General features: G+C 70.2%; 87 protein-coding genes and 4 pseudogenes (1 of these 91 running past the window's edge). 45 read left to right on the forward strand and 46 right to left on the reverse strand.

Going from position 1 to position 87,473, the window contains the following annotated elements; all coding sequences use genetic code 11:
* On the forward strand, nucleotides 1-429 hold the 3' portion of the coding sequence (locus tag ACIPN7_RS23055; RefSeq protein ID WP_400547813.1) for a TetR/AcrR family transcriptional regulator. 294 nt of this gene lie to the left of the window's left edge; the window shows 429 of its 723 coding nt (coding positions 295-723); its start codon lies beyond the left edge, outside the window; it ends in the stop codon at nucleotides 427-429.
* On the opposite strand, the gene ACIPN7_RS23060 is transcribed toward ACIPN7_RS23055, so the two are convergent.
* From ACIPN7_RS23060 to ACIPN7_RS23090, 7 genes are all read right to left on the reverse strand, one after another.
* Nucleotides 373-909: a thioesterase family protein gene (locus ACIPN7_RS23060; protein ID WP_400547816.1), complete on the reverse strand. Its 537-nt coding sequence runs from the start codon at nucleotides 907-909 to the stop codon at nucleotides 373-375. The two genes, ACIPN7_RS23055 and ACIPN7_RS23060, sit on opposite strands and share 57 nt — an antisense overlap.
* A gap of 55 nt (nucleotides 910-964) precedes the next feature.
* Nucleotides 965-1,663 (reverse strand): SRPBCC family protein, encoded by a 699-nt coding sequence (locus tag ACIPN7_RS23065; RefSeq protein WP_400547819.1) that lies wholly within the window; start codon nucleotides 1,661-1,663, stop codon nucleotides 965-967.
* 88 nt (nucleotides 1,664-1,751) lie between these two features.
* Entirely contained in the window at nucleotides 1,752-3,257 is a 1,506-nt protein-coding gene (locus tag ACIPN7_RS23070; protein ID WP_400547822.1) for a multicopper oxidase family protein, read from the reverse strand.
* A gap of 45 nt (nucleotides 3,258-3,302) precedes the next feature.
* Nucleotides 3,303-6,026, reverse strand: coding sequence for an AAA family ATPase (locus tag ACIPN7_RS23075; protein WP_400547825.1), 2,724 nt, complete (start codon nucleotides 6,024-6,026; stop codon nucleotides 3,303-3,305).
* Between the two features lie 220 nt (nucleotides 6,027-6,246).
* On the reverse strand, nucleotides 6,247-6,786 hold the full coding sequence (locus ACIPN7_RS23080) for a small multidrug efflux protein (RefSeq protein WP_400547828.1): 540 nt from the start codon (nucleotides 6,784-6,786) through the stop codon (nucleotides 6,247-6,249).
* A gap of 174 nt (nucleotides 6,787-6,960) precedes the next feature.
* Nucleotides 6,961-7,623: a hydrolase gene (locus ACIPN7_RS23085; RefSeq protein ID WP_400547831.1), complete on the reverse strand. Its 663-nt coding sequence runs from the start codon at nucleotides 7,621-7,623 to the stop codon at nucleotides 6,961-6,963.
* Nucleotides 7,624-7,666: 43 nt separating this feature from the next.
* The gene (locus ACIPN7_RS23090; protein WP_400547834.1) at nucleotides 7,667-8,221 is read right to left on the reverse strand and encodes a hypothetical protein; all 555 of its coding nucleotides are present in this window, start codon (nucleotides 8,219-8,221) and stop codon (nucleotides 7,667-7,669) included.
* Between the two features lie 202 nt (nucleotides 8,222-8,423).
* Here ACIPN7_RS23090 and ACIPN7_RS23095 point away from each other — a divergent pair, with 202 nt between their 5' ends.
* The 4 genes from ACIPN7_RS23095 (at nucleotide 8,424) to ACIPN7_RS23110 (ending at nucleotide 11,224) form a co-directional block, all read left to right on the forward strand.
* Entirely contained in the window at nucleotides 8,424-9,332 is a 909-nt protein-coding gene (locus ACIPN7_RS23095; protein ID WP_400548089.1) for a LysR substrate-binding domain-containing protein, read from the forward strand.
* A 241-nt stretch (nucleotides 9,333-9,573) separates the two neighbouring features.
* Nucleotides 9,574-9,972, forward strand: coding sequence for an ester cyclase (locus ACIPN7_RS23100; protein ID WP_400547836.1), 399 nt, complete (start codon nucleotides 9,574-9,576; stop codon nucleotides 9,970-9,972).
* A 341-nt stretch (nucleotides 9,973-10,313) separates the two neighbouring features.
* A complete protein-coding gene (locus tag ACIPN7_RS23105) occupies nucleotides 10,314-10,502 on the forward strand; it encodes a hypothetical protein (RefSeq protein ID WP_400547838.1) in 189 nt (62 codons plus the stop codon).
* A gap of 71 nt (nucleotides 10,503-10,573) precedes the next feature.
* The gene (locus tag ACIPN7_RS23110; RefSeq protein ID WP_400547841.1) at nucleotides 10,574-11,224 is read left to right on the forward strand and encodes an NAD(P)H-binding protein; all 651 of its coding nucleotides are present in this window, start codon (nucleotides 10,574-10,576) and stop codon (nucleotides 11,222-11,224) included.
* A 71-nt stretch (nucleotides 11,225-11,295) separates the two neighbouring features.
* Here the strand turns inward: ACIPN7_RS23110 and ACIPN7_RS23115 are convergent, their stop codons facing one another.
* The 3 genes from ACIPN7_RS23115 to ACIPN7_RS23125 all read right to left on the reverse strand — a co-directional run bounded on the left by ACIPN7_RS23115 (nucleotide 11,296) and on the right by ACIPN7_RS23125 (nucleotide 14,905).
* On the reverse strand, nucleotides 11,296-13,164 hold the full coding sequence (locus tag ACIPN7_RS23115) for a carboxylesterase/lipase family protein (RefSeq protein WP_400547844.1): 1,869 nt from the start codon (nucleotides 13,162-13,164) through the stop codon (nucleotides 11,296-11,298).
* A 100-nt stretch (nucleotides 13,165-13,264) separates the two neighbouring features.
* Nucleotides 13,265-13,885, reverse strand: a complete 621-nt coding sequence (locus tag ACIPN7_RS23120; RefSeq protein ID WP_400547847.1) for a TetR/AcrR family transcriptional regulator — start codon at nucleotides 13,883-13,885, stop codon at nucleotides 13,265-13,267.
* 84 nt (nucleotides 13,886-13,969) lie between these two features.
* Nucleotides 13,970-14,905: an enoyl-CoA hydratase/isomerase family protein gene (locus tag ACIPN7_RS23125; protein ID WP_400547850.1), complete on the reverse strand. Its 936-nt coding sequence runs from the start codon at nucleotides 14,903-14,905 to the stop codon at nucleotides 13,970-13,972.
* 40 nt (nucleotides 14,906-14,945) lie between these two features.
* On the opposite strand from ACIPN7_RS23125, the gene ACIPN7_RS23130 reads away from it, so the two are divergent.
* Nucleotides 14,946-15,335 carry a winged helix-turn-helix transcriptional regulator gene (locus ACIPN7_RS23130; protein WP_400547853.1) on the forward strand — a complete coding sequence of 130 codons (390 nt, stop codon included), beginning with the start codon at nucleotides 14,946-14,948 and terminating at the stop codon, nucleotides 15,333-15,335.
* 141 nt (nucleotides 15,336-15,476) lie between these two features.
* Here the strand turns inward: ACIPN7_RS23130 and ACIPN7_RS23135 are convergent, their stop codons facing one another.
* Nucleotides 15,477-16,319, reverse strand: a complete 843-nt coding sequence (locus ACIPN7_RS23135) for a Rid family hydrolase (RefSeq protein ID WP_400547856.1) — start codon at nucleotides 16,317-16,319, stop codon at nucleotides 15,477-15,479.
* A 139-nt stretch (nucleotides 16,320-16,458) separates the two neighbouring features.
* On the opposite strand from ACIPN7_RS23135, the gene ACIPN7_RS23140 reads away from it, so the two are divergent.
* Nucleotides 16,459-16,857 (forward strand): winged helix-turn-helix transcriptional regulator, encoded by a 399-nt coding sequence (locus ACIPN7_RS23140; RefSeq protein WP_400547859.1) that lies wholly within the window; start codon nucleotides 16,459-16,461, stop codon nucleotides 16,855-16,857.
* Nucleotides 16,858-16,881: 24 nt separating this feature from the next.
* Nucleotides 16,882-17,052: pseudogene (locus ACIPN7_RS23145) on the forward strand (DUF2252 domain-containing protein); the annotation flags it as partial.
* Here ACIPN7_RS23145 and ACIPN7_RS23150 read toward each other — a convergent pair.
* Nucleotides 17,049-17,465: a DUF952 domain-containing protein gene (locus tag ACIPN7_RS23150; protein ID WP_400547862.1), complete on the reverse strand. Its 417-nt coding sequence runs from the start codon at nucleotides 17,463-17,465 to the stop codon at nucleotides 17,049-17,051. The pseudogene ACIPN7_RS23145 and the gene ACIPN7_RS23150 overlap by 4 nt on opposite strands.
* Before the next feature lie 60 nt (nucleotides 17,466-17,525).
* On the opposite strand from ACIPN7_RS23150, the gene ACIPN7_RS23155 reads away from it, so the two are divergent.
* Nucleotides 17,526-18,221, forward strand: coding sequence for a TetR/AcrR family transcriptional regulator (locus ACIPN7_RS23155; RefSeq protein WP_400547865.1), 696 nt, complete (start codon nucleotides 17,526-17,528; stop codon nucleotides 18,219-18,221).
* Nucleotides 18,222-18,311: 90 nt separating this feature from the next.
* Here ACIPN7_RS23155 and ACIPN7_RS23160 read toward each other — a convergent pair whose 3' ends face one another.
* Both ACIPN7_RS23160 and ACIPN7_RS23165 read right to left on the reverse strand, forming a co-directional pair.
* Nucleotides 18,312-18,851, reverse strand: coding sequence for a lysostaphin resistance A-like protein (locus tag ACIPN7_RS23160; protein ID WP_400547868.1), 540 nt, complete (start codon nucleotides 18,849-18,851; stop codon nucleotides 18,312-18,314).
* Nucleotides 18,852-18,986: 135 nt separating this feature from the next.
* Nucleotides 18,987-19,940 (reverse strand): pirin family protein, encoded by a 954-nt coding sequence (locus tag ACIPN7_RS23165; RefSeq protein WP_400547870.1) that lies wholly within the window; start codon nucleotides 19,938-19,940, stop codon nucleotides 18,987-18,989.
* A 225-nt stretch (nucleotides 19,941-20,165) separates the two neighbouring features.
* Here ACIPN7_RS23165 and ACIPN7_RS23170 point away from each other — a divergent pair, with 225 nt between their 5' ends.
* From ACIPN7_RS23170 to ACIPN7_RS23220, 11 genes and pseudogenes are all read left to right on the forward strand, one after another.
* Nucleotides 20,166-20,675, forward strand: coding sequence for a MarR family winged helix-turn-helix transcriptional regulator (locus tag ACIPN7_RS23170; protein WP_400547873.1), 510 nt, complete (start codon nucleotides 20,166-20,168; stop codon nucleotides 20,673-20,675).
* Nucleotides 20,676-20,700: 25 nt separating this feature from the next.
* Nucleotides 20,701-21,603, forward strand: coding sequence for a VOC family protein (locus ACIPN7_RS23175; RefSeq protein ID WP_400547876.1), 903 nt, complete (start codon nucleotides 20,701-20,703; stop codon nucleotides 21,601-21,603).
* Nucleotides 21,604-21,652: 49 nt separating this feature from the next.
* Nucleotides 21,653-22,366, forward strand: coding sequence for a MoaF-related domain-containing protein (locus ACIPN7_RS23180; RefSeq protein ID WP_400547879.1), 714 nt, complete (start codon nucleotides 21,653-21,655; stop codon nucleotides 22,364-22,366).
* Between the two features lie 67 nt (nucleotides 22,367-22,433).
* Nucleotides 22,434-22,580: a hypothetical protein gene (locus ACIPN7_RS23185; protein ID WP_400547882.1), complete on the forward strand. Its 147-nt coding sequence runs from the start codon at nucleotides 22,434-22,436 to the stop codon at nucleotides 22,578-22,580.
* 41 nt (nucleotides 22,581-22,621) lie between these two features.
* Nucleotides 22,622-23,764: a low temperature requirement protein A gene (locus ACIPN7_RS23190; RefSeq protein ID WP_400548092.1), complete on the forward strand. Its 1,143-nt coding sequence runs from the start codon at nucleotides 22,622-22,624 to the stop codon at nucleotides 23,762-23,764.
* Nucleotides 23,765-23,860: 96 nt separating this feature from the next.
* A pseudogene (locus tag ACIPN7_RS23195) lies at nucleotides 23,861-24,107 on the forward strand (IS21 family transposase); the annotation flags it as partial.
* Between the two features lie 769 nt (nucleotides 24,108-24,876).
* Complete coding sequence (locus ACIPN7_RS23200; RefSeq protein WP_400547885.1) at nucleotides 24,877-25,728, forward strand: alpha/beta hydrolase; 852 nt, start codon at nucleotides 24,877-24,879, stop codon at nucleotides 25,726-25,728.
* 9 nt (nucleotides 25,729-25,737) lie between these two features.
* Nucleotides 25,738-27,105 carry an ABC transporter substrate-binding protein gene (locus ACIPN7_RS23205; RefSeq protein ID WP_400547888.1) on the forward strand — a complete coding sequence of 456 codons (1,368 nt, stop codon included), beginning with the start codon at nucleotides 25,738-25,740 and terminating at the stop codon, nucleotides 27,103-27,105.
* Nucleotides 27,106-27,107: 2 nt separating this feature from the next.
* Nucleotides 27,108-28,088 carry a carbohydrate ABC transporter permease gene (locus tag ACIPN7_RS23210; protein WP_400547891.1) on the forward strand — a complete coding sequence of 327 codons (981 nt, stop codon included), beginning with the start codon at nucleotides 27,108-27,110 and terminating at the stop codon, nucleotides 28,086-28,088.
* Entirely contained in the window at nucleotides 28,085-28,915 is an 831-nt protein-coding gene (locus ACIPN7_RS23215; RefSeq protein WP_400547894.1) for a carbohydrate ABC transporter permease, read from the forward strand. The genes ACIPN7_RS23210 and ACIPN7_RS23215 overlap by 4 nt, the downstream gene beginning before the upstream one ends.
* A gap of 58 nt (nucleotides 28,916-28,973) precedes the next feature.
* Nucleotides 28,974-29,609, forward strand: a complete 636-nt coding sequence (locus tag ACIPN7_RS23220; RefSeq protein WP_400547898.1) for a TetR/AcrR family transcriptional regulator — start codon at nucleotides 28,974-28,976, stop codon at nucleotides 29,607-29,609.
* Between the two features lie 12 nt (nucleotides 29,610-29,621).
* On the opposite strand, the gene ACIPN7_RS23225 is transcribed toward ACIPN7_RS23220, so the two are convergent.
* The 8 genes and pseudogenes from ACIPN7_RS23225 to ACIPN7_RS23260 form a co-directional block, all read right to left on the reverse strand.
* A complete protein-coding gene (locus tag ACIPN7_RS23225) occupies nucleotides 29,622-31,004 on the reverse strand; it encodes a condensation domain-containing protein (protein WP_400547901.1) in 1,383 nt (460 codons plus the stop codon).
* Nucleotides 31,001-32,344, reverse strand: coding sequence for a condensation domain-containing protein (locus ACIPN7_RS23230; protein ID WP_400547904.1), 1,344 nt, complete (start codon nucleotides 32,342-32,344; stop codon nucleotides 31,001-31,003). The genes ACIPN7_RS23225 and ACIPN7_RS23230 overlap by 4 nt, the downstream gene beginning before the upstream one ends.
* Nucleotides 32,341-34,101 (reverse strand): AMP-binding protein, encoded by a 1,761-nt coding sequence (locus ACIPN7_RS23235; protein WP_400547907.1) that lies wholly within the window; start codon nucleotides 34,099-34,101, stop codon nucleotides 32,341-32,343. The genes ACIPN7_RS23230 and ACIPN7_RS23235 overlap by 4 nt, the downstream gene beginning before the upstream one ends.
* 244 nt (nucleotides 34,102-34,345) lie before the next feature.
* Nucleotides 34,346-34,507, reverse strand: a pseudogene (locus tag ACIPN7_RS23240) (SDR family oxidoreductase); the annotation flags it as partial.
* Between the two features lie 52 nt (nucleotides 34,508-34,559).
* Nucleotides 34,560-35,510 (reverse strand): alpha/beta hydrolase, encoded by a 951-nt coding sequence (locus ACIPN7_RS23245; protein ID WP_400547910.1) that lies wholly within the window; start codon nucleotides 35,508-35,510, stop codon nucleotides 34,560-34,562.
* Between the two features lie 19 nt (nucleotides 35,511-35,529).
* Nucleotides 35,530-36,372 (reverse strand): LLM class flavin-dependent oxidoreductase, encoded by an 843-nt coding sequence (locus tag ACIPN7_RS23250; protein ID WP_400547913.1) that lies wholly within the window; start codon nucleotides 36,370-36,372, stop codon nucleotides 35,530-35,532.
* Nucleotides 36,373-36,408: 36 nt separating this feature from the next.
* Complete coding sequence (locus ACIPN7_RS23255) at nucleotides 36,409-37,473, reverse strand: alkene reductase (RefSeq protein WP_400547916.1); 1,065 nt, start codon at nucleotides 37,471-37,473, stop codon at nucleotides 36,409-36,411.
* Between the two features lie 26 nt (nucleotides 37,474-37,499).
* A complete protein-coding gene (locus ACIPN7_RS23260; protein ID WP_400547919.1) occupies nucleotides 37,500-38,435 on the reverse strand; it encodes an NADP-dependent oxidoreductase in 936 nt (311 codons plus the stop codon).
* Nucleotides 38,436-38,524: 89 nt separating this feature from the next.
* On the opposite strand from ACIPN7_RS23260, the gene ACIPN7_RS23265 reads away from it, so the two are divergent.
* Nucleotides 38,525-38,995 (forward strand): MarR family winged helix-turn-helix transcriptional regulator, encoded by a 471-nt coding sequence (locus ACIPN7_RS23265; RefSeq protein ID WP_400547922.1) that lies wholly within the window; start codon nucleotides 38,525-38,527, stop codon nucleotides 38,993-38,995.
* Between the two features lie 105 nt (nucleotides 38,996-39,100).
* Nucleotides 39,101-39,475: a hypothetical protein gene (locus ACIPN7_RS23270; RefSeq protein ID WP_400547925.1), complete on the forward strand. Its 375-nt coding sequence runs from the start codon at nucleotides 39,101-39,103 to the stop codon at nucleotides 39,473-39,475.
* A gap of 779 nt (nucleotides 39,476-40,254) precedes the next feature.
* Here ACIPN7_RS23270 and ACIPN7_RS23275 read toward each other — a convergent pair.
* The 5 genes from ACIPN7_RS23275 to ACIPN7_RS23295 all read right to left on the reverse strand — a co-directional run bounded on the left by ACIPN7_RS23275 (nucleotide 40,255) and on the right by ACIPN7_RS23295 (nucleotide 44,157).
* Nucleotides 40,255-40,956, reverse strand: coding sequence for a hypothetical protein (locus tag ACIPN7_RS23275; protein ID WP_400547927.1), 702 nt, complete (start codon nucleotides 40,954-40,956; stop codon nucleotides 40,255-40,257).
* Nucleotides 40,953-41,564 carry an RNA polymerase sigma factor gene (locus tag ACIPN7_RS23280; protein WP_400547930.1) on the reverse strand — a complete coding sequence of 204 codons (612 nt, stop codon included), beginning with the start codon at nucleotides 41,562-41,564 and terminating at the stop codon, nucleotides 40,953-40,955. The genes ACIPN7_RS23275 and ACIPN7_RS23280 overlap by 4 nt, the downstream gene beginning before the upstream one ends.
* Nucleotides 41,561-42,664 carry an amidoligase family protein gene (locus ACIPN7_RS23285; protein ID WP_400548095.1) on the reverse strand — a complete coding sequence of 368 codons (1,104 nt, stop codon included), beginning with the start codon at nucleotides 42,662-42,664 and terminating at the stop codon, nucleotides 41,561-41,563. The genes ACIPN7_RS23280 and ACIPN7_RS23285 overlap by 4 nt, the downstream gene beginning before the upstream one ends.
* Nucleotides 42,661-43,206 carry a hypothetical protein gene (locus ACIPN7_RS23290; RefSeq protein ID WP_400547933.1) on the reverse strand — a complete coding sequence of 182 codons (546 nt, stop codon included), beginning with the start codon at nucleotides 43,204-43,206 and terminating at the stop codon, nucleotides 42,661-42,663. The genes ACIPN7_RS23285 and ACIPN7_RS23290 overlap by 4 nt, the downstream gene beginning before the upstream one ends.
* A 306-nt stretch (nucleotides 43,207-43,512) precedes the next feature.
* Nucleotides 43,513-44,157: a TetR/AcrR family transcriptional regulator gene (locus ACIPN7_RS23295; RefSeq protein WP_400547936.1), complete on the reverse strand. Its 645-nt coding sequence runs from the start codon at nucleotides 44,155-44,157 to the stop codon at nucleotides 43,513-43,515.
* A gap of 114 nt (nucleotides 44,158-44,271) precedes the next feature.
* Between ACIPN7_RS23295 and ACIPN7_RS23300 the strand changes: the two genes are divergently transcribed.
* Nucleotides 44,272-45,237, forward strand: coding sequence for an alpha/beta hydrolase family protein (locus ACIPN7_RS23300; RefSeq protein WP_400547939.1), 966 nt, complete (start codon nucleotides 44,272-44,274; stop codon nucleotides 45,235-45,237).
* Nucleotides 45,238-45,385: 148 nt separating this feature from the next.
* Nucleotides 45,386-46,333 (forward strand): GlxA family transcriptional regulator, encoded by a 948-nt coding sequence (locus ACIPN7_RS23305; RefSeq protein WP_400547942.1) that lies wholly within the window; start codon nucleotides 45,386-45,388, stop codon nucleotides 46,331-46,333.
* A 33-nt stretch (nucleotides 46,334-46,366) separates the two neighbouring features.
* Here the strand turns inward: ACIPN7_RS23305 and ACIPN7_RS23310 are convergent, their stop codons facing one another.
* Together ACIPN7_RS23310 and ACIPN7_RS23315 are read right to left on the reverse strand one after the other, a co-directional pair.
* Nucleotides 46,367-47,122 carry a zinc-binding dehydrogenase gene (locus ACIPN7_RS23310; protein ID WP_400547945.1) on the reverse strand — a complete coding sequence of 252 codons (756 nt, stop codon included), beginning with the start codon at nucleotides 47,120-47,122 and terminating at the stop codon, nucleotides 46,367-46,369.
* A 46-nt stretch (nucleotides 47,123-47,168) separates the two neighbouring features.
* Nucleotides 47,169-47,387, reverse strand: a pseudogene (locus ACIPN7_RS23315) (alcohol dehydrogenase catalytic domain-containing protein); the annotation flags it as partial.
* A gap of 104 nt (nucleotides 47,388-47,491) precedes the next feature.
* Between ACIPN7_RS23315 and ACIPN7_RS23320 the strand changes: the two are divergent.
* The 9 genes from ACIPN7_RS23320 (at nucleotide 47,492) to ACIPN7_RS23360 (ending at nucleotide 54,167) form a co-directional block, all read left to right on the forward strand.
* Nucleotides 47,492-47,926, forward strand: coding sequence for a hypothetical protein (locus ACIPN7_RS23320; RefSeq protein ID WP_400547948.1), 435 nt, complete (start codon nucleotides 47,492-47,494; stop codon nucleotides 47,924-47,926).
* Nucleotides 47,923-48,087 carry a hypothetical protein gene (locus ACIPN7_RS23325; protein ID WP_400547951.1) on the forward strand — a complete coding sequence of 55 codons (165 nt, stop codon included), beginning with the start codon at nucleotides 47,923-47,925 and terminating at the stop codon, nucleotides 48,085-48,087. Before ACIPN7_RS23320 ends, ACIPN7_RS23325 begins: the two co-directional genes overlap by 4 nt.
* On the forward strand, nucleotides 48,032-49,054 hold the full coding sequence (locus ACIPN7_RS23330) for a lysostaphin resistance A-like protein (protein ID WP_400547953.1): 1,023 nt from the start codon (nucleotides 48,032-48,034) through the stop codon (nucleotides 49,052-49,054). The genes ACIPN7_RS23325 and ACIPN7_RS23330 overlap by 56 nt, the downstream gene beginning before the upstream one ends.
* Before the next feature lie 293 nt (nucleotides 49,055-49,347).
* Nucleotides 49,348-50,277 (forward strand): lysostaphin resistance A-like protein, encoded by a 930-nt coding sequence (locus ACIPN7_RS23335; protein WP_400547956.1) that lies wholly within the window; start codon nucleotides 49,348-49,350, stop codon nucleotides 50,275-50,277.
* Nucleotides 50,278-50,547: 270 nt separating this feature from the next.
* A complete protein-coding gene (locus ACIPN7_RS23340; protein ID WP_400547959.1) occupies nucleotides 50,548-51,090 on the forward strand; it encodes a MoaF-related domain-containing protein in 543 nt (180 codons plus the stop codon).
* A gap of 212 nt (nucleotides 51,091-51,302) precedes the next feature.
* Nucleotides 51,303-51,635, forward strand: coding sequence for a GNAT family N-acetyltransferase (locus tag ACIPN7_RS23345; protein ID WP_400547961.1), 333 nt, complete (start codon nucleotides 51,303-51,305; stop codon nucleotides 51,633-51,635).
* Between the two features lie 87 nt (nucleotides 51,636-51,722).
* The gene (locus tag ACIPN7_RS23350; RefSeq protein ID WP_400547964.1) at nucleotides 51,723-52,946 is read left to right on the forward strand and encodes a low temperature requirement protein A; all 1,224 of its coding nucleotides are present in this window, start codon (nucleotides 51,723-51,725) and stop codon (nucleotides 52,944-52,946) included.
* The gene (locus ACIPN7_RS23355; RefSeq protein WP_400547967.1) at nucleotides 52,943-53,626 is read left to right on the forward strand and encodes a hypothetical protein; all 684 of its coding nucleotides are present in this window, start codon (nucleotides 52,943-52,945) and stop codon (nucleotides 53,624-53,626) included. Before ACIPN7_RS23350 ends, ACIPN7_RS23355 begins: the two co-directional genes overlap by 4 nt.
* Nucleotides 53,627-53,654: 28 nt before the next feature.
* On the forward strand, nucleotides 53,655-54,167 hold the full coding sequence (locus ACIPN7_RS23360; RefSeq protein ID WP_400547970.1) for a hypothetical protein: 513 nt from the start codon (nucleotides 53,655-53,657) through the stop codon (nucleotides 54,165-54,167).
* Between the two features lie 377 nt (nucleotides 54,168-54,544).
* Here ACIPN7_RS23360 and ACIPN7_RS23365 read toward each other — a convergent pair whose 3' ends face one another.
* A complete protein-coding gene (locus ACIPN7_RS23365) occupies nucleotides 54,545-55,525 on the reverse strand; it encodes an aldo/keto reductase (protein WP_400547972.1) in 981 nt (326 codons plus the stop codon).
* A 327-nt stretch (nucleotides 55,526-55,852) separates the two neighbouring features.
* Between ACIPN7_RS23365 and ACIPN7_RS23370 the strand changes: the two genes are divergently transcribed.
* Nucleotides 55,853-56,158, forward strand: a complete 306-nt coding sequence (locus ACIPN7_RS23370) for a zinc-binding dehydrogenase (RefSeq protein ID WP_400547975.1) — start codon at nucleotides 55,853-55,855, stop codon at nucleotides 56,156-56,158.
* A 1,044-nt stretch (nucleotides 56,159-57,202) separates the two neighbouring features.
* Here ACIPN7_RS23370 and ACIPN7_RS23375 read toward each other — a convergent pair.
* Entirely contained in the window at nucleotides 57,203-57,751 is a 549-nt protein-coding gene (locus ACIPN7_RS23375; protein WP_400547978.1) for a phosphatase PAP2 family protein, read from the reverse strand.
* Between the two features lie 455 nt (nucleotides 57,752-58,206).
* On the opposite strand from ACIPN7_RS23375, the gene ACIPN7_RS23380 reads away from it, so the two are divergent.
* From ACIPN7_RS23380 to ACIPN7_RS23390, 3 genes are all read left to right on the forward strand, one after another.
* Nucleotides 58,207-59,175 carry a magnesium and cobalt transport protein CorA gene (locus ACIPN7_RS23380; RefSeq protein WP_400547981.1) on the forward strand — a complete coding sequence of 323 codons (969 nt, stop codon included), beginning with the start codon at nucleotides 58,207-58,209 and terminating at the stop codon, nucleotides 59,173-59,175.
* An 85-nt stretch (nucleotides 59,176-59,260) separates the two neighbouring features.
* Nucleotides 59,261-60,112, forward strand: a complete 852-nt coding sequence (locus ACIPN7_RS23385) for a diacylglycerol/lipid kinase family protein (protein ID WP_400547984.1) — start codon at nucleotides 59,261-59,263, stop codon at nucleotides 60,110-60,112.
* Nucleotides 60,113-60,131: 19 nt separating this feature from the next.
* A complete protein-coding gene (locus ACIPN7_RS23390; RefSeq protein ID WP_400548098.1) occupies nucleotides 60,132-60,422 on the forward strand; it encodes an LLM class flavin-dependent oxidoreductase in 291 nt (96 codons plus the stop codon).
* 31 nt (nucleotides 60,423-60,453) lie between these two features.
* Here the strand turns inward: ACIPN7_RS23390 and ACIPN7_RS23395 are convergent, their stop codons facing one another.
* From ACIPN7_RS23395 to pstC, 12 genes are all read right to left on the reverse strand, one after another.
* The gene (locus tag ACIPN7_RS23395) at nucleotides 60,454-62,502 is read right to left on the reverse strand and encodes a protein kinase (protein WP_400547986.1); all 2,049 of its coding nucleotides are present in this window, start codon (nucleotides 62,500-62,502) and stop codon (nucleotides 60,454-60,456) included.
* A complete protein-coding gene (gene pstB, locus ACIPN7_RS23400) occupies nucleotides 62,499-63,470 on the reverse strand; it encodes a phosphate ABC transporter ATP-binding protein PstB (protein WP_400547989.1) in 972 nt (323 codons plus the stop codon). The genes ACIPN7_RS23395 and pstB overlap by 4 nt, the downstream gene beginning before the upstream one ends.
* A gap of 13 nt (nucleotides 63,471-63,483) precedes the next feature.
* Nucleotides 63,484-64,509 carry a sortase gene (locus ACIPN7_RS23405; protein ID WP_400547992.1) on the reverse strand — a complete coding sequence of 342 codons (1,026 nt, stop codon included), beginning with the start codon at nucleotides 64,507-64,509 and terminating at the stop codon, nucleotides 63,484-63,486.
* Nucleotides 64,506-65,336, reverse strand: a complete 831-nt coding sequence (locus ACIPN7_RS23410) for a hypothetical protein (RefSeq protein ID WP_400547995.1) — start codon at nucleotides 65,334-65,336, stop codon at nucleotides 64,506-64,508. The genes ACIPN7_RS23405 and ACIPN7_RS23410 overlap by 4 nt, the downstream gene beginning before the upstream one ends.
* Nucleotides 65,333-66,583, reverse strand: a complete 1,251-nt coding sequence (locus tag ACIPN7_RS23415) for a hypothetical protein (RefSeq protein WP_400547998.1) — start codon at nucleotides 66,581-66,583, stop codon at nucleotides 65,333-65,335. The genes ACIPN7_RS23410 and ACIPN7_RS23415 overlap by 4 nt, the downstream gene beginning before the upstream one ends.
* A 412-nt stretch (nucleotides 66,584-66,995) precedes the next feature.
* Nucleotides 66,996-67,859: an Ig-like domain-containing protein gene (locus tag ACIPN7_RS23420; RefSeq protein WP_400548001.1), complete on the reverse strand. Its 864-nt coding sequence runs from the start codon at nucleotides 67,857-67,859 to the stop codon at nucleotides 66,996-66,998.
* 163 nt (nucleotides 67,860-68,022) lie between these two features.
* Complete coding sequence (locus ACIPN7_RS23425) at nucleotides 68,023-69,414, reverse strand: Ig-like domain-containing protein (RefSeq protein ID WP_400548004.1); 1,392 nt, start codon at nucleotides 69,412-69,414, stop codon at nucleotides 68,023-68,025.
* A gap of 155 nt (nucleotides 69,415-69,569) precedes the next feature.
* The gene (locus tag ACIPN7_RS23430; protein WP_400548007.1) at nucleotides 69,570-70,757 is read right to left on the reverse strand and encodes a substrate-binding domain-containing protein; all 1,188 of its coding nucleotides are present in this window, start codon (nucleotides 70,755-70,757) and stop codon (nucleotides 69,570-69,572) included.
* Nucleotides 70,758-70,959: 202 nt separating this feature from the next.
* Nucleotides 70,960-73,653: a hypothetical protein gene (locus ACIPN7_RS23435; protein ID WP_400548010.1), complete on the reverse strand. Its 2,694-nt coding sequence runs from the start codon at nucleotides 73,651-73,653 to the stop codon at nucleotides 70,960-70,962.
* A gap of 439 nt (nucleotides 73,654-74,092) precedes the next feature.
* A complete protein-coding gene (locus tag ACIPN7_RS23440; protein ID WP_400548013.1) occupies nucleotides 74,093-75,886 on the reverse strand; it encodes a phosphate ABC transporter substrate-binding protein PstS in 1,794 nt (597 codons plus the stop codon).
* Entirely contained in the window at nucleotides 75,883-77,226 is a 1,344-nt protein-coding gene (gene pstA, locus ACIPN7_RS23445; RefSeq protein ID WP_400548016.1) for a phosphate ABC transporter permease PstA, read from the reverse strand. The genes ACIPN7_RS23440 and pstA overlap by 4 nt, the downstream gene beginning before the upstream one ends.
* Nucleotides 77,227-77,233: 7 nt before the next feature.
* Complete coding sequence (gene pstC / locus ACIPN7_RS23450) at nucleotides 77,234-78,370, reverse strand: phosphate ABC transporter permease subunit PstC (RefSeq protein ID WP_400548019.1); 1,137 nt, start codon at nucleotides 78,368-78,370, stop codon at nucleotides 77,234-77,236.
* 204 nt (nucleotides 78,371-78,574) lie between these two features.
* On the opposite strand from pstC, the gene ACIPN7_RS23455 reads away from it, so the two are divergent.
* Both ACIPN7_RS23455 and ACIPN7_RS23460 read left to right on the forward strand, forming a co-directional pair.
* Nucleotides 78,575-80,065 (forward strand): sensor histidine kinase, encoded by a 1,491-nt coding sequence (locus tag ACIPN7_RS23455; protein ID WP_400548022.1) that lies wholly within the window; start codon nucleotides 78,575-78,577, stop codon nucleotides 80,063-80,065.
* A gap of 26 nt (nucleotides 80,066-80,091) precedes the next feature.
* Nucleotides 80,092-80,748: a response regulator gene (locus tag ACIPN7_RS23460; protein WP_400548025.1), complete on the forward strand. Its 657-nt coding sequence runs from the start codon at nucleotides 80,092-80,094 to the stop codon at nucleotides 80,746-80,748.
* Between the two features lie 45 nt (nucleotides 80,749-80,793).
* On the opposite strand, the gene ACIPN7_RS23465 is transcribed toward ACIPN7_RS23460, so the two are convergent.
* The gene (locus ACIPN7_RS23465) at nucleotides 80,794-81,180 is read right to left on the reverse strand and encodes a VOC family protein (RefSeq protein WP_400548028.1); all 387 of its coding nucleotides are present in this window, start codon (nucleotides 81,178-81,180) and stop codon (nucleotides 80,794-80,796) included.
* Between the two features lie 299 nt (nucleotides 81,181-81,479).
* Between ACIPN7_RS23465 and ACIPN7_RS23470 the strand changes: the two genes are divergently transcribed.
* Nucleotides 81,480-82,121 carry a hypothetical protein gene (locus ACIPN7_RS23470; RefSeq protein ID WP_400548031.1) on the forward strand — a complete coding sequence of 214 codons (642 nt, stop codon included), beginning with the start codon at nucleotides 81,480-81,482 and terminating at the stop codon, nucleotides 82,119-82,121.
* A gap of 168 nt (nucleotides 82,122-82,289) precedes the next feature.
* Here the strand turns inward: ACIPN7_RS23470 and ACIPN7_RS23475 are convergent, their stop codons facing one another.
* Entirely contained in the window at nucleotides 82,290-83,705 is a 1,416-nt protein-coding gene (locus ACIPN7_RS23475; RefSeq protein WP_400548034.1) for an ATP-binding protein, read from the reverse strand.
* Entirely contained in the window at nucleotides 83,698-84,429 is a 732-nt protein-coding gene (locus ACIPN7_RS23480) for a response regulator transcription factor (RefSeq protein WP_400548037.1), read from the reverse strand. The genes ACIPN7_RS23475 and ACIPN7_RS23480 overlap by 8 nt, the downstream gene beginning before the upstream one ends.
* 71 nt (nucleotides 84,430-84,500) lie before the next feature.
* Here ACIPN7_RS23480 and ACIPN7_RS23485 point away from each other — a divergent pair, with 71 nt between their 5' ends.
* The 5 genes from ACIPN7_RS23485 to ACIPN7_RS23505 all read left to right on the forward strand — a co-directional run.
* Nucleotides 84,501-84,851 (forward strand): PepSY domain-containing protein, encoded by a 351-nt coding sequence (locus ACIPN7_RS23485; RefSeq protein WP_400548040.1) that lies wholly within the window; start codon nucleotides 84,501-84,503, stop codon nucleotides 84,849-84,851.
* A 78-nt stretch (nucleotides 84,852-84,929) separates the two neighbouring features.
* Nucleotides 84,930-85,730: a hypothetical protein gene (locus tag ACIPN7_RS23490; RefSeq protein ID WP_400548043.1), complete on the forward strand. Its 801-nt coding sequence runs from the start codon at nucleotides 84,930-84,932 to the stop codon at nucleotides 85,728-85,730.
* A gap of 344 nt (nucleotides 85,731-86,074) precedes the next feature.
* Nucleotides 86,075-86,584: a Chromate resistance protein ChrB gene (locus tag ACIPN7_RS23495; RefSeq protein WP_400548046.1), complete on the forward strand. Its 510-nt coding sequence runs from the start codon at nucleotides 86,075-86,077 to the stop codon at nucleotides 86,582-86,584.
* A complete protein-coding gene (locus ACIPN7_RS23500) occupies nucleotides 86,581-87,012 on the forward strand; it encodes a chromate resistance protein ChrB domain-containing protein (protein WP_400548049.1) in 432 nt (143 codons plus the stop codon). The genes ACIPN7_RS23495 and ACIPN7_RS23500 overlap by 4 nt, the downstream gene beginning before the upstream one ends.
* Before the next feature lie 96 nt (nucleotides 87,013-87,108).
* Nucleotides 87,109-87,473 (forward strand): chromate transporter (locus tag ACIPN7_RS23505; protein ID WP_400548052.1); only part of this gene is annotated, 365 nt, incomplete at its 3' end.

The raw sequence follows: 87,473 nt of genomic DNA on the forward strand, positions 1-87,473 counted from the left end.
GACGGTGCCGAGCTGGTGTCGAGCTCGCTGGCGCTCGGGCTCGTCGACTCCCCCGTCAAGCCGCAGCTGATGAAGGCCACGCGGCGCGACGGTGTACCTGACCCGCTGTCCCGGGTCGCCGCGGAGGCCGTCATGCACTTCGTCGTCGGGTTCACCTTCCACGAGCAGCAGCGCCTGAGCGCCGGTGCCCTCGGGCTGCTGGACACGGAGACATCATTGAGCCAGGGAGCCATGAGCTCACCGCGGGAGGCGGGCGCCGACTTCGAGGATGCCCTGACGATGATCGCCGACGGCCTCAGGACGGCGGTGCGTCGGCGCGCCCGGGCGGGAACGATCCGCCCGGGCGACCCCGTCGAGCCCGCGCCGGTGGCGCTAGCGGGTGGTCTGGCCGGCCCACGACCGCGCCCAGTCGGCGACGTCGTCGGGTAGCTCGGGGCTCTCCGGCACGGGATGTCCCTGCTCCTGAGCGAGCAGCCGCACGACCTCGTGCGGGCTGACGCGGTCCCGGCTGCGCACGTGGAAGAAACGCATCGCCACGACGCCGCGGGCGCACAGCTTCCCGTCCCGTGTCAGCACGTGCTCGATGTAGAACACGCGCTCGTCCCACCCCAGCACCCGTGAGGTGTCCTCGAACCGGTCCCACAGTCGCAGCGACCGCTGGTACCGCAGGGTGGATGCGGCCACCACGCCGAGCCAGGACTGCCGCGCCGCCAGGCGCAGCCCTCCCGCCCGGCCCATGTGGCGGTAGCCGGCGACGTTCATGATCTGCAGGTAGGAGCCGCTGTTGACCACCCGCATGAAGTCCAGGTCCTGCGGCAGCACGCGCATCCGTGTCACCGCCGGGTCAAGGATGGACCGGCCCGGTTCCGGCTTCGCCGGGACCAGGGCCGACCATGCGAACTGAAGCATCCGACTCATCCGAGTACTCCCCTCGTAGTGCTGGCACGCGGAGACAGGCCAGTTCTCACGCCTGCTTCTCGGCCTCGTTCTTGAGCGCCTGCAGCCAGATGTCCAGACCGCCCCCGAGCATTCCCGCGACGGTCTCGTGGTCCGGGCCCTCCAGCGCATCCAGGATCTCGGCGTCCCAGGACTCCTCGGTGTGCACGAGCGTGCCCTCATCCGTCTCGGTGAACGTCCACAGGTGGACGCCCCGGTCGATCGTGATCGACTCCCCGACGGCCGGCCCCTCCCAGAGGACGCACACACCGGGTTCCAGCTCCTGCACGCTGGACGTGATCGACAGCGTGTCCGCAGGGGCGAAGTCCGACTCGGGAACCGGTGTGGTCCATCGGAACCGCGAGTCGGACGCGAGGTCGCCCGAGTCGAGACGCTCGACCGTCAGGACCGCGTCCTGCCACTCGTCCCAGGACTCGACGTCGGTCTGCACGTCCCAGACGTGGTCGAGCGGGGCGTCGATCAGGATGTCGGTCGAGCGGGTGATCGCGGCCGAGTCGTCGATGCCCTGCCCGGCGCACTGCTGGCCGGCGGCCGGCGTCTCGGCGCCCGACGCCGGCGCGGTGGCCGACGCGTTCGCGGTGGCGGCGGCCTCGGTGTCGTGATCCTGCGCGCCGGAGCACCCGGCGGCGACGAGGACCGTCCCGAGCGCGACGGTGAGTGCGACGGCGGCGCGCGAGGTGTGGCGGGGCAGTCTGGAGATGGTCATGTCAGTCCTCGGTACGGGTACGGCGGATCGCAGCGGAGGCGGTCCGGTGGCAGGGCTTCGAGCGGTTCGGATCCGGGCAGCGGGTGCGTCAGGCGTGGTCGTGCCGCGTGGGAACGACACCGACGTCCTGGCCCTGGTCGAGGACGACGAACTGGCCCATCATTCCGTCGTCCTCGTGCTGCAGCAGGTGGCAGTGGTACATGTAGGGCACGTTCGGGTCGGTGTGGTCGCTGAACCGCATCGCCAGGCGGTACCGGCTCCCCTGGACCAGCAGCACGGTGTCCTTCCACCCGCGCAGGTGGGGCGGCGGCGCAGCGCCGTCGACGGTGAGCACCTGGAACTGGACGTCGTGGACGTGGAAGTTGTGGATGTAACCGTTGTCGTTGGTCACCTCCCACACCTCGACGGTGCCCTCCTGGACGCCGAAGTCGATGCGGTCCATCGCCATGGACCGGCCGTTGATCTGGTCCGACGCGAGCACGAAGGAACGCTCGGTCGCCACGGCGGCGTCGGCCAGGTCCGGTGCCGCGCCCAGCGCCGCGGGCAGCGTGGTCTCGTCGGCGAGGGTGTCCGCGGCGCGGAACCGGCAGATGTCCAGCCGGTCGGCGAAACCGTCGAGCCGGCCCGACGCGCCGCCGTAGTCCGGCGACGGGTAGGACCGCAGGTCGACGGTCTCGCCGGGCTCGAAGGCCACGACGATCTCCGCGCGCTCGCCGGGCGAGAGGTGCAGCCGGTCCGTCTCCCACGGCTCGGCCAGCAGCCCGCCGTCGGTGCCGATCAGCGCGAACCGGCGGCCGTCGGAGAACCCGAAGTTGTACAGCCGCGCGTTGGAGCCGTTGAGCAGCCGCAGCCGCACGAGCCGGGTCGTGACGTCGAAGTACGGTCCGATGGTGCCGTTGACGAGGATCTCGTCGCCGATCACGCCGAGCGAACCCGCCAGCGGGAGCCGTTCGACGAACTGGTTGTCGCCGTCGAACGCCCGGTCCTGCACGATCATCGGCACGTCGTCGACGCCGTACGTGGACGGCAGGCCCAGGGCGTCGGCGTCCTCGTCGTCGACGATGAACAGGCCGGTCAGGCCGCGGTAGGTGTGGTCGGCCGTCGCACCGTGCACGTGCGGGTGGTACCAGAGCGTGGCCGCCCGCTGGTCGACGGTCCACCGCGGTGTCCACGTCCCGCCGGCCGCCACCGGCTGGTGCGGGCCGCCGTCCATGGCCGCGGGCAGGTGCATGCCGTGCCAGTGCAGCGAGGTCTCCTGGTCCAGGCCGTTGTGCACGGCGAGCTCCACGCTCTCACCCCGGCGGGCGCGGATCGTCGGGGCGAGGTAGGTGCCGTTGACACCCCAGGTGCGGGTGGGCGCCCCGTCCTTGAGCTGTGTGTCGCCGGCCTGGACGCCGAGCGAGAAGGCCAGCGCCCCCGAGGCTCCGGCCGTGGCCTCGGCCAGGGGCGGGATCTGCAGCGGGCTGTCGAGATCGATCTTCCCCACGGTGTCCCGCCGGGCGGCCGCGTAGTAGATCCCCAGACCGCCTCCGCCGAGGGCGAGCGCCCCGCCGAGGCCGACTCCGAGGATCTTGAGGACGGTACGTCGTTCCATGAGAGGAACTTCTCGTATCGCCCCAGGTCATCGCGTCGGTAAGAACTACGTAGGTACCGGTCGCCCTGAGTCGGACGCCGCGCCGCCAGCCAGGTCGGCGCGGTCCCTCAGCTGCCTGCGCGAGCTGATCCCGAGCTTGCGGAAGATGTTGCGCAGGTGTGCCTCGACGGTGCGGGGGCTGATGTACAGCCGGGCGGCCACCTCGTTCGACGTCGCACCGGCCGCGACCAGCCGCGCGATGTGCAGCTCCTGCGCCGTGAGCTCGTCCCGGCTGTGGCCCGACCGGCTGCGCGCCGTCTCGCCGGTGGCCCTCAGCTCGTCGGCCGCACGCCGGGCGAACGCCTCGATCCCCGCACCGGCGAACAGCTCGTGCGCGGTACGCAGGTGCGGACGGCAGTCACGCCTGCGGCCCTCACGCCGCAGCCACTCGCCGTAGAGCAGGTGAGCCCGCCCCCGGTACGGCAGCAGCGGGCTGTCCGCGAGGAGGTCGACGGCCTCGCGGTAGTGCTCCTCCATCCCGGTGACCAGGCCCCTGGCGTACGCGGCGACGCCCAGCCCCGTGGCCGTCCCGCTCGCCTCGGTCCGCTCGGTCAGGGACTCGAGCGCGTCGACGGCGACGGCCTGCTCGCCGCACCGGACGGCGGCCTCGACCAACTCGGGCAGGGAGAACCCGGCGATGAAGAGGTCGTCCAGGTCGACGGCGCGGCGCGCCTCGGCCAGTGCCGACCGGTAGTCGGCCAGACCGTTGTGCAGCACCGCGCTCGCCCAGTGCACGTTGGCGACGAGCTGGCCACCGCTGCCCGCCGTCGCGCTCACCGCCTCGAACAGCGCCAGTGCCTCCTCGCGCCGGCCGCGCATCGCGGCGAGCTGCACCCGGTGGTAGATGATCGGGGGCCCGCCGGTCGCGTCCGCGATCGCCTCCTCCTCGGCGGCGGCCGACGTCGCCCGGTCCAGGTCCCCTGCGAGGGCGGCCGCGGAGGTGACCTGGGCGAGGCCCAGCCGCAGGACGAGCGGCGACCCCGACGCACGACCGTCCTTCAGCAGCCACTCGACGATCGTCGCGTGCAGCCCGGGGTCCCACAGCTCGGACGCGAGGACGACCGCGAGCGCGGGGTGCCGGGTCCACATCGCTCCGTCGGCGCCGTCGAGCGCCTCGCGCAGCAGTGGCACGCCGGCGCGGTGGCCCTCGGTGGCCAGCACGGTCAGGGCGTCCAGCACGTCGGTTCGGCGGGATGACGTCGACGCTGCCTGCGCCTCGCCGAGGACGCGGTCCATCATGCCGGTGGCACGGCCGACCAGGAGGCTCATCTCCAGGGCGTCGAGATAGCTCGCGCGCGATCTCTCGGGGTCGATGGTGGCGAGACGTGCGGCGGCGCGCAGCATGTGGGCCGGACCGTCGCTGTCGCTCGTGCGGACGAATGCGATGCGCCCACGCAGCAGGTCGGCCTCGGCCCGCTGGAGCTCGTCGAGGTTTGTGCCGTCGGCGGCGCTGAGCAGGGCGGCGGCACGGTCGGCTGCGCCTGCGTCCAGCTGGGCACGTACCGCTGCCAGTGTTCGTGCGGTGCGTCGGCCCGGGTCCGGCGTCAGCTCCGCTGCTCGTTCGAGGAACGCCGCGGCCGCGGCGGCGCCACCGCGGGCCTGGGCCCGCTCGGCGGAGTCCTCCAGGGCGGTGGCGAGGTCGTCGTCGGGCGCCGCCGCGGCCTGGGCGCCGTGCCATGCGTGCCGGTCCGGGTCGGTGACGGGGTCCGTGACGTCGGCGAGCAGGCCGTGTGCGAGACGTCGCTCGGTCAGCCCTGCGGTCTGGTAGGCGACGGCGCGCGCCAGGGGGTGGTAGAAGCGGATGCGGGTGCCGAACTGGATCAGGCCGGTGGCGGTGGCGGCTGCTCCGGCGGCCTCCAGATCGAGGCCGAGGTGCTGGGCGGCGGGCCACAGCAGCGTGGGATCACCGGTCGGGTCGGCCGCGGCGATCGTGAGCAGCATGCGGGCGTCGTCCGCCAGGTCGGCCAGGGCCGCGGCGAAGCCACGCTCGACGCGGTTCGGAGCCGAGGCGGCGTCGGGCGGCGCGAACCCACCCGCGCGCGGCAGCGAGAGCAGGGCGAGCGGGTTCCCACGGGCCTCCAGCACGAGCCGGTCACGGACCTGCTCGTCGAGCACCTCGTGCGTCTGAGCCGCAAGCAGCGCCCTCGCGTCGTTGTCGGCGAGCGGACCGACGACGAGGCCGGGCAGCGCGTCCAGCTCGGTCGCCTCGTCGGGCAGGCGGACACCGAGGACGACAGCGACCGGCTCGGCGGAGACCCGCCGGGCGAGGAAGGCGATCGCACCGGCGGAGTCGGCGTCCAGCCACTGGGCGTCGTCGACCAGGCAGAGCAAGGGGCGCTCCCTGGCGGCCGCCGCCACCAGCCCCAGCGCGGCCAGCCCGACGTGGAGGACGCCTGGCGCCGCGTCGGTGAGGCCGAACGCTCCCGAGAGCGCCTCGCGATGCGTGGCGGGGAGGTCGGCGAGATGACCCAGCAGGGGAAGACAGAGCTGGTGCAGGGCCGCGAACGGGAGGTCGGCCTCGAGCTGCGCCCCGGAGGCGCGAACCACGCGGTACCCGGCGGTCGCTCCCTCGACGTGATCGAGCAGCGTGCTCTTGCCGATCCCCGCTTCGCCCCGCAGCACGAGAGCCCCGCCTCGGCCGTTCCGTGCGGAGGCGGTCAGCTCGTCCAGACGTCGCTGCTCCTGCTCCCGGCCGAACAGCTGACGCGCAGGTGCCGCAGACGTTCGCATGGGGCGTAGGTTAGCGAGTGCCACCCAGGCGGTTGCCACGACCGGTCACTGTGATCACCGGTTGGCGAGTCACGGTGTGGCCTGCACGCCCGTAGGTGATGTGGCGGCTTCGTGCCCGTGCTGGCCGGTGGCTGCGTCGCGGCGTTCGATCTCGTATCCGCCGATCCCTTCAACGGTGCTGGACGATTCTCGCTGGGCGGAAGGTGGTTGACCGGGCGGTTCAGGTCGGGACGACGAGGTGGAGCGCGAGCCACGCCGAGACGGTCGCAACGGTTGTCCAGAGGACGATGGCTACTGCCTGCCAGAGCAACACCCACGCTCGCGGGGTCCCGCCGGCGACGAGCATCGCGGAGGTGAACTGGGTCGGGACGGCCAGAGGGCCAAGGATGCTCGCGCCGGGAACCCCGAATCGGACGAGCCACTTCTTGAAGCGCTGACGGCCCATGGACTCCGGCTTCGTGGGCGCGCCCTCGTGGGTTCCCGCGTCCGCCGCAGCACGGTTCGTGCGGCGGTTGGCGACGGCGGCGCGCGCCCTCGAGGTGAGGAGCACCACCAGGAATACGCAGAGGAAGTTTCCCGCTGCTGCGGCGATGCCCGCCACGACGGGGTTGAGACCCCCGACGACGCCGATCATGGAGGCAACCTCGCCCTCGATGAACGGGATCGCGCCGGCGAGCATCACGATGACCGGTCGGATGATCTCGGGGACCTGGCCCACTAGTTCTTGGAAGCTGGTCACGAGCTGCTCAACGGGAGTCATGGTGAAGTTCCTTGTGATTGCTAGCTGTAATGCCGAGACGTCTCGGCTCTCTCCCAGTTGAGACTGTGTCCTTGGGACAGAGTCAATTTCTGGGGTACGCGAGCGACGCAAGGGAGCCGGGCCTGGCGCACACCCCAGGCGCCAGACCCGACTCCGGTTCAGGGGCGGGTCGTGCTACGCGTCGGACGCATCGGTAGTAGGTGTGGCCAGCAGCTGCAGCTCCCAGGCGAGCGCGACGCCGGTGGCGCCGCCGTGCTCGAAGAGGATCGGCCCGAGCTGGCCGGCCGTCTCCTCGCGCGCCCAGTCCCGCTGCCACTCGCTGGACACGACCAGCCAGGTGACCGGGACGACGCCCGCGCGCTCCATCCGGCGCACCGCCATGTCGTGCGCCTCGGCGCTGACCCCACCGCTGGCGTCCGTGACGACGAAGACGTCATACCCGTCGGCCAGCGCGTGGATGGCGGGCATGGCGACGCAGATCTCCGTCCACAGCCCCGCGATGATCAGCTTCTTGCGCCCGGTCCTCTCCACGGCGTCGACGACACGGCGGTCCTCCCAGGTGTTGATGGAGGTGCGGTTGATCGGCTTCTGGTCGGGGAAGACGTCCTGGATCGCCTGGATCAGGTGCCCGCCCCTCTCCTCGATGACGGTCGTCAGGATCGTCGGCACGTCGAACACCTTGGCGAACTTGGCCAGGCCGACGGTGTTGTTGATGACGAGCGTCGGTTCGTGGCTGTGGAGGTTGGCGACCTGGAAGGGCTGGTGGTCGATGAGCACCAGGACGCTCTCCTCGGGGGTGAGCAGTGCGTCGAGTCCTACCTTTGCGGTACGCGTCACGTGGCTTCCTTCTGGGAATGGGTTGAATCTCGGATGGTGAGGCTCAGAGCTGTTCCGGCGCGGCCATGCGATAGACGAACTGGCCGAGCCCGGACTGCGCGACGGAGAAGAGCACACCGGCCAGGCCCTCTTGGGTGGCTGCCATGCCCAGGTCGCCCAGGCGGACCGCTTCATAGCCCGCGTCGAGACTGAGCTGCGTGACGAGGCCTTCGACCTGGTCGTCACCCGCCCACAGGTTGCTCGGCCGCACCCGGGCAGCGGCGACCTGCCCGAAGAGGGCGGCGAAGTTGGTGCTGAACGCCTTCGCCGTCGGGCCGCCCGTCACCGCCTTGACGTACTCGGCGTTCGAGGCGAACCCGGCAGGCGGGCGAGCGTCGCCGTAGAGGTTCGTGGCGTCGAGCACCGCCTTGCCCTCCAGCCCCTTGACGGAGGACAGAGCCGCCTCCACGGCGGTCCCGGGGACGGCGAGCAGCACCGCTTCCGCGGCACCGGCCTCCCCGCCGTCGTGCCCCAGCCGCGTCACCCGGTGTCCGGCACGCTCCCACAGGTCGGCCAGACCGCCGCCGATATTGCCTCGTCCGATCACGGTGATGTTCATGGTTCTCCTTGCCAGGCGTTGTGGGACGCCGGCCGGGCAGGCCGACCGAGACCGGTTCCGGGCATGGCCGGCCGGCGTCAACGGGCGGGCCGGAGCTCGTCCCGTGGCGTGACACGACGCTATGGCGGCCCTCCGGGGGGCGTCCAAGACTTGTCCTGACGCCGGACGATAGGATCTGTCTATCGATATCAACCCCCGCCTGCTGCGCTACTTCCTGGCCGTGGCCGAGGAGCTCCACTTCGGCCACGCAGCCATGCGCCTCTACATCTCCCAGCCGTCCCTGAGTCACCAGATCCGCAAGCTCGAGGAGACCCTCGGCACGCCCTTGTTCGTGCGCTCCAGTCGGCGGGTGCAGCTCACCGCCGCGGGGCGGACGCTGCTGGCGGAGGCGCCGACAGCGCTGGCCGCCCTGGAACAAGCCGTGGAGCGCACTCGGTCAGCCGGGTCGGGGGCCGCGACCACGATCCGGTTGGGCTATACCCCGGTCGCGAACTTCGGCACCCTCACGACGCTCCTGGACGCGCTCCAGGACGCCCACCCCGACTTCACGATCGACGCACGCGAGATCTTCAGCGCCGAGATCCCCGAACGGATCTGCGCCGGCGACCTGGACATCGGGCTCGCCCTCTCCCCGCAGCCCTTCGACGGGGTGAGCGGCGAGATCCTCCGCAAGGAGTCAGTCTCCGCACTCCTCAGTACCCGCCATCCCCTCTGCGCCGAACCGACCGTCCCGGTGAAGGCCCTGCGCGACGAGACGCTGCTGCTGTTTCCCCGGCGCCTCGCACCGGCGTACTACGACGGCATCGTCGCCGCGTGCCAGGAAGCGGGCTTCTCACCCGACATCTGCGCATTCGAGGACCCACCGGTCAACGCCATGCTCGCCCGGCTCTCCGGCGGGCGCGAGATCGGCCTGGCACCCGCGTCGTTCGCCGAGCACGCAGCGAATCTCGGTACCACCCTCACCGTTCGCGACGTCGTCGACCCACCGATCGCAGCAGACCTCTCGGTGCTGTGGCCGACGAACGAACCCTCACCCGCCATCGCGAACGTCCTGGCCACCGCGCGACACTGCGCCGACCGGCACGGATGGCTACGCAGCCCGGTTGCCTAGCAGGCACCGAAGCTCACCCGTCGGTTCTCAGCGGGACCATCCGGAGTGTTGCGTCGCGCGCCGGGGCGCGCTCGCGGTCGCCCCAGAGGCGCTGGAGATCAGACTTCACTGACCGACCGCCTGGATGATGCGTAAAGAAACCTGGACTCTGTGTCATGGATCTTACGGCGGCGCGTCGGCAGTATCGGGGTGCAGGTGAAACATGAGCACAGGGCCCGGACACCGGGCAGGAAAGGCAGTCATGTCCGACTTCAACATTCGTGAGTTCTACGACCGCTACACCGAGGCGCTGAACGCGCACGAGTTCGACCGCATGGATGAGTTCGTCGCCGAGTCGATCGTCTCGCACGGTCAGCCGGCTACTCGGGCAGACGTGATCGCGGCGCTCAAGGGTATTGCCGACGCGGTTCCCGACATCCGCTGGGAGATCAAGGAGGTCGTGATCGACGCGGAAGGTGGGACTCTGTCCTGCCACTCCGTCAACCACGGCACGCCCACCAAGGAGTGGCTCGGTGTGGCTCCCACGGGTGCTCGGATCGAGATCGACGAGATCGCCATGTACAAGGTTCGCGACGGGAAGTTCGTGCAGATGTCCAACGTCCACGACGTCGAGGCCCTGAAGAAGCAGCTCGCCGGCTGACCCGGCCGGGCTCACGAGCCCGCCGCGTGGCGTCCCGCCCAAACCGGGCGGGACGCCACCTGCTCCGATCAGTCGCACGGCCGATGCGTCGTGGGCTCCGGCTTGGGCCGGCGGCAACCGGACCGCCGGGGGCAACGGCGCGGCGACCGGGCCGGCCTGGAACGACTGCAGCATCAGTGCCGCGAACCGGCGTGACGCGGCCAGTCGCATCTCGGGGGTGTCCGCGCGGATCCCCTCGTGGGCCAGCAGGGTGAGGTTGATGTTTCCAGCACGAAGTCCTCACGCAGCGAACCAGCCGCCTGCGCCCGCTGTACCAGCTTGCGCAGCGACGTGAGCGTGCGATGCAGTTGATCGCCGTGCGCGACATCGGCCGCGTCGTCGCGGCGATCTTTGACGCGCCGGGACGGTTCGCCGACAGCACCGTCGAGATCGCCGGTGGCCGGCGATACCTGACCTGGTCCCGGCCACACGGGATTGACTCGACAGGGTGCCACGTTGCCTTGCATGAGCCGCAGCCAGGCAAGAACTGACGTCTCCCGGCCGCCCGGGGGGCCGACGAGAAGGAATTCACATGGCACTCAGCAGGCGAAAGGAGTCGGCAGTGAATGTGTTCGTCATCGGGGTAGCGGGCAGGACAGGGACGTTGCTAGCACGAGCACTGCAGCGCCGGGGCGATCAGGTACGCGGCCTCGTGCGCCGGGATGAGCAGCGAGAGGCCTTCGCCGCCAAGGGCGTCGACGCGGTCGTCGGTGACATCGCACGGATGAGCTCGTCGGAACTCGCGTCCGCGCTGGCTGGCGCCGAGGCCGTCGTCTTCGCAGCGGGATCCAACGGGGGTGCCGCCGAGCTGACCCGGGCTGTCGACGGCAACGGGGTCGACAAGACGATCAAAGCCATGCGCCACGCCGGGCTACGGCGCCTTGCGCTGGTGTCGGTGCTCCCTGAGTCGTGGCGCGAGCGGAACCTCAGCGCCGAGGAGGAGTACTACTTCGCGGTGAAGAAGCAGGCGGACGTCGCGGTGGCCCGCAGCGACCTGGACTGGCTGATCCTGCGCCCGTCCCTGCTCACCGACGAGCCCGGAGCGGGCAGGGTGTCACTTGGCCCGGCGGAGCTGCACGGCCAGATCCCCCGGGCGGACGTCGCGGAGACATTGGCCGCGCTGGTGCACGAACCGCGGATCGAACGGCAGATCCTCGAGCTCAACGTCGGAGACACCCCGATCCCCGAGGCAGTGCGTCGAAGCATCCGCTGACAGGGCGTGACCGGCCCAGGAACGCGAGCACCGCAGCCGGTCCGGTCAGGACGGGAGACACGCCCTGATGCTCACGCGATCGGGCCCTCGTAGCTCATCCAGTAGTCGATCGCCTCGGGGCGTGGACGGGCCGTCATGCCACTGGGGACGCCGACCTCCATGACCTGCTCCGGTGCTCGCGCGAACGTGGACCACTCGGGCAGGTCTGGCCCGTTGGGGTTCCCGGTCCGGACGAAGTTCAACCAGTACCCGCTGAGCTGGTCACGCAGCACGTGGTCGGCCTCGTCGTAGTCGGCGTCGCCGTCCGCGCCCAGATTGTCGAAGGCGTACATCACCTCCGCGCCGTGGTACGCCCCGTACCGCTCCAGACCCTGATCCGGCGGGGTATGCGTGAAGAAGTACAGGTAGGCGGGCGCTTGCCCGGAGTGCGTCTGCAGGTGGGCCCACCGGTACACAGCGCGGGTGAAGACCCGGTCGGTCTGTGCCTGCAGGAGCGAGTCGAGCACCTGTTCCTCGGTCTCGCCGGGGTACAGGTCGAGGAACGTCTCGGCGTCCTGACCGTGGTCCTGCTGTGCTGTGGCGCGATACTCCTCGGGGGTCATCGGTTCCGGGGGAAATGCCCGGATCAGGGAGTCCTCGTCCGCGTTGCTGCCCACCATCGTCGGAACGTCGAGCTGGTCCCCCGCGGCGTAGATCTCGGCCGGGCTGCGGTCGAGGACATGCCCGTCGACGGAGGGCCGCCAGTGCGGGCCGACGGCGGCGGCCGCTGCGGTGATCCGGTCGACGGGCAGCTCCCGCATCTGGGCGACCGTGTCCACGCCCAGCTCCCGCGCCAGCCGCTCGCCGGCTTCCTCTGCGACCGCCCGCGAGTCGCTCTGGTCGCCGCCCTCGGTGTCTCCCTCGGTGCCCATGCAGGCGCCGCTGCTGCCGATGATGCCATCGACCAAGCCTTCGGCCAGGGGCGTCGCCCCCAGGATGCAGACACTCTCGCCGCCCGCGGACTCGCCCGCGATCGTCACCCGGTCGGGGTCGCCGCCGAACGCGGCGATGTTGTGCCGCACCCAGTCCAGTGCGGCGATCTGGTCCAGGATTCCGTAGTTGCCCGACGCTCCGGAGGACGCCTCGGCGGCCAGGTCAGGGTGGGAGAGGAAGCCCATGACTCCCAGCCGGTAGTTGATCGTGATCACGATCGCCTCACCGGTGGACGCCAGTGCCTCGCCGTCGTACAGGGGAAGGGCGCCCGACCCGGTGGCGAAGCCTCCGCCCGGGATGTAGACCAGCACGGGCAGCTCGGACGTCGCCGGGCGCGTGGCACGCCAGATGTTGAGGTAGAGGCTGTCCTCGCTGACCGGGTACGGATTGAGGAACGTGTTCTCCAGGGGGATGTCGAGGGTCTGGGACAGGGCCCGGGTGGCGAACGTCGTGGTGGCCTGGATCGGTGCGGCCGAGAAACGGTCGGCGACCAGCACCTCGGACCGCGGCTCGGCAGGTTGCGGGGCCTGCCAGCGCAGCTCGTCGACCGGCGGCTGGGCATAGGGCACGCCCGCGAAGATCTCGACCGTGCCGGCGTCGTTGCGTACGCCTGTCACCGGGCCTTCGGCGGTCTCCACCGGCTGTGTGGCGTCCCGATGCGTACCCCCGGCAACCCGGAGCTGCGGCCCCGGATGAGCGAGCACGGCGGTGCCGGACACGAGAGCGGTAGCCACCACCCACGCCCCCACCCGCAGCAGGACGCCGCGCCGCGACCACCACGGAGCGGTCAGCACCAGGACCACCAGGAGCGCAGCGACCAGGGCCCAGCCCCACCACGGGGTCCCGTTGAGCCAGCCCAGCGCCAGCGCCGCCACGACCAGGAGCCCGAACGGCACCCAGAACCAGGCCGAGCGCCGCGAGGCACCGGATCGGGAGATGCGAGAGGTCGCCTGCTTGGTGTTCGGCACGTCGTTTCCCTTGTCGTCCTTCTCTTCCGGCCCGCCTCGTGAGCGTGGCCGGGATCAGGGTAGCTCAAAATATCCGTATGGATATTTTTATGTCGACGACTTACCCAGGCATCTGCGCGGGCGGTTCAAGGAGGCGATCCAGGACCAGGAGCGAAGCCTCCATGTCGACCTCGCGGTCGAGCAGCCACTGCGTCGACAGCCCGTCCGCCGCGGCGACCAGGAGGGCGGCCGTGGCGTCGACCGGGATGTCCGCTCGCACGGTGCCGGCCGCCCGCGCGCTCTCCAGGACCGCCCCCACTTGCCGGCGCAGGCGCGCGTAGCGCTCCACGAAGTAGGCGTGACTGCGCTCGTTCCCGGACTCGAGCGCCCGGGCGATCATGTTCCCCAGCAGCGCCGTCAGGCCCGGGACGCGCGCGCTGTACCGGGCCGATCGGCGCAGGAGGTCAGCCAGGGCCTCGTCCTGCACCTGGGCGCCGAAGCGCAGGTCGTGCTCGCGCAGCACCTCCAGGAACAGCTGCTCCCGGGTCCCGAAGTGGTGGACCAGCACAGGGTGGGTGACACCGATGGACTCGGCGATCGCGCGCAGCGACGTACCTTCCAAGCCGAGCTCGTCGTACACCGACAGCACCTGGTCGACGATCTGCCGACGCCGCTCGACGCTCTTCGCATAGGGCCCGCGTCGTGTCCCCCGCCGTGCCGGCCCGGCTCCAGGCCCTGCCACCTCGCCCACTGTCGCTGCCCTTCCCGTGGTCAGTTCGCTCTCCGTCCGCACATGGTAGGTAGGGTCGGCGCGCCGGAACGGGACTCAGCTGTGCCGTGCCGCCCAGCCGGCACCCTCGGATCGCAGAAGGCCTTCCAGGTCGCGTTCACCGTCGCGGGTCTGGGCACCGGCGGACAGCCCGCCGCGGATCAGCTTCTCGGCGGCCGGCCGGGCGATCTGTCGGGCCCAGGCTTCGTGCTCGCGCAGGTAGCCGCCGGCCAGGTCCTGCGGCGGGATGGCACGCTTGGTCGCCGCGATGACGCCGTCCGGGAGGTCCGCGACATGACGAGCGAGCCGGTCGACGAACGCGTCCAGCTCGGCGAGGGGCAGGGCACGGTTGACCCAGCCGTAGCGCTCGGCGGTCTCGGCATCAAGAAGGTCGGCGCCGAGAACGATCTCCAGGGCGCGGTGGCGCCCGACCCGACCGGTCACGTACTGCGTGCCTCCTCCTCCGGGGATGATTCCCATGAGCGCCTCGACCTGACCGAGAGCCGCGCTCTCCGTGGCAGCGAACGCCATGTCGGCTGCGGCCACGAACTCCGCTCCCCCACCGCGCGCGATCCCGGTCAGCTTGACGATGGTCACCTGGGGTTGAGACCGGAGCAGTTCACCCAGGCCCTGGAAGACGTTGACGCCGTGCGGCAGATCGGCCGCGAACCGGTCGAACGCGTCCGGTACGTCGATCAGCGACATGTCGACGTGCGCGACGAAGAACTCGGGGTTCGCACTGTCGAACACGATCACCCGCACCGACTCGTCGTCCCGCAGCTCTGCCAGCAGGTGGCGCAGGTCGGCCATCAAGACCACATCGAGCACGTTGACGGGTGGGTTGTCGACGGTGACGCGAGCGATGCCGGCCTCGTGGGATACGCGCAGCGTCGTGTAGGTGGCGTCGTGCATGGAAGTGCTCCGTTCGGTATGCGGTAGGCATCTAGGTTCCCGATGCATACTTACCGTGCGGGCACGAGCAACCGTCGTCAATAACGCACTTCGACCATCGTAAGGATCACGGAGAATACCTATGGCATTGCCGCAGTCCCTCCCGGCGGGCGATCAGAAGGTCGTTCTGCGCTCCGACTGTCCGAGCCGGCCGATCCTCGACCAGATCGCCGACAAGTGGTCGATGATGGTGATGACGGTGCTCGAGGAGCCCACCCGGTTCAACGAGATCAAGCGCCGCCTTGAGGGCGTGACGCAGCGGGTCCTGACCCAGACGCTGCGCCGCCTGGAGCGCAACGGCATGATCGTGCGCACGGTCCTGCCCACGGCGCCGGTCGGTGTCGAGTACTCCCTCACGCCACTCGGTGAGTCACTACGGGAGCCGTTCGGGCACCTGTACGACTGGACGATCGACAACGCCGACGAGATCCTGGCACGCCAGGCCGACTACGACACCCGGGCCGACCGCTGAACCGTCGCGGCGTGCGCGGCCAGGGCGCCTGGCCCCGCGGGCATCAGGAGGTCGCCGCCCGCCAGGGCGGCACTTGACCCTGTTCGGGAGACGACACTCCGGCTCGGGAACGCGGCACGAGACGCACGATGACCCCGCCGGTCAGGACCCGATGACCGCGGTGACCCGGATCTCCACCCGCATCCCCGGAGCCCCGAGAGCCGGCACACCGGTCTCGGTCCAGATCGGCGCACGGCCACCCGTGCGCGCCCGGAGCTGATCGACCATGACCCGGTTATGGGTCTCGCCGATGAAGCCAGGCGTCTCGGGCACGTGGTAGGAGTTGACGTGCACGACGTCGCGCCAGGTGGCACCTGCGGTCCGGAGGGTCCGTTCGACGTTATCGAACGCCTGGACGATCTCGTCCTCCAGGTCGGCCGGGAAGTCGAAGTCGTCGTTCCATCCGCCCTGGCCGGAGGTCTCGACGCGGCCCCCGATGCGAACGGCCTGGCTGTAGCCCATCCGCTCCAGCTGCCGGTCACCGTATCCCGGCGTCGCGAAGAACTGCGGGCCAGAGGCAGCCGGCTCGGCAGGCCGGGCACCGACGACGGCAGTCGCCTCGATCTCGACCAGGTGCTCGGGGACGTCCAGGGCCGCGACCCCGATCAGCGTGGCGGGCGGGGTGGCGGTGGAGCCGAGCCGGTTTGCGGCGCGGGTCAGACCGTCCTGGAGTGCGGGCATCTTGTCCGGGGTCCAGTCCACGACGTAGACGGTCAGACGGACGATGTCGTCAACGCCCGCTCCGGCGTGCCGGAGCGCGGTGACGACGTTGGCGTAGCTCTGCTCGACCTGGGCCGCCAGGTCGCCGACGCCGACGGTGACACCGGCTGCGTCCCAGGAGACCTGGCCGGCGACGAAGACCTGTCGGGTACCGGTGGCGACAGCGACCTGGTGGTAGACGTCGACCTGGGGCAGGTCCTGCGGGTTGGAGAACGTGACGGTCATGGTGCGCGGCTCCCTCGTGCCTGGTGGTGAATCCAGGTCGACCGAGCCGGGCGACCTGAGTCACTTCTAGTGACTCAGGCACCATAAGAGAGTTAACCTCCAGGCGGAAGAACGCACTTCTTCGTAACGGAGGCACCAGATGGTGACCACGCAGGCCAGCAGTCCGGCCGCCAAGGACGACATCATGCGGGCCGGCACCCTGGCGCGGGAGATCTTCTCCGACGTCGCCAACAAGTGGGCGCTGCTGATCATCGAGACCCTCGGGGACGAGACCCGCCGGTTCAGCGAGCTGCGCGACGCACTCGAGGGAATCAGCCACAAGATGCTGACGCAGAACCTGCGCATGATGGAGCGCAACGGCCTCGTCGAGCGCACGGTGCATCCCGTGGTCCCGCCCCGGGTCGAGTACCGGCTCACCGGCCCCGGCCGCGGACTGCGGGCGACGGTGGACCTGATGTGCGAGTGGACGCGACAGAACATGGACCACATAGAGACCGCGCGCGACGAGTTCGACGGCGTGGCTGCGCGTCTGCGCTGACCACCTCGACCCGCGCACGGCCAGTCACCGAACGCCGACGCGATCGCCGCCTACCTCGGGCCCGGCGACAATGCCGTGGACGCGTTGGCCGACTGGGCCGCCGCCTACGCCGACCTGGCCGAGAGCGACTTCGCCGTGCTGCAGGATGCGGTGCGTACGGGGCGGGTCCCCGCCCATCGCGAGGCGTCCACCTAGGCGACGCCGGGCGGCGGCGTCTGGCGCACGTTCCACCCGTCGAGGTGCGGAGCGACCCACCCGTCGGCGTCCCGCCGCACGGGCAGCACCACGGGAACGGTGACGCGGTCCATCTGCAGCGTGCCCTCGACGCGCGGCGCCGCCGTACCGTCCGGTCCGGCGCCGGCCTCCCAGCGCACCGTGATGCCCTGGGCGGTGAGAGCGGCCTCGTCGATCACGGCGAGCACGAGGGGTTCGGACGCGTCGCCGTAGACGTCGCGCAGCACCGCCGGCAGGCCCTCCGCGGTGGTGGCGTGGAGGTATCCGGTGTCGTCGAACAGCGTGCTGCGCGTCGCGACGTCGTACTCCCCGAATCGCTCGCACGCCTCCCAGTCGTCGCTGAAGGCCACGTGCAGCAGTCGTTCCTCGGCCATCGGTCGTCCTCCCCATCCACGAGACCGCGATGAATGAAACGGCAACGTATCATTATCCGCGTGAGGATCGACGACAAGGAGACCGACGCCACAGGACCTGGCGCGGCGCGCCCAGCCGACGGAGAACCGCGGCGCGGCCCGGGCCGCCCGCGCCGCGAGGACGTCGACGCCCGGCGGGCGGAGATCCTGGAGGCCGCCGTGGCCCTGTTCGCCGAGCGCGGGTTCGCGGGCACGACGATCGAGGCGGTGGCACTCGCGGTGGGCGCGACCAAGCGAACCGTCTACCGGCACTTCACGGACAAGACGGGACTGTTCTTCGCCGCGGTGGAGCGGTTGCACGTCCACGAGCGACCGGCGGTCCACGACGGCGCGGACCTGGAGGAGCTCGCCACCCGGATGGTGCACATCCTGCACGGGGACGACGCCGTGACGCTCCACCGTCTGGTCATCGCCGAGTCGCGTCAGCTTCCGCAGCTCGCGGCCACGTTCTACGAGAGAGGCCCGGCCCGGTCGATCGACGTGCTCACCGCGAGCCTCGGCCCCGAGCACACGGTCCGCACCACACCGGGCGCCACCCGACAAGCCGACACTGCCTTGCCCGGCGCCGCACGCGAGCTGGCCGAGGCGCTCTACGCGCTCCTGCTCGGCGAGCCGCACCGGCGGCGCCTGCTCGGGCTCACGCCCGCGCCGTCGCGCGAGCAGGCTCGCGCCCACGCTCGTCGCGCCATCAGCACTGTGCTGCGCCCGGGGACGTGAGCCACCCGCGAACGTGGCTGCATCCAAGCAGCTTCCTCGGTTCTGTCGCGTGCAGACGAAGTGGTTCTGCCCGTGCCGTTCAGGTCTTCGTCAGACGCGTTCGACCGTACGACGTGCCCGCTCACGGAACCACACCATGGCGAGGGCGGCCAGGCTCGCGGCGGCGGGCACCAGCAGCGTGAGCCCGCCGGCGGAACCTTCGGACCGCTCGACGGCGACCGCTCCGCCGCCGGCGAACAGCGCATTGATCGTCGTCGTGACAAGGTTGTTCGCCGTGTGGAAGGCGATGGCAGCCTCCAGGCCACGCGTGATCAGTCCCATCACAGCCGTGCACACCGAGAAGACGATGTAGTAGGCGAACAGGATGGGATCCGACGAACCGTGCAGGAACGCGAACATCAGGCTCGAGACGACGAGGCCGGTGATGAACGCCGGCTTCACTGATCGGAACCAGGACCCGGCGGCGGGCAGGACGGCTCCGCGGAACATGATCTCCTCACCCGTTGTCTGGATGGGCGTCGAGGGCACGATGACGACGAGGATGCCGACCGTGGTACCCGTCAGACCGAAGCCCGTCCACCCGACGGCTTCGGACGCGGTGAGCCCGACGACGGCCATCGCGAGCCCCACGATCGCGAGCGACCTCGGCGAGTCCTGCGCAGCCTGCCCTACCGCCCTCTGCGCCAGAACCGCCCCTGTGCGTCGCGTTCGGATCGCCACAACCATGACGACGCCAAACGGTCACGAGTCGTGATGCGGCGTTCCTCATGTCCTGTCGGTTCGGCTCGGTGGGTTGCGCCGGGGCGTGATGATCACGTCCGGCACCGGCGGCGCGGGGAGGCGGCGACCGTGGTATCCCTCGACGCTTCCGAAGCGGTCCGAGGCGGCCTCCCAGTCCTGGCGGGCGCGCAGGATCTCCTCGTGGTCGCGGACGACGAAGTTCCACCACATGACGATCTCCTCCTCGAACGGCGGGCCGCCGAGCAGGATGGTGCGCGCCGGGCTGTCCGAGCGGTTCGACACCGTCAAGGTGTCGACGCCCGGCGCCACGTAGCCCAGCTCCCCCGGGGGGACCGCGGTACCGTCCAGGTCTACGTCACCGGCATCGACGAGCAGGCCGTGCTCGAATCCAGGGTCGACGGACAGCGTGACCGTGGCGCGCGGCTCAAGGTCGAGCTGCGCACCCAGCAGGGGCGTGAACGTCCGCACCGGAGAGGTCTCGCCTTCCACCGAGCCGAGGAAGACCCGGAGCTCGGCCCCGTCGATCCGCACGGGCTCCGGCACGTGGTGCTGGAAGTCGCGCCCGGCCCTCCGGTGCGCGTCGGGCAGGGCCACCCACAGCTGGACGCCGTGGAGAACCGCGGTGTCCGCCGTGGAGACCTCCGAGTGGGCGATGCCGTGGCCGCCGGTCATGAGGTTGAGCTCTCCGGGGCGGATGAGCGAGTGCGTGCCGAGGCTGTCGCGGTGCTCGATGGTGCCGCTGAAGAGCCAGCTCACGGTCTGCAGGCCGGTATGCGGATGCGGTGGCATGTCCATGCCGCCCGCCGAGACCTCCACCGGCCCGTAGTGGTCGGAGAAGCACCAGGCTCCGATCAGTGTGCGGGCCCGCTGCGGGATCGTGCGCCGCACCTGCAAGGCGCGCGGTCCGCCCAGCGGCACGTCGCGCGCCGAGAGCACCTCGACACCGGTGGCGCTCTCGACCGGCGCTCCGGATCGCATCGCCTCTGAGACAGTCTCTGGATTGCTCACCTGGACCACTCCCCCATCGTGTTGACGTCTTCGGGCGCCGTCATCGGGCGACCTCGAGCGGGCTGGGCTTCGAACTGGATGGCGGTGCTGTCGGTCATGGGTTCGCTCCTTGTGGGATCCGGGTCGCACCGTCATCGGGATTGACGTGTCAATCCTGTAGCGTGCAGAGTTGACGTGTCAATCCCAGGAGGTGCCATGACTCAGGGCAAGCGCCGCACGATGCCCACGCGCGAGGAACTTCGCATCTGGCGCAACTACATCGAGACCACCGAGACACTGCGCACCCGCCTGGAGGGACGCCTGCAGAGCGAGTCGTCCTTGTCCTCCGCCGACTACCGGGTGCTGCTCGCCCTGAGCGAGGCGGACGACAGGACATTGCGCTCCTCCGAGCTGGCCGAGCGAATCGGCTGGCAGCGCAGCCGCCTGTCACACCACCTGGCGCGGATGGAGAAGCGTGGGCTCGTGCGCCGAGCACCGTGCCCCGACGACGTCCACGGCATCGACGTGCACCTGACCGACCTCGGTGCGGAATCGTTCCGGCACGGCTCGGTGCCGCACCTGCGTGATGTGTACGAGCTCTTCGTCGACGCGCTCACCCCCGAACAGCTCGCCGGCCTCGACGAGGCCACCACGGCGCTGCGCCGGCACCTCGACCCGGACGACACCGGCCTGGCACGACGACGCGAGACCGGACGGAATAGTTGATGTTTCAATCTAGTTGGCGGTGGCCATGAGCACCGACGCACGCCTCGCAGCCGACACCTCGATGGGTGCGGTCACCCTCAACGTCGCAGATCTGGACGGTATGACGTCCTACTACCGCGACGGGGTCGGCCTGACCGTGCTCGAGCAGACAGGTCCTCGTGTGGTCCTCGGGCGGCCAGGCCGGGCCGCCGTCGTCCTGGTGCACACTCCGGCCCTGCGGCACGCCTCTCCCCGCGACGCGGGGCTGTTCCACACCGCGATCCTCTTCGACACGGAAGCCGCCCTGGCCGCGGCGGTCTACTCCGTCGCGCGCCTGCGTCCGGGGTCGTTCACCGGCTCCAGCGATCACCTCGTCAGCAAGGCGTTCTACTTCGACGACCCCGAGGGCAACGGCGTCGAGCTCTACTGGGACCGCGACCGCACGCAGTGGAGCTGGACCCACGGGCAGGTCGAGATGGGCACGATCTTCCTCGACCCGAACGCCTACCTGCGCGAACATCTCGACGAGCGCGGGCTGGCCGGGGAGCCGGTCGGGGACGCGCGCGTGGGCCACGTCCACCTGTCCGTCGGGGATGTCGCGTCGGCGCGCGACTTCTACGCCACCAGGCTGGGCTTCGACGTGACCATGACCCTGGGCGACCAGGCACTGTTCGTCAGCGCCGGCGGCTACCACCACCACATGGCGATGAACGTGTGGCGCAGCCGCGGCGCCGGACGCCGCCAGCAGACCCTCGGTCTGGGTCGCGTGGACATCGAGGTGCCGTCCGCCGACGACGTCGGCGAGCTGACCGAGCGCCTGCGCCACCACCACGTCGCCGTCCGGGACGACGGCCGGACCGTCAGCTTCGAGGATCCCTGGGCCAATGCCGTCCGCCTCAGCGCGGAGCCGACCCCTGGCCAGGCCGCGGAAACGTCCGCGCTGACTTGAGCAGTCACCTCAGGAGCCGGGTCTGCCGGCATCGACAGGAAGGATCGACATGACCGTGCCGATGGTCGGCAAGACCTACCGGTTCGACATGGGATGGCTGAAGGTGAGGTTCACCTTCGTCTCGCCCTCGCAGGGCAGGTTCGTCGTGGAGGAAGGCGGTGGGCTGACGCCGAACGGCCACACGGAGACCGTCGCGCTCGATCTGAAGGAGATCCGCGACGGCGTCTACCTGAACTCGTGGACCGAGGCCAGCGGTGCCACCGTCACGCACGTGGAGGACTTCGCGAACGCGACGCTGTACTCCAACGTGACCGTCGACAACACCCTGTACAACTTCGTCGGAAGCATCACGGAGACGAACGACGTCACCGTCGCGGACGACGCCTCCACACGCGACGAGTCAGAGCGCAACACCGAGATCGTGCTCACCGCCATGCGCGAGCTCTTTCACGCGAAGGACCTCACCGCGCTGGACCGCTACTGGGCCGAACCGTACGTGCAGCACAGCCCGCAGCTGCCCGACGGCCTCGACACGCTGCGCGCCGCCGTGCCCGGTCTGCAGGAGTTCTCCTGGGAGCCGCAGCGCATCGCGGCCCAGGGCGACCTCGTGTTCACCCACAGCATCGTCCACGGCTGGGCGCCCGGCCCCGTGGTGATCGTCGACATCTACCGCCTGGAGCACGGTCGCATCGTCGAGCACTGGGACGTCGTCCAGGACCTCACACCTGCCGAGTCCACCGCAAGCGGTCACCCGATGGTCTGATCCCACCCGCAGAGACGACCAGCCGGCACGATCCGATGCCGCCCCATAGACCGAAAGGACCACCACGATGAGCGACGAGAGCCAGCACGAGGTCACCGTCCGCGACAACCCCGACAAGAGCCGCTTCGACGTCTTTGTCGCAGACACCCACGCCGGGAACATCTGCGGGCCTTGCGCTGAGCTCGTCCCACATCGAAGGAGCCCGCAACGTTGAGCACTTCCCCGCCGTCGGCGAGCAGGTTCCGCCTCGTCCCGATGGCGCCGCGTGACCCGCGCGAGCAGGGCCGGTCAGCCAGCACGCTTGAGCTGTTCTTCGACCTCGTGTTCGTCGTCGCGGTCAGCATCGCCTCGGTCCAGCTCCACCACGCTCTGACCGAGGGGCACGTGCTGGACGGCCTGGCTACCTACGGGCTGGTCTTCTTCGGGATCTGGTGGGCCTGGATGAACTTCACCTGGTTCGCCACCTCGTTCGACACCGACGACTGGCTCTACCGCATACTGACCATCGTCCAGATGGCCGGCGTGCTCGTACTCGCCACCGGGATCGAGCCCGCCTTCACCTACGCGGACTACACCCTGCCCGTCCTCGGCTACGTGGTCATGCGCTTGGCGATGGTCGCCCAGTGGCTGCGCGCCGCACGCTCCGACGCGTCCCCTCGCCGCACCGCTCGGGCCTACGCCGGGGGCATCGCGTCGGTACAGGTCCTCTGGCTGGTCCAGCTCGTGCTTCCCGAGGTACCGGGCATGGTCATGCTGGTGCTGCTGATCGGCGCAGAGGTCGCGATCCCGGTCGTCGCCCAGAGGCGCGGCAGTACCCCGTGGCACCCGCGCCACATTACCGAGCGCTACGGCCTGTTCACGCTCATCCTGCTCGGCGAGAGCCTGCTCGCCTCAGCCAACGCGATCATCGAGGCCGTCCATGACGCCGATTCCCTCGGACCGCTGATCTCGATCGCCGCTCTGACGTTCGTCGCGACCGGTGCCCTGTGGTGGGTCTACTTCTGGCCGCCGCACCACCGGTCCATCACGGGTGTCGGCGGGTCGCTGCGCTACAGCTACGTCCACTACTTCGTCTTTGCCGCCGCTGGTGCGTTCTCCGCGGGCATCGAGGTAGAGATCGACGTCCTGACCGGGCACAGCTTGCTCAGCGACCTCGCCGCGTCCTTCACCGTCACTGTTCCCATCGCAGTCTTCCTGGCGGGTGTCTGGTGGATCGCGATCCGTGACCACGCGGACCGCCTCGTCAACACCGTCGTCCCGCTGGCCGCGGTCCTGGTCCTGTGCGACCCGGTGATCCCCGTCCCTGTCAGCCTGACCGCCGCGATCCTCGTAGCCGTGGTCGTCGTCCTGGTCCGGCACCCACCGATGAGCACGCAGACCCGGTCGTCATCACGCTGAGGCTTGCGCGAGCCCGCACGGAGGTCCCCCGGTGGTCACCACCCCAGTCGGCGGGGGACGTTGAGCGGCCCAGCTACTGCTCGGAGTGTGATCAGCATGGAGGACTGGGCCGAGATCCGTCGGCCGTATCGGTCAGAAGGTATGTCGAAGGCGTCGATCGCCAGGCGGTTGGGGATCGCGCAGTACACGGTGGCGCGGGCGCTGGCCTCGGATCGTCCGCCGAAGTACGAACGTGAGGCGGTGGGTCGGCGGTCGACGCGTTCGAGCCGCAGACTCGGGCGTTGCTGGCCGAGTTCCCACGATGCCGGCGACAGTGATCGCCAAGCGGGTCGAGTGGACCCGGTCGACTGACAACGAACCCGTGCTCCATGCCAACTGGTGTTACCGGATCGCGCGCTGCACCAGAAGCTTGTACGCGTCAGCAGCGGTCCCGTGGCCCCCAGAGGTGCGAATGCGATTTCTCGTGCCTCAGCACCCGATGGAAAGCACCCCAGGTGACCCGGCGGCCGAGCGACCCGAGGGATCACGAAACGGTTACACCACCTCCGGTGGCTTGGACACGCGGCGAACGGCGAGCTAGATTCAAAAGCACAGACTGACTGCTCAGTCGGTTTTGCGGCAGAACTGCAACCCACCACGAGGGAGTGGTCACGCTTACCCTGCCCAGCTCAAGGAGGAGCTCAATGACGACATCGACCAGCCCCGCGCCCAGCGCCGAAACGCAAAGGTAGCTCGAGCCCCTCGCGCCCCGGCCGAACCGGCCGGACGCGAGCGCCGGCAGTCCGCTCACCCGGCGGCAGGGGTGCCGCACACATCGACCGCAAGCCGACACGTTCCCCACCACCGGTGAACGACCGAAGGCTTCGACCGAGACCCAGAGCCCACGAAGGAGTGGTCGCTCTTGCCTGCCTGCTGACACCGCAGGCCGACCCAGCTCAAGGAGGAGCTCGATGGCGACACCGATCAGCCCCGCGCCGAACGCGCAGGTGCGGAGGTACCTCAGGTCCCTCGCACCCCAGGTGAACTACTGGGGTCGCGACGTCTCCGCACTGCGACAGCAAGCTCGCGATCACGTACTGGCAGTCCGCGGTCCGCTGGAACACGTGGTCTCCGTGGAGACCGTCGATGCCGGCGGGGTTCCCTCAAGGCTCTACCGACCGCGGGACGACGAAGAAGACGTCCTGGTCTGGATCCACGGTGGCGGTTGGATGCTCGGCGACCTGGACTGTTGCGAAGGCGTCGCACGAGCTCTCGCGAACCGCGCCGGATGCGCCGTCCTCGCGATCGACTACCGGCTCGCTCCCGAGCACCCGTTCCCGGCCGCGCTCGACGACTCATGGGCCGCCGTCGGCTGGGCCCGGCGTCACTTCTCCAAGGTTGCGGTCGGGGGCGACAGCGCCGGCGGCAACCTCGCGGCGGCGGCCGCGCTCCGAGCAAGGGACTCCCGGGTCGACCTGGCGCTGCAGCTGCTGGTCTACCCCGTTCTGGACAGCACCATGGACACCACGACCAAACGTCGCTTCGTGGAGTCGTACTCGAACTTCGCGGGGACTGCCGGCTACGGCAGAACCGCGTTCGAGCGAATCGGATACCTGTGGGACGCCTACGTCCCCGACCAGCTGATGCGGCGATCTCCGGTGGTCTCGCCGCTGCATGCCGAGACGCTGTGCGGCGTCTCTCCAGCCGTCATCATCACCGCCGAGCACGACATCCTTCGTGGAGAGGCCGTCGAGTACGCCAGACGGTTGCGAAGGGACCAGGTTCCGGTCGAGATCCACGACTACGAGGGCCAGATCCACGGGTTCATCGAGAGCCTCGGCGTCATGACAGACGCGAAGGACGCCGTGGAGAAGGCCGGCTCGGCTCTACGGCGAGCGTTCGGCCACCAAGTACCAGACCGTGCGGGTCTCGCGGTCAGCACGCAGACGGCCGGCGCGCGCCGGCCGCCCGAAACCCACTCGTGAGGAGTTGCCATGCGCACCAACGACACCCTGTCTCGGCGAGGTAGGCGACCGTACTTTCGGATCGCGCTGCCGGTCGTCCTTGCCATCCTCATGGCCTCGTGCGGCGCCCCGGGCGCGCAGAGCCCTCTCTCCGACACGCCGACGAGCGTCAGCACGAGCATCGGCGATGCTCCAGTCACTCTCGACGTGCTCGTCTCCACGCCTGACGTGGCGCTCTACGAGGAGCTCGGCGACGCCTTCAACAGCAAGCATCCCCAGGTCACCGTGAAGGTGACAGGCGAGGACTTCAACAGCCTGACGACGAACGTCCCTCGCCTGATCTCGGGCACGGAGGTGCCCGACCTGGTCCGGATCGCATCCTTCGGCAACCTGGTCAAGGACAAGCTCCTGACCAATCTGGACCCGTACGCCGAGGCGTACGGGTGGACCGAGTGGCCGCAGTCGCAGTTCGCCTCCACCCGCGTCGACGACGACGGGCGGCAGCGCGGCACCGGGCACCTGTACGGCGCCGGGCCAGGGTTCGGGCTGACCGGCATGTACTACAACAAGTCGCTTGCGGCCCAGATCGGCATGACCGAGCCGCCCGCCACGCTCGACGCCTTCGAGGAGAACCTGGCGAAGGCGAAGGCCGCCGGCCTCCTGCCGATCATGGTCAACGGCAAGGACGGAGGGCTGGCGTATCCGCTGCAGAACCTCCAGATGAACTATGCGGGCAGCACCCAGGTGGTCCAGGACTGGAACTACAACCAGCCGGACGCGAACATCGACACACCCGCCCTGGTGGACGCCGCCGCGACGCTCCAGCGCTGGGGTGAGAAGGGATATCTGTCGGCGGACGTGAACAGCATCGATCAGACCCAGGCTCCCGCCAGGTTCGCGGAAGGTGAGGGCGTCTTCTTTCCGAGCGGGAACTGGCAGGCACCGACGCTCCAGGAAGCAGGCCGCGGCGAGATCGGGTTCTTCCTGTTCCCGCCCGAGGAGGTCGGTGACCCCTTTACCGCGATGACCGCCGCCGGCGTGCTGGCGATTCCCACCATGTCCTCCGAGCGCGATGTGGCGGCCGCATTCCTGAACTTCATCCAGACGGATGACGGCGCCCGCCAGAGCACGCTCGACCTTCTCGGCCTGCCACCCGCCGGGCCGGCGGACGCGCCTCTGCCCGCTTCCGAGCCCGGCTCCCTCGTCTCCGGCACCGTCGAGTCGTTCCAGATGCTGCTGGAGAGCGACGGTCTCGTCGACTTCATGTCGAACTCGACCGCGTCGATGCATGCGAACACCCTGATCCCGCAGACTCAGCTTCTCGTGGCCGGGAAGACGTCGCCGTCCGAGTTCTCCAGGGCGATCCAGGAGGACTACGAGAGTGAAGCGGAGAAGTGACCATGGCACTGAACGCAGGTACTGAACCGCGGAGCCACCTGGTGAAGAACTCGACCGCGGTGAAGCCGGGCCTCGATTCGGACGAGTCGGCCCCGCCTCCACGTCCCGCCCGGCGACGGCGCCTGGCACAGCGGTGGGGCGCCTTGGTCTGGGTAGCGCCCGCGCTGGTCATGTACGGCGTGTTCGTGCTGTACCCACTGGGCCAGTCCGTACAGTTCTCGTTCTACGAGTGGGACGGCATCGGGCCGGCGACGCCTGCGGGCCTGAACAACTGGAGAGCGATCTTCACCGAACCCGAGCTGCTCGGGTCGGTCGTCCACGCGTTCGTCCTCATCTTCTTCTACACCGTCCTTCCGGTCGGCCTGGGGCTCGTCGCGGCCAGCCTCATCCGAGAGCTCCGGGTCGGGACGTTCAACACCACGGCACGGGTCGTGCTGTTCATCCCGCAAGTGCTGCCGCCGGTGGCGGCCGGCATCGCGTGGACGTGGATGTTCTCCACCGACGGGCTCGTCAACCAGTCGCTCAGGGCGGTCGGCCTGGATTCCGCGACGCGCGCGTGGCTCGGAGACTTCACCTTCGCGCTGCCGGCCGTCGGCATCATCGGCTTCTGGCTGTCGTTCGGCTTCTGCACGGTCCTGCTGCTGTCCGGCATCGGCAAGATCGACCCGTCGCTCTACGAGGCCGCCCGCCTGGACGGGGCGGGCCGTGTCGCCGAGTTCTTCGCGGTGACGCTTCCCGGGCTCCGTGGGGAGATCGCGGTCTGCGCGACCATCGGCACTATCGCCGCCCTGGCCAGCTTCGACGTCGTCCAGATCGCGACCCAGGGCGGCCCGGGGTACCAGACGATGGTGCCCGGCGTGGAGATCTACCGGCTCACCTTCCTGGAGCAGCAGGTCGGCCAGGCCTCGGCCCTGGCCGTATTCCTCGCGGCCCTGGTCCTGCTCGTCATCTGGCCCATCCAGCGACTCGGGAGGCACGAGTGAACACCGCTTCGTCGACCCGCCACGGCCTCGTCTCGCGTGTCGTCATCCTGCTGGCGCTCATGGCGTTCGCGATCCTGCCCCTGGTCAGCATGCTCACGGCCGCGCTCGCGCCACAGAACAGCACGCCGCCAGGGCTCGCCTGGCCCGAGGACCCGCAGTGGAGCAATTTCGCCGACGCCTGGACCGCGGCGAACTTTCTCGCGCTCTTCGAGTCGAGCGTCCTGATCGTGCTCGGCGTCGTCCCGGCGGCCGTCGCCATGGCCACGGCGGCCGGTTACGGGCTCGCGCAGCTCGACGTGCCCGGCGGCAGACTCTTCAACGCCCTCCTGCTCGTCGGGCTGACCCTGCCGTTCGAGGCGCTCATCACGCCGCTCTACTACAACCTTCGCGACATGGGGCTGCTCGGGTCCCGGTGGGCCGTCATCCTGCCTCTCATCGGACTGCTCATGCCATTCGGGGTGTTCTGGATGCGAGCGAGCTTCCTCAAGGTGGAGACAGCCCTCACCGAGGCTGCCAAGCTCGACGGCGCCACCACCTGGCAGATCTTCCGCCAGGTCCAGCTGCCGCTCGCGGTGCCCGCCCTGTCGGCACTCACGATCTTGTTCTTTCTGGCGACCTGGAACCAGTACCTGCTGCCGCTCGTGCTCATCGATGATCCGACCATGCGTACCGTTGCCGGCGGCCTGGGCGCCTTCCAGGGTGAGCACGGTACGAACATCGCGCTGTTGTGCGCCGGATCGTTGCTGATCATTGCCCCCTCCCTGCTTGTATTCCTCTTCTTCCAGCGCCACTTTGTGAAAGCTCTTCTTCAGGGCGGTGTCAAATGAGGTATCTCGCGCACGGGCGGGCCATCGCACCGCACGACGTGGACGATAGGATATGGATATGACACGGCAGTACCACCTTGCGGCGGCACAAGAAACCGGGGGCTTCAAGAAAACTGTTTCAGCGAAGGGCAAGGCCCGAAAAGAGCTGATCGTCGATGCCGCCACTCGGCTCGTGGCGCACAACGGATCCCGTGGCACCAACCTTGCCGAGATCGCCGCCGAGGCCGGGGTCTCACAGAGCGGCCTCCTCTATCACTACTCGAGCAAGGAGGCACTGCTCAACGCGGTGCTGGATCGGCGCGACGAGGCCGAGGACGAGGTTCTGTGGCACGACACCGACGCAGGCCTCGGCATCCTCGACGTCATCGCCAACAACGTCACCCGCTGGGCCAGCCACTCCCACGCGGTGGGCATGCACACCGTGCTGGTCGTCGAGAACCTTGGCGACGACGGAGCTCTCCACCCTCGGCTTGCCGGCCGGTACCACGTGACCGTCGACCGGGTCGGCTCGGTCCTGGCGGCGGCCCAGGATCGCGGCGAGATTCGTGCGGACGTCGACACCCGCCTCAAGGCCATCGAGATCATTGCCTTCATCAACGGCCTGGAGACCGCCTGGTTGCTCGACCCCGAGATCCCTGTGGCCATGACCGCGAAGGCGTGGGCGGCCCAGCAGCGGCTGGCGATGGCGGCGTAGTCGTGGCCGCGGCTAGTTGTACTGGCCCCTCCCCCGGGCGGCAAGGTCCCGGATCCCCCGCCCAGGGGAGGCGAGCACCTCGCGCGCCGTACGGCCGAGATTCCCTGCCAGCTCGTCGAGCGTCCGCGTGCTGAACGCAGGGCGGTGCGCCCACAGGTCGCCGGAGATATGACCCTCGTGCGAATGACGGAGCTGAAAGCCGAGAGGCACGGCCCCGCTGAATGCCGACGCCATCCTCGGCCGGAGCGCATCGGTCGGTAGCGGCTGGGACAGCATCCTGATCTTGCCGCCGTCGGGTGCCGTGATCGTGAGGGCCCTGCCCGGGGCGTGCGGCATGTAGTTGATCGAGATGTCGAACAACGAGCCGTCCCTCTGCGCCGCCTTGGGCAGCTCCTGACGAAGCACCCCGACCGGGACACGGTGCACGTGCGCCTGCCTGGTCGCCTCGTGGACGCGGCCGGCAAGCTGCCCGAACGACGGGTTGTCCCGCAGATCGACCCGGACGGGCACGTGGTCGCTCACGAGACCGACGGTCTGGGTCAGCCCGGGGGCGTCCCGGTTCGCCGTGACGCAGCCGATCATCACGTCGTCGCCGAGGTAGGGCGTGAGCGACGCCAGGACCAGAGCACGCACGGTGCTGCCGGGCTTGGCGCCGTGCTCCGCGCCGAGCCGGAGGAGCGAGCCGGCCGCTTCCCCTTCCACGAGCGGAAGAGGATGCGCCTGCAGCCACAGCGGGTCGTCCTGTCCTGCGCGTTCCAGGGGTAGGCGTGGCGGATCAGCCGGGAACTGCCTGCCCCAGAACCCGGCGTTCTTCCCGAGCCCGATGGTGCGCTCGTAGGCGGCGTAGTCGCCGGCCTGGACCTTCGGCGCGGGCGGGGGCGGGTACCCGGGGTCGAGCCGGGCACGATAGTGCTGGTGGAAGTCGCGGAAGAGTACCGCGTTGGACCAGCCGTCGAAGACGGCATGGTGCCAGACGGTCAGCAGGACGTGGCGCTCAGGGGCCATCCGGACCACGACCGCCGACCAGAGCGGCGGGGTGAACAGGTCGATCACCTGCTCGCAGCAACGGACCGCGAGCTGTTCGAGCGCGGCGCGCTGCGCCGGTCGCGGCAGTCGCGAGAGGTCCTCGAACCCCCACTCGGGGCGAAACGGCGGGACGACTCGCTGGGCGATCCCGGTCTCGGTGTGCGTGAATGCCGCGCGCATGGTCTCGTGCCGTTCCACCAGCGCCGCCAGCACGGCGGACAGGTCGTCGAGGTCCATGGGTCCCGTGATCTCGATCGCGTGCGGGATGTTGTGGTTCGACTCGCGTCCGCCGACTGCCGCGACCCACTCCTGCTGGAGATAGGTAGCTGGAAGCACTCCGGTCTCGGCGCCGGCGGGGGTCGCGCTCACCGGGCCGACTCCTCCGCCGTGCGGAGGTCGCTGAGGCGATCCCCGGGGCGATCGGCGAACCTGCGCAGCGCTGCGGTGAAGCGGTCGGCGAACCCGGCCGCCTCCGAGTCGCCCAGCATGTTGGCATCCGCCACGAGCACACCTGAGAGCCGTCCGGCCGGATCAGAGCTGACCTGGAAGTCCAGCAGCGAGGCCCCGTCCCACCAGGGGTGGTCGGTGGGCTCCTCATGAGCGAGGTCGAACGGTGAGAACGCGATGCCCGCGCCCGTGACGACCGCGTCCGCCTGGTGCTGTCCGCGGCTGTAGTTCAAGGAGACGTCGAACAAGGGCCCACGGCCGGTGTCGGGCAAGGACGCGCGGAGCACGCCGACCGGCGCCGGGCGCGAGATCGCACGGTCATAGGCGTCGGCCGTGCGGCCGAGAAGTGTCGCGCACGACGGGTCACCGGACAGGTCCACCGTGACCGGCACGTGACCGGCGAGGAACCCGACCGTGGCACGGATGTCTCGCTGCTGGCGGTTCGACCGCATCACGCCGAACGTGATCCGCTCGTTCGTCGCGTGATCGCTCAGGGACGCCGCGAGGGCGGCCAGCAGGACGGCGGTCGTGCTCGCCCGTTCCTCGACCATGAGCGGGTGCAGCGCGCCGAGCGTCGGGCCGCGGTCGAGCGGGAGCGGGTGCGGCGTGGTGCGAGCGAGAGCCCCGACTGCCGACACGTCCTGCGGGAAGGAGAGTCGGGGACGGGCGTCGGCGAGGGCAGCACGCCAGTGCTGTCGTGTCGCGGGGTCGTCGGACAGCTCGGTCTCCCACGCGGCGTAGTCGGCGAGATGGAGCACGGGCGGTGGAAGCGTGGCGCTCGTCCCGTGCTCGTACAGGTGCCGGAACTCGTCGCGGATCACGCCGGCGGACCAGCCGTCCATGATCGCGTGGTGCGCGACCATGACGAACACCCGGTCGTCGTCAGCGAGCGTCACCAGCAGCGCCCGGGCAAGAGGGCTGTCCTCCAGCACGAACGGCCGACGCAGCTCCGCCTGCAGGAGCGCGGCACAGGCCGTCTCCCGCTGGTCCTCGTCGACCTCGGCGACGCTGACCTCGCGCAGGTCCGACGGAGAGTGGTCGCCGACCACCTGATGTGCGGTGCCGCCGGTGTCCTGACGCGTCAGTGTCGTACGCAAGGCCTCGTGCCGGGCGGTCAGCGCGTCCAGCGCAGCGCAGATGCGGTCGGGATCGGTCTGGCCGCGCATCCGGACGGCCGCGCCGATATTGACGCCGGAGGCCCGCCCGCCGGTCGCCTCGTAGAGGGAACGCTGATAGTGCGTCGCAGCGTGCAGTGTGCTCATCCGGTCACCCCGCGGGCAGCGCGTCCGACGGGTCGCAGCCGACTCGTGTCGGTCCGCGGCGCCTCGTCCACCGCGACGGCGTAGGCGCGCAGGGTCGGGTTCGTGTGCAGCACCCGCTCGGGCACGTCACGCCCGAGCTCGTCACCGACGAGCAACGCGACCTCGGCCGCCTCGAGCGACGATCCGCCGAGCGACAGCCACTCGGCGTCCGGGCCGATCGTGGCGGGAGCCACATCGAGGGCCCGCCCCCAGATGGCCGCCACCGCGCGTTCCGTGTCGCTCGCCGGCCCGCCGTGCCCAGCCTCTCGCGCGAGCAGAGCGGAGACGGTCTCGATCAGCTCACGCTTGGCGACCTTGCCCAGCGCGTTCCGGGGAAGCTGCTCGACCCGGACGACCCGCTTGGGCGCGTCGGTCTCCCCCAGTCGCGCAGCGGCGAAGGAGCGAACCTGGTCGGGATCGAGCCCGGCGGAGCCGATGACCGTGGCGACGAGGTACTGCCCGAGCGTCGGGTGCGGCATACCGAACGCTGCCGCCTCTTCCACGTCGGGATGTTCCTCGAGGACGCCCTCCGCGGCGAGGGTGGACACGTTCCGCCCGCCGACGTTCACCGTGTCGGCGCTGCGGTCCTCGAGGTAGAAGTACCCAGCATCGTCCAGACGGCCGACGTCGCCGGTACTCACCCACAGGTCCGACCGGAAGACGCTCGCGCTGGCATCCGGGTCGTTCCAGTAGCGGCGTGGTCGCACGCCGTCGATCCGGAGCTGCACCGATCCCGACGCGCCCGTGGCTACCGGCTCACCGGACTCGTCGACGATGCGTACCTCGCTGCTGCCGTGCGCCCGGCCGAGCGAGAACGGTCGACCCGGGTCGAAGCGCATCCGCAGGCGAGCGGGCCAGCTCTCGGTCGAGGTGTACATGTTGACGATGCTCGCGTTCGGGAAGAGCTCGGCGACCCTGGCCAGCGTCGCGGCCGAGATCGGCGCGCTAGTGGTACGTACCTGCCGCACAGCGCTCAGGTCGAACCGCGCCTCGACCCGCAGGAGCGCGAGCGCGTAGGCGGGGACCAGCACCACGTCGTCCGGCCTGAACTTCTGCACGGCACCCAGCACACGGTCGGCGTCGAACTTCTCGAGCACGATCATGGTGTGCGGCGCCGCGCTCAGCGTCTGCAGCATGAGGCTCTGCCCCGCGTTCGTCGCGGGCGGCAGCGCATGCAGGACGGTACGCACCGGCACCTCCCGCGCGGGCACGTCTGCACCTCGCTGCCGGATCGCGTACGTGAGGTTGTCGTGCGTGGACACGACGCCCTTCGGCCGTCCCGTCGTTCCAGAGGTGAAGAGGATCTCGGCGTCGTCCGCCCCGCTCACCGCCACCCCGGTCGGACCGGACGGCTGGGCGACCTCGATCTGGTCAGTCGTCCGGGACCAGCCCGGGCACAGCCCCACGGGAACGTCGCCGATGACTCCGACCGCCCCGGCCTCCGCGTGGACGCGAGCGATGTGCTCATCGCTGCTGGACGCCAGTACCGGCACGGCGATCGCTCCGGCGGCCTGCACACCGACGTATCCGACGGCGAAGGCGATCCAGTCACCGGAAGCGCGGACGACTACCCGGTCACCGGGCCGCACGCCCCTGCGGATGAGGCCGCGGGCGACCGCCCGCGAGCGCTGGTTCCAAGCCGCAAAGCTGAGCCGGCCCGCACCGACAAGCTCTATCGCGGTCGCGTCGGGCCTCTCCTCCGCCCTGGCCGCGAGCATGCCAATCACAGTGACAATGGGCTGATGATTCACGAGGACCCCTCATTTTTGTCTCGGTGAATGACTTTCATCATGCCTAGAAAAAATGGGGAGGTTCAAGCGCATCGACCATTGTTCACAGACCGGTCACGCGGAGGAAACGGATTCAATCCGTCCACATCCAGATTCAATCCCTCCGCATTGGAATATAACCCCGACCGGGTCACGTTTCACCCATTCACGCGCATTTTCGATCCTTTCACATTCAAGCCACTCGTCCGAATGTGGGCCGTGCGAGGGGTCCCCGGCCCGTCGCCCAGACCTGATCGGTGCCGCCGTCGACGTAGAGGTTGCTGCCAACGACACAGCTGCTCTGTTCCGAGGCGAGGAACGCCACGACCGCGGCGGCCTCCTCGGGCTGCCCGGGCGCGCCCGCCCGGCATGCCTGCCGGGCGGGCGCGCCTTGCCGTACAACCTCTCTATCGGCTCAGGATGCGACGCAACCAGGTGTGGCGTGCCTTGACGGTTGCCCGGGAGATCTGCGCGTCCGGCGCGATGCCGTCGAAGATGTGGAAGCCGCCCGCCCAGACGTGGAGCTCGGTGTCGATGCCGGCCTCCCAGAGGCTGTTGGCGTAGGCGGTGTCCTCGTCGCGGAAGACTTCGGCGGAACCGACATCGATGAAGGTGCTCGGCAGCCCGGTCAGGTCCGTCGCGCGCGCGGCCGCGTCGTCGCTGGTGACCTGCGGGCCGCCGCGGCGGTCACCGAGCAGCGCCGACCAGCCGGTCGTGTTGCTGACGCGGGTCCACGAGCCGGTGTCGGCGTACTGCAGGGTCGACAGGGTTTCGTCGCGGTCGTCGAGCATCGGGCTCATCAGGAGCTGTCCGTGGACGGCGGGGCCGCCTGCGTCCCGGGCGCGAAGTACGGTGCTGGCGGCGATGCCGCCGCCAGCGGACGTGCCGGCCACGATCACGCGGCGGGCATCGATTCCGAGCTCGCTCGCCTGATCCGCGATCCACTGCAGAGCCGCGTACGCATCCTCGACGCCTGCGGGTGCCGGGTGTTCCGGCGCGAGCCGGTACTCGACCGAGACTGCGACGACGCCGTGGGTCTCGACCCAGTCGAGGACCGGTGCGATGCCGGTGAAGCGGTCACCGATGATCATGCCGCCGCCGTGCAGGTAGAGGATGACCGGCGCATCGGGGGTGCGCTCGGTGGGACGGATGACAGCGAGGGTGATTCGTCCGCCGCCTGGTCCCTCAATCTCGATGTCGCGGTGTTCGATGGGCCGGCCGGCGACGAGGTCGGCGATCGGCGGGGTGAACGGCACGGATCGCAGCACGGGGATCATGTCGGCGGTGATGGTCGAGGGGATCGGGCTGGCAGCGAGGATCGGAGCGAGCTCGGGGTCGAACGGCGGGATGGTGGTCATGACGGTCTCCTTGTGAATGTCAGGCGTTGGTGAGGTGCTCGCGGACCGCAGGGGCGGTCTCTTCGCCGAACCTCTTGATCTGGAACGGGTCGTCGCTCATCAGCACGAAGGTGTCGATGCCGTGCTCGATCGCGAGGGCGGTCAGTTGCCGTTCCTCGGCGAGGTCCGCGCCGATGTTGAGCATGCGACGGATCGCACTCGGCTCTCGGCCCGCCTCGGTGGCTGCGTTGTCGATGCGGCGCTGTGCCGCGTCGAGCGCGTCGATGCCGCCGAGGTAGCCGACACTGGGCAGCCATCCGTCGGCCCGGGTCCCCACGAGTCGGAGCGTGCGGGGCCCGTAGGCGCCGAGCCAGAGGGGCACCGGGTGGGCGGGTCGTGGTCCGCGCTTGGCGCCGTCGAGAAGGTAGTGGTCGCCGTGGAAGCGGGCGCCGTCCGGTCGGGTCGTGTCCCACAGCTCGCGGATGACCGTGATGGCCTCGTCGAGCGCGGTCACGGCTTCGCCGTTGGTGCGGCGTGGTCCGCCCATCGCTGCGATGGCGTCCCAGAACGCCCCAGATCCGAGTGCCAGAGCGATACGGCCCTCGGTCAGCAGGTCGAGGGACGCAGTCGCTCGGGCGATCATCGCCGGTGGTCGCAGCGGGAGGTTGGTGACGTTCGCGGACAGCTCGACCGTGCTCGTGCGCGCGGCTACGAAGCTGAGCAGCGTCCACGAGTCCAGGAAGGCGGGTTGGTAGGGGTGGTCCTGGAAGGTCACCAGGTCGAGTCCGACGTCCTCGGCGAGGACTGCGAGGTCTACGACCCGGCGAGGATCGCTGGCGGCCGGGGTGATGAACGATCCGAAGGTGACGGGTCGGTGCAGCATGTGTTGCCTCCTTTCAGTACTCGCGCGGCTTCCCGGTCAGACGGCCAGTGCGGGGTAGTCGGTGTAGCCGCGGTGGTCTCCGCCGTAGAAGGTCGCCGGGTCGGGCGAGTTCAGCGGCGCGGAGGCCTGGATGCGTGCCGGGAGGTCCGGATTCGCGAGTGCGAGCGCTCCGACCGCGACGACGTCGGCCAGCCCGTTGTCGAGGTCGGCGATCCTGGCGTCAAGATCCGCGCCGGCCCGGTTCACGACGAGGCGGTCAGGCCAGATGGCGCGGAGTCGGCGCAGCAGGGGCTCGTCCCCGATGTGGACCAGGTGTAGGTATGCGAGGTCGATCTCGGCGAGGCCGCGAGCCAGATGGTCGTACAAGGCGTGGGTATCGACCTCCTTGATGTCGTTGAGCCGGTTGGCGGGCGAGATGCGGAAGCCGGTGCGGTCGGCGCCGATCTCGTCGGCGACCGCTGCCGCGACCTCAAGGGGGAAGCGCGCCCGGCCGACGATCGAGCCGCCGTAGCGGTCGTCGCGCAGGTTGGCGTTGGCACTGAGGAACTGGTGCAGCAGGTAGCCGTTCGCGCCGTGGATCTCGACGCCGTCGGCGCCCGCTTCGATGGCGAGCGCCGCTGCCCGCCGGAAGTCCTCGAGGGTCTGTTCGAGCCCGGCGTCGTCGAGAGGAACTGGATCGGCCATCGGCTGAGGCCCGTCGGCGGTGAACATCATCGCGTCGGCCGCGACGGTCGACGGCGCGACCGGGCGCCGACCGTGAGGGGTGTTCGACGGGTGCGCGACGCGACCGACGTGCATCAGCTGGATGACGAACGCTGCTCCGCCGGCATGAGCGGCGTCGGCTGCGGAACGCCAGGCTTCTACGTGTGCGGACTCGTAGATGCCCGGGGTGGCAAGGTAGCCCTGGCCGTCGCCCGACGGCTGGGTGCCCTCGGTGATCAGCAGTGAGAAGGTGGAGCGCTGGCCGTAGTACTGCGCCGTGAGGTCGGTGATGGTGCCGTCGCCGGCCGCCCTGCTCCGCGTCATCGGCGCCATGGCGAGTCGGTGGGGGAGGTGGATGCTGCCGAGCTTGGTCGGCGTCCACAGGGCCTGGTCAGTCATGATGTTCCTCGTTGTCCTGGTGATGGTCAGTTCGCGATCCGGATGACGGCCCGGCCGCGCAGCCGGCCCTGCTCGCCGGCCGCGTGGACCTTCTGCAGGTCCGCGAGGTCGTGGCGCTCGCTCACATCGAGGTGCAGCACGCCTTCCTCCAGGAGAGACACCAGGTCCTCGAGCTGATCGGAGTCGCTGCGCACGAACACGTTGCCGGCGCGCACGCCGCGGGCGGTGTCGGGCTCGGCCGGTGACGTCGTGGAGACGAGCACACCGCCGTCGTGGATCCGGTCGCGGAGCGCCGCAAGGTCCGCGGGAGAGTTGCGGACGAGATTGATCACGACGGCGACCCTGTCAGCGAGGGAATCGATGACCGGCGTCCGGGTGTAGTCGACGATCTCGTCGGCGCCGGCTGCGCGGACCGCGTCCAGGCTGCGCGGGCTAGCGGTCGCGATGACATGCGCGCCCAGGTGCTTCGCGAGTGCGATCGCGATGCCACCGACTCCGCCACCGCCGCCGTTGACCAGCACCCGCTGCCCGGGCTGGACCGCGGCGTGCTCCACGATCGCCTGCCACGCGGTGAGCCCGGCGGTGGGCAGAGCTGCCGCGTCGGCCAGGTCGACCGTCTGGGGAGCAGCGGCCAGCAGGGCGGCCGGTGCCACGACGTACTCCGCCGATGCGCCGTCGGCGTTCATCGGCAGGAAGGCGAGAACACGCTGGCCGAGCAGTTCTGACTCGACGCCGTCGCCCACCGCAGTCACGGTGCCGCTGAGGTCGATTCCCGGGATGTGTGGGAGTACGAGCGGGAACTGGTCACGCAGGAAGCCGGACCGGATGGTCGCGTCGACCTGGTTGAACGAGGTGCCTGCGACGCGGACGAGAGCTTCGCCGGGGGCCGGCACCGGGACCGGCACCTCGGTGAGCTCAAGGACGCTCGGGGCGCCGTACTGGGTGAATCGGACTGCCTTCATGGTTCCTCCTCGGTTGGTGTTTCGAATTCGTAACACTGACCAACGAGGAATCTATTCCGAACTCGAAGGACCGCGTCTACGATGGGGCCATGCCGTCACCCGACCTGGCCGAGTTCGGTGCCTACTTCGCCCTGATGGAGGTCGGATCGCTCGTCCAACACGGCGTCGAGTTGCAGTTGCGCGAAGAGGCAGGACTGAGTTTCGTCCAGTTCCAGATCCTCGCGATCCTGGGAGAGTCCGGCGACGGGACGCAGACGATGACGACGCTGGCCGATCGGCTCGTGCACAGCCGCAGCGGCCTCACCTATCAGGCGCAGCAACTGGAGAAGGCAGGTCTGCTCACCCGGGCACCCGCGCCCGAGGACGAGCGGAGCACAGTCCTTGCCCTCAGCGACGCAGGGCGTGAAGTCCTGGCTCGTGTGCTTCCTGGGCATATGGCCGTCGTCCATGACGTCCTCCTTGACCCACTGACGGCTGAGGACCGTGCCGAGCTCACACGGCTCCTGGACCAGGTCCGTCACCACATGCGGGCCCGCCCACCCCGGTCCGCACGCCGCTGATCCGGCTGACTCGTCAGCACGGATCAGCGGCGTGTCGGACCGTCGAGCGAGCTGCGCACTCTGCAGGAGAAGCTCCGGCGCACTCAGGTCGAGATCGGCAATCTCGTGAGCTTCATCGTCAAGGGCATGGCCTCTGATGCGATCGCCACCGCGCTGGCCGCCAAGGAGACCGAGCTCGCACAGATCAAGATGCGCCTCGCAACGATCGTCGCGCCCAGACCCAAGGTCGACGTCGCCGGCATCATCGCCGCGCTCAACGTGATCGGCGGAGCAGTCCAGGCGCTCGCCCACACCACCGACGAGGAGCGGCGCGACCTCTACAACGCCCTTGACCTGCGCATTCATTACAACGCAACAGAAAAGCGGGCCCACTACACAGTGAGCCCGCTCCTATCCACGGCGAGCCGTTCGGATAGTCGTGTCCGGAGGGGGACTTGGCAGGTATCGTCACGCCCATTCATGCTCGGAAGAGTTGCGTGACCTGCAGAGACGCTGTCGCCTCCTGAGCGCCTTCCCTCTCATCGTGACCGCCTCTGACCGATCGAGTAGAGGCCACCGGGGCTCAAGTCCGCGACGCCGCCAACGAACTTGTAGCCCAGGGCTGGCCGAAGGACGTCGTTGCCCGGCTCTAGCCCATTGTTTCCCGTTCCTGACCTGCTGGCCTGGGTACTCGGACTCCGAGCACACCCCAGTCCGGCTGGGTCCCCGGTGTCGCCGGCTCCGTGGACCGCGCCGGTGCGGACGCGCCCCGGCACTGGCCAGGATCACCGGGACGTCGGTCCAGTGCGCGTCGTCGTCCTGGATGTCGGCCAGCTTCACGACATCGAACAGGTCGCGATCCAGCACGTCCGGCACGAGTGGCGCGACGTCGGCCGGTATGACGTAGAGGGCGTCATCAACCGCGTGCTGCCGGACGACCATGTGCTCGCGGCCCGGTCCGTGCTGGACCGTCGCCGTACGACGCCCGTCCGAGGACGTGGACACGACCCACCCGGTCGCCGGTAAGGAGGGTGACGGTCCGGGCCGGTGAGGCGGTCTCGCGGCCCCGGGCGCCGTGGGCCGACGTCGGGTCATCCGCCGACCCATCCCCCGGGCGAGATGCCGCGCTCGCCGCGACGTAACCCTCCCAGGGCAATGGTCGCGCTCAGCACCACGGCGCCCGCCACGGATGCTCTTTACCTGCTGTGCAGGTCTCGTTCCTTGTCTCACTGGGACGTTGCAGGGCTGTGCTGGGATTGAAGTGCGGGTGGGGCGCGAGGTCAGGGCAGCGGGAGACGCTTGCCGAGGAGCAAGATCTCCCCGGCACGTACCTTGGCCTCCGTCTCGTCGACGTTCCACAGGGCGCGCAACGCAGCGAGGTCCTCGGACGTGTGGCCGGAGTCGATGAAGGCCTGGCTCGCCGCGATCTCCTCCGCCGACGGCTGCGGCGTGGTGTGCGTACCCGGCTTGAACGGGAGCCGTTCGCCGTCCAGGACCATCTGGCCGGCGCGGGCCTTCACCTCGATGGTGTCGACTGACCAGAGCTCCGCCAGCTCCATCTGGTCCTCCGCACTGAACCCGGCGCCCCAGAACGCGTCGTGCTGCTCGCGTGTGAAGCCGTCGGGCATCGAGGACCAGTCGACGCCGACCGCGTGCGCGACGCCGTCGACTGCGGCGGCGAAGTCCGTGTACGGGTTGGCCGCGGCAGCGGCGCCCGCACCGACCATGCCCAGGGCCGACGCGACCACGCCGGTGACGGCCATGGTGCCGGCGCGCCGGGCGAACGGGGTGACGACGCCGCTCCGGGCGTCGGCCGCCACGATCCGCTCGGCGATCCGCAGCGCGACGGCCGCGGTGTCGGCGTCGTCGGGCTCGCGGGAACGCAGGGCGGCCGCGACGCGCTCGGTGAGGTCGTCGTGCCAGTCGTCGCCCCCCGGCCGGGGTCCGGGCACCGGCGTACCGGCGGGACGGTCCTGGGTCATCGCGTCTCCATGAAGGTCGGGTCAGTGTGCCGCAGCGTGGCCAGAGCGCGTGCGGCGTGGGAGCGGACGGTGGCCGGCGAGGTGCCGATCACCGTCGCGATCTCGGCGTCGGCCAGGCCCTCGTAGTACCGCAGCACGAGCACGGTGCGCTGCCGTGGGGGCAGCTGCTCGAGGCGACGCCACATGGCGTCCTCCTCCGCGTGGTTCTGCGCGTGGTCGCCCACGGTGCCGGCGTGGTCGACCAGTGCGTCGTCGGCGGTGGGCCGGATCGTGCGCACGTGCCAGCGCCGGCGCCACGACAGGTGCTCGTTGGTGACCATGCGCCGCAGGTACAGGTCGGGCCGCTCGGTCAGGGTGATCCGGTGCCACCGCTGGTGGGCCCGCAGCAGCACCTCCTGGACCAGGTCCGCGGCGGTGTGCTGGTCCCCGACGAGCACCGTCGCGTAGCGGATCAGGCCGGGAAGGTGCGTGCGGACCAGCTCGTCGAGCGTCCCCACCCTGCCCGGGCGCTCGGTCTCCAGTGCGGACGGCGGCGTCTCCGGCGCGGGCGGCACGGCCTCCGCCGCTCGTGTGCCCTCCGGGCCGGTCGCCGACAACCGGACGCTCATCGGCCGATCGCCAGCTCGAGCAGGGCGGCCGCCGGATCGAGGGCCGCCGCTCCGCCGGGCCGGCGGACCGGCGCGTCGTCGAGGCATCTGCGCACCAGGTGCTCCACGAGCGCGGCCCGTTCCACGACGTCGGAGGCCTCCAGCGCCCCGGGCAGGATCCGGACCTCGACCGTGTCCCGGACCGGGTGCGGGGCGACGAGCTGGGTCAGGTTCACATCGGCGTACTTGGTCAGGCCGATCCCGCGTGCGGCCGCGGACAGCTCGCCCCAAGACTGGTCACCCCGCTCCACGAGCCGGAGCAGCTCCGCGGGCAGCGGCGCCAGACGGCGGCACGCCTCGTTGGTGCCAAGCACCTCCCATAGCGGCTCGCGCCAGTACCCGAACAGGCGGACCAGGTTGGCGAACGCCGCGGGGCGCCGGAAGGGTCCACCGTCCAGGTGCAGGTGGACGGCGGCCTCGGCGGGCACGGTGAAGCCGAGGCCCCGCGCGGTGCCCAGCAGCTCGTCGAGCACCTCGCCGTGGTTCTCGGCGATCGGCGGGGTGACGATCTCGCAGGGCCGCTCGCGCCCGGCCGGCAGCGGCATGGCGACGGCGACGGTGGAACCCGCGGCGTCGTTCACCCGCGCCGCTCCGCCCTTCGCCTCCACGCGGGTACCGAACAGCTCGGCGACCGGCACCAGCACGTCGAGCAGGGTGGCGTCCGGATCCGTGGACCGCTCGATCAGACGCAGCAGGCGGGGCTCGTCGCACACCACCCGGTACCACCCGCGGTGCCCCGGCCTGGTCGACGTGCCGGCCAGGTCGGACACGAGGGTGATGTCGTCCACAAGCCGCACGACGTGGGCGCCGGCGCCGTCGACCACGTCGAACGCGGGCGACAGGTGCCGGAACACGCCCACGCCCGGCACCGCCGACGGCTCGCTGTCGGTATGGAAGGACCGGCGCACCCGGCCCCCGCGACGGCTCGCGAGAGCGTCCGCGAGCACCTGCCGGTCTGAACCGGCGGGCGCGAGCAGCTCCACCTCGAAGCCGATACGCAGCGTGAGGGTGTTGATGGTCGCCTCCTGGCGAGTCGTCGGCGGTGCCGGGCCAAGGGTCAGCTACCGGACGTCGTGGCGGCGTCCAGGGGCAGCTCCTCGCCGTCGAGCACCATCTGGCCGGCACGGGCCTTGGTCTCCACGAACTCGGTGTCCCACAGGGCGCTCAGCTCGTCGACATCCTCGGAGGTGTACCCGGCGTCGAGGAACGCGGCGGTCGCCGCCTGCTGGTCCGCGGGCAGCTTCGGGGTCGTGAAGGTGCCGGGCGCGAACGGGAGCTGCTCGCCGTCGAGGATCGCCTGACCGGCGCGCGACTTGGCCTCGGTCTCGTCGAGCGACCAGAGTGCCCGCAGCTCGATCAGGTCCTCGCCGCTGTACTCGGCCGCCCAGAACGCCTCGTACTGCGCCTGGGTGTAGCCCTCGGGCATGTGGGTCCAGTCGACGCCGGCGGCGTGCACTGCGGTGCCGACCGCCTGGCCGAAGGCCGAGGCCGGGTTGGCCGCGGCGACGAAGCCGGCGCTGCCGACGCACAGGGTGGTGGCCGCGACACCGATGGCGGTGAGGCGGAAGGACTTGGAGCGGAGAGTGCTGGGGATGCTGGTCACGTGGATCTCCAGGAGTCGGATGTGCTTGCCCCCTTAAGACGCCGCTCACCGCCGAGATGTGGAGTCCGGACAGCCACCACTTTCGAGATCGCCCCATGTCGCAGCCCCGGAACGACGCAGCTGGGCCTGCACCGTCTTCGTCGACCGCCGGCACGTGCCGGCCAGCCTCAACCTGGCGGCCATCACCACCGCTTGCGAGGTCACCACGATCGATGCTCGTCGGAGTCCCGGCGACGACGCACGTCGAGGCTAATCACGTGGGGGAACTGCACGACGCGGACGCAACATCCGTGATCCGTGTTCGGGTCACTCCTTGTCGCGCGGGAGGTCGGGGGCAACTTCCGGAGCGATGGTGTCCGAGTCGTCCTGCGCCCCGGTGAGCACCCCGGTCACCAGGAGGCTGGCCAGGCGGGCGGCGTCGTAGTGGGTGTCGTTGTCGCCGCCGATGCAGAGGTTGCCGATGCCGCGCATGAGCATGTACCCCGACACTCGCTCAGAGGCCTCTGGTTCGAGCGCGGCGTCGAGCAGGGCGTCGCAGACCGGGACGAGCCGGTCGACGAAGTACTGGTGCAGGGTGTTCACGCCCTCCGTGTCGGACCCGAGAGCGCCGGCGAGCCCGTGCTTGGTCACGAGGAACTGGACGAAGCCGGCCGCCCATCGCTGTAGGGCGGCCCCGGGGTCGCCGGACTCGCGCAGGAGTGCAGGGCCTGCTTCGGCCAGCGCCTCCACCTGGTGCTGGTACACCGCCGCCACCAGTGCGGGACGCGTGGGGAAGTGCCGGTAGATCGTCCCCATGCCCACTCCCGCGCGTTCGGCGATCAGCCGCACCGGCGCGTCCACGCCGTCCGTCACGAAGACGGCTGCGGCCGCCTCCAGCAGGGTCAGTTCGTTGCGCCTGGCATCAACGCGCTTCGCGCGGGGTGTCGAGCCGGCAGGACCGGGAGTCGTCATGAGCACCTTCGTCGGGCTTGCAAAGCGGAGCGCTGCTCCGTATCGTTCCGGAGCGGCGCTCCGCTTCGATTGTGCCCGGCGGAGTCCCCGAACGCAAAGGACGAGTGATCTCCCATGAGCGGTACTCCCGCAACGACCGACATCCCGGTCGTCCATACCCTCGACGCAGTCGTTGGCCCCGGTGACCCCGTCGTCTCCGTCGCCCCCGTGCGTCTCGACGCGCCCGGCCGAGCGCTTTCCCTCGACGTGCGCGTCTCCGCCCCCGTGACCGGGCAGCACCTCCCGGTGCTCCTGTTCTCGCACGGCAACGGCTGGTCGCTCGACGGCTACGCACCCCTGACAAGCTTCTGGGCGTCTCGCGGGTTCGTCGTCGTCCAGCCGACGCACCTGGACTCCCGCCGCGACGGCATCGCGTTCGACCACCCCGGGTTCGGCCAGGTCTGGACCGAGCGGCGCGCCGACCTCGTACGGACCATGGACCAGCTCGAGACGATCGAACGTGCGGTGCCCGGGCTTGCCGGGCGGGTCGATCGGGACCGGGTCGTCGCGGCCGGACACTCCTGGGGCGCCCAGACCGTGCAGATGCTGCTCGGCGCCCGCGTTCTCGACAGCACGGGCAAGTCCGGCCAGGACTACGCGGACCGGCGTGTGCAGGCCGGCGTGCTGCTGGCGGCGGCCGGGATCGGCGGCGAAGATCTGCACTCGTTCGCCAAGGAGCACTTCCCGTTCATGAACCCGTCCTTCACCGAGCTGACCACACCCACGCTCGTGGTTGTCGGCGACCACGACCAGTCGAAGATGTCCAGCCGCGGCCCGGACTGGTTCACGGACGCCTATGTCCACAGCCCGGGTGCCACCGACCTGCTGACCCTGTTCGGCGCCGAGCACTCCCTGGGTGGCATCCCGAATTGGGAAGCCGCCGAGACCACCGACGAGAACCCGGAACGCGTCGCGGTCCTGCAGCGACTGACCACCGCCTACCTGCGCAGCGCGCTGGACCCGGCCGATACCGGATGGGCGAAGGCCACCGCAGCACTGGCCGAGACCGGTGCGACAGTCGGTCGCATCGACAGCAAGTAGCCCGGGACGCTCGGTCCTACGGCGCGTTCTGCATCCCTGCCGCGCTGTGGCACCGCCCCCCGGGCGGATGCGCACGGATGTCAGTAATGCACAGACGTGCGAGCATGATGACACGGTCGGCAGGCACCGACCAGATCGGAGTCGGGTGATGCAGCGAGCGCACCAGGTGGTGGTCCTCGTGCTCGACGGGGCGCGCCCGCTGGACGTCGGCATCCCGGCGGAGGTGTTCCATCCGGAGTCCGGGTTCCCCTACGAGGTATCAGCCTGCGGCATCACCGCCGGAACGGTGACAACCCACGGAGACTTCGGCTTCACGGTCCCGCGGGGCCTGGAGGCACTGGCCGACGCGGACACGATCATCGTCCCGGGGTACGTCCCGGCCGGTCGGCCGATACCGGTGGAGGTGCATGAAGCGCTTCAGACCGCCGCGTCCCGCGGGGCGCGCATCGCGTCGATCTGCTACGGCGCGTTCGCCCTCGCGGATGCCGGCCTGCTCGACGGCTTGCGCGCGACGACGCACTGGGACGCCGCGGAGAAGCTCGCGGAGCAGCACCCGCAGATCACGGTCGAGCCGAACGTGCTCTTCGTCGACGAGGGATCCATCCTCACCTCAGCGGGTGCCGCCGCCGGACTCGACCTGTGCCTGCACATCGTCCGGCGCGACCTCGGCGTGAGCCAGGCGACAGAGATCGCACGAGGACTCGTCACCGCGCCCTACCGGAACGGGGGCCAGGCCCAGTACCTGCCGAAGACCAGCCCGGCGGTCCATGGCGAGACCCTCGCCGCGACGCGCGAATGGGCCATGGCGCGGCTCGACCAGCAGCTCACGGTCGCCGAGCTCGCCGCACACGCACGCCTTTCGCCCCGCACGTTCCTGCGCCGCTTCGCCGAAGAGACCGGCAACACGCCGATGCAGTGGATCCTCCGGGCGCGGGTCGACACCGCGCGCGAGCTCCTGGAGAGCACCAAGCTGTCGATCGACCGCATCGCGGACCAGGTCGGCCTGGGAACTGGATCGAACCTCCGGCTGCACTTCCGCCGGCTCCTGGACGTGTCCCCCTCGGAGTACCGCGCCACCTTCGCCGGGCGGAGCTGACCACCGCGATCGGCGCCCAGGCTGCTCGTTCTGCTACGAGATCCGAGGGGGAAGCGCGACCGTCTCGCCCGCCACATCGATCGCGACCTTGCCGTGCAGTGCGTACGACCGCCTGTTCTCCAGGAGCTCGTGAGCCTCGCCGATGCGGGCGAGCGGAAGAGTCGCACCGATGACCGGCTTCACGAGACCACGCTCGACCAGCGTGGTGAGCGCGTCCAGCTTTCCACGGTTCTGTCGCGTGAAGACGAAGTGATAGACGGCGTTCCTGCCCCACGCCTCGATGAGGTTCTGCGGCTGCGCGAGGTCGACGATGCTCACGACGCGTCCGGCATCAGCGAGCGTCAGTGGGCTCCTGGTGAGCGTGTCGCCACCGATCGTGTCCAGGACGACATCGACCCCCTTGCCTCGCGTCAGCTCGGCCACCGCACCCACGTAGTCCGTCGAGGTGTAGTCGATCACCGCGTCCGCTCCGAGAGAGCGCACGAACTCGTGCTCGCTGGCTCTGGCGGTCGTGATCACCCGCGCGCCCATCGCCTTCGCGACCTGGATCGCGATCGTGCCGACACCTCCCGCGCCCCCATGGACGAGGATCGTCTCCCCCACGGTGAGCTGAGCTCGCGTCACCAGGGCCTCCCAGACCGTCCCGCCGACGAGAGTCAGGCTCGCCGCCTCCAGGTGACTGATGTTCTGCGGCTTGTGGCCGACGAGGTCGACGTCGGCGACGTGCTGCTCGGCGTAGGAGCCGGGACCGCCGAAGATCCTGGGGGTGTAGTAGACCTTCGCCTGCACGGAACTCTGTCACGTGGGAGCCGACCTCCTCGATCACGCCGGAGATGTCGTGCCCGATGACCGCCGGGAGCGGCACATGGTCCGCGTAGTCCCCGCGACGGATCTGAATGTCGAGCGGGTTGACGGCAGTCGCACGGATGCGCACCCGCACCTGGCGGGGTCCGACCTCCGGCACGGAGACATCGCGCAGCTCGAAGGCATCGACCCCTCCGAATCGGGTGAGCACAACGGCCTTCATCAGATCAGTCATGGAGATGTTCCTCATCGTTGTCCTGAGTCCGCTACGCGCGCGGATGAGCAGTTCTCGTTCAGGGTCGCGCGCACGATCCACGGACGCCAGAGGCGGCTCTGCCACTATCCGCGAGGAAAGTGACACGCCCCATCCCGGTCGCGAACTTCGGCACCCTCACGGTGCTGCTCGAGGCGCTCCAGGAAGAGCACGCCGACGGCACGATCGACGCTCAGGAGGTCTTCAGCGCCGAGATACCTGAGCGCATCTGCACCGGCGAGCTGGATATCGGCCTCGCTCTGGCCCCGCCGCCCGTCGACGGCGTGGGTAGCGAACTGCTGCGCCGTGAGGCCGTCTCCGCGCTCCTGAGCACGCGCCTGATCGATAGACAGTTTTTATCGTCCGGCGTCGGGACAAGTCTTGGACGTCTGCCGGATGCCCGCCATAGCGTCGTGCCACGCCACGGGAAGGGCTCCGGCCCACTCCGTCGACGCCGGTTCGTCGTGCCTGGAGCAGGTCCCGGCCGGCGTGACCGCACGGCCTCCGGCACAGCCTGGCAAGGAGATCCATCATGAACAACACCGTGATCGGGCGTGTCACTATCCTCGCGAAAATTGGCAGTGCCACCTCTGGAATGTGTGGAACGAGCGCACAACGCTTAGCGGAACTGGTCTCAGAGCGTGTGTTCCACCTCAGAGGCAACTGGCTCCTCGACGGCGTCGGCGTCGGCGTCTGACGACTTACGCCATACCGACCTCGCGTCTACCCATGAAGAACAGAGAGAGAACATGATGGAACACCCCATCACGCCGGTGGAGTACCACCGCGGGCTCGTGAGCGACAAACGCCGTATCGGACGAGGCATCCTCGCAATTGCCCTCCTTATCGGAGGCATGCAGTTCTTCATTCTTGTGCTCGCGATCATCGCCACCCTCATTGACACGGCAATCGGCACGGAGGCCAGGCCGGGGTACACCCCGCTCGTCAACGCTGTCGGTGCGTTCTCCGTGGCACTGCTGATCCCGTGGAGCATGCTGATCCAGCGCTGGCTCTACGGCGTGCGGGGCGGGTCGCTTTCGTCGGTGCTGTCGCACTTCCGCTTCGACATCTTCGGCCGCGCCCTCGTGATCCTCCTTCCGGTGACCGTCCTGTTCCAGATCGTGTACTACCAGACGCCGTTGCCGCAGACGACCTGGACATGGGACGACACGCTCCTTCTCACCGCCACGGCACTCGCCCTGACGCCGTTCCAGGCCGCCGGCGAGGAATACGGCTTCCGCGGTCTCATCCTGCGCGTGGTGGGCAGCTGGACGCGCAGTGCTCGCCTCGGACTCGTGCTCGCCATCATCATCTCGAGCGTGCTCTTCGCCCTGGTCCACGTCTCCACGAGCGGGCTGCTGAACCTCTGGTACATCGTCTTCGCCGTCGGCACCGCGTGGATCACCTGGCGTACCGGCGGGCTCGAGATCGCCGTCGTGCTCCATGCGGTGTACAACACCACGCAGTTCGTCATCGACGCCGCGCTCCAGATCGACCCGAGCGTGGCTACCGACCGCTCCGCCGGCGCGATCGACCTGACCGCCCTCATCCCTGTTCCGCTCATCATCGGCGCCGTCATCGTCGTGGCGATCCGTACGCGACACACGGGGACGGTCCTGATGCCGACGTCGGCAGAGGCTCCTGCGCAGACCTCGATGGTCTAGCAGTTCTTGGAACTCGTCGTACCGGGAGCGCCACACGAGGCGCTCAGGCCTCGCCGCAGCCTCCGGGCCGTTCGGGGTGTCCAGGGGTACACCGTCGAACGTTTGTGTTTGCCCCCACGGCAGATTGTCTACTCACGAGCGGATCACTCGACCCGTCCTCAAGAAAGGTTGTTCATCGTGCGCACACCAGAGGCCGTCACAGGCGGCGACAAGCGGTCGCTCTCGTCGGGAGCCGGACAGTGACGGGGCCCGCAGACCAGGGCTACGCACGTCCCGTTCGCGCCGGTGATGCAGTGGTCGCGCTGCCTGGGACATTGCCCGACCGGCCGTTCGGTGTGCACTTCCGGATGTCGCGCTGGAAGTCCCTGGTCGTCCTGATCGCGGTACCGGTGATACTGCTCCTGGTCCAGATCATCGTGTTCCAACCGGTCGTCCTGATCGAAGGGCCGGCAGATCCGAACAAGCCTGCACTCACACCGCTCACGATCGTCGCGACGGGCCTGAGCACCGCCATCACCGCGTTGCTCGCGACGGTGCTGGTCGCGAGGATGGCGAAGGTGCCGTGGCGTGCGGTGTTCCGGCACACCCGTACCTTCGACCGGCGACGCGTCGGGGTCTATCTCCTTGGATCCGCGGTCCTGGTCGGTCTCGCCGGCATCGTGACAACACTCGTCGCGCCGGGGTCTACCGGACGGGGGGCGTTCGAGATCGGAGCGACCACCATCGCCACTCTCGTCGCCACTCTTCTCTTCACTCCTCTGCAGTCCGCAGGTGAGGAAATTGCCTTTCGAGGAGCGGTGATCCCCGCCGCCGGCTCCTGGTTCCGCAGCGTCCGGCTTGCCATGGTGTTCGGCATCGTTGTCTCTGGGGCGCTCTTCGCAGCGGTTCACGTGTCCCTGGACCCGTGGCTGGTCAGCTATCTGTTCGTCTTCTCCGCGTGCACGGCGATCATGGGTCTGATCAGCGGCGGGCTGGAAGCCGCGATGGCCTTCCACGTCTCCAACAACGTCGTCGCCGGGATCGTCAACGGCCTCTTCGCAGGCGGCGGCTCGTCGGTGATCGACCGTGGCGTCGGATCCGGGCCGGGCGCCTCCCTCATCATCCTCATGGTGATGAACGTCCTGGTCGTCGTCATGGTCTGGCTCGTGGAGCGCGCCAAGCGTTCGAGCTCGGCTCGGAACGGGGGCGAGTCCGTCAGGCGCTCCGCGCCCGAACACAACTGACGGGACACTTGTGGAACCCCGCGGGCACCTGGATGCCCAGCGCATGCCCATGCCGGAGTGGCACGGCCGGCATCGCTCACACGGGGACACAAGGCATAGCGGACGAGCCGCCGGTTCGTTGGCCCGTGGTCGGTTCGCGCCACGGGCCACCGATCCGGACGCCGTCCTGCTCAGCGCGGAACCGAACCTGACAGGGCTGCGCGAAGATCCACTCTGACGTGAGCAAGCAACTCGGTACCGGCGCTGCCGGTATCGAGAGGAAGGATCGTCATGACCGTGCCGATGGACGGCAAGACCTACCGGTTCGACATGGGGTGGCTCAGGGTGAAATTCACTTTCAGCTCATCGTCGCAGGGCAGCTTCGTCGTGGAGGAGGGCGGCGGGCTCACACCGAACGGCCATGCCGAGACCGTCGCCCTCGATCTGAAGAAGATCCGCGACGACGGCTACCTGAACTCGTGGACCGAGGCGTGCGGCACGACTGTGACCCACGTGGTGGATCTCGCGAACGCGACGGTGTACGCCAACGTCACCGTCGACGGCACCCTGTACAACTTCGTCGGAACTATCACGGAGTTGACCGACGTTCCCGCCGCCGACCGCTGCGCCATCGGAAGTGGCCAGACCGAGCGCACCACCGAGATCGTGCTCACCGCGATGCGGGAGCTCTTCGCCGAGAGAGACCTCGCCGCGGTGGGCCGCTATGGGCAGAGCCGTATGCACAGCATTGCCCTGAGCTGCCCGATGGCCGGGAGACGTTGCGTCCCGCCGCGCCCGGCCTGCGGGGATCCTCCTGGGATCTACAGCGCATAGCGGCCCAGGATGATCTGGTCTTCACCCACAGCATCGTCCACGGGTGGGCGCCCGGCCCGGTGGTGATCGTCGACATCTTCCGCCTGGAGAACGGTCGCATCGTCGAGCACTGGGACGTCGTACAGGACCTCGTCCCGACCGGGTCCACGGCCAGCGGGCACCCCGTGGCGTGAACCCGCACAGATCACGTCTCCCTCCGAGAGGACACAGCGATGAACGATCAGGACCAGCACGAGGTGACCGTCCGCGACAACCCCGACGAGAGCCGCTTCGACGTCTTCGTCGAGGACACCCACGCCGGCTTTTCCGTGTACAAGACCGTCGGCGAGACGCAGCGCATCTTCCACCACACGGTGGTCTTCGACGAGTTCAAGGGCCGAGGTCTGGCCGCCATCCTCACCCGCACCGCACTGAGCACCAGCATCCAGGCGGGACACCGCATCGTGGCCGTCTGCCCCTACGTGAAGAAGTGGCTCTCCACGCACCACGACTTCGACGACGCCACCGACCCCGTGCGCCGTGAGCACCTCCGCGCCCTGCGCTGAGCCACGCACCACCTGAACCGGGCACAAGAACACACCAGGCCGCCCGCCACGACACCTCCCGAACTTGCGACACGAAGGACCGCGACGATGACCAGACCCCCGCCCCCGGCAAGCAGGTTCCGCCTCGTGCCGATGGCACCGCGCGACTCCCACGAACCGGGCCGGTCGGCAAGCATCCTCGAGCTGTTCTTCGACCTCGTCTTCGTCGTCGCGGTCAGCATCGCCTCCGTCCAGCTCCACCACGCCCTGACCGAGGGGCACGTGCTCGACGGCCTGCTCACCTACTCCCTGGTGTTCTTCGGGATCTGGTGGGCCTGGATGAACTTCACCTGGTTCGCCACGTCCTTCGACACCGACGACTGGCTCTACCGGTTGCTGACGATCGCCCAGATGGCCGGCGTGCTCGTACTCGCCACGGGCATCGAGCCCGCCTTCACCGACGCGGACTACACCCTGCCGGTCGTCAGCTACGTGGTCATGCGCCTGGCGATGGTCGCCCAGTGGCTACGCGCTGCACGCTCGCACCCGTCCGTCCGCCGCACCGCCCACGTCTACGCCGTCGGTATCGCGACGGTCCAGGCCCTCTGGCTCGTGCAGCTCACGCTGCCCGACGTACCGGGCACGATCACGCTGGTCCTGCTCATCGTCGCCGAGATCGCCATCCCGATCATCGCCCAAAGACAGGGCACCACGCCGTGGCATCCCCATCACATCACCGAGCGCTACGGCCTGTTCACGCTCATCCTGCTCGGCGAGAGCCTGCTCGGCTCTGCCAACGCGATCATCGAGGCCGTCCACGACACCGACGCCCTCGCACCGCTCATCTCGATCGCCGCACTCGCGTTCATCGTGACCGCCGCCCTGTGGTGGATCTACTTCTGGCCGCCCCACCACCTGTCGATCACCAGCTTCGGCGGGACGCTGCGCTACGGCTACGTCCACTACTTCGTGTTCGCCGCCGCCGGCGCGCTCTCCGCGGGTATCGAGGTCCAGATCGACGCCCTGACCGGGCACAGCGAGCTCAGCGACCTGGCCGCCTCCTACACCGTGACCATACCCATCGCGATCTTCCTCGCGGGCATCTGGTGGGTCGCGATCCGGGACCACGCCGACCCGCTCGTCAACACCGTCGTCCCACTCGCCGCGGTCCTGGTCCTGTGCGACCCGTTGATCCCCGTCCCCGTCACCCTGACCGCCGTGATCCTCGTGCTCGTGATCGTCGTCCTGGTCCTGCACCCACCCGTGAGCTCACCGGCCGCACCGCCGCCAGATGCGGCACGCACGTGGCGCCGTGGTCCGGCGCGCTCGTGACGCCCTCCCAGGACAACCGAGCCGACCTGCAAGCAGGCGTTGTTTCTCCGGAGCTGGCCGTGCTGTCCCAGCCCTGCGCGTCAACGGACGTGCCGGCTGGCTTCAGCGCGGTCGCCGCACCCCTGCGCGACAACGATCGTGCGCTCCTGACCATCTGCGCCAAGATCTACTCGGAGGAGTCGATGGACGCGGTGCGGCAGATCCTCGAGTCGGATCCCAACCCGGAGCTCGACGAAGCATTCCGTGACCTTCCCGAGGACGCCGACGACACCACGCGTCAGGCCCTCGCCGAGCGGCTCGCGCCGATCGTCAGGAGGCCGGGCGCCGACCGGACGGTCAAGCTCGTGCCCAAGACGACCACACCGCATCAGATCGCCGCGGCTCGGAGCACTTTCGAGCACGCCCTCGAAGCGCTCTACTACCGGACGCAGCTCGACGTGCTGCGCCGCGCACGCCAGATCGTCACGGGACACGAACGAAACACGGGAGCGCAGGTACGGGGAAGGCGCCTCGGTGAGTCGCCGCGGCAGAAGCATGAAGGAGACCGGAGCCATGACCGCACGCTGGAACGACCGCCGTCTCGTCAAGCGCGTGAGGCCGGGCGACGGGCGGCAGCTGGAACCGTTCCGTTGGTGGCAGATGACACGGCGGTCGGTGCTGTCGATCACCCTGCCCGCTGACCCGGCGACGCCTGGAGACGAGGCGTCGGTGTACACGATCGAGGTCAAGCACGGCGGCGATCCTGAGACGTGGGAGGTGTTGGCAAGTCTCTACCGCGACGGCAGGCACCTGGCCGAATCGAAAGTGCCGGCGCTCTTCCCTGTTCCAGGCGGGCGCATCGACGTACGCACGAGCGAGGTGGGGATGCGTCGAGCGCACTTCGTTGCCGACGACGGCACGGAGTATCGACTTGAGCCAGACCCTAGGTCTGCAGAGGGGCGCCGCATGCGCTTCGCGCGCGAGCATCCTGCAGCGAGCAGGCTCATCGGCGCGGTCTCTATCGTCTTGCTGCTCGTCGGCATCGGCCTGAACCTCTTGCAGATCGCCGAGCCGCTCTCCGAGATTCCGCCCATCGCGGACACGATCGGCACGTTCGAGTCTCCCGTGCATCTGCCGCTGTGGCTCAACGTCGCGCTCGGCTTCGGCGCTGCCGTAGGCGCCACCGAACGCGCTATGCGGATGCGATACCACTGGCTGCTCGACAGCGGCGCCGGCATCTGAACCCACAGGGCACGCTCTTCGAGCCCCGCCACTTATCGAACGAACACGGCTGGGCGAGCTCGTCCCCAACGGTCGTTTCGAGACGGTTCCCGACGTCCCGCACGACTTCTGGCACACCCACCCAGAACTGTGGCGCGAGGTCGTCACCGCAGCCTGCCGCCCATCGTGACCGGAGGGCAATCACCCAAGGCCCTCGGGGTAGCGGCGTCGGGTCTGCACTCCTGGGACTGCTGCACAGCCTGGTGACACCGTCTGCCTGGCGTGGCTTGCCATCCGCACGCGGACGTCAATGTGCCGGAATTGCAGGGTTTACCACCTGTCGGATCTGACAGCACTACCCCGGCTCGCCCACCACAATGGGTTCCGGTGTCGATGAATCAGCGGTCGATGCTGGCCATGTTGGCCTCGTCATGGCGCGCCCCCGCGGCGGGCTCCAGCGAGTTCAACCGGTCGAGCTGTGCCGCGGTGAGGACGACGGCGTCCGCGGCGGTGTTCTCCTCCACGCGGGTGACGCGACGAGTACCGGGAATCGGAGCGATGTCCTCGCCCCGAGTCAGTAGCCACGCGAGGGCGGTCTGGGCTGGGGTCGCGCCGATCTGGGCGCCGATGGCCTGGACCTCGTCGACGAGCGCGAGGTTGCGCTGGAAGTTCTCGCCGGTGAACCTGGGGTTGGTCTTGCGCCAGTCGTCGTCGGCGAAGTCGTCGACGGTACGGATCTGGCCGGTCAGCAGCCCGTGGCCGAGCGGAGAGTATGGGACGAGGCCGATGCCGAGCTCGCGCAGGAGCGGCAGGATCTCCGCCTCCACGTCTCTCGTCCACAGCGAATACTCGGTCTGCAGCGCCGTGACCGGCTGCACCGCGTGGGCGCGACGGATGGTCTCCGCGGATGCCTCGGACAGGCCGAAGTGGAGTACCTTGCCCTGGGCGATCAGGTCGGCAACGGCCTGCGCGGTCTCCTCGATCGGCGTGTTCGGGTCGACGCGGTGCTGGTAATACAGGTCGATGTGGTCGGTGCCGAGCCGCTTGAGGGAGCCCTCGACCGCTGCCTTCACGTTCGCGGGGCTGCTGTCGGTGACGCCGGGACCACCGCCGGAGTGGGAGACGAGTCCGAACTTCGTGGCGATGACGACGTCGTCGCGGCGGCCCGTGATGGCCTCACCGACGATCTCCTCGCTGAGAAACGGTCCGTAGATTTCCGCGGTGTCGATGTGGGTGACCCCGAGGTCGAGCGCGCGGTGGATCGTGCGGATCGACTCGCCGTTGTCCAGGGCGCCTTCGGAGGTGTAGGTGCCGGCCATCGTCATAGCACCGAGGCCGATGCGGGAGACCTTCAGGCCACCCAGGTCTGCGTTCTTCATCAGAGTTTCCTTGCTTCCCTCTTCGGTTCACCGCGCCCGAGAACCCGGTGACGTTGTGTGGATGCGTCCAGTCAATGTCACGCGCGACCGCGGAGGGAGACCCTGTCTATGGGGTCACTGATAGTGACTCCCTACCGATGGGTCGGTCGCTTAGCGTCGAGGCCATGGGCATCCGGAACGACATCCGTAAGGTCCTGACCACCAGACGGACCAGGCTCACACCCGACCAGGTCGGCCCGCCCGACTTCGCCGGCTGCCGGCGGGGCGACGTCACTCTCGGCACCGGCTCCAGTTGCCGCTGGCCAGCGACTCACCGAGTACGGCGCGATGCGTCGTGCACATGTGCGCCAGGGCGACGTCGTGCTGATCACGGCCGCGACCTCCGGAGTCGGGCTGCTCGGAATCCAGATCGCGCACATCCTGGGCGCGGGCAGAGTCATCGCCACCACACGTCGCGCTGCGAGACGCGGACTGCTTGAGCGAGCAGACGCCGACCACGTCATCGTCACCGACGAGGAAGACATGGCCGCGCGAGCGTTGGAGCTACCGGCGGTGTCAGTTCCTGCTCGGACACCCCACCCGTTCCCGTGTCCTCGCCTACGAAGACGGCGTCGCGCACTACGCCGCCAGTGAGATGCTGACCGACGGCTCAGATATGCGCTACGAGCGTCCCGGCGGCGTCTTTTCCGCAGAGCCCGGGCACACGAGGCTCACGCCTGCCCAAGCACGCGAAATAGCCGCCGACTTCGTCCAGACCGGTCGGGCCTCGGACCAGATCACATGGGCCGAGCAACCGATTGACTGACGACACGCTCTGCCACCCGGACCGCACCAGCAGTGCCCCGCCCACCAAGGAAATCCGGCTCAAACCGAAGGTTCGCGCGGGATGAGAAGGACAGCGGCGAGTGGGTCCCAGAGAGCGACTCCACGCAGATATGTGCGGGAATCGCAGGGTTTACAACATGCCAAATGGGACGGCACTATTCGCGCTGATGAGGCCACGAATCGCTCTAGAGCGTCCCGCCAACTGCGTACCAATAGGCCGTCGGGGGGCAACTCGATCCACGTCTGCGCGGCCGATGTGTTGTCGAGGTCGCCCGAGATCCAGGCAGGCAAGAACGCAACACTCAGAACGACGTTGCACCAGGTGAGAGGTCATATGGCCGCTCAGGCAAGTTCGCCGACGCCGGAGCCCAGCTTCGCCCACCCCCCACTCACGGGAGGAACCGCGCGACCAGGCGATTCCGCCACCTTCCGCGCGATCCAGTGCCGCACGCGGCGGCGTCAAGGCTGGCCGCAGGCCACCCGGCCTTGACGCCACCACGACCGGCACCATCATCAGAGCCTCTCAGCGGCGGAATCCCACACCCCCGACAACCGGTCCCCCATACCGTCGAGGTGCGGCACCATCAGTCGCCCAGTTCAGCGCAGCCGTTTACGGATCGTTCCTCGTCGCGTGTGGATGCGCGAGATCGGCGCGGCGCTCGCGATGGTCGCAGCGATCGCAGCGATCGTCGGCTGGGGGTTCGTCGCGGGTCGCCGCACCGGCGGGACGGTTCTTCGAGCGGGCCCGTTTCGCTGTGGTCGAGGGAGCGCTCAGGGTCGGGCCGCTGCTGCTCGAGAGGCTGGTCCACTGACCGCCGGCACCGTGCGCCACAGCGGAAACACCCGTCGACGCTACCGCCTCCCGTGGGGGCGGCGGCCGGCGGCATAGGCGACGGACTCGCCGATCGCCGTACCGATAAAGCCCCCGACGACCACATCACCGGGGTAGTGGACGCCGGTGTGGACGCGGGAGTAGCCAACGAGGTACGCCAGCGCCCGCACGTAACCGGCCACGCCGGGCATCGTCCGCGCCACCGCGGCCACGAAGGCGAACGCCGACGCCGCGTGCCCCGAGGGGAAGGAGGGCGACGTCGGCATCGGGACCTGGCGGGTTGCCGACACACGCGCTGCCGCCCGGTCCGGCCGGGCGCGTCGACCGAGCAGCTTGAGCACGACGTTGACGACCAGGGAGTTGACCGCCACCGCCGTCAGCGCCGTGACAGCCGTGCGACGACCAGCCGGCCCGCCCAGCACCGCGATGAGCGCAGCGATCCCGATCCATAGCTTGGAGTGGTCCGCAATGTTGGACAGGCGGCGGAGCGGCTCGTCGAGCGTAGGCGTCGCGGTGCCAGCGATAGCAAGGTATGTCGTCAGGTCGAGCCGCGCCAGGTCGTCGAGCACCGCCGGTGGCGCCGTGTCGTGCTCCTGAAGACTCGCGGCGAGACGCTCCGCCGGCGGCCCGGCAGGAAGCGGCGCCGCTGCCGAGGGGGGCGCAGGTTCGTCGGCACCGACAGCAGGCATCATCGGACCGCGTCCGAGCGCTCGTCATCGAGGTCAACAAGCCCCTGGAAGCAGCTTGTGCTGGTCAGACCCATCGTCGTCTCCTCGTAACTGAGCGCCGCCGACGATCCGACGATGCCACTGGATCTGCGCCGGGACAAGTGGCGCGCTCGTCCCGGTGGCGCCCTGGCTCCTCGACATCAGCGGGGACTAAACTGCATTCCGTAGCCTCCATCACCATCCCTAGGGGGCGGGCTTCTTGGCGGCGTCCTCGGAGGCGAGCGGATGAGCAGGCGTGTCGAACCTGCGAAGGAGCAGGCCACTGGGCGGTTGCGGGTGCTGAGTGTGGATCGGCCGTGATCGTCGACTCCGCGCGGTACCAGGCAGGCGCTCGCGACGCAGAGGCACTGGGCGTCGCCGATGCCGCTCGGCTGGCCCGCCGAGGGCAGGGATTCGTATGGCTGGCGGTCAGCCAGCCCGCTCGCGAGGAGCTCGACGAGCTCGGTAAGTACTTCGGGCTCCCTGCGCTCGCCGTCGAAGATGCGCTGGAGGCGCACCAGCGCTCGAAGCTGAAGGCGTACGGCGACTGCCTGTTCGCCGTCGTGAAGACGGTCCTCTACGACGAGGCCACGGGACAGCTCGACGTCAGCGAGCTCAACGTCTTCGTCGGAGCGCGCTACGCGCTCGTGCTCAGCCGCACGGCCGGCGACGTCTTCGGCGGGATCCGCCGGCGCATAGACGGGCACCCGCTGGTCACGGCGCTCGGCCCGATGGCCGCCCTGTGGGCCGTGCTCGACACGGTGGTCGACGCCGGGGAGCGCGTGGTCGACCTCCTCATCGACCGCGCCGAGCAGATCGAGCAGGCCGTCTTCCAGCAGGATCATGACCAGAGCGAGGCCATCTACCTGCACCACCGCCAGGTGGACCGGCTCGGTCGGGTGGTCCATCCCATGCTCGCCGTGTTCGACGGCCTCGGGCGTGGCGAGCCGGTGATGTCCCCGGACGGCGTGCGAACCGTCCTCCGGGAGGCGGGCGACCACGCTCGCCGTCTGTCCGAGGAGGTGGAGCTGCTCTCGGGCCGCCTCGACGGTCTGCTCAGCGCCAACCTGGCGCGCGTCAGCGTCCGGCAGAACGTGATCATGCAGAAAGTCTCGGCGTGGGCAGCGATCGCGGCCGTTCCCACGATCATCGCCGGGATCTACGGCATGAACTTCCGCCAGTTCCCCGAGCTCGGCTGGCCGTTCGGCTATCCCTTCGCGATTGCGGTCATGGTCGCCGCTGTTGGCGCGCTCCACTGGAACTTCCGGCGGGTCGGTTGGTTGTGAGGGGATTGCTATGAACGCCCCGAAGCTGCCCCGGCCCAGTGCCTTGCGCCACGGATGGGCGTCGGCTGCCCCATTGCGACGGTCCGTGCTCTTCATCAACCCGACGTCCGGGGGAGGAAAGGCGGTACGCGCCGACCTCGCCGCGCGGGCCAGGGCGCGCGGAATCGAGGTCGTCACCTTAGGCCCGGACGCGAGCCTCGACGAGCTTGTCGAGCACGCCGTGAGCGACGGCGCCGACGGCCTCGGCGTCGCTGGCGGCGATGGCTCGCTCGCAGTGGTCGCGACCGCGGCTATCGCCCACGGGCTGCCCTTCGTGTGCCTCCCGGCCGGTACCCGCAACCACTTCGCCCTGGACCTCGGTGTGGACCGGCGCGACCTGGTGGGCGCGCTCGAGGCGTTCACCGACGGGGTCGAGCGCCGGATCGACGTGGGCGAGGTCAACGGGCGCCTGTTCCTCAACAACGTCTCGATGGGAATCTACGGCGACGCGGTTCAGCACTCCGAGTACCGCGACGCGAAATTGCGGACCCTCGCAGAGACGGTACGGGCCGTGCTCGGGCCAAGCGGGGCCGCCTCCGCATTGCAGGTCATCGACGAGCGAGGTCGCCCGTACCCGTCCCCGGCCGTCCTGCTCGTGTCCAACAACCTCTACGCGCTGAACCGGCCGCTCGTCACCGGCACCAGGCACACCCTGGCCGGCGGACAGCTCGGCGTCGTGGTCCTCGACCAGCCGCACGGACCCGGTCCGCCGGCCGGCCGAGCGTGGACCGCCGACTCGGTGGTCGTCGACGCGCTCGAGCCGGTCCACGCGGGGATCGACGGCGAGGCGATCACGCTGCAACCACCGCTGAGGTTTCTGATCCGCCCTGCGGTGCTGCGCGTCCGGATCTCCGCACGTCATCCGGGGGTGTCGCCGTCCGGGCGGCTGACGCCATGACCGATGCCCCATTGGGCACATCCGCGGGCCTGGTACACCGGGGGAAGGGCCGGCTGACCCCAGGGCGCCTCTGTCCGCAGCTACTGGCGCGACCAGCCATATCGGCCCGATCAGCAACATCATGCTCAGCACGGTGTGGTCGGCGACCCTGTTCGCGAACGAGGTCACAGGGATAGACGGGGTCTCCGGCGGGCGGCTGACCCTCGGCATCGGGGCAGGCATCCGGCCCGACGATCTCGTCGTCGAGGGTCTAGGTGCGATGTCCCGGGGGGGTGTTCCGGGGTACGCGGCGCGAGTCGCCCCTGCTTGAAGCGGAGCCGTCGTTCCGATACTCAGGGACGTCAGGACGACGGTGAAACCGACGGCTCCGGCTCGGGCTCACCCACGAGCACCGTCACGGTGACACCGAGACGCAGCACTGTCCGCGCCCCCGGTGCCGTGCCGACCACCGGGACGCGCGGCGATGTCCCCGCAATGTCGGGCATCGCTTCGAAACCCGCGGACTCCAGCTCTGCCGTCGCGGCCCCCAGCGTCATGCCCGTCACCACGGGCACCACGTTCCGCCCGCTCGACACGGTCACGTCCACGCCTGTGCCCGTCGGCACCGAACGCCCCGCCGCGGGCCGCTGATCAAGCACCCAACCGGACACCTCAGAGGAGTTCGCGCGCGTCACCTCTCCGAGTGTCAGGCCCATCTCGCGCAGCGCCGTCTGCACCTCGGCGAGTGTCCCGGCCAGAACCGGCACCGCGACCTGGCCGTCATCGCTCGGCGGCGCCGCGGCGGTCACGCGCCCAGAAGGTTCGGGTGATGGCGACGGGCTCGCCGTCGGCGCCGCGGCGGTCTCGCTCGGGGACGGCGACGGGTCCGTCGACGGCGACGCCGAGGCCGTCGGGCTCGCCGTCCGCGACGCCGAAGGAGCCGACGTCGGAGCCGCGCTGGCGCTCGGCGAGGGCGAGCTCCCGACCTGCGGCAGGCCGGGAGCGGCGACGGCGGCCCACACCGCGATCCCCGTGACCAGCAGGCCGAGCAGCACCGCACCGACGCCCGCGGCACCGCCGCGGCCCCGCGCGGCAGGAACCGGCTCAGGCTCGGCTGGGGTCAGGTACTCGAGGTCGCCCGTCCTGCGCTGCCCAGCGCCGCCGCCTCGTACGTCGTCCGCATCGGCACCGGCGGCACCATCCACCCGGACGGAACCCGACCCGTCTCCCACCCCGCTCTCGTCGACCCCCGCCGCACCGGCCCCCGCGGAACCGACGCCTCCCGCACTCCCGTCAAGACCAGCGGACCCGGCACCGGCCAGCCCAGCACCTGTCGCGCCCTCGTTCGTCAGGTCGGGCCGGCCCATCGCCTCCGTGAGCGCCGCCCGCATCTCGTCGGCGTCCCGGAACCGTCGCACCGGGGTCTTGTTCATGGCGCGCGTCACCACGCGATCGAGGGCCCGGGCGGCAGGGACCAGCGCGGACGGTACGGGTGGGGGCGCCGACACGTGCGCATGGAGTACCTGGGCGTCGGTGTCGCGCGGGAAGGGCGGGCGGCCAGTGAGCAGGTGGTACAGCAGCGCACCCGCCTGGTAGAGGTCGCCGGCCACGCGGACAGGCCTGCCCTGTGCCTGCTCGGGCGACATGAACTGCGGGTTGCCGACGACGGTTCGCTCGACGCCGCCGGCGGCGGTCCGGAGGTCCCCGCCGGACGCACCTGCTTGACCGGCCCGACCGGCGACGACGGTCCTTCCATTCGGCTCGCTGGCAGAACCTCCCCGTGTCCGGTCCCGGGCGGCATCAAGGACCACGGTCACCGCGGACCCGTCCGCCCCGGGTCCGATCCGCAGCACGTCCTCGCCCGCGCGCAGCACACCGCGGCCGACGGCGGTGCGCCCGGCGGCGTCGGCCAGCCCGAAGTCGACGAGCCGCACGTGCTCCGCTCGGAGCGCCTGAGCGGGGACCGCACGGTGCAGCAGCACGTTCGCCGGGGAAACGTCGCGGTGCACCAGCCCCGCGGCGTGCGCGGCCGTTAGCGCGGCCAGCACGCCGTCGAGCACCGCGGCGGCCTGGGCCGGGGGCAAGGGTCCGCCGGCGGCGACCCGCTCCCCCACGCTGCCGCCGTCGACCAGGTCCAGCGCGATCCAGGCGAGCACGGTCCCGGCATCCTCGTGGACGCCGGAGTCGTGCACGGCGGCGATGTTCGGGTGCCGCAGCTCCTGCGCTGCCCGGGCCTCGGCGAGAAAGGCGTCGCGCGACGCGGCGTCGGCGCTCAGGTGCGGGTGCAGGATCTTGAGCGCGACCGGGCGCCCCGCGGAGGTGTCGGTGGCGGCGAACACCGACGCCGTCCCACCGACGCCGAGCAGGTCCCCGAGCTCGTACCGTCCGCCGACCAGGGACCCGTCCGTCACCCGAACCGGCCGTTGACGTAGTCGTAGGTGCGCTCGTCCTGCGGTTCGGAGAACATCGCCTCGGTGTCGCCGTGCTCGACGATCGCGCCGGGTGTGCCCTGCGCCGCCAGGAAGAAGGCGCACTGCTGCGACACGCGCTGCGCCTGCTGCATGTTGTGGGTGACGATCACGATCGTCACCTCCTTCTGCAGCTCCACCATGGTCTCCTCGATGACGCGGGTGGAAGTGGGGTCCAGTGCGGAGCAGGGCTCGTCCATGAGCAGGACCTTGGGCCGCACGGCCAGGGACCGCGCGATGCAGAGCCGCTGCTGCTGGCCGCCGGACAGACCGCCGCCGGGCTGGGCGAGCCGGTCCTTGACCTCCTTCCAGAGGCCGGCCGAGGTGAGCGACCGCTCCACGAGCTCGTCCTTCTCGGCGCGCGACGCGCGCACGCCCGTGAGCTTGAGGCCCGCCACGACGTTGTCGTAGATCGACATCGCCGGGAACGGGTTCGGCTTCTGGAAGACCATGCCGATGTCCTTGCGGGCGTCCTGGATCTTCTTGCGCCGGTCGTAGATGTCGTCGCCGTCCAGGCGCACCTCGCCCGCCAGGGCAGCGATGGGCACCAGCTCGTGCATCCGGTTGAGGATGCGCAGGAACGTCGACTTGCCGCAGCCCGAAGGACCGATCAGCGCGGTCACCTGGCCGGCCGGCATGGTCAGCGACACCCGTTCCAGCACCTTGTGCGAGCCGAACCACGCGGACACGTTCCGCGCGTCCAGCACCGACAGGTCGCGGCCCGACGGCGGCTGGTGCGCCGCACCCGGCGCTGCGGGCCGGCCGGTCCCCGCACCAGGGCTCGTCGGCGACGCCTCGGACGGCGGGGCCTGCGACGGCACGACGGGTTCGGCCGCCGGCAGCGCGGCGGTCCGCCCGACGTCGGCGGGCGCCGTGTCGACGGCACCGGCGGTCTGGTCCTCTGCGGTCATGTCAGGTGTCCTCTCAGAGCAAGTTCGGCAGCGCGTCCATGACGATGTCGGCGCAGGTCACGCCGAGCGCGAGCAGCACGGGAACGCCGATCAGCCAGGCGTGCCACCGCCCCCACGACGTCCACAGCCACCACAGGGCCACCCCCGCGGCGGCGAAGAACACGAGCACGAAGAACGCGGTGAACCAGGCGCCCTCGTCGCCGGCCATCTCCCGTTCGTCGGCGGGCAGCGCGGGTTCGGCGAGCACCTTGGTGGGCGTCTCCTGCACGTCGGAGACCAGCTGCGCGTCCACGTGCAGCACGCCGGACGGGAACAGCTCGAGCCCGTCGGCGGTCATCAGCTCCAGGCGCCCCTGCCCGGGGCCGAGCGGCTCGGGCAGCGGGTCGCCCGCGCGGCGCAGGCCGAACACCTGGAAGGTGTGCGTGCCCTGGCCGGTGGTCACCCGGATCTCGTCGCCGGGCACGAGCCGGTCCAGGCTCGCGAACGGCCCGCCGTAGCTGAGCTGGCGTCCCAGGATCACGGACGTCCCGGCCTGGCCGGGCAGCACCGTGTCGCGCCGGTGGCCCGGGCCGGACCGCAGCACCCGCGACGTCGAGCTCTCGGCCACCACCTCCGAGGCGCCGATCGCCGGGATCTCCAGCAGCGCGACGGGTGTGCCCGGCTCGACCAGGTCGCCGTTCAGGTCGAGCTGGCCGACCGGCGTCTCGGCCTTGGCCAGCGAGGTCCGCAGCTCGTCGTAGGCCAGCACCTGGGCCCTGCTGTGCTGGGCCGCGGAGAACATCGCCGCGTGCGCTACGAACGCCAGCAGCAGCAGCGACACCGTCAGGATCGCGGCGCCCGCCCACCAGCGGCCGTCGCGCGGGACCAGCTCCCGTGTGCCGGCGGCGGCCGCTGCCGCAATCAGGCGGGCGTTCCGGTACCGAGCGCCGAGCGAGTTGCGCACCGCGTACGGGTTCGCCGCGTCGCTCTGCGCCGGGCTGGGGTTGTCGGGCAGGTGCTGCTCGTCATTTTCGGTCGCGTTCGTCACCGGGTTGCTCATGCCGTCACCCCCGCGTCGCCGACGGCCGGCAGGCCCGCGCCCGGCGCGCGCATCAGGCGCACCACGTAACAGCCGCCGACGCCGAGGCCCACGAGCCCCACGCCGCCGCCGGCCCACCAGGCCCACGCCGGTATGCCCCCGGCGCCCGAGGCGTCACCGGCCGACCCCACCAGGAGCTCCGCCAGCGCGACGTCGCCGCACCAGCCCGTGAGCTGCAGCGCGTGCGGGCCCGACGTCGTCCCCGACGGGACGGTGAGGACTGCCTCGACCACGCCCGCGCCGTCGGCCCGGATCGTCTCGACGATCTGCGGCGCGGCGAACAGCACGAGCTGGATCTTCTCGTCCTTGCCGAACCCATCCGCGGTCACGGTGACCTGCTGTCCGGCCAGGTAGACGTCCTTGTCCAGCCCTGCGGGCTCGCCGTCCGCGGCCGGCTCCTGCGGGACCGCGGGCTCGGCGGGCTCGCAGGCCGGGTCGTCCGACGGCGCGGGGTCGGGCGGGTCGGTGGGGTCAGCGGAGCCGCCGCCGTCACCCGTCCCGCCACCGTCACCGTCACCACCTCCTCCAGCACCGCCCCCGGCTCCCCCGCCGTCGCCCGGGTCGCCGTCGCCCGGGCCATCACCCGGCGCGCTCGGCCCCGGCGTCGGATCGTCGGTCGGCTCACCTGTGGACTCGTCCGTGGGCTTGTCCGACGGGTCGGTTCTCGGGATCGTCACGCTGATCCCGGTGTCCTCGGACTCGTCGGCGTGCCCGACGCCGGCCGGGCCGAGCAGGAGCACGACGGCGGCCAGGGCGACCCCGGTGAGCCGCAGGTGCCGGAGTCTCATCGCAGGGCCTCGCTCTCGTGGTCGCTCGCGTGGCCGGCGGCCGGGCCGGCGCCGACCGCCACCGACCCGGCCTCGGCGAGCGCCTCCGCCCGGACACGCTCGGTGTAGGCGGCGAGCTCCTCGCCCAGCAGGCGCCGGGACCGGCGCCGCCAGGCCACGACGCCCCAGGCCGCCGCAGCCAGGACCAGCACGATCCCCGCCAGCGGCCACGGCACTGCCCACGCCTGCGCCGCCGCCCTCACCGGCGCGGGCAGCTCGTCCTCGTCCGAGCCCTTGCCCGGGCTCTCGGCAGCGACGGGCGTGACCGTGAGGTCGGCGAACAGGAGCAGCGCGGGTGCCACGCCGGGTACCTCGGCCACGACGTGGGCGGTGCCGCCCGGCACCAGGTTCTCGACCGGGTCGACGTCGGCCGACCCGAGGTCGATTCCGAAGGGCCCCGTGATCCGCACCTCCGGGTCGCCGGAGAGCCGGGTGTTGCCGGTGTTCGTCAGGTCGAACCCGACGGTCGCGCTGCCGGCCCCGAACGGGTTGGCGACACCGTCGAACCCGGCCACGACGCCGGTGACGGCTAGCTCGGGCTGCACCGGCCCGTCGACCCGCAGGTAGATGCGGGTGCCGACCCGCTGCTCCACCTGCACGGCCGAGCCGTCGCCGCCCGCGCCGCCCGAGCGGAACGAGGCAACTATGCCCGCCGCGTGGTCACCGGGCGTTGCGTCGTGCGGGACGGTGATAGTGAACGGGAGGTCTGCCCGGGCGCCCGGCTTCAGCTTCACCTCGACGCCGAGCCCGGCGGCGCAGCCCGCCTCGGCGTCGTCGTCCGTGTCCGGGCAGACGGCGGCGCCCGAGTCCACCGACGTCCACGCGCCCAGGCCGGTGGAGGCCTGGTCGGCGCCGATCAACGTGAAGGCGCCGGTGTCGTAGTCGGTGGTCGCATCCACGCCGTAGACGCGGAACGACGCCGGGCGGTCCGAGTAGTTGGACACCGAGACCCGGTCGCTGACGGTGGTGCCGGGCGCGACGTCATACGTGAGCTCCGTGCGCCCGTCGGGGCCCTCCGGGCCGGAGGGCTGGACGCTCCAGGTCACCTCGCGGTCGTCGGTCGCGCTCGGCAGGGTCGCGCTCGGCAGGGCACGGTGCACGACGGCGGCGGGCGCGAGCGCTGCCGAGACCGGCACTGCCGTGCCCCAGAGGACGGCGAGCGCCCCGGCGGCGAGAGCGCCGGCCGCAAGGGTCCTTCGGGCGATCATCGTGAGGTTCTCCAGACCCGGTCGCGGCCCTGTGCCGGACCGCAGTGTGCGTGCCGGCGCGGCTGTTCTGACAGCGCCGGTCTGGACAGTGGAATCATCGTGACGGCCCGTCCGGTCGGGCAAACATCGCGGAGGCGGAGAGCACGTTGACGTGCGGCGACGCCCAGATGGACAGCGCGTGGACAAGGCCACCCCGTCCCCGACCACAGCGCTCTGACCTGCGGTTTTACCGCGAACCTCGCTGGCGGCACCCGCCGGCCTGCGGCCACCACCGGGACCGTCCGCGCCCCGAGGACCACCCGAATGGATGGGGTGATCCCCGCTCGGACGGAGGGGACGGGCACAGGGGTGGCCCCGGCCCGCCGCGTGCGGACCGGGGCCACCCCCGGAGGTTCTGCCGGCGATCAGGTCGTCAGCAGTTCACGCGGACCTTGTCGGACACCGAGCCGTCGTGCAGCGCGTCGCCCGAGTAGTGCGCGCGGAAGGTGTACGTCTTCCACAGCTTCAGGTCGGTCACCTTGACCGTCGCGACGCCGTCGGTCACCGTGCCGGTCCCGACGGTCTTGCCCGTGGCGACGTCCTTGAACGTCACCGTGCCGGTCGCGGAGTCCGGGCCGATCGTGGCGGTCAGCGTGGCCGACCTCCAGTGCTCCTTGGCCGTCAGCGTCGTGGTGGTGGTCTCCTTGACGTGCTCCCAAGTACCCGTGTTGGTCTCGTCGTTCCATGCGAGCCGGACGTCCACCGAGAAGTACTTCGAGGCGCCCACGCCGTCACCGGCGGGCGGGAACGTGTCGGCCGGGACGTCGCCCGGGTCGCACGTGATCACGTAGGTGGCGACGCCGCTGTGCCCGTCGAACTGGCTTGCGGGGAAGCCGAAGGCGGCCCAGCGGGAGGCCGAGGTACCGGTCCGGAGGATCGCGTTGCCGTCAAGGCCGGAACCGACGATCTCGGAGTCGGCCAGCTTCACCAGCGCGGGCAGGCCGGTGTTGGTGCCGGACACGGCCGACGGCCAGGTGCCGTCCGGCCAGACGAAGAGCACGCGCGAGGAGCCGCGGTACCCCTCCGGGCACCCCACCTCCGTGGCCAGGGACTGGGGGCCACCGGCGGCGGAGATCTCACCGGCGGTCGTGTCGAGGGTGATGCCACCCAGGCGGTTGTCGGCGTCGAGCACGGGGTTCACAGCCTGCGCGGCCGGGGCGGCCAGTGCGGCCCCGACCACGAGGGTCAGCGCGGCCGCGAGCCCCGCGGCCACCCGGCTGACAGTGGTGTGAGACATGAATCCTGCCTTTGCTGTAGAATTCACCCCAAAGGTCACGTGCGACCTGTGCCCTGCGGGCACGGCCCCTCACCCTGGATTGAGCCCCGGGTGAGGGGCCTCCGCATGCGGGCGGGGGACGGCACCCGCACGGGAAACTGGCGGCCGGAGCTGGCGGGCCGGATCAGATGAGGGTCAGCGTGAGCGTTGCCGCGTAGTCGCCGGCCGGGGTGTCGGCAGGAGCGCGGAGCGTGACCCCGGCCCTCACCCGGGTCTCGGACTGGGTGACGCCGGCCGGCGCCTGGGCGAGCGGCTTGTCGGACGAGAGACCGCCACCTGCACCCGGCGTCACGGCCGCGCCGGCGGTGCCGGCGTTGCCGGTCCCGACCAGCTCCGGCTCCCAGCCCAGGGCGGAGCCGTCGATCGCGGCCTCGCCCGGGCCGTCGAAGTCGGAGGTGCGGCCGTTGAGCGTCCACTCCTTGCGGTCCGAGCGGGTGTCCGTGACCCGCACCTCCTGCAGGGCACCGGTGGCCACGAACTCCTCGCCGTCCAGCTCTGCCTCGGCCAGGGCGACCCCACCCGGGGTGACGGTGAACCGCAGCCCTTGCGCCGACGCCGGGATAGTTACCGTGACCTTGGTCTGCTGCGGTGGGACGGGCTCGCCGACCGTGGTCACCACCGCGTCGTTCGACGTCGAGGAGTTGTGCGTGGTGTCGCCCGCGTACTGCGCGCGGAACGTGTACCGGGTGTCCGCCTCCAGACCGGAGACGTTCACCGACGCGCTGCCGCCCGCCAGCGTGTCCGTGCCGACGGTGGCGCCGGTGGCCACGTTTGTGAAGGTCACCTCGCCTGTCGCGGCGCCCGGGGCGACCGCGGCGGTGAGCGTCACCGACCCGTCGTTGCCTGCGGTCGGGGTGAGCGCCGTGGTGGTATCCACCTTCTCGACGGGGCTGTCTGGGACGGCTTCCCATGTCCCGGCGCCGCCGAAGCCGCCGTCGTTCCACTCGATCCGCACGTCCGTGGAGAAGTACTTCGAGTCGCCCACGCCCTCCTCGTACGGGGGGAAGGTCTCGTCCGGCGCGGAGCCGGGGTCACAGGTGATCACGTAGGTCGCGACACCGCTGTGCCCGTCGAAATTTTGACCGGTGAAGCCGGTAACGTTCCACCGGGCGGCGAACCGGAGCGAGTTGTTGTCCGGGTTCGCGTTGCGCCGATCGATCGCCGCACCGTCCAGCCCGCTGCCGGCCGGGATCTCGGCGGCGCTGGCCGGGGCGTGCACCAGCGCCGGCGTGTGCGAGACCGACCAGGTGGTCCACGTGCCGTCGGGCCAGATGAACATGACCCGGGAGGAGCGGCGAAACCCCTCGGGGCAGCCGGTCTCGGTGGTGAGCCGCTGCGGGCTTCCCGTTCCGGAGATCTCTCCCTGCTGCACGTCGAAGGTGATCGCGCCGAGCCGGTCGGCCGGGTCGAGGCCAGGCGCCAGCGCCTGGGCGGTCGTGGTGGTCAGTCCGGTCAGGGCCACCGCCACAGCGGCAACCAGAGCAAGCCCCGTGCGAGGGGTCATCGTCTTTCGCATGGTTTTCCTTGTCGTCAGTCGGGCTGGCGGACCGGCGCGCACAGCGCGACCGGGGCGCCGCCCCGACGGGTTTCCCCGCCGGGGCGACGCGTAGAACGGTCAGGTGCATGTGCCCTCAGGGCGCGCACCCGGTCAGCCGGAGCTGACGTGTTCCGTCAGTTGCTGCGGAGCGACTCGGCGTCGCCGGCGCGGTAGACCACGCCGTTGATGGTGACGCCGTTGGCCTCGGTGGCGCGGTTGATGAGCGAGCCGAAGCCGAAGTCCTCGATGGTGTAGGAGCCCGAGTCCGACGTGGCGGTGTAGACGGCACCGTCAGCGCCGGCGAACGCGGCCTCCAGGTTGGCGTTCGTGCCGAGCTCGGCGTGCTGCACGACCGTGAACACCGGGCGAGCGATCGGGAACGCGGTGTTCAGCGTCCCGTTCGGGTTGGTCGGCGAGACCGCCGAGCCGTTGGCGGTGACGGTGTGCAGCACCGCACCGTGGCGCCGGTCCAGGACGGTCACGCCGTAGAGGTTCGACAGCACGGCCGACTTGCCCTGGGCAATGTGCTGCGCGATCGAGAACGGCGCGATCGAACCGGTCACGGCCGCCAGCGCGGCGCCGTCGTGCTCCTGGACGGAGCCGCCGGAGTAGGTCCACGCCACGGCGGAGCCGAGCGTGGCCTCGCTCAGGCCGAGCTGACCGATGAAGAACGAGCGGGTGCCCGAGCCGGTCTGCGGCAGGAACGGAACGATGTCGGCGTTGGCGTTGCTCTCCAGGCCGATCGTGTAGGTCTGACCGTTGCTGAGCGAGACGTTCTGACCGTTGGACGCGCTGTAGATCGCCGTCAAGTCAGCCTTCGTCAGGCCGTTCGGCACACCGGCCGTGGCCGACGCGTAGGTCACCGCGTCCACCGCGAGAGGGACGTACGAGTACGCGCCGTTGGCGGCCGGGGTCGACGGCGCGCTCGACGAACGAGCGAAACCGAGGTCCGCGCTGCTCAGCGTGACGCCCTGCCACTGCCCACCCGTCTTGGCCGCCTTGAGCGCGTTCACGCCGTTGCTGGAGCCGTTCGGCCGGGCGAAGGTCGCCCCGCCGGTCCGGGTCTGGATCGTCGCGGAACCCGTCGCGTCCCACGAGCCGAGAACCAGCTGGCCACCGTTGGTGACCACGGCCGCGAGGCCGTTGTTCAGGTCCTGGGTCGTGTCAGAGCCGACACCGTCGACCGGACGCGCCCGGTCGACCGTGCCGGTGGAGGGGTTGATCGGGTCAGCCGAGGCGCCGAGCGCCCCGCCCAGGAGAAGCGCAGCGGTCGCCGCGCCGGCGAGGAGCGCTCGGGCCCCGCGCAGGTGGTGCATAGACATGTGCATGCCTTTCCATCTAGGGTGACCCCCCAAAGGTCGCGTGCGACCTGTGTCCTTACGGACACGGCCCTTCACCCTGGTTTTCGCGCCCCGGGTGAGGGGCCTTCCACGTGCGGGCGGGGGTATTGCCCGCACGGAAACCTGTGTGGAGTTGTACTCGCTGCCGGCCCTCGGCAACCGAACACCCCGGGCATGTGCCGGGTCAGCCGGTCAGGTCTCGCCGTCGCATGAGGAACGGGGCGCCGACCATGCCGGCCAGGCCGGCGATCAGCGTGCCGCCGAGCGCCACGGATGCGGTCAGCGGTGCCGTGTCCTCGGTTGCCGCCGCCTCGTTCCGGATCGTGGAGCCGTCCCCGGGTCCGCCGTCGGCACCCGGATCCGACGGCGGGTCGTCGGCCGCCGGGTCGTCGCCGCCCACAGGGACAGGCACCGTCGCCTCGGCGTCCGCCGGGTCGTCCGGCCCGCCGGCGCCGTCGTTCCCGCCCCCGCCGGTGCCACCACCGGGCGGGCCGTCGCCGTCGGGTGGGTCGTCGCTCCGCGGGGCGCGGAGGAGGTCGGCAAGCGCGTGCGCCCGGTCGACCTGGTTCTGGGTGAGCGGCACATAGCCCTCCGGCAGGCCGCCCCGTGCGCCCGTGTGCACGTTCCCGTCGCCCGCGGCGTGGTCGAGCAAGCCCGCGTAGTCCGTGCGCGCCTGGTCGACCAAGGTCTCGGACTCGAGGTTGACCGCCGCGTACAGGGTGGTGGCCAGGGGATACGCTCCCGACGGCAGGGCAGCCGGGTCGTTCACCGCCACCCCGGTCCGGCCGTCGACCCGCTGTGCCGCGATCGCGGCCGCGACCGTCTCGTCGTCGTAGGCGACGAACTCGCGGGCGGACTCCACGCTGTCGGCGTCGGTGACGTCCGAGAGCGGAAGCGCGAGCCGGGCGGTGTTCAGCCCGTACAGCTCCGCAGCGGGCGCGGTCACGGGGCCGAGCGCCAGGCGACCCAGCGTGCTACCAGCCAGATCGGGGGCGCCGACGGTCCAGGCGCCCTTCGTGCCGATGCCGACGAACACGTTGGGGTCCCAGGAGAACGTGAGCCGCCGGTCCGCGCGCAGCACCCGGGCAGCGTTGGCCTCGAAGGAACCTGAGTAGGGCGAGTAGGCCGTCGAGTCGAGCTGAAGACCGCGGTTCTCGGTCGCAGCCACTTCCTTGCTCGGAGCCACGGATCGGTCGGCCTTGGGGAAGATGTCGAGCGGCGCGCTCAGGAGGTCGGTACCGCCCCCTGCCGCGTCGGGGTGGTCCGGCGGCAGGTAGTACCGGTTCACGGTGTTCCCCCAGGGGTCCGGGGTACCACCGAGGAACTTCACGGCGTCCGCGTCGGCGAGCACGTAATCCCACAGCAGCCGGATCGCGTCGTCGCCCTGCGGCCCGACGACCAGCCAGACGGCGCGAGCGCTGTTGGAACGGAGCTCCGGGTTGCCCAGCGCCTGCCACTCCTCGTCCTCGACGATCGTGTCGCTGCCCAGGAACTCAAAGGACTCGCCCACTATCGACGCCCCCCAAGCGCCCGCGACCTGCGGCACGTCGAACCTGAACGACTGGGTGAGCAACTTCGCCACGAGGCGCGGGGTGAGCTTGAGATCGGTATGGACCGTCCCGGCGGTACCGCCTTCGAGATCCCGCGGCCCGTCGGCGACGAAGCCGATCGCCACCGACGTGTTCGCCAGGGGCGCGTACCGCAGGTCCGCGTCATCCAGGAGAGCGGGGTCCGACGGGCCGATGGTGTCCGGGGTCAGCCGCTCGGACACCGCGGCGAGGTCAGCCTGCCCGTTGAGCAGCTGTGACCGGGCCAGGTCGCCCGAGTTCGTCGTCAGGCTGAAGGTAGCGCCGTCGTCCCCCATGCAGAGCGCCGGCTGCCACGAGGACGACGCCTCCGCGAACAGCTCGCTGCCCACGACCCGCCGCTCCGCCGACCCCGGCGGGCAGGACTGGTAGGGATCGTCGAAGTCCAGGGGCACGGCGATCCGGTTGTCCCAGAACGTGCACTGCTCTGCGATCGGGGAGCCCTTCTGCTCGAAGGTGCCCTCACCGAACGCCCCCGGCGTGAGCACGTCCATGCACGGTGTGCCGTCGGCGAGCGAGCCTGAGTGCGTACCGCGGGGCACGATCACGAGCCAGCAGCGCTCACCGGCCGCCTCCGGGTCACCGCAGCCGAGGTAGGGCTGTGCGGCACCGGTCTGCACAACCATGCTGGCCTTGGCGGTTCCGTCCGCGGAGATGGGGACGATCGGAAGCTCGTTCGAGGTGGACGCCACGAAGAACGCTCCGATACCGGCATTGGCACCGGCGCCGTCCGGAGGCACCACCGGGGTGCTGACGTCGCCGCCCACGCTACGGAACACGGTCCCGTCCCGGCCGGCCGTCCAGCTCGCCACCTGCCCGAGCAGCTCGGAGGCCTTCGAGGTGGTGCCCCCGACGTCGCTGACGGAATAGCCTCCCCACTGGCACGTCTCCGCGAAGTCGGTGGCGTTCGGGTCGTCACCCCAGCACTGCATGACCTGCAGAAAGCTGCTGGCGCCGTTCGGCTGCCCCTGGAGCACCGTGGGGCTCATGCCCGACGCCGTCAGCGTCACCGCCTGGTCGGTGAGGTGCTCGGTCTGCGAGACCGTGACCTCGAGGTCCTTGAAGTCGTCCCAGTGTCCCGACCCGTCGGCGTCGTCGACCATCCCCGACCGGTCCGGCTGGAACTGCTGCAGCTCGCCGTTGCCCCCGGCCCACCTCACCGTCACCGCGGAGTCGCCCCCCTCGCCGGCGGCCCGCGCGTCCGACGGCGCGTACAGCGCCACGAGCCCCCCGGCCGAGGCCAGCGCGACGACGGCGCTGAGCGCGCTGATCGTGCGGCTGCGGAGCTTCATCCCGGTTCCCCGTTCGACTTGTGCGCGGTGTCCCCGGCTCGCACCGGACCGGACGCGGAAAGCATTGCCGCCGGCTGCCGAAATTGGCAACCATTGAAATGGTGGACAGGCAATTGAGAATTGACGGCCCGCTGGCGGACGCCAGATGAACGACACGTTTCGCAGGTCGCAGGCCCCGCGGAAACACACGCAGTCGCCCCCGCCGTCCCGCGCTTCCGACACGCCCGTCCGACTCTGCGTCCGCGCAGGACACCACCCGAAAGGAGGGGGCGGGTCCCCTCCTTTCGGGTGGGCGCGCGCCAGGGGGCCCGGGCACGCCGCGGCTGATGCGCGGGAGGAGTTTCACCCCTTTCGAGAATCACGCGCGCCGTATTCGGTGCACCATTCATCGGAGCGGGCGTCGCGGCCCGGAGGAATGCGCACGAAATGCCCGTTGAAATCACGACGAGGCATCTCCCGCGGTCCCCCGCGCGCCGCGCCCGGCCGGGACCGGCAGTGCCGTCCGCGCGCGCTTGCCGAGCACGGGCGGCAGCACCGCGGCGAGGATCATCACGAGTCCCAGGCCGACCATCACGAGTTGGGGAACGAGCCCACCGGCCGCCACGGGCAGCGACTGCGGTGTGGCTGCCACCAGCACGGGCTCCGAGTTCTCGTCCACCACCTCGGCGTCGCCGCCGCCGTCCGCCTCCGCGCCGTCGTCGGCCCCTCCACCGCCGTCCGGGCCACCGCCCGAACCGCCGCCGGAACCGTTGCCGGGCCCGTCGCCCTCCGGCCCGCCGCCGCTACCACCCGGACCGCCTCCGTCGGGGCCACCCGAGCCTCCGCCGCCCTCACTGCCGACACCGCCGTCGCCGCCCGACGGCGCTGTCGGGGTGTCCTTGGACCCACCCGTGCCCGTCGTGCACTGCGTCGGGCCCTTCTTGTCGCACGCGGGCGGGTAGGGGGCCTCGTTGGCCAGCCGGTTGGTGCCGTCGGGCGAAAAGGTCGGGTTGTTGCAGTCGTTGATCCCCTTGATCACAGGGTCGCCGCCCGGGATCTTCTGGATCTGGGTCTGGCCCGCCTTGACCAGGTTGATCGGCAGCGGCGAGTAGCCCAGCGTGTCGGCTTGCTGCTGCCCCTCGCAGAGGAAGTAGGCGCCGAAGTCGGCGAGGGTGAGTCCCTTGTCGAGGTTGAACCCGGCGTCCTGCGACGTCGGCAGGATGATGTACGAGTAGCTGGACAAGGGGTACACGCGGCGGTCGGAGAACGAGTAGACGTCCTGAAGGTTCTGCGTGAGGTAGTCCGGGGAGCTCCGGTTCTCGTTGATCTTCGCCTTCAGGAGCGCGACCGCGACGTTCGCCGCTGTCGGCTCCGTGTAGTACCCGGCCCGGTTGAGCATCTTGGCCACCGGGAAGCTGGCGTTGAGCGCGTAGGAGTACTCCACGAACGTGATCGCCCCCACCGCGTGCGACTGCGCCACGTAACCCGCCACGCCGTTCGACCCCGCCCGGGACACGAAGCCCGAGCCCCGCGCCACCGGGTAGTTCGACGTGACACCGCAGTGCCCGTTGATCAGCGGGCGGTTGACCTTGCCGCAGTACGCGTCCCAGGACCGGCTCTGCTCCTGGCGCATCCAGATGGAGAACTGGGCCGTGGCGCCGGAACCGTCCGAGCGCACGACCGGCACGATCGGGATGCCCGGCAGGGCGAGAAGCGGGTTGTCCTTCTTGATGTCCGGGTGGTCCCAGCGGGTGATCTCCCCGGTGAAGATCTCGGCGATCGTCGTGCCCGACAACCTCAGGTTCGTGACGCGCTTGCCCCCGACCTGCAGGTTGTACATGAACGCGGTACCGCCCGCGACGATCGGCATGTAGGCGAACTCGCGGGCCGGGCGCGCGTCGCCCTCGTTGGAGTTGGCGATGGCATACGGGATCTCGCTGACGCCGAAGTCGGCCGTCCCGTTGGCGAAGCTGTTGCGGCCCTGCGTGGAGCCCGACTCGGAGTACGTGATCTTCCACTGGTAGTTGGACCAGACGTTTCGGATCCATTGCTGCAGCGCGTTCGCCGACCAGGTCGACCCGGCGCCGTTGATCGGTGCGTGGACCTTGCCGACGGCGGCGGGGCTCACGTCCCGAGGCAGGTCGCGCTGGGCAGCCTGCGCGGGGACGACGGCGCCCGCGACCACGAGCAGCACACCGAGCCCCGCGATCAGCGCGCGCACCCGCAGGGCGCGGCGCGTGGTGGTGGCGGTCATCGTCCCCTCCCCTTGTCGTCCGTCGTGTCGTCGGCCCCGCTGTCGGCCGGGTTACCCCCGGAGGACGGCGGAGGTGGAGCGGTGGGGTCGGTGCCGGTGGGAGCGGGCGCCACGACCGGCGTCGGCCCGCCGGCGCGGAACCGGCGCGCGACCCTGGCCGAGGCACGCTGCGCCCGGCGGGCACCGCCCGCGCCGAGGACGCCGGCGCCCTTGCCACCGATCAGACGGGCGAGCAGGAACAGCACGAACACGAGCACCATGAGCACCGCCGCCGCGCCGAACCCCCGGGCGATCTGCGCGGGCTCGGGGCTCTTCACCAGCGTGAACGTGGCCAGCGGCAGCGAGACCATCGGCCCGTCGAACGGGTTGAAGTTGTAGTACGTCGTGTACCCGGCGACGAGCAGGATGGGGCTGGTCTCGCCGATGCCGCGCGCGGTCCCGAGCACGACCGCCGTCATGAGGCCGGACTTGCTGGTGGGCAGCACAACGTTCCAGATGGTGCTCCAGTGGCTGGCGCCCATCGCGAACGACGCCTCCTTGAGCGTCGCCGGCACCAGGCGGAGCACGACGTCCGCCGACCGGATGATGATCGGCAGGATCATGATCGTGATCGCCAGCGACGCCGCGAAGCCGGACTTGGGCGCGCCGAGGATCAGGATGTACGTGGCCAGGATGAACAGTCCGCACAGGATGGACGGCAGGGCGGTCATCGCCTCGGTGACGGTGCGCACGATCCGCGTGAACGGGCTGGGGAACTCCGCCAGGCACACGGCGGTCAGCAGGCCGAGCGGGATCGAGATCAGCAGTGCCAGGGAGATCATGATCAGGGTGCCGACGGCCGCGTGTGCCATGCCGCCGACCGTCAACGGGTCCAGCGGGCCCGCCAGCGAGAGGTCCTGCGTCCAGAAGTTGAGCTGCGTGAACGCCGGCAGGCCCTCCGACAGGGCGAAGACCACGACCACCACGAGCGCCAGGAGCAGCAGGACGGCGCCCGAGTGGACGAGCACGCCCGCCACGCGGTCCTTGATGGTGATGCGGTCGTCGTCGAAGCTGATCAGCACCACGAAGAACCCCAGGAACAGCAGGTAGGCGATCAGTACGAACGGCAGCGCGCCCCGGAACGGCAGGACCTGGGTGAACAGCCAGGCCGTCGACGCGATGCCGGCCGCGGCTGCGCCGGCCACCCGCAGCACGTCCTCGCGGCGCAGACCGGACAGCTCGCGCTGGACCTCGGGGCGCGCGGGCGTGATGCGTCCGTCGCGGCCGGGCAGCTGGGTGCGGGTGAACCGGCCCGGCCGGTCGGCGCGGCGAGCGCCCTGTGAGGTGTCGGTGACAGTCATGGTGTCCTCAGCTCGCAGCGCCCGACCGGGAACGCTGGATGATGAATCCGGCGACGAAGTTGATCAGCATCGTGATCAGGAACAGGACCAGTCCTGCGGCCATCAGTGCGGAGACCTCGAAGTCGTTCGCCTCACCGTGCTTGAGTGCGATCAGCGAGCTGATCGAGTTGGTCCCCGTGCTCAGCACCTGCCAGTTGATGACGAACAGCGGGCTGATCACGAGGTAGACGGCGATGGTCTCCCCCAGTGCTCGCCCCAGGCCGAGCATCGTGCCGCCGATGATCCCGCCGGTCCCGAAGGGGTACACGACATTGCGGATCACGCCCCACTTGCTGGCGCCCAGGGCCAGCGCCCCTTCCCGCTCCCCCACCGGCGCCTGGTCGAACACCTCGCGCATGATCGCCGCCGAGATCGGCGCGACCATCATCGAGACGATCAGCCCGGCGAGGATCGCCGACGCCGTGAAGACCGTCGGTGTGGCCAGCGGGTCGTCGGGATCGAACTGGGACACGGCGAAGATCGGGATCCAGCCGAAGTACGTGGAGACCCACTCCGCGACCGGTAGCAGGTTGCCCTCGAGCCAGTAGGCGCCCCAGAGTCCGTAGACGACGCTCGGGATCGCCGCCATCAGGTCGATGACCCCGATCAGGAAACCCTTGATGCCCGCAGGCGCGTATTCCGTGATGTACGTGGCGGTGACGAGCGCCAGCGGCACGGCGACGCTGATGGCGGTCAGCCCGATCACGACGGTCCCGAACAGCACCGCCGCGATGCCGAACCGGCCGGAGTTCGGCTCCCAGTCCTGCTCGGTGACGAACTCCCAGCCGGCGACGTCGATCGCCTGGGCGCCCCGCCACAGCAGGAACACGCCGACGAGCGTCATGATCAGGAGCACCAGCGTGCCGCCCGAGTGGGCCGCCGCCCGGAACGTGGTGTCCTGCCAGCCGCGCCGGCTGACCAGCGGGCGCGTCGGGTCCACCAGGGCGTCACGCGGGGCCGGCGACGTCTCCAGGCCCAGCTCGCGCAGCTCGGTGCGCTGCCGCTCCAGCTCGGCGACGGCCGCGTCCCGCGGCGCGCTGTCGGCGCTCTCCGGTGAGTCGCTCTCGCGGTGCTCGGGCACCGGTTCGTCGGGGTCGGGGCTCATCGTGAGGTCCTCCTGACCGTGCCGCGGGCCTGTCGCCGCGGGCGGGCGCTGATGGGCGATGACGTGCAGCGCCGGCCTGGCGCTGTGGGCGGCCCGCGCCGGGAGTACGGCTCCCGGCACGGACGGTGGCATCATCGTCAGGCGCCGACCCGGCGGGCAAACAACGCGCACGCGGCGATCAGGTTGACGGACGGCGAGGTCAAGATGGACGCGAGGTGGACGGCGGCACGGCCTGCTCCCGACATCGGCGACAACCCGCGGTTCGCGGCGTCCCCGGCCGCGGTCCGGCGGGCCGCGCGCGCCGCCCGGCGCGCCCGGCGGACGCACAAGGACCACCCGAAAGGAGGGGCCCGGAACCGCCCTGTCGGAGGGGATCGCGACGCTTCGGCGCTCACGCTCCGCCTGACCCGATGGGTGGGGCGCGACGTCGTCGCCGTCACCTTCGTCGCCAACATCGTCGCCTACCTCGGCGCGCTCGCGCTGCTCGACCAGACCCGCGCCGTGCACACGGCGCAGACCGAGGACTGGCGGGTGGTCGCCGTCGTGCTGCTGGTCTCGTTCCAGGCGCTCTGGCTGCACTGGCTCCAGCGCCAGGCGTTCGGCACGCTCTGCGCCTCCCTCGTGCTCTGGTTCGGCGCGCTGCTGATCGGCGGCGCGGACCCGCTCCTCCTGCAGCCGGGCGTGCTGCTCGCCGTGTTCAGCTACGCCGCGCAACGACCGGGCCGGTGGCGTGGCGCCGCCGTCGTGGTGCTCGTGGTCGCGACGGCCGTCGTGCTCCTCGCGGACGAGGCGCTGTACCCGACGCCCGGGGGGCCGGGATGGCGGACGCCGGCGATGGTCGTGACCGTGGTGCTGAATGCCGTCGGCGTGGTCGCGGTGCCCGCCCTCCTAGGGGCCTGGTACGCGCAGCTGCGCGACCGAGCCGAGCGGATCGCCGCCCTGGCCCACGAGATCGCAGGCCGGGAGGCGCACCGCACCGCTGATGCCGTAGCGGCCACCCGCCGCACGCTGGCGCAGGAGCTGCACGACACGTCGTCGGCCCACCTCGCGGCGATCCTCACGCTGAGCACGGCTGCCGAGGCGAGCACTACCGCGGGCGGCGGGCCCGACCCGCGGCTCATCACCCAGATCCGTGACGAGGGCGAGCGCCTCTACCAGGGGTTCGAACGGATGGTCTCCCGCATGCGGCAGGACGACCGCACCGTGGCCGAGACCCACCAGCCCGGCCAGGCGACGGGCCAGCACACCATCGCGCAGGTCCCCGACCTGACCGCGGAGCACCAGCGCGTCGCCGACGTCCCAGTGACGCTCCGGCACGACCCCGACCTCACCGAGATCGACCAGCGCCTCGGCCCCCTGCGCAGCCATACCGCCTACCGCGTGGTGCAGGAGGCACTCAGCAACACGCGCAAGCACGCCCCCGGTACCGGCGTCACCGTGGTCCTGGAGGACGACGGCACGAGCCTGCTGCTGCGCGTCGAGAACGAGAGTTCACCCGTGCCCGGGGCCTCGATTCCTGGTGGCGCCGTGACCGGGCCGCATAACCTGAGCCTCGGTTACGGGATCGAGGGCATGCGTGACCGGCTCGCCGCCGTCGGCGGCAGCCTGCGCACCGGCCCTCGGCACGGCGGAGGGTGGGCCGTGCAGGCTCTCCTGCCCCATCCACCGCACCGGACCGGCACCACCGACGGCTAGGCACGCTGCTACGGAGGGGCGACACCGTGATCACGACGCTCGTCGTCGACGACGCCGGAAGCGTGCGCCGGTCACTCCGGCTCCTGCTCGACACCACACCCGACATCCGCGTCGCCGGCGAGGCGAACAACGGCGTCGACGCCGTCCGACTGGCCCGGGCCCTGCGGCCCGACGTCGTGCTCATGGACCTGCGGATGCCCGGTGGCGGCGGACTGGACGCCATCGCCGCGCTGAGCGGACCGGGGGTCGAGCGGCCAATCCCGGTGCTGGTGTTCACCACCTTCCACCTGGACGAGTACATCTACGGCGCGTTCGAGCGGGGCGCCGTCGGGTACCTGCTCAAGAAGAACCCCGGCAACATCCCGGCGGCGATCCGCGCAGCGGTCAATGCGAGCGCTCTGCAGTCGCCGGCGGTGCGCGAACGGCTCATCGCCGAGTACGCCCGCAGCAGCGGCCCGGCGGGCGCCGCGCCAGGCGACAGCATCGCTGCGCTGCTCACCGACCGAGAGCTGGAGGTGGTCGCGGCGCTGGCTGAAGGGCTGAGCAACAAGCAGATCGCGGGCAGGCTCAATCTCGGTGAGAACACGGTGAAGTGGCACATCGGCAACATGCTCGACAAGACCGGGACCCGGGACCGCACGCAGCTCGCGATCTGGGCGTATCAGCACGGGCTGAATCCTTGAGGCCTTGCGGCCGCTTGACTGGCGCCCGTGACGGCCGTGGCGCGTTCAGTCCTGGACCAGAGCGATGACGTTGCCCGCGGGATCCGTAATCCAGCCGATCGTTGGCCTCTGGGTGGGGTCGGTACTGCGGGAGATGCCGCAGTCATCCTGGTCGGACCCGGGATAAACGACCAAGCTTGCCCCGGCTGCGAGCACCTGCCCTACGGCGTCGTCGATGTCTGGCACCACGATGTTGAGCACGGTGTACGACGCTGGCGTGTGGGCATCGCTCTTGGGGTAGACGAACACTGATGATCCGCCAGTCAAGTTGATCTCGAAACCGCCCATGACGTTCTCACGTACGGGCAGGCCAAGAACATCGCGGTAGAAGACGATCGTGGTCCCGATGTCATCCACCGAGAAGCTCGTGAAGCTACGGAGCGTGGTAACCATTGCGATCTTCCCCTCGCGGCGGCGTGGGGGTCTCCCACCACTCAGAAAGCCGTCGGCCGCAGCGTAGCGCCCGAAAGTGGCCAAGAAGCGAACAGAACTGGCCGACCGGAAGCCCCACATCGGAATCGGCTTCGGCGAGGTCCTCCGACTGTCAGTCGCATGTCGGTCGTGGGTCGACTTCGTCCAGCAGTTGCGGCCTGCGCCTCCGATCGGTGTCTCGTTCACCCCTCGTACAACAAGGAGTAACCACATGGAGGAGTGGGCCGCCTACGGTCGCAGAACCAACTTCAGGAGGCGACATGGGCACGGGGCCAGGGAGCGCAGAAGCAGCATCTGAGGACCTCGCGCGCGGGATCGACCCAGGCTCGCTCGGCAAAGATGCGCTGGGAGCCGACATCGCACGCGCGGCGGAAGTGCCCGGCCCACAACCGCTCACGGCCAGTTGCGTACGCACCGCGTACGAGGCGATCGCAGCCGCGGGAGATCACGCTGACGGAGCGGACCGTGCGACACTCCTCTCGCTTCGGGCAGGTGCGAGGGCTGCCGCCGACGCGGCTCGCGTCGCCGACGAGATCGGGGCGGGGGCGGGGGCTGCCCTGCGTGGCGCGGCCCGGGCTTGGTACCCGTACGCCGTCGAGACCGAAAGCCTGACCTGGCAGGCTGGCCTGGGCGCATTCCGCGAGACGTGCGAAACCGCCACCGAGGCCGACCAGACTCTGATCGTCAGCGCCGTTGAGGCTGCAGGTCAGGCAGCGGGCGACGACGACACCGCGACAGCGCGCGCGGTCGACGCTTTCGCCGGCGAGCTGAAGCGCCGAACGTCGCTCGGTGAAGACCTTCCGACCGCGTGGAGCGGGGCTGCTCGCCACGCAGCCGAGACAGCACCCGAACCCGTCTTTCAGACCGTGGTCGACGCAGTCCAGGGCGTCTTGAGCCGTTGAGCCGCGCGGGTGGACGCACACCGCGCGGGGTGGGCCTGTAGCCGGCCCGACCCGCGCGTGGTACGGAAGCAGGGGTTGTCGGGTTGCGTGGCTTGCTACGACGCCGCTATATCGTCGTCTTGGCTGTGCTGCTGGACCTACCGTCACCTCGGCAGATCGCGGACGCGCTCAGGGCCTGAGTTCGCCCCCGCCGGGACCTCTTCCTGCTGTCGTGGGGAGCTCGACGACGACGGACGTGGTCCCGTTCCGGCGGACGATGCGGGTGGTCCCGCCGTGTGCCGCGACGATCTCCCTGACGATGGCCAGACCGAGCCCGGCGGATCGGTGGGAGCTGACGAAGCGGTCGAACGGCTCCTGGACCGTGAAGCCCGCACCGTGGTCGGCAACGGTCAGCCGCGCGTGGTCGCCGTCGAGGAGCACGTCGATCCCGACCGGCGGGGCACCGTGCCGGAGGGCGTTGTCGACCAGGTTGGACAGGGCCTGGTCGAGTCGGTTCCGGTCCGCGTGGACGACCACAGCGGTGTCTCCGGTAGTTCCGATCGGCGCGGGTGCCGAGGTCGAGAAGCGGGCGGCCACCTCCAGGGCGAAGTCGCGCAGGTCGACGGGAGCGCGGGTCAGGGCCAGGTTGCCCTCGTCCGCAGCGGCGAGCGTGAGCAGGCTCTCGGCCAGCACGGTCAGGCGCGTGGTCTCCTGGCCGATCGAGCGGAGCGCCGCCGAAAGCTCCTCTGGCGTGCGCTCGCGTGCCAGGGCGAGATCGACCTCGGTGCGCAGCAGTGCAAGGGGCGTGCGTAGCTCGTGGCTTGCCTCGGCCACGAACCGGCGCTGCCGTCGCAGGCCGTCGTCGAGCCGGTCGAGCATCGCATTCAGGGTCACCACCAGGCGGTGCAGCTCGTCGCGGGCAGGCGGGACTGGCAAGCGTTCGCCCGAACTGCGGTCGGAGATGCGTTCGGCGCGTTCCCGGACCCGCTCGATCGGTCGGAGCCCGGCCCCAGCCGCGAGGTAGCCCAAGGCCCCGGCCACCACGAGTGCCAGCGGCAACCCGGTCACGAGCTGCACGCGCACAGCGTTCAGCGCCTCGTCAGTGTCCTCGCGCGATGTGGCCACAGCGACCAGCTGCAGGTCAGCGTGGGTCACGAGCAGCGTGACGGCCTCGTGCTCCACATGTCGGTCGCCGGTAGCAGCGGCGTCGTCGTCGAGAACGGAGACGACCCTCTCGGCGGACCAGGACCCGCGTGGCGGCAGCCCCGCGAGGTCCGCAGTTGACACCAGCGGGCCTGCGACCAGAGGCGACGACGCCACCGGCCGGCCGTCTTCGTCGAGGAGCTGGGCGTAGACGTCGCCCGTCATGGACTCGACGCGCGCCGCGCGCTCGGTCTCAGGCGCTGCGACGAGCCCTGCTGCCTCCGCCTCGAGCAAGTCATGGGTCCGGTGCTCCAGCGCTTCGGCCACGCGGACCTGGACAAACACGCCCAGCAGCGTCAGGGCCAGCGCCGCGGCCAGGAGGAACGCAGTGGCCACCCGCAGGCGCAGCGGCCAGGTAGCCGGGCGCACGAGCCGCGCCCAGGGCGGGAGCCGGTCAGTCACCGCTGTCCACCGCCTGGGTCCGGCCGTCAGCGAGATCATCCGCGTGGTCGGCGGTGATCCGGTACCCGGTCCCGCGTACTGTCTCGATCGAATGCCGGTCGTAGGGCCGGTCGACCTTCTCCCGCAGGTAGCGGACGTACACGTCCACCACGTTCGAGGCCACGTCGCTGTCCCAGCCCCAGGCATGCTCCAGCAGCTCGTCCCGGGTCAGGGCTCGCCCAGGACGCCGCATGAACGCTTCCAGCAGCGCAAACTCGCGCGCCGACAACGTCACCTCGTGCTGGTCACGCCAGACCCGCCGGGACGCTGGGTCCAGCCGCAGGTCGCCGACCGTGAGCACCGTGGGGCGTGGGACCTCGACCCGGCGGGCGACGGCCCGCATCCTGGCCAGGAGCTCGTCGAAGGCGAACGGCTTGGCCAGGTAGTCGTCGGCGCCCGCGTCCAGTCCGGCGATCCGGTCGACGACCGCCGTGCGCGCGGTGAGCATGACGACGGGGGTCCACACCCGTGCCGCGCGCAGCCGGCGGCAGGTCTCGAACCCGTCCATGCCGGGCAGCCGCACGTCGAGGAGCACGACGTCGTAGGCACCGTCTGCCACTACGGCCAGGGCCTCCTCGCCCGACCCGACGACGTCGGCGACATGGCCGTGCTCCGTCAGGCCGCGGGCGATCAGCCGGGCCAGCTTCGCCTCGTCCTCGACCAGGAGCGCTCGCACCCTGATCATGCTACGGACCTGGGATGAGGGGGCGATGAGAACTCCCACCGGCGCCCGGGGCGCGGCCTACCGTCGATGGCATGAGCGTTCAACGACACCCCCGGAAGATCGCCGCCGCGATCGGTGGCGCCGCACTGGCCACCGGCGCGATCACCGGCATCGCGTTCGCCGCAACAGGAAGCGACGAGCGGGACCCGGCAGAGACCGAGCAGGCCATCCCCACCAGCGACCTCGACCGGGCCGCCACGGCAGCCCTGGCCGAGACCGGTGGCGGCACTGTGACCGAGACCGAGGTCGATGACGAGGAGAGCAAGTACGAGGTCGAGGTCACCCTCGACGACGGCACCCAGGTAGACGTCCAGCTCGACGAGAGCTTCGTCGTCGTCGGCACGGAGAGCGACGGCCAGGGTGCCACGGAAGACGAGGGCTGACCTTCCATGCGCCGCCAGCGCAACTCAAGCCGACGACCGTTGAGATCCGTTGACCGACCGTTGCGTTGGGGGCCGTCCGTGCTCGGCCTGCTCGGGGTGCTCGCCCTGACCGCGGGTTGCGGTCAGGGCGAGGGCACGCCGACCACACCGAGCGAACCGAGCGCGACCGACTCGGGCCTCCCGCAGTCCAGCGAGCCGGTCGATCTCGACCCCGCCGACTTCACCACCGAGATCGACAACGAGTACTGGCCGATGGACCCGGGGACGCAGTGGACCTACCGGGAGGCCGACGAGAGGGGCCAGGAGCTGCGGGTGGTCGTGACCGTCACGAGCGCGACGAAAGAGGTCGCCAACGGTGTCACGGCGCGCGTCGTCCGGGACACCGTCACCCTGGACGGCGACGTCGTCGAGGACACGTTCGACTGGTACGCGCAGGACTCCGCCGGGACGATCTGGTACCTGGGCGAGGACACCGCCGAGTTCAAGGCCGGTCAGATCTCTTCCAGAGAGGGCTCCTTCGAAGCCGGGACCGACGGCGCCCTGCCGGGGGTCATCATGCCGGGCGAACCCGCCGTCGGGATGGACTACCGGCAGGAGTACCTCAAGGGCGAGGCGGAGGACAAAGGCGAGGTGCTGAGCCTCGATGAGCAGGCCGAGGTCCCGGCCGGGCACTACAACCGGGCGCTGCTGACCAAGGACACGATCACCATCGAACCCGACGTGCTCGAGTACAAGCTCTACGCCCCCGGCGTCGGACCGGTGCTCGTCCTCGGCGTGTCAGGAGGCGGAGGCCGGGAGGAACTCGTGGAAGTCAGCACCGTGCCCGCGGACACAGCCCACGCGGCAGGGACCACTCCACTGGGCGAGAGTTACGGCTGACCGGGACACTCGGACGCACCCGCATGCGGCGTCTAGATCGGGTACGCGTGGGCCACGCGGCACCGCCCTGTGGGATCGCCGGGACGCCCTCTGCTCCACCTCCCGCCGCCCATCGGGCCCGATGCGTTCGCAGACGAGGTTCGCTCTTCGCCCTCGGCCTTTACCCGCAAACCTGCGCGACATGAACACGCATGTGGCGCTGAACCTCGAGCCATCTGCGCTGACTTCCTTTCGTGGTCGAGGACAACCTGGCTCTGCCGGTCGGGCATGAAGACAAGCGCAGAGGATGATGCGTCCGCGGCACAGCCTTGCTCCACACATGCAACCGTGGTTACATCGCTCTCGTGACCGGTGAATGGGTGTTGCTGAGCTATCGGCTGCCGAGGGAGCCGTCGTCGCCGCGCGTCGCGCTGTGGCGACGGCTCAAGCGGTACGGCATCGCGCAGATCTCCGACGGGCTCGTCGCGCTGCCGGCTGACGCCCGGACCCGTGAGCAGCTGGAGTGGGCTGCCGAGGAGGTGATCGAGCACGACGGCACTGCCAGCGTGTGGCTGGCTCACCCGGCCAGCGCTGCACAGGAACGTGAGCTGGCCACGACCATGACGGATGCCCGGGCCAAGGAGTACCTGGACGTGGAATCCGCCGCACTGCACGCGCTGGAGGAACCCCCTGCCGCACGACGCAAGGCGTTGACCGCGCTGCGCCGGACCTACCGCGAGGTGCACCGTCGGGACTTCTTCCCGCCCGCCGAGCGGGAACGCGCGCACACGGCACTGCGCCGACTCGAAGAACTGGCAGCAGCCGACACCGCGCCCGCGCCGGTCACGAGAGCGACCACCCAGGGTCTGCGATGAGGTGGGCGACCCGTGCGGGCGTGCACATCGACCGTGCCGCGTGCGCCTGGCTGATCCGGCGCTTCGTCGATCCCGACGCCGAGTTCGTGTTCGTGTCCGACCCGGCTGAGGTCCCTACCGACGCGACGCCGTTCGACATGCGCGGCGTCGAGCTGGGACATCACGGCCAGGACTGCAGCTTCGAGACGTTCCTGCTGCGCTACGAGCTGGCTGACCCCGTCCTGGCCCGGATCGGGCAGATCGTGCACGAGGCCGACCTGGATGATGCCCGGTACGACGCACCCGAGGCGCCTGGCCTGGACGTGATCCTGCGCGGGCTGTCCATGACCGGCGACGACGAGCGCACCCTGACAGTCTCCGGGCCCCTGTTCGACGGCCTGTACGAGTACTTCCGCCGCTCCTACCTGCTCGGCCGCGAACCGGCCTGACACCGCGACCCCGCACGGACCGCGCACTGCACAAGTAGTCGCCCTGACCGGACGCCCGCTCGAGGACCAGCGCCCTCATCTGACCGTAGGAGATACATGAGCACCGAGCAGGACGGCGCCGGCCCGCCGGCTGCGTCCCCGCGGGACCTGGTCCCGTTCCGCACCGCCGTCCGAGCCTGGTTCGCGATCTCCTGGCAGACGTTCGGCGGACCGGCGGGTCAGATCGCCGTCATGCAGCGCACGCTGGTGGACGAGAAGCGGTGGATCGGGCAGGGCCGGTTCCTGCACGCCCTGAACTACTGCATGCTCCTGCCGGGGCCGGAGGCACAGCAGCTCGCCGTCTACACCGGCTGGCTGCTCAACGGCTGGCGCGGCGGCCTGGTCGCCGGGAGCCTGTTCGTGCTGCCCGGGATGCTGGCCCTGCTGCTCCTGTCCGCGGTGTACGTCGCGTTCGGCGACAC

The sequence above is a fragment of the Promicromonospora sp. NPDC090134 genome (assembly GCF_044746965.1).
Taxonomy (GTDB): domain Bacteria; phylum Actinomycetota; class Actinomycetes; order Actinomycetales; family Cellulomonadaceae; genus Promicromonospora.

Bases quoted from the DNA above. Each gene is read 5' to 3' on its own strand.
- ACIPN7_RS23060 (WP_400547816.1), bottom strand. From the start codon at position 909: ATGCTTCAGTTCGCATGGTCGGCCCTGGTCCCGGCGAAGCCGGAACCG.
- ACIPN7_RS23065 (WP_400547819.1), bottom strand. From the start codon at position 1,663: ATGACCATCTCCAGACTGCCCCGCCACACCTCGCGCGCCGCCGTCGCA.
- ACIPN7_RS23070 (WP_400547822.1), bottom strand. From the start codon at position 3,257: ATGGAACGACGTACCGTCCTCAAGATCCTCGGAGTCGGCCTCGGCGGG.
- ACIPN7_RS23075 (WP_400547825.1), bottom strand. From the start codon at position 6,026: ATGCGAACGTCTGCGGCACCTGCGCGTCAGCTGTTCGGCCGGGAGCAG.
- ACIPN7_RS23080 (WP_400547828.1), bottom strand. From the start codon at position 6,786: ATGACTCCCGTTGAGCAGCTCGTGACCAGCTTCCAAGAACTAGTGGGC.
- ACIPN7_RS23090 (WP_400547834.1), bottom strand. From the start codon at position 8,221: ATGAACATCACCGTGATCGGACGAGGCAATATCGGCGGCGGTCTGGCC.
- ACIPN7_RS23100 (WP_400547836.1), top strand. From the start codon at position 9,574: ATGTCCGACTTCAACATTCGTGAGTTCTACGACCGCTACACCGAGGCG.
- ACIPN7_RS23105 (WP_400547838.1), top strand. From the start codon at position 10,314: ATGCAGTTGATCGCCGTGCGCGACATCGGCCGCGTCGTCGCGGCGATC.
- ACIPN7_RS23130 (WP_400547853.1), top strand. From the start codon at position 14,946: ATGGCATTGCCGCAGTCCCTCCCGGCGGGCGATCAGAAGGTCGTTCTG.
- ACIPN7_RS23135 (WP_400547856.1), bottom strand. From the start codon at position 16,319: ATGACCGTCACGTTCTCCAACCCGCAGGACCTGCCCCAGGTCGACGTC.
- ACIPN7_RS23140 (WP_400547859.1), top strand. From the start codon at position 16,459: ATGGTGACCACGCAGGCCAGCAGTCCGGCCGCCAAGGACGACATCATG.
- ACIPN7_RS23150 (WP_400547862.1), bottom strand. From the start codon at position 17,465: ATGGCCGAGGAACGACTGCTGCACGTGGCCTTCAGCGACGACTGGGAG.
- ACIPN7_RS23165 (WP_400547870.1), bottom strand. From the start codon at position 19,940: ATGCGATCCGGAGCGCCGGTCGAGAGCGCCACCGGTGTCGAGGTGCTC.
- ACIPN7_RS23170 (WP_400547873.1), top strand. From the start codon at position 20,166: ATGACTCAGGGCAAGCGCCGCACGATGCCCACGCGCGAGGAACTTCGC.
- ACIPN7_RS23175 (WP_400547876.1), top strand. From the start codon at position 20,701: ATGAGCACCGACGCACGCCTCGCAGCCGACACCTCGATGGGTGCGGTC.
- ACIPN7_RS23180 (WP_400547879.1), top strand. From the start codon at position 21,653: ATGACCGTGCCGATGGTCGGCAAGACCTACCGGTTCGACATGGGATGG.
- ACIPN7_RS23185 (WP_400547882.1), top strand. From the start codon at position 22,434: ATGAGCGACGAGAGCCAGCACGAGGTCACCGTCCGCGACAACCCCGAC.
- ACIPN7_RS23190 (WP_400548092.1), top strand. From the start codon at position 22,622: ATGGCGCCGCGTGACCCGCGCGAGCAGGGCCGGTCAGCCAGCACGCTT.
- ACIPN7_RS23205 (WP_400547888.1), top strand. From the start codon at position 25,738: ATGCGCACCAACGACACCCTGTCTCGGCGAGGTAGGCGACCGTACTTT.
- ACIPN7_RS23210 (WP_400547891.1), top strand. From the start codon at position 27,108: ATGGCACTGAACGCAGGTACTGAACCGCGGAGCCACCTGGTGAAGAAC.
- ACIPN7_RS23220 (WP_400547898.1), top strand. From the start codon at position 28,974: ATGACACGGCAGTACCACCTTGCGGCGGCACAAGAAACCGGGGGCTTC.
- ACIPN7_RS23230 (WP_400547904.1), bottom strand. From the start codon at position 32,344: ATGAGCACACTGCACGCTGCGACGCACTATCAGCGTTCCCTCTACGAG.
- ACIPN7_RS23235 (WP_400547907.1), bottom strand. From the start codon at position 34,101: ATGCTCGCGGCCAGGGCGGAGGAGAGGCCCGACGCGACCGCGATAGAG.
- ACIPN7_RS23245 (WP_400547910.1), bottom strand. From the start codon at position 35,510: ATGACCACCATCCCGCCGTTCGACCCCGAGCTCGCTCCGATCCTCGCT.
- ACIPN7_RS23250 (WP_400547913.1), bottom strand. From the start codon at position 36,372: ATGCTGCACCGACCCGTCACCTTCGGATCGTTCATCACCCCGGCCGCC.
- ACIPN7_RS23255 (WP_400547916.1), bottom strand. From the start codon at position 37,473: ATGACTGACCAGGCCCTGTGGACGCCGACCAAGCTCGGCAGCATCCAC.
- ACIPN7_RS23260 (WP_400547919.1), bottom strand. From the start codon at position 38,435: ATGAAGGCAGTCCGATTCACCCAGTACGGCGCCCCGAGCGTCCTTGAG.
- ACIPN7_RS23265 (WP_400547922.1), top strand. From the start codon at position 38,525: ATGCCGTCACCCGACCTGGCCGAGTTCGGTGCCTACTTCGCCCTGATG.
- ACIPN7_RS23275 (WP_400547927.1), bottom strand. From the start codon at position 40,956: ATGACCCAGGACCGTCCCGCCGGTACGCCGGTGCCCGGACCCCGGCCG.
- ACIPN7_RS23280 (WP_400547930.1), bottom strand. From the start codon at position 41,564: ATGAGCGTCCGGTTGTCGGCGACCGGCCCGGAGGGCACACGAGCGGCG.
- ACIPN7_RS23295 (WP_400547936.1), bottom strand. From the start codon at position 44,157: ATGACGACTCCCGGTCCTGCCGGCTCGACACCCCGCGCGAAGCGCGTT.
- ACIPN7_RS23300 (WP_400547939.1), top strand. From the start codon at position 44,272: ATGAGCGGTACTCCCGCAACGACCGACATCCCGGTCGTCCATACCCTC.
- ACIPN7_RS23305 (WP_400547942.1), top strand. From the start codon at position 45,386: ATGCAGCGAGCGCACCAGGTGGTGGTCCTCGTGCTCGACGGGGCGCGC.
- ACIPN7_RS23325 (WP_400547951.1), top strand. From the start codon at position 47,923: ATGAACAACACCGTGATCGGGCGTGTCACTATCCTCGCGAAAATTGGC.
- ACIPN7_RS23340 (WP_400547959.1), top strand. From the start codon at position 50,548: ATGACCGTGCCGATGGACGGCAAGACCTACCGGTTCGACATGGGGTGG.
- ACIPN7_RS23345 (WP_400547961.1), top strand. From the start codon at position 51,303: ATGAACGATCAGGACCAGCACGAGGTGACCGTCCGCGACAACCCCGAC.
- ACIPN7_RS23350 (WP_400547964.1), top strand. From the start codon at position 51,723: ATGACCAGACCCCCGCCCCCGGCAAGCAGGTTCCGCCTCGTGCCGATG.
- ACIPN7_RS23365 (WP_400547972.1), bottom strand. From the start codon at position 55,525: ATGAAGAACGCAGACCTGGGTGGCCTGAAGGTCTCCCGCATCGGCCTC.
- ACIPN7_RS23370 (WP_400547975.1), top strand. From the start codon at position 55,853: ATGCGTCGTGCACATGTGCGCCAGGGCGACGTCGTGCTGATCACGGCC.
- pstB (WP_400547989.1), bottom strand. From the start codon at position 63,470: ATGACCGCAGAGGACCAGACCGCCGGTGCCGTCGACACGGCGCCCGCC.
- ACIPN7_RS23405 (WP_400547992.1), bottom strand. From the start codon at position 64,509: ATGAGCAACCCGGTGACGAACGCGACCGAAAATGACGAGCAGCACCTG.
- ACIPN7_RS23410 (WP_400547995.1), bottom strand. From the start codon at position 65,336: ATGAGACTCCGGCACCTGCGGCTCACCGGGGTCGCCCTGGCCGCCGTC.
- ACIPN7_RS23415 (WP_400547998.1), bottom strand. From the start codon at position 66,583: ATGATCGCCCGAAGGACCCTTGCGGCCGGCGCTCTCGCCGCCGGGGCG.
- ACIPN7_RS23420 (WP_400548001.1), bottom strand. From the start codon at position 67,859: ATGTCTCACACCACTGTCAGCCGGGTGGCCGCGGGGCTCGCGGCCGCG.
- ACIPN7_RS23425 (WP_400548004.1), bottom strand. From the start codon at position 69,414: ATGCGAAAGACGATGACCCCTCGCACGGGGCTTGCTCTGGTTGCCGCT.
- ACIPN7_RS23430 (WP_400548007.1), bottom strand. From the start codon at position 70,757: ATGTCTATGCACCACCTGCGCGGGGCCCGAGCGCTCCTCGCCGGCGCG.
- ACIPN7_RS23435 (WP_400548010.1), bottom strand. From the start codon at position 73,653: ATGAAGCTCCGCAGCCGCACGATCAGCGCGCTCAGCGCCGTCGTCGCG.
- ACIPN7_RS23440 (WP_400548013.1), bottom strand. From the start codon at position 75,886: ATGACCGCCACCACCACGCGCCGCGCCCTGCGGGTGCGCGCGCTGATC.
- pstA (WP_400548016.1), bottom strand. From the start codon at position 77,226: ATGACTGTCACCGACACCTCACAGGGCGCTCGCCGCGCCGACCGGCCG.
- pstC (WP_400548019.1), bottom strand. From the start codon at position 78,370: ATGAGCCCCGACCCCGACGAACCGGTGCCCGAGCACCGCGAGAGCGAC.
- ACIPN7_RS23455 (WP_400548022.1), top strand. From the start codon at position 78,575: ATGGACGCGAGGTGGACGGCGGCACGGCCTGCTCCCGACATCGGCGAC.
- ACIPN7_RS23465 (WP_400548028.1), bottom strand. From the start codon at position 81,180: ATGGTTACCACGCTCCGTAGCTTCACGAGCTTCTCGGTGGATGACATC.
- ACIPN7_RS23470 (WP_400548031.1), top strand. From the start codon at position 81,480: ATGGGCACGGGGCCAGGGAGCGCAGAAGCAGCATCTGAGGACCTCGCG.
- ACIPN7_RS23480 (WP_400548037.1), bottom strand. From the start codon at position 84,429: ATGATCAGGGTGCGAGCGCTCCTGGTCGAGGACGAGGCGAAGCTGGCC.
- ACIPN7_RS23485 (WP_400548040.1), top strand. From the start codon at position 84,501: ATGAGCGTTCAACGACACCCCCGGAAGATCGCCGCCGCGATCGGTGGC.
- ACIPN7_RS23500 (WP_400548049.1), top strand. From the start codon at position 86,581: ATGAGGTGGGCGACCCGTGCGGGCGTGCACATCGACCGTGCCGCGTGC.